Annotated in this window: 100 protein-coding genes (2 of these 100 only partly in view); 50 read left to right on the top strand and 50 right to left on the bottom strand. The window is 65.2% G+C overall.

Features of this window, described 5'->3' with window-relative positions:
• The 8 genes from ASC93_RS04015 to ASC93_RS03980 form a co-directional block, all read right to left on the bottom strand.
• Positions 1–606, bottom strand: partial view of a TSUP family transporter gene (locus ASC93_RS04015; RefSeq protein ID WP_056437443.1) — the 5' portion only. It extends 165 nt beyond the left edge of the window; the window shows 606 of its 771 coding nt (coding positions 1–606); the start codon lies at positions 604–606; the stop codon falls past the left edge of the window.
• Positions 607–674: 68 nt separating this feature from the next.
• The gene (locus ASC93_RS04010; protein ID WP_229412591.1) at positions 675–1,511 is read right to left on the bottom strand and encodes an alpha/beta fold hydrolase; all 837 of its coding nucleotides are present in this window, start codon (positions 1,509–1,511) and stop codon (positions 675–677) included.
• A 35-nt stretch (positions 1,512–1,546) separates the two neighbouring features.
• On the bottom strand, positions 1,547–2,530 hold the full coding sequence (locus ASC93_RS04005) for a branched-chain amino acid ABC transporter permease (protein WP_056437439.1): 984 nt from the start codon (positions 2,528–2,530) through the stop codon (positions 1,547–1,549).
• Between the two features lie 9 nt (positions 2,531–2,539).
• Positions 2,540–3,424 carry a branched-chain amino acid ABC transporter permease gene (locus tag ASC93_RS04000; protein ID WP_056437436.1) on the bottom strand — a complete coding sequence of 295 codons (885 nt, stop codon included), beginning with the start codon at positions 3,422–3,424 and terminating at the stop codon, positions 2,540–2,542.
• Positions 3,425–3,494: 70 nt separating this feature from the next.
• The gene (locus tag ASC93_RS03995; protein WP_056437433.1) at positions 3,495–4,709 is read right to left on the bottom strand and encodes an ABC transporter substrate-binding protein; all 1,215 of its coding nucleotides are present in this window, start codon (positions 4,707–4,709) and stop codon (positions 3,495–3,497) included.
• A gap of 20 nt (positions 4,710–4,729) precedes the next feature.
• Positions 4,730–5,437: an ABC transporter ATP-binding protein gene (locus ASC93_RS03990; RefSeq protein WP_056437431.1), complete on the bottom strand. Its 708-nt coding sequence runs from the start codon at positions 5,435–5,437 to the stop codon at positions 4,730–4,732.
• Complete coding sequence (locus tag ASC93_RS03985) at positions 5,434–6,207, bottom strand: ABC transporter ATP-binding protein (RefSeq protein ID WP_056437428.1); 774 nt, start codon at positions 6,205–6,207, stop codon at positions 5,434–5,436. The genes ASC93_RS03990 and ASC93_RS03985 overlap by 4 nt, the downstream gene beginning before the upstream one ends.
• 138 nt (positions 6,208–6,345) lie before the next feature.
• A complete protein-coding gene (locus ASC93_RS03980; RefSeq protein ID WP_056437425.1) occupies positions 6,346–7,971 on the bottom strand; it encodes a GMC family oxidoreductase in 1,626 nt (541 codons plus the stop codon).
• A gap of 587 nt (positions 7,972–8,558) precedes the next feature.
• Between ASC93_RS03980 and ASC93_RS30345 the strand changes: the two genes are divergently transcribed.
• On the top strand, positions 8,559–9,041 hold the full coding sequence (locus ASC93_RS30345; protein ID WP_157201741.1) for a hypothetical protein: 483 nt from the start codon (positions 8,559–8,561) through the stop codon (positions 9,039–9,041).
• Positions 9,042–9,214: 173 nt separating this feature from the next.
• Positions 9,215–10,012 (top strand): 5'-methylthioadenosine/adenosylhomocysteine nucleosidase, encoded by a 798-nt coding sequence (locus ASC93_RS03975; RefSeq protein ID WP_056437422.1) that lies wholly within the window; start codon positions 9,215–9,217, stop codon positions 10,010–10,012.
• On the opposite strand, the gene ald is transcribed toward ASC93_RS03975, so the two are convergent.
• Together ald and putA are read right to left on the bottom strand one after the other, a co-directional pair.
• Positions 9,982–11,097: an alanine dehydrogenase gene (ald, locus tag ASC93_RS03970; RefSeq protein WP_056437419.1), complete on the bottom strand. Its 1,116-nt coding sequence runs from the start codon at positions 11,095–11,097 to the stop codon at positions 9,982–9,984. The two genes, ASC93_RS03975 and ald, sit on opposite strands and share 31 nt — an antisense overlap.
• Positions 11,098–11,162: 65 nt before the next feature.
• On the bottom strand, positions 11,163–14,801 hold the full coding sequence (gene putA, locus ASC93_RS03965; RefSeq protein WP_056437415.1) for a trifunctional transcriptional regulator/proline dehydrogenase/L-glutamate gamma-semialdehyde dehydrogenase: 3,639 nt from the start codon (positions 14,799–14,801) through the stop codon (positions 11,163–11,165).
• A gap of 206 nt (positions 14,802–15,007) precedes the next feature.
• Here putA and ASC93_RS03960 point away from each other — a divergent pair, with 206 nt between their 5' ends.
• Complete coding sequence (locus ASC93_RS03960) at positions 15,008–15,463, top strand: Lrp/AsnC ligand binding domain-containing protein (protein ID WP_036171419.1); 456 nt, start codon at positions 15,008–15,010, stop codon at positions 15,461–15,463.
• Between the two features lie 124 nt (positions 15,464–15,587).
• On the opposite strand, the gene ASC93_RS03955 is transcribed toward ASC93_RS03960, so the two are convergent.
• Positions 15,588–16,568 (bottom strand): LysR family transcriptional regulator, encoded by a 981-nt coding sequence (locus ASC93_RS03955; RefSeq protein ID WP_056437412.1) that lies wholly within the window; start codon positions 16,566–16,568, stop codon positions 15,588–15,590.
• 168 nt (positions 16,569–16,736) lie between these two features.
• Here ASC93_RS03955 and ASC93_RS03950 point away from each other — a divergent pair, with 168 nt between their 5' ends.
• On the top strand, positions 16,737–17,000 hold the full coding sequence (locus ASC93_RS03950; protein WP_157201740.1) for a hypothetical protein: 264 nt from the start codon (positions 16,737–16,739) through the stop codon (positions 16,998–17,000).
• A gap of 598 nt (positions 17,001–17,598) precedes the next feature.
• On the opposite strand, the gene ASC93_RS03945 is transcribed toward ASC93_RS03950, so the two are convergent.
• The 6 genes from ASC93_RS03945 to ASC93_RS03920 form a co-directional block, all read right to left on the bottom strand.
• Positions 17,599–18,198 (bottom strand): chalcone isomerase family protein, encoded by a 600-nt coding sequence (locus tag ASC93_RS03945; protein WP_056437406.1) that lies wholly within the window; start codon positions 18,196–18,198, stop codon positions 17,599–17,601.
• A 48-nt stretch (positions 18,199–18,246) separates the two neighbouring features.
• Positions 18,247–19,842: a methyl-accepting chemotaxis protein gene (locus tag ASC93_RS03940; protein WP_056437403.1), complete on the bottom strand. Its 1,596-nt coding sequence runs from the start codon at positions 19,840–19,842 to the stop codon at positions 18,247–18,249.
• Between the two features lie 293 nt (positions 19,843–20,135).
• Complete coding sequence (locus ASC93_RS03935; RefSeq protein WP_056437400.1) at positions 20,136–20,399, bottom strand: YfhL family 4Fe-4S dicluster ferredoxin; 264 nt, start codon at positions 20,397–20,399, stop codon at positions 20,136–20,138.
• A 12-nt stretch (positions 20,400–20,411) separates the two neighbouring features.
• Positions 20,412–20,912, bottom strand: coding sequence for a pantetheine-phosphate adenylyltransferase (gene coaD, locus ASC93_RS03930; protein ID WP_056437397.1), 501 nt, complete (start codon positions 20,910–20,912; stop codon positions 20,412–20,414).
• Between the two features lie 121 nt (positions 20,913–21,033).
• Complete coding sequence (rsmD, locus tag ASC93_RS03925) at positions 21,034–21,675, bottom strand: 16S rRNA (guanine(966)-N(2))-methyltransferase RsmD (protein WP_056437394.1); 642 nt, start codon at positions 21,673–21,675, stop codon at positions 21,034–21,036.
• 51 nt (positions 21,676–21,726) lie between these two features.
• A complete protein-coding gene (locus ASC93_RS03920) occupies positions 21,727–22,623 on the bottom strand; it encodes a DUF6279 family lipoprotein (RefSeq protein WP_056437391.1) in 897 nt (298 codons plus the stop codon).
• 27 nt (positions 22,624–22,650) lie between these two features.
• Between ASC93_RS03920 and glmU the strand changes: the two genes are divergently transcribed.
• Positions 22,651–24,027, top strand: coding sequence for a bifunctional UDP-N-acetylglucosamine diphosphorylase/glucosamine-1-phosphate N-acetyltransferase GlmU (glmU, locus tag ASC93_RS03915; protein ID WP_056437388.1), 1,377 nt, complete (start codon positions 22,651–22,653; stop codon positions 24,025–24,027).
• Between the two features lie 240 nt (positions 24,028–24,267).
• Here glmU and ASC93_RS03910 read toward each other — a convergent pair whose 3' ends face one another.
• Positions 24,268–24,741 (bottom strand): Lrp/AsnC family transcriptional regulator, encoded by a 474-nt coding sequence (locus ASC93_RS03910; RefSeq protein WP_056437384.1) that lies wholly within the window; start codon positions 24,739–24,741, stop codon positions 24,268–24,270.
• 148 nt (positions 24,742–24,889) lie between these two features.
• Between ASC93_RS03910 and glmS the strand changes: the two genes are divergently transcribed.
• On the top strand, positions 24,890–26,719 hold the full coding sequence (glmS, locus tag ASC93_RS03905) for a glutamine--fructose-6-phosphate transaminase (isomerizing) (protein WP_056437382.1): 1,830 nt from the start codon (positions 24,890–24,892) through the stop codon (positions 26,717–26,719).
• A 242-nt stretch (positions 26,720–26,961) separates the two neighbouring features.
• Here the strand turns inward: glmS and ASC93_RS29425 are convergent, their stop codons facing one another.
• The 4 genes from ASC93_RS29425 to ASC93_RS03890 form a co-directional block, all read right to left on the bottom strand.
• Positions 26,962–28,005, bottom strand: coding sequence for an OmpA family protein (locus ASC93_RS29425; RefSeq protein ID WP_157201738.1), 1,044 nt, complete (start codon positions 28,003–28,005; stop codon positions 26,962–26,964).
• Positions 28,006–28,902: 897 nt separating this feature from the next.
• Entirely contained in the window at positions 28,903–29,115 is a 213-nt protein-coding gene (locus tag ASC93_RS03900) for a hypothetical protein (protein ID WP_056437379.1), read from the bottom strand.
• Positions 29,116–29,488: 373 nt separating this feature from the next.
• Positions 29,489–32,677 (bottom strand): TonB-dependent receptor, encoded by a 3,189-nt coding sequence (locus tag ASC93_RS03895; protein WP_082547751.1) that lies wholly within the window; start codon positions 32,675–32,677, stop codon positions 29,489–29,491.
• Between the two features lie 70 nt (positions 32,678–32,747).
• A complete protein-coding gene (locus tag ASC93_RS03890) occupies positions 32,748–34,058 on the bottom strand; it encodes a hypothetical protein (RefSeq protein ID WP_056437370.1) in 1,311 nt (436 codons plus the stop codon).
• 638 nt (positions 34,059–34,696) lie between these two features.
• Between ASC93_RS03890 and ASC93_RS03885 the strand changes: the two genes are divergently transcribed.
• From ASC93_RS03885 to ASC93_RS03800, 18 genes are all read left to right on the top strand, one after another.
• The gene (locus tag ASC93_RS03885; RefSeq protein WP_307188958.1) at positions 34,697–35,791 is read left to right on the top strand and encodes a cytochrome-c peroxidase; all 1,095 of its coding nucleotides are present in this window, start codon (positions 34,697–34,699) and stop codon (positions 35,789–35,791) included.
• A gap of 18 nt (positions 35,792–35,809) precedes the next feature.
• Positions 35,810–37,138, top strand: a complete 1,329-nt coding sequence (locus ASC93_RS03880; RefSeq protein ID WP_056437364.1) for a hypothetical protein — start codon at positions 35,810–35,812, stop codon at positions 37,136–37,138.
• 22 nt (positions 37,139–37,160) lie between these two features.
• The gene (locus ASC93_RS03875) at positions 37,161–37,697 is read left to right on the top strand and encodes an FMN-binding protein (RefSeq protein ID WP_056437361.1); all 537 of its coding nucleotides are present in this window, start codon (positions 37,161–37,163) and stop codon (positions 37,695–37,697) included.
• On the top strand, positions 37,694–38,515 hold the full coding sequence (locus tag ASC93_RS03870) for an FAD:protein FMN transferase (protein WP_056437358.1): 822 nt from the start codon (positions 37,694–37,696) through the stop codon (positions 38,513–38,515). The genes ASC93_RS03875 and ASC93_RS03870 overlap by 4 nt, the downstream gene beginning before the upstream one ends.
• A gap of 7 nt (positions 38,516–38,522) precedes the next feature.
• Entirely contained in the window at positions 38,523–38,993 is a 471-nt protein-coding gene (locus tag ASC93_RS03865) for a DUF4405 domain-containing protein (protein WP_229412590.1), read from the top strand.
• 434 nt (positions 38,994–39,427) lie between these two features.
• Complete coding sequence (locus ASC93_RS03860; RefSeq protein ID WP_162251789.1) at positions 39,428–40,681, top strand: HlyD family secretion protein; 1,254 nt, start codon at positions 39,428–39,430, stop codon at positions 40,679–40,681.
• 18 nt (positions 40,682–40,699) lie between these two features.
• Positions 40,700–42,796 carry a peptidase domain-containing ABC transporter gene (locus ASC93_RS03855; RefSeq protein WP_056437348.1) on the top strand — a complete coding sequence of 699 codons (2,097 nt, stop codon included), beginning with the start codon at positions 40,700–40,702 and terminating at the stop codon, positions 42,794–42,796.
• 8 nt (positions 42,797–42,804) lie between these two features.
• A complete protein-coding gene (locus ASC93_RS03850; protein ID WP_056437341.1) occupies positions 42,805–44,385 on the top strand; it encodes an alpha-amylase family glycosyl hydrolase in 1,581 nt (526 codons plus the stop codon).
• Positions 44,382–45,644, top strand: coding sequence for a glycosyltransferase (locus ASC93_RS03845; protein ID WP_056437337.1), 1,263 nt, complete (start codon positions 44,382–44,384; stop codon positions 45,642–45,644). The genes ASC93_RS03850 and ASC93_RS03845 overlap by 4 nt, the downstream gene beginning before the upstream one ends.
• 365 nt (positions 45,645–46,009) lie before the next feature.
• Positions 46,010–46,390, top strand: coding sequence for a hypothetical protein (locus ASC93_RS03840; RefSeq protein WP_157201736.1), 381 nt, complete (start codon positions 46,010–46,012; stop codon positions 46,388–46,390).
• A gap of 86 nt (positions 46,391–46,476) precedes the next feature.
• Positions 46,477–47,583, top strand: coding sequence for a TraB/GumN family protein (locus ASC93_RS03835; RefSeq protein ID WP_056437331.1), 1,107 nt, complete (start codon positions 46,477–46,479; stop codon positions 47,581–47,583).
• Between the two features lie 16 nt (positions 47,584–47,599).
• Complete coding sequence (locus tag ASC93_RS03830; RefSeq protein WP_056437329.1) at positions 47,600–48,622, top strand: toxin-activating lysine-acyltransferase; 1,023 nt, start codon at positions 47,600–47,602, stop codon at positions 48,620–48,622.
• Positions 48,619–50,337 carry a hypothetical protein gene (locus tag ASC93_RS03825; RefSeq protein ID WP_056437327.1) on the top strand — a complete coding sequence of 573 codons (1,719 nt, stop codon included), beginning with the start codon at positions 48,619–48,621 and terminating at the stop codon, positions 50,335–50,337. Before ASC93_RS03830 ends, ASC93_RS03825 begins: the two co-directional genes overlap by 4 nt.
• Positions 50,328–51,227, top strand: a complete 900-nt coding sequence (locus tag ASC93_RS03820; protein ID WP_056437325.1) for a toxin-activating lysine-acyltransferase — start codon at positions 50,328–50,330, stop codon at positions 51,225–51,227. The genes ASC93_RS03825 and ASC93_RS03820 overlap by 10 nt, the downstream gene beginning before the upstream one ends.
• Complete coding sequence (locus tag ASC93_RS03815; RefSeq protein ID WP_056437322.1) at positions 51,224–52,921, top strand: hypothetical protein; 1,698 nt, start codon at positions 51,224–51,226, stop codon at positions 52,919–52,921. Before ASC93_RS03820 ends, ASC93_RS03815 begins: the two co-directional genes overlap by 4 nt.
• An 83-nt stretch (positions 52,922–53,004) precedes the next feature.
• Positions 53,005–53,769, top strand: coding sequence for a peptidylprolyl isomerase (locus ASC93_RS03810; protein WP_056437318.1), 765 nt, complete (start codon positions 53,005–53,007; stop codon positions 53,767–53,769).
• A 15-nt stretch (positions 53,770–53,784) separates the two neighbouring features.
• Entirely contained in the window at positions 53,785–56,844 is a 3,060-nt protein-coding gene (locus ASC93_RS03805) for a peptidase domain-containing ABC transporter (RefSeq protein WP_056437314.1), read from the top strand.
• Between the two features lie 5 nt (positions 56,845–56,849).
• Positions 56,850–58,130, top strand: coding sequence for a sigma-54-dependent Fis family transcriptional regulator (locus tag ASC93_RS03800; protein WP_056437311.1), 1,281 nt, complete (start codon positions 56,850–56,852; stop codon positions 58,128–58,130).
• Between the two features lie 4 nt (positions 58,131–58,134).
• Here ASC93_RS03800 and ASC93_RS03795 read toward each other — a convergent pair whose 3' ends face one another.
• The 8 genes from ASC93_RS03795 to ASC93_RS03760 form a co-directional block, all read right to left on the bottom strand.
• Complete coding sequence (locus tag ASC93_RS03795) at positions 58,135–58,902, bottom strand: PP2C family serine/threonine-protein phosphatase (protein WP_056437307.1); 768 nt, start codon at positions 58,900–58,902, stop codon at positions 58,135–58,137.
• A complete protein-coding gene (locus tag ASC93_RS03790) occupies positions 58,902–59,186 on the bottom strand; it encodes a hypothetical protein (RefSeq protein WP_056437304.1) in 285 nt (94 codons plus the stop codon). Before ASC93_RS03790 ends, ASC93_RS03795 begins: the two co-directional genes overlap by 1 nt.
• An 86-nt stretch (positions 59,187–59,272) precedes the next feature.
• Positions 59,273–59,557 (bottom strand): hypothetical protein, encoded by a 285-nt coding sequence (locus ASC93_RS03785; protein ID WP_056437301.1) that lies wholly within the window; start codon positions 59,555–59,557, stop codon positions 59,273–59,275.
• Between the two features lie 25 nt (positions 59,558–59,582).
• On the bottom strand, positions 59,583–59,840 hold the full coding sequence (locus ASC93_RS03780) for a hypothetical protein (RefSeq protein WP_056437298.1): 258 nt from the start codon (positions 59,838–59,840) through the stop codon (positions 59,583–59,585).
• 41 nt (positions 59,841–59,881) lie between these two features.
• Positions 59,882–60,151: a hypothetical protein gene (locus tag ASC93_RS03775; RefSeq protein ID WP_056437295.1), complete on the bottom strand. Its 270-nt coding sequence runs from the start codon at positions 60,149–60,151 to the stop codon at positions 59,882–59,884.
• 27 nt (positions 60,152–60,178) lie between these two features.
• Positions 60,179–60,445, bottom strand: coding sequence for a hypothetical protein (locus tag ASC93_RS03770; RefSeq protein WP_056437292.1), 267 nt, complete (start codon positions 60,443–60,445; stop codon positions 60,179–60,181).
• A gap of 281 nt (positions 60,446–60,726) precedes the next feature.
• Positions 60,727–60,930 carry a hypothetical protein gene (locus ASC93_RS03765; RefSeq protein ID WP_056437289.1) on the bottom strand — a complete coding sequence of 68 codons (204 nt, stop codon included), beginning with the start codon at positions 60,928–60,930 and terminating at the stop codon, positions 60,727–60,729.
• A gap of 96 nt (positions 60,931–61,026) precedes the next feature.
• Positions 61,027–61,311 carry a hypothetical protein gene (locus tag ASC93_RS03760; RefSeq protein WP_056437284.1) on the bottom strand — a complete coding sequence of 95 codons (285 nt, stop codon included), beginning with the start codon at positions 61,309–61,311 and terminating at the stop codon, positions 61,027–61,029.
• Positions 61,312–61,526: 215 nt separating this feature from the next.
• Between ASC93_RS03760 and ASC93_RS03755 the strand changes: the two genes are divergently transcribed.
• A complete protein-coding gene (locus tag ASC93_RS03755; RefSeq protein WP_229412589.1) occupies positions 61,527–63,656 on the top strand; it encodes a serine/threonine protein kinase in 2,130 nt (709 codons plus the stop codon).
• A gap of 14 nt (positions 63,657–63,670) precedes the next feature.
• Here ASC93_RS03755 and ASC93_RS03750 read toward each other — a convergent pair whose 3' ends face one another.
• Positions 63,671–64,786: a formylglycine-generating enzyme family protein gene (locus ASC93_RS03750; protein ID WP_082547749.1), complete on the bottom strand. Its 1,116-nt coding sequence runs from the start codon at positions 64,784–64,786 to the stop codon at positions 63,671–63,673.
• Between the two features lie 175 nt (positions 64,787–64,961).
• Between ASC93_RS03750 and ASC93_RS03745 the strand changes: the two genes are divergently transcribed.
• The 6 genes from ASC93_RS03745 to ASC93_RS03720 all read left to right on the top strand — a co-directional run bounded on the left by ASC93_RS03745 (position 64,962) and on the right by ASC93_RS03720 (position 72,248).
• A complete protein-coding gene (locus ASC93_RS03745; protein WP_082547748.1) occupies positions 64,962–65,360 on the top strand; it encodes a DUF4399 domain-containing protein in 399 nt (132 codons plus the stop codon).
• Positions 65,361–65,386: 26 nt separating this feature from the next.
• Complete coding sequence (locus ASC93_RS03740; RefSeq protein WP_056437275.1) at positions 65,387–65,818, top strand: DUF4399 domain-containing protein; 432 nt, start codon at positions 65,387–65,389, stop codon at positions 65,816–65,818.
• A gap of 98 nt (positions 65,819–65,916) precedes the next feature.
• Positions 65,917–67,902, top strand: a complete 1,986-nt coding sequence (locus ASC93_RS03735) for an HD domain-containing phosphohydrolase (protein ID WP_082547762.1) — start codon at positions 65,917–65,919, stop codon at positions 67,900–67,902.
• Positions 67,899–69,299 carry an efflux transporter outer membrane subunit gene (locus tag ASC93_RS03730; RefSeq protein ID WP_056437273.1) on the top strand — a complete coding sequence of 467 codons (1,401 nt, stop codon included), beginning with the start codon at positions 67,899–67,901 and terminating at the stop codon, positions 69,297–69,299. The genes ASC93_RS03735 and ASC93_RS03730 overlap by 4 nt, the downstream gene beginning before the upstream one ends.
• A gap of 11 nt (positions 69,300–69,310) precedes the next feature.
• Positions 69,311–70,885: an FHA domain-containing protein gene (locus tag ASC93_RS03725; RefSeq protein WP_056437269.1), complete on the top strand. Its 1,575-nt coding sequence runs from the start codon at positions 69,311–69,313 to the stop codon at positions 70,883–70,885.
• Positions 70,872–72,248, top strand: coding sequence for an HlyD family efflux transporter periplasmic adaptor subunit (locus tag ASC93_RS03720; protein ID WP_056437266.1), 1,377 nt, complete (start codon positions 70,872–70,874; stop codon positions 72,246–72,248). The genes ASC93_RS03725 and ASC93_RS03720 overlap by 14 nt, the downstream gene beginning before the upstream one ends.
• A 24-nt stretch (positions 72,249–72,272) precedes the next feature.
• On the opposite strand, the gene ASC93_RS03715 is transcribed toward ASC93_RS03720, so the two are convergent.
• Positions 72,273–72,893 carry a hypothetical protein gene (locus tag ASC93_RS03715; RefSeq protein ID WP_056437264.1) on the bottom strand — a complete coding sequence of 207 codons (621 nt, stop codon included), beginning with the start codon at positions 72,891–72,893 and terminating at the stop codon, positions 72,273–72,275.
• A 1-nt stretch (position 72,894) separates the two neighbouring features.
• A complete protein-coding gene (locus ASC93_RS03710; RefSeq protein ID WP_082547747.1) occupies positions 72,895–73,482 on the bottom strand; it encodes a papain-like cysteine protease family protein in 588 nt (195 codons plus the stop codon).
• A 231-nt stretch (positions 73,483–73,713) separates the two neighbouring features.
• On the opposite strand from ASC93_RS03710, the gene ASC93_RS03705 reads away from it, so the two are divergent.
• From ASC93_RS03705 to ASC93_RS03685, 5 genes are all read left to right on the top strand, one after another.
• Positions 73,714–74,052, top strand: a complete 339-nt coding sequence (locus ASC93_RS03705) for a hypothetical protein (RefSeq protein ID WP_056437259.1) — start codon at positions 73,714–73,716, stop codon at positions 74,050–74,052.
• A gap of 77 nt (positions 74,053–74,129) precedes the next feature.
• On the top strand, positions 74,130–75,371 hold the full coding sequence (locus ASC93_RS03700; RefSeq protein ID WP_056437256.1) for a TolC family protein: 1,242 nt from the start codon (positions 74,130–74,132) through the stop codon (positions 75,369–75,371).
• Positions 75,372–75,381: 10 nt separating this feature from the next.
• Positions 75,382–76,587 (top strand): efflux RND transporter periplasmic adaptor subunit, encoded by a 1,206-nt coding sequence (locus ASC93_RS03695; RefSeq protein ID WP_056437253.1) that lies wholly within the window; start codon positions 75,382–75,384, stop codon positions 76,585–76,587.
• 10 nt (positions 76,588–76,597) lie between these two features.
• Positions 76,598–79,729 (top strand): efflux RND transporter permease subunit, encoded by a 3,132-nt coding sequence (locus ASC93_RS03690; protein ID WP_056437252.1) that lies wholly within the window; start codon positions 76,598–76,600, stop codon positions 79,727–79,729.
• Between the two features lie 87 nt (positions 79,730–79,816).
• Positions 79,817–80,536, top strand: coding sequence for an MOSC domain-containing protein (locus ASC93_RS03685; RefSeq protein ID WP_056437249.1), 720 nt, complete (start codon positions 79,817–79,819; stop codon positions 80,534–80,536).
• On the opposite strand, the gene tssG is transcribed toward ASC93_RS03685, so the two are convergent.
• Genes tssG through tssE form a run of 3 tightly spaced genes read right to left on the bottom strand, consistent with a single transcriptional unit; the run spans position 80,533 to position 83,950 of the window.
• Positions 80,533–81,630, bottom strand: coding sequence for a type VI secretion system baseplate subunit TssG (gene tssG, locus ASC93_RS03680; protein ID WP_056437246.1), 1,098 nt, complete (start codon positions 81,628–81,630; stop codon positions 80,533–80,535). The genes ASC93_RS03685 and tssG overlap by 4 nt on opposite strands.
• Complete coding sequence (gene tssF / locus ASC93_RS03675; protein ID WP_056437243.1) at positions 81,594–83,450, bottom strand: type VI secretion system baseplate subunit TssF; 1,857 nt, start codon at positions 83,448–83,450, stop codon at positions 81,594–81,596. Before tssF ends, tssG begins: the two co-directional genes overlap by 37 nt.
• Before the next feature lie 2 nt (positions 83,451–83,452).
• Positions 83,453–83,950, bottom strand: coding sequence for a type VI secretion system baseplate subunit TssE (gene tssE / locus ASC93_RS03670; protein ID WP_056437241.1), 498 nt, complete (start codon positions 83,948–83,950; stop codon positions 83,453–83,455).
• Between the two features lie 212 nt (positions 83,951–84,162).
• Between tssE and tssK the strand changes: the two genes are divergently transcribed.
• Together tssK and ASC93_RS03655 are read left to right on the top strand one after the other, a co-directional pair.
• Positions 84,163–85,497 carry a type VI secretion system baseplate subunit TssK gene (gene tssK / locus ASC93_RS03665; RefSeq protein WP_056437238.1) on the top strand — a complete coding sequence of 445 codons (1,335 nt, stop codon included), beginning with the start codon at positions 84,163–84,165 and terminating at the stop codon, positions 85,495–85,497.
• A gap of 45 nt (positions 85,498–85,542) precedes the next feature.
• Positions 85,543–86,934 carry a hypothetical protein gene (locus ASC93_RS03655; protein WP_157201735.1) on the top strand — a complete coding sequence of 464 codons (1,392 nt, stop codon included), beginning with the start codon at positions 85,543–85,545 and terminating at the stop codon, positions 86,932–86,934.
• A gap of 4 nt (positions 86,935–86,938) precedes the next feature.
• On the opposite strand, the gene ASC93_RS03650 is transcribed toward ASC93_RS03655, so the two are convergent.
• On the bottom strand, positions 86,939–87,310 hold the full coding sequence (locus tag ASC93_RS03650) for a hypothetical protein (RefSeq protein ID WP_056437228.1): 372 nt from the start codon (positions 87,308–87,310) through the stop codon (positions 86,939–86,941).
• A gap of 152 nt (positions 87,311–87,462) precedes the next feature.
• Here ASC93_RS03650 and ASC93_RS03645 point away from each other — a divergent pair, with 152 nt between their 5' ends.
• Positions 87,463–87,810: a GFA family protein gene (locus ASC93_RS03645; RefSeq protein WP_056437224.1), complete on the top strand. Its 348-nt coding sequence runs from the start codon at positions 87,463–87,465 to the stop codon at positions 87,808–87,810.
• On the opposite strand, the gene ASC93_RS03640 is transcribed toward ASC93_RS03645, so the two are convergent.
• The 3 genes from ASC93_RS03640 to ASC93_RS03630 form a co-directional block, all read right to left on the bottom strand.
• Positions 87,807–89,651, bottom strand: coding sequence for a patatin-like phospholipase family protein (locus ASC93_RS03640; RefSeq protein WP_162251788.1), 1,845 nt, complete (start codon positions 89,649–89,651; stop codon positions 87,807–87,809). The genes ASC93_RS03645 and ASC93_RS03640 overlap by 4 nt on opposite strands.
• A 116-nt stretch (positions 89,652–89,767) precedes the next feature.
• Entirely contained in the window at positions 89,768–90,871 is a 1,104-nt protein-coding gene (locus ASC93_RS03635; protein WP_056437220.1) for a TIGR03118 family protein, read from the bottom strand.
• A 178-nt stretch (positions 90,872–91,049) separates the two neighbouring features.
• Positions 91,050–91,817, bottom strand: a complete 768-nt coding sequence (locus tag ASC93_RS03630; protein ID WP_056437557.1) for a TOBE domain-containing protein — start codon at positions 91,815–91,817, stop codon at positions 91,050–91,052.
• Positions 91,818–91,977: 160 nt separating this feature from the next.
• Here ASC93_RS03630 and modA point away from each other — a divergent pair, with 160 nt between their 5' ends.
• Genes modA through modC form a run of 3 tightly spaced genes read left to right on the top strand, consistent with a single transcriptional unit; the run spans position 91,978 to position 94,477 of the window.
• Complete coding sequence (gene modA / locus ASC93_RS03625; protein ID WP_056437217.1) at positions 91,978–92,718, top strand: molybdate ABC transporter substrate-binding protein; 741 nt, start codon at positions 91,978–91,980, stop codon at positions 92,716–92,718.
• The gene (gene modB / locus ASC93_RS03620; protein ID WP_056437214.1) at positions 92,715–93,398 is read left to right on the top strand and encodes a molybdate ABC transporter permease subunit; all 684 of its coding nucleotides are present in this window, start codon (positions 92,715–92,717) and stop codon (positions 93,396–93,398) included. The genes modA and modB overlap by 4 nt, the downstream gene beginning before the upstream one ends.
• Positions 93,398–94,477 (top strand): molybdenum ABC transporter ATP-binding protein, encoded by a 1,080-nt coding sequence (gene modC / locus ASC93_RS03615; protein WP_056437211.1) that lies wholly within the window; start codon positions 93,398–93,400, stop codon positions 94,475–94,477. Before modB ends, modC begins: the two co-directional genes overlap by 1 nt.
• A gap of 83 nt (positions 94,478–94,560) precedes the next feature.
• Here the strand turns inward: modC and ASC93_RS03610 are convergent, their stop codons facing one another.
• Both ASC93_RS03610 and ASC93_RS03605 read right to left on the bottom strand, forming a co-directional pair.
• On the bottom strand, positions 94,561–95,208 hold the full coding sequence (locus ASC93_RS03610) for a beta/gamma crystallin family protein (protein ID WP_082547745.1): 648 nt from the start codon (positions 95,206–95,208) through the stop codon (positions 94,561–94,563).
• Between the two features lie 94 nt (positions 95,209–95,302).
• Entirely contained in the window at positions 95,303–95,665 is a 363-nt protein-coding gene (locus ASC93_RS03605) for a MerR family transcriptional regulator (protein ID WP_056437207.1), read from the bottom strand.
• A gap of 81 nt (positions 95,666–95,746) precedes the next feature.
• On the opposite strand from ASC93_RS03605, the gene ASC93_RS03600 reads away from it, so the two are divergent.
• Positions 95,747–96,217 (top strand): hypothetical protein, encoded by a 471-nt coding sequence (locus tag ASC93_RS03600; protein WP_056437204.1) that lies wholly within the window; start codon positions 95,747–95,749, stop codon positions 96,215–96,217.
• Here the strand turns inward: ASC93_RS03600 and ASC93_RS03595 are convergent.
• The gene (locus tag ASC93_RS03595) at positions 96,139–97,035 is read right to left on the bottom strand and encodes a LysR family transcriptional regulator ArgP (protein ID WP_056437200.1); all 897 of its coding nucleotides are present in this window, start codon (positions 97,033–97,035) and stop codon (positions 96,139–96,141) included. The genes ASC93_RS03600 and ASC93_RS03595 overlap by 79 nt on opposite strands.
• Positions 97,036–97,136: 101 nt before the next feature.
• On the opposite strand from ASC93_RS03595, the gene ASC93_RS03590 reads away from it, so the two are divergent.
• Positions 97,137–97,754 (top strand): LysE/ArgO family amino acid transporter, encoded by a 618-nt coding sequence (locus tag ASC93_RS03590; protein ID WP_056437195.1) that lies wholly within the window; start codon positions 97,137–97,139, stop codon positions 97,752–97,754.
• Here the strand turns inward: ASC93_RS03590 and ASC93_RS03585 are convergent.
• Complete coding sequence (locus ASC93_RS03585; protein ID WP_056437192.1) at positions 97,751–98,767, bottom strand: XdhC family protein; 1,017 nt, start codon at positions 98,765–98,767, stop codon at positions 97,751–97,753. The two genes, ASC93_RS03590 and ASC93_RS03585, sit on opposite strands and share 4 nt — an antisense overlap.
• 211 nt (positions 98,768–98,978) lie before the next feature.
• On the opposite strand from ASC93_RS03585, the gene ASC93_RS03580 reads away from it, so the two are divergent.
• The gene (locus ASC93_RS03580) at positions 98,979–100,040 is read left to right on the top strand and encodes a nitronate monooxygenase family protein (RefSeq protein WP_056437189.1); all 1,062 of its coding nucleotides are present in this window, start codon (positions 98,979–98,981) and stop codon (positions 100,038–100,040) included.
• Positions 100,041–100,056: 16 nt separating this feature from the next.
• Here the strand turns inward: ASC93_RS03580 and ASC93_RS03575 are convergent, their stop codons facing one another.
• Positions 100,057–100,488, bottom strand: coding sequence for a hypothetical protein (locus ASC93_RS03575; RefSeq protein ID WP_056437186.1), 432 nt, complete (start codon positions 100,486–100,488; stop codon positions 100,057–100,059).
• 70 nt (positions 100,489–100,558) lie between these two features.
• On the opposite strand from ASC93_RS03575, the gene ASC93_RS03570 reads away from it, so the two are divergent.
• The gene (locus ASC93_RS03570) at positions 100,559–101,338 is read left to right on the top strand and encodes a glutaminyl-peptide cyclotransferase (RefSeq protein ID WP_056437182.1); all 780 of its coding nucleotides are present in this window, start codon (positions 100,559–100,561) and stop codon (positions 101,336–101,338) included.
• Between the two features lie 3 nt (positions 101,339–101,341).
• Here ASC93_RS03570 and ASC93_RS03565 read toward each other — a convergent pair whose 3' ends face one another.
• From ASC93_RS03565 to ASC93_RS03555, 3 genes are all read right to left on the bottom strand, one after another.
• A complete protein-coding gene (locus tag ASC93_RS03565) occupies positions 101,342–102,358 on the bottom strand; it encodes an NAD(P)-dependent alcohol dehydrogenase (RefSeq protein ID WP_056437178.1) in 1,017 nt (338 codons plus the stop codon).
• Positions 102,359–102,472: 114 nt separating this feature from the next.
• Positions 102,473–104,251 carry a DUF885 domain-containing protein gene (locus tag ASC93_RS03560; protein WP_082547744.1) on the bottom strand — a complete coding sequence of 593 codons (1,779 nt, stop codon included), beginning with the start codon at positions 104,249–104,251 and terminating at the stop codon, positions 102,473–102,475.
• 152 nt (positions 104,252–104,403) lie between these two features.
• Complete coding sequence (locus ASC93_RS03555; RefSeq protein WP_056437175.1) at positions 104,404–105,048, bottom strand: glutathione S-transferase family protein; 645 nt, start codon at positions 105,046–105,048, stop codon at positions 104,404–104,406.
• A gap of 305 nt (positions 105,049–105,353) precedes the next feature.
• On the opposite strand from ASC93_RS03555, the gene ASC93_RS03550 reads away from it, so the two are divergent.
• The 4 genes from ASC93_RS03550 to ASC93_RS03530 are packed head-to-tail and all read left to right on the top strand — an operon-like array spanning position 105,354 to position 111,586.
• The gene (locus ASC93_RS03550; RefSeq protein WP_056437172.1) at positions 105,354–108,104 is read left to right on the top strand and encodes a type VI secretion system Vgr family protein; all 2,751 of its coding nucleotides are present in this window, start codon (positions 105,354–105,356) and stop codon (positions 108,102–108,104) included.
• Positions 108,105–108,120: 16 nt separating this feature from the next.
• Positions 108,121–109,869: a triacylglycerol lipase gene (locus ASC93_RS03545; protein WP_056437170.1), complete on the top strand. Its 1,749-nt coding sequence runs from the start codon at positions 108,121–108,123 to the stop codon at positions 109,867–109,869.
• A 13-nt stretch (positions 109,870–109,882) separates the two neighbouring features.
• Positions 109,883–111,316, top strand: coding sequence for a T6SS immunity protein Tli4 family protein (locus ASC93_RS30340; protein ID WP_157201734.1), 1,434 nt, complete (start codon positions 109,883–109,885; stop codon positions 111,314–111,316).
• A 3-nt stretch (positions 111,317–111,319) separates the two neighbouring features.
• Positions 111,320–111,586, top strand: coding sequence for a PAAR domain-containing protein (locus tag ASC93_RS03530; protein WP_056437159.1), 267 nt, complete (start codon positions 111,320–111,322; stop codon positions 111,584–111,586).
• A gap of 71 nt (positions 111,587–111,657) precedes the next feature.
• Here the strand turns inward: ASC93_RS03530 and ASC93_RS03525 are convergent, their stop codons facing one another.
• Together ASC93_RS03525 and ASC93_RS03520 are read right to left on the bottom strand one after the other, a co-directional pair.
• Positions 111,658–114,150 carry a TonB-dependent siderophore receptor gene (locus tag ASC93_RS03525; RefSeq protein WP_056437156.1) on the bottom strand — a complete coding sequence of 831 codons (2,493 nt, stop codon included), beginning with the start codon at positions 114,148–114,150 and terminating at the stop codon, positions 111,658–111,660.
• Between the two features lie 200 nt (positions 114,151–114,350).
• Positions 114,351–114,416, bottom strand: partial view of a DUF808 domain-containing protein gene (locus tag ASC93_RS03520; RefSeq protein WP_056437148.1) — the 3' end only. 870 nt of this gene lie beyond the right edge of the window; the window shows 66 of its 936 coding nt (coding positions 871–936); its start codon lies beyond the right edge, outside the window; the stop codon is at positions 114,351–114,353.

Genomic DNA, 114,416 nt, shown 5'->3' with positions numbered 1-114,416 from the left:
CCAGATCAAGTGACCACTGTATCCGAACCACATCAGCGCCGAGATATTGCACGCGACGTTGACGATCTTCGCCGCGGCCGACGCGCTCAGGAAGTCGAAGCCGAAGAAGCGCACGAACAGGAAGATCAGGAAGCTGCCGGTGCCCGGGCCGAAGAAACCGTCATAAAAACCGATCGCGGCACCGGCGCATGTCGCCAACAACTTTTCCGTCATGCCGCTGTGGACCGGCGCGTGCACGGCGCCCAGGTTCTTTTGCTTGAACGTGTACACGGCCACCGCGAGCAGGATCAGCGGCAGCAGGCTGCGCACGAAGTCGGCGGGCACGCGAGTCACGGTCCAGGCACCGATGAAGGACAGCGCGAACGCGGCGACGGCGGCCGGCGCCGCCGTGCTCCAGGCAACCGTCACGCGGCGGCTGTACCTGACGGCAGCGACGGCCGTCCCGAACATGGCCGCCAGTTTATTTGTTCCCAGCAGCGTCGCCGGGACTTCCCTGGGGAACACGGCGAACATCGCCGGAATCTGGATCAATCCTCCCCCGCCGACGACAGCATCCACGAGACCGGCAACGAAGGCCGCGACGGCCAGCAGGGCAAAATCGAACATGGTCAATCACGCGTAAAAGCGTCATTGTACGGCACGCCTCTTGTTGCGGCGCAACAAATCACCGCGCTTCAGACGGCGGCGGCGCGCCCTTCTTCAAAGAACTGGAGCAGCAGGCGGTTCACCTCATCGGCCGCCGTCAATTGGAGCCAGTGGTCGGCGCCGCGGATCCGCTCGAAGCGGAATTCGCCGTCGACGTAGTGCGCCGAATCGCGCATCTGCTTTTCGCCGAGCGCCGGGTCGCGGTCGCTCCACATGCCCATCACGGGCACCTTGACCTGGCGATGCCCGCGCGGCAGCGCCAGGCTCAGGTTGGCGCGGTAATAGTTCAGCGCGGCCGTCAGGCGGCCCGGTGGCGACAGATCCCGCTTCCAGTGGTCCGCCTGGCCGGGCTCGTCCGTAAACTGGCGCATGATGAACCAGTCGGCCGCGCGCAGCGTATGCTCGGCCAGGACCGGCACGATGAAGCCGAGGATATAGGTCATGCGCAAGCGCTGCATCATGCCCGCGTGGGCGATGGCATACGGGTGGCCCGTCGACATCGCCACGTAGCGGTGCACGCGTTCCGGCGCCAGCGCCGCGATCTGCCAGCCGATGATGCCGCCCCAGTCGTGCCCGACGAGAAAAACCTTGTCGATGTGCAGGGCGTCCAGCAGGCCGAGCACGTCGCCGCGCAATTTATCCATCGTGTAGTCGAAGACGCCGCCCGGCGCGTCGCTGCGGCCGTAGCCGCGCAGGTCGGGCGCGAGCACGCGAAAGCCGGCGGCGGCCAGCGCGGGGACCTGCTTGCGCCAGACGAGGTGCGTGTCGGGAAAGCCGTGCAGCAGCAGCACGGCCGGTCCCTGCCCCGTCGTCGTCGTGTGGATGTGGATGCCGTTCACGTCCAGCATGAGGGATTCGTCGATCACGTGCGCCTCCTTGAAAGCCAGACCGGGACACGGCCTTATGCGGCCTCGCGCCGGCGTCCTGCGCGGGCCAGTGCCGCCGCGATCTCGCCGACGATGCCCCGTCGGAACAACAGCACACAGGCAACGAAGATGAGGCCGGTGACGATGCCCACGGATTCGCCGAGCGAAGAAAACCATTCTATATGCGTCGTCTCGGCCAGGAAGTTCCCCAGGTCGCCCAGCTTGTTTTCCAGCGCGACGATGAGGAAGGCGCCCAGGATCGGCCCGGCCAGCGTGCCCATGCCGCCGACCAAGGTCATCAGGATGACGAGGCCGGACATCGTCCAGTGCACGTCCGTCAGCGTCTCGAAACCGAGCACGACCGTCTTCGTCGCGCCGGCCAGGCCCGCGAGGGCGGCCGACAGCACGAAGGCCACGAGTTTATAACGATCCACGTCGTAGCCCAGAGAGATCGCACGCGCTTCGTTTTCCTTGATCGCCTTCAGCACCTGGCCGAACGGCGAGTGCACGGTACGCACGATCAAGGCGAAGCCCGCGGTGCAAATTGCCAGCACCACGAAGTACAGGGTGACGTCGTTGCCGAGATCGAGCACGCCCAGCAGTTTGCCGCGCGGGACGCCTTGCAGGCCATCCTCGCCGTGCGTAAACGGGGCGCGGAGCGCCGCGAAATACACCATCTGCGCGAGGGCCAAGGTGATCATCGCAAAATAAATGCCCTGGCGGCGGATCGCCAGCAGCCCCATCACGAGGCCCAGCGCCGCGGACGCCAGCACGCCCAGCACGAGCGCCGCCTCGAACGGCAAGCCGAGCGTCGTCAACGCGTACCCCGTGACATAGCCGGCACCGCCGAAGAACGCGGCGTGGCCGAATGACAGCAGGCCCGTGTAGCCGATCAGCAAATTAAACGCGCAGGCGAACAGGCCGAAGCACAGCAGCTTCATCAGGAAGACGGGGTAGCCGACGAACGGCGCCGCCAGCGCCACGATCAATGCGAGGCCGTAGGCCAGCTTTCGGTTCATATCGCTTCCTTATCGTTCTTGGCCGAACAGGCCGGCGGGACGCAGCAACAGCACGATCACCATCACGACGAACACGACGACTTCCGACGCTTCCGGATAAAACACGCGCGTGAGACCCTCGATGACGCCCAGCGCCAGGCCAGTGACGATGGCCCCGAGGATGGACCCCATGCCGCCGATCACGACGACGGCAAACACGACGATGATGAGGTTCGAGCCCATCAAGGGCGTGACGTTGATGACGGGTGCCGCCAGCACGCCCGCGAAGCCGGCCAGCGCGACGCCGAAGCCATAGGTCAACGTCACCATCAGGGGCACGTTGACGCCGAACGCTTCGACCAGTTTCGGGTTCTCCGTGCCGGCGCGCAGGTAGGCGCCGAGGCGCGTCTTTTCGATCGTGAACCACGTCGCCAGGCACACGACGAACGACGCCAGCACGACCCAGGCGCGGTAGTTCGGCAGGATCATGAAGCCGAGGTCGGTGGCGCCGGACAGCGCTTCCGGCACGTCCAGCGTCTGGCCGGACACGCCGAAGAACGAGCGGAACACGCCTTCCAGCAACAGCGTGATGCCGAAGGTCAGCAGCAAGCCATAGAGATGGTCGAACCGGTACAGCCAGCGCAGCATCGTCCTTTCGATCAGGATGCCGAACGCCCCCACGACCAGCGGCGCCAGCACGAGCATCGCCCAGTAGTTCAGGCCGAACGACGTGACGCCGATGTAGGCGGCGAACGCGCCCATCATGTACAGCGCGCCGTGCGAGAAATTGATCACGTTGAGCAGGCCGAAGATCACGGCCAGGCCGAGCGACAGCATCGCATAGAACGAACCGTTGACCAGGCCCAGCAACAGCTGGCTCATCATCGCCTGCAGGGGGACGCCGAATATTTCCATGGGATCAGTCAGCAAACTGCGATTAAAAACGACGGCGGCCGGCGCCGGCCGCCACGCGCCGACGTCGTGCTCACTTCCAGGCCGCGCACTTCGTCTCGGCCTTGGTCGTGTACGCCTGGGCGCCCGGGATCGTCGCCACGACCTTGTAGTAATCCCAGGGCGCCTTCGACTCGGCCGGCGTTTTTACCTGCATCAGATACATATCGTGCACCATGCGGCCGTCCGGACGGATCTCGGCATTCTTCGCGAACATGTCGTTGATCCTGGTTTTTTTAAGCTGGGCCATGACCTTCTCGCCATCGTCCGTGCCGATCGCCTTGACGGCGTTCAGGTAGTTCATCGTGGCCGAATAATCCGCCGCCTGCAGCATCGATGGTTCCTTCTTCATCCTGGCGACGTATTTCCTGGCCCAGGCGCGCGTATCGTTGTTCAGGTCCCAGTACCAGCCGGTGGTGAGATATAAACCCTGCGTCGTCGGCAGGCCGAGGGTGTGGATATCGTTGATGAACACGAGCAGGCCCGCGATCTTCATCTTGCTCGTCAAGCCGAATTCCTTCGCCGCTTTCACCGAGTTGATAAAATCGCCGCCGGCGTTCGCCAGGCCCAGCACCTGCGCCTTCGATGCTTGCGCCTGCAGCAGGAACGAGGAAAAATCGGACGCGCCCAGCGGGTGCTTGACGCTGCCCAGCACCTTCCCGCCGTTCGCTTTGATGACGTCGGTCGTGTCCTTTTCCAGCGACTGGCCGAAGGCGTAGTCGGCGGTGAGGAAATACCAGGACTTGCCGCCCTGCTTGACCATCGTCGCGCCCGTGCCGCGCGCGAGCGCGACCGTGTCATAGGCGTAGTGCACGGTGAACGGCGAGCACTGTTCGTTGGTCAGTTGCGCACTGCCGGAACCGATCGCGATGAACACTTTTTTCTTTTCCGCCGCGACCTTGGCCATGGCCAGTGCTGCGCCGGAATTCGTGCCGCCGATCAGCATGTCGACGCCTTCCCGGTCGAACCATTCGCGCGCCTTGCTGGCGGCGATGTCCGGCTTGTTCTGGTGGTCGGCGACGATGAACTGGATCTTCTTGCCGTTGATCGCGCCCCCCATGTCGGCGATCGCCATGCGCACGGCTTCGGCGCCGCCATTGCCGTCGATGTCGGAATACACGCCCGACAAATCCGTGATCAGGCCGATCTTGACGGTGTCGCCCGAGACCTGGGCCTGGGCGGATAGGGACGAACCGGCCGCCAAGGTGGCAACCGTAAAGGCAATCGCTGTGCGTGTCGTGCGTTTCATGTGGTCTCCGTTATCGATGATCAAACGCCCAGCAGCTCGGTCAGGGCCGGCATGCTGGCCTGCAGCTCCGCGGCCGCGATCGTCGTGACGATGCGGCCGTGTTCCATGACATAAAACCGGTCCGCCAGCGGTGCCGCGAACCGGAAATTCTGTTCCACCATGACGATCGTGTAGCCCTTTGCCTTGAGCGTCGTGATCATGCGGCCCAGCGCCTGCACGATGACGGGCGCCAGCCCTTCCGAGATCTCGTCCAGCAGCAGCAGGCGCGCGCCGGTGCGCAGGATGCGGGCCACGGCCAGCATCTGCTGCTCGCCGCCGGACAGCCGCGTCCCCGGGCTGTGGCGGCGCTCGTACAGGTTCGGGAACATCTCGTAGATCTCGGCCACGGACATGCCGGCGTCCCGGCCGGCCAGCCGCGGCGGCAGCATGAGGTTTTCCTCGGTCGACAGCGAGGCGAAAATGCCGCGCTCTTCCGGGCAATAGCCGATACCGAGGTGGGCGATGCGGTGCGTCGGCAGACGGATCGCCTCGACGCCACCCACGCGGATCGACCCGGTGCGCGCGCCCGTCAGGCCCATGATGGCGCGCAAGGTGGTCGTGCGGCCCGCGCCATTGCGTCCCAGCAGGGTCACCACTTCGCCCTGCTGTACCGTAAAGCCGACGCCGTGCAGGATGTGCGATTCGCCATACCAGGCTTGCAGGCCGTCGATTTCCAGTGCCGGCGTCATCCGTGCGCTCCCGCCAGGTCGCTGTCGGCGCTGCCCATGTACGCTTCAATCACCTGCGGATTGCGCGCCACCTCGGCATAACTGCCTTCCGCCAGCACGGCGCCCCGCTGCAGCACGGAGATGCGGTCGCAGATGCCGGACACGACGTTCATATTGTGTTCGACCATCAGGATCGTGCGCCCGGCTGACACTTTTTTGATCAGTGCCGTCACGCGGTGCACGTCTTCGTGGCCCATGCCCTGCGTGGGCTCGTCCAGCAGCATGAGTTCCGGCTCCATGGCGAGCGTCGTGGCGATCTCGAGCGCACGCTTGCGGCCGTACGGCAGGTCGGCCGTGACGGTGTCGGCAAAATGTTCCAGGTCGACTTCGGCCAGCAGTTGCAGGGCGCGGTCGTTGAGCTGCATTAAAGTCCGTTCGCTGCGCCAGAAATAAAAGCTGGTGCCGAGCGCGCGCTGCAGGCCGATGCGCACGTTTTCCAGCACGGTCAGGTGCGGGAACACGGCCGAGATCTGGAACGAGCGGATGATGCCGCGGCGCGCGATCTGCGCCGGTTTCAGCCGGGTGATGTCGGCGCCGTTGAAGAGGATGCGGCCGGCGGACGGCGCCAGGAATTTCGTGAGCAGGTTAAAACACGTCGTCTTGCCGGCACCGTTCGGCCCGATCAGCGCGTGGATATGGCCGCGCTGCACCTGCAGATTCACCTGATCGACGGCCGTAAAACCCTTGAATTCCTTCGTCAGATCACGTGTTTCCAGAATGACGTCCGGCATTGCGTCTCCTCGCTGTCGTGATGCAAGCTTTACAAATCATACACACTTTTGGAACTCGTCAAGATACAGCACGCGGCAGGTGAATCGCCCTGCGCTTAGTCATGACGGCGCGCAAACCTGTTGTGCAAATATGCCCAGCTAGCGCCAGTCGCGAGAAATCAGCTGCGCCGTCTTTTCGGCGATCATCAAGGTGGGCGCGTTCGTGTTGCCGGACGTGATCGTCGGCATGATGGACGCGTCGACCACGCGCAATCCGTGTATGCCTTTTACGCGCAACGCGCTGTCGACGACGGCAAGCGGATCGTCCGTTTTGCCCATGCGGCAGGTGCCGACCGGGTGAAAGATCGTCGTGCCGATGAGGCTGGCGGCCTCCGCAAGCTCGTCTTCCGTGCGGTAGTGCGGGCCCGGCTTGAATTCTTCCGGGCGGTATGTCGCCATGGACGGCGCGGCCACGATGCGCCGCGTGAGCGCCAGCGCATCGGCCGCCACCTTGCGGTCTTCGGGCGTGCTGAGGTAGTTCGGCACGATCTTCGGCGAAGAATAGCTGTCGTTGTCCGCGAGCCGGACGTGGCCGCGCGCCGTCGGACGCAGATTGCACACGCTGGCCGTGAACGCGGGAAAACCGTGCAGCGGATCGCCGAATTTTTCCAGGGACAGCGGCTGCACGTGGTATTCCAGGTTCGGTGTCGCCTGGCCGGGATCGGAGCGGGCAAACGCGCCCATCTGCGACGGCGCCATCGACATCGGCCCGCTCTGGAACAGCAGATATTGCGCGCCGATTTTCAGCTTGCCATACCAGGACGCGGCACTCGTGTTGAGCGAACGGGCACCCGTGATGCGGTAGACCATGCGCAGCTGCAAATGATCCTGCAGGTTTTCGCCCACGCCCGGCGCATCGACGACGGGAACGATACCGTGCCGGTGCAGCAGGCCCGCCGGCCCGATGCCGGACAACTGCAGGATGTGCGGCGAACCGATCGCCCCGGCGGCCAGCAGGGTTTCGCGCCGCGCCGTGGCCGAAAAAGCGCGCCCGCCGCCCGTGAATTGCACGCCGCGGCAGGCGACGCCCTGCCCGGTTTGTTCGAGGATGAGCTTTTCCACATGGCAGCCGGTCATGATCGTCAGGTTCGGCCGCGCCGACGCCGGACGCAGAAACGCCTTGGCCGTGTTCAGCCGGATGCCGCGCCGCTGGTTGACGTCGAAATAGGCGCACCCTTCGTTATCGCCGCCATTGAAATCGTCGACTTTCGGGATGCCCGTCTCGCTGGCGGCGTCGCGGAACGCGTCGAGGATCTCCCAGGACAGCCGCTGGCGCTCGACTCGCCACTCGCCGCCGCTGCCGTGAATGGCGCTGGCGCCGCCGTGATGGTCTTCGCTTGCCTTAAAAATGGGCAGGACATTGTCCCAGCGCCAGGACGGATCGCCCGCGATATCGGCCCAGCGGTCGTAATCGCCGGCCTGGCCGCGCATATAGATCATGCCGTTGATCGACGAACTGCCGCCCAGGACTTTTCCGCGCGGGTAGATCAGCGATCGCCCTGCGAGCCCAGGGTCCGCTTCCGTCTTGAACAACCAGTCCGTACGGGGATTGCCGATGCAATACAGATAGCCGACGGGGACGTGGATCCACAAATAATCGTCCTTGCCGCCCGCCTCGATCAGCAGGACCTGCACGTCGGGCTTGCGACTGAGGCGATTGGCCAGCACACAGCCGGCCGTGCCGGCCCCCACGATGACGTAATCGAACGCGCCGGCAGATTCCATGGAACCTCATTCGTGATTCGGTTGAGCAAGCTTACCAGATGATCAAGTGTAAATGAGCTCTCCAGGCTGTGGATAAGCATATGAATATCCACAGGTACGAAATGTGGGGAAACCCGACTTTTCGCACCAGCGGATTTTTTATCCAGTTTTGCCTCCAGGCACATACAAGACCAGCCCACCGGCTTATGCGAACCGTAAACGTTTGATGTTGTGGACAAAACCCGGCTTATCCACAGAAGAGTGCCACCGTTAACTACTATCATCATTCTGTATACAAGCTTTTGGTTGTAAACCTGGGGATTCGTTTCGAACGCAGCGGCCGTGCCCGAAAAGATCGTCGAGCTCGACCATGTCGCCTCACGACTTCCTGCAAGCGTTCTTGAAAAAAAAGTCCGACTCCGGACGCGTTCGCGACCCGACAGCGGCGCGACGTCGACCTGATCGGCCGGGCTTTGTGGATAAGCTGCTGGATATCCACAGGATCGAATGTGCGGAACTGCCGTGTTCTACGCGCGCCACTTTTTTGTCCAGTTTCGATCCGGTCCAGACGCAAGGTTTGTCCGACCGGTAGCACAGCGCGTAAACCCTTGAGCATGTGGAAAAAATCCCGGTTATCCACAGTTCGCCCGGCGTTTACTATCACTACTATTCTTATCTTTCTCTCCAAGTTAACTAAAGAAGGAAAACGAGCCGGCTCAACGCGAACGCGCTTTTGTCTGCAAAAAAAAACGTCGCGACGCCACAGCATCGACGCCAATGCTGGCGACAGCATGAATGCCAACGCAGACACTGCTCGACTTCTGTCTTGTCTACAGAAAGAACGAGACGCACCCGTCGCATCCGGAACATGGATCGCCTCACTGCTCGCCTCGGAGAAGCTGCGAACGCACTTCCCACATGCAAAAACTGCAAGCAAAGCGTCCAGATCGGCTGCAAAACCAGCCCGGCTGTGGAAAACCGCCTGCATATCCACAGGACTGGATGTGCAAAAAAGCCGTTTTGCCGACTTCCGGATTTTTTGTCCAACATCGGTTCAGCATCGATACAATGCTTTTCCAGCCGATCCGTGATCGCGTAAACCGTTGACGCTGTAGACAAATTCCTCTTTATCCACAGACAGAAGCGCGTTTACTATCACTATCAATTTTTTATATACATTTATGTCTATAAAACAAGAAGATCGGGAACAGCGTGCACAAACCGCCAACCCGTTGCCGCTCTATCAACAAAAACAGGCTGAAACATGCGATTAGGGATCATCAGTGCGTTGCACGAAGAACAGCAGGGGCTCATAGAAGCCATGGAAGGGCCCTACAAGCTCATGCATGGCATGCGCGAGTACTTTGTCGGACGACTGTGGGAAATCGACGCAGTGTGCGTTTTATCGCGTATAGGCAAGGTTGCCGCAGCACTGACGACCGCAACGCTTGTGGAGAAGTTCGGTGTTACCCATATCCTCTTTACGGGGGTGGCTGGCGCCGGCGACATGGCTGTCCGCGTCGGCGACATCGTGGTGGCCGAATCCCTCATCCAGCACGATATGGATGCGAGTCCTTTGTTTCCCCGCTATGAAGTGCCTCTGACGGGCTTGACGCACTTCCTGTCCGACCGCCGCATCGCCTCGCAACTGGCGGATGCGGCACGCCGTTTCCTGGAAGACGATTTTGCTTTTGCCATCGATCCCGCTGAAAGGGCCGTATTCGCGCTCAGCGGGCCGCGGCTGCACCTTGGTCTCATCGCCAGCGCCGACCAGTTCATGAGCGACAAGGGCCGTCTGAACGCGTTGAATGAGGCATTACCCGGTCTGCTGGCGGTGGAGATGGAAGGCGCCGCGGTGGCGCAGGCCTGTTTCGAGCTGGGCATCCCGTTCGGCGTGATCCGGACGATTTCCGACAACGCCAACGAAAACGCGGCCACCGATTTCATGCGCTTCGTGAAATCGGTGGCCGCGCGTTATGCTTTTCACATCGTCAGGCAGTTCTGCCTGGGCTGGCAAAAAGCGGAGGCAGCTCAGGCCAGCAGCGTGTCGGCCGGCACGTAGTCGTAGCCAAGATCCTGCGCGACGGCGGCATACGTCACCTTGCCTTCGCAGACGTTCAGGCCATTCTTGAGGTGAGGATCGTCGCGCAGCGCCTGCCGCCACCCCTTGTTGGCCAGCGCCACGGCGTGGCCTATCGTCGCGTTGTTCAGCGCGAACGTCGACGTGCGCGCCACCGCGCCGGGCATATTGGCCACGCAGTAATGCACGACGCCATCGACGACGAAGGTCGGATCCGCGTGCGTCGTCGGATGCGACGTTTCGAAGCAGCCGCCCTGGTCGATCGCCACGTCGACGACGACGGCGCCCTTTTTCATCCGCGACACCATGTCGCGCGTCACCAGCTTCGGTGCCGCGGCGCCGGGCACGAGCACGCCGCCGATGACGAGATCGGCCGACAATACCGCTTCCTCGATCGCATGCGTGTTCGAATACAGGGTCGAAATACGGTTGCCGTAGACGAGGTCGAGCTGGCGCAGGCGGTCGACGTTCTTGTCGAGAACGCTAACGCGCGCGCCGATGCCGACGGCCATTTGTAACGCGTTCATTCCCACCACGCCGGCGCCAATGATGACGATGTGCCCCGCCGCCACGCCGGGGACGCCGCCCAGCAGGATGCCGGCGCCGCCCTTCGATTTTTCCAGGTGGCTGGCGCCGGCCTGGATCGACATCCGCCCCGCCACCTCGCTCATCGGCGCCAGCAGCGGCAAGCCGCCGCCCGGACCGGTGATGGTTTCATACGCGATACACACGGCGCCGGATTTCACGAGGGCCGCCGTCTGTTCCGGGTCCGGCGCCAGGTGCAGATACGTGTACAGGATCTGTCCCGGACGCAGCATCCCGCATTCCTGCGGCTGCGGTTCCTTGACCTTGACGATCATCTCGGCCTGCGCAAAGATCTCTTGCGCCGATGGCACGATCGTCGCGCCGGCGGCCGTGTACTGCTCGTCCGTCAGGCCGATGCCGGCACCCGCGCCGGTTTGCACGACGACACGATGGCCGCGCGCGACCAGTTCGTGCACACTCGGGGGCGTGAGGCCCACCCGGAATTCGTTGTTTTTGATTTCTTTTGGTACGCCTACTAACATGTCTGCCTCCAAGTTGTACTTCAAAAACAAAACGCCGCGGCGACCAGTGACGCCGTTGACCTGGCTTACAGGCCCAGTGTCATGAGGCTTGCGTTACCGCCAGCCGCGGTCGTGTTGACGCACAAGGCGCGCTCCGCCACCAATCTCCACAGGGCGATCGGTTCGCCCGCGCGGGTGTCGACGATGCCGACGATGGCACCGGGACGGGCCGCCAGTTTCGCCCGCACATCCCCTGTTACATCCTGCTCGACGAGCGCGAGCGCGACATCGCTGCCGTCCAGTTCTTGCGCGTCGATAAAACGCACGCGTTCCTTCACCGCGGCCGGCAACGAGACGTTTGATTCCATCAACACGAGCGCGCGGTTGCCGGTCGCAAATGCCGCCGCCAACTGGTTCAGCAGGCTGGCCGTGCCGTTCGGTGCGCACAGGACGGTGCCGCGCGGGACGAAATCGAGCTGGTTGCGCTCGCCGGTCGGACCAGGCAGGTCGATGCGCACGCCGTCCAGCGTCGTTTCCATATAGCGTTCCGCCAGGGGCGCGATGTCGCCGTGGCCATTGGTGCGCGCCCAGCCGAGCAGCGCGTCCAGCGCTGCATTGCCGCGCCGCGCATGGTTTAACGGCAGCGGCGGCGCATCCTTTTGCAGTCGTTTGAGGTACAGCGGACCGCCGGCCTTGGGACCGGTGCCGGATTTCCCTTCTCCACCGAACGGCTGCACGCCGACGACGGCGCCGACGATGTTGCGGTTCACGTAAATGTTGCCGACGTGGGCGCGCGTCGTGATGAAGTCGATGGTCTCGTCGATGCGCGAATGCACGCCCAGGGTGAGGCCGTAGCCGGTGGCGTTGATCGTGTCGACGACCTTGTCCAGGTCGGAACGGCGCCAGCGCACGACGTGAAGCACAGGGCCGAATACTTCACGTTTCAGTTCGCTCATCGAGCCGATCTCGAGCACGGTCGGCGGCACGAACGTTCCCTGCGCCTGCAGCGCTTCCGGCAGGGTCAGCGAAAAATACTGCTTCGCCGTCGCCTTCATGCGCTCGATGTGGCCGAGCAAGTTTTGCCGGGCTTCCTGGTCGATGACGGGACCGATGTCCGTCGCCAGGCGGTCCGGCACGCCGACGCGCAATTCCTGCATCGCGCCCTTGAGCATCTTGATCGTTTTATCCGCGATATCTTCCTGCAGAAACAGTACGCGCAGCGCGGAGCAGCGCTGGCCGGCGCTGTCGAACGCGGAACTGACGACATCCTGCACGACCTGTTCCGGCAGCGCGGACGAATCGACGATCAGCGCATTCTGGCCGCCCGTTTCCGCGATCAGCGGAATATCGGCGCCTTCCTTGGCGGCGCGTGCGGCCAGCGTGCGGTTGATCAATTGCGCGACTTCCGTCGACCCCGTAAAAATCACGGCTTTTACGCGCGCATCGGCGGTCAGTGCGGCGCCGACAATCTCGCCGCGGCCCGGCAACAGTTGCAACACACCTGCGGGCACACCCGCCTGGTGAAACAGTTGCACGGCGCGGTGGGCGATCAGCGGCGTCTGCTCGGCCGGTTTGGCGAGCACGACGTTGCCGGCGGCGAGCGCGGCCGCGACCTGGCCGGTAAAAATCGCCAGCGGGAAGTTCCACGGGCTGATGCACGTCACGGCGCCCAATGCGTGGGCGGCGGGCGCGCTGCGGATCTCGGCCGCGTAATAGCGCAGGAAATCGACGGCTTCGCGCACTTCGGCGATCGCGTTCGGCAGCGATTTGCCCGCCTCGCGCACGGCCAGGGCCATCAGTTCGCCGCGGTGCTGCTCGAACAGGTCGCCGACGCGGGCGATGAGGTCGGCGCGGGCCGCATTGCCGATGCCTTCCCAGCCCGGCGCGGCGGCGGCTGCCGCCTGCAGCGCGGTGTCGACGTCGGCCGTGGTGGCTTCCGTTACCTGGCCGACGATGTCCGCCGACTGCGCCGGATTGACGACGTTCAGCGCGCCGGCGGCTTGCACGGCGCCGTCGATGAGGGGCGCGGCCAGGTAGCGGCGCGGCGTGCCGAGGTCGGCGGCCAGCCCGGCCAGCACGTGGTCGTTGGTGAGATCGAGGCCGGCCGAGTTGCGGCGGCCGTCCGGGAACAGGTCCAGCGGCAGCGGAATGCGCGGATGCGGCAGGCACTGCGCCGCGCGCGCGGCCTCGAACGGATCGGCCAGCAAGGTGTCGATGGGCACGTTCTCGTCGACGATCTGGTTCACGAACGACGAGTTGGCGCCGTTTTCCAGCAGGCGCCGCACGAGGTAGGCGAGCAGCGTTTCGTGCGAACCGACCGGCGCGTAGATGCGGCACGCCTTGTCCAGGTTGTCCTTGCCGACGACCTGGTCGTACAGCGTCTCTCCCATGCCGTGCAGGCACTGGAATTCGTAGTTGGACACATTGTCCGCCTTGGCCCATGTGTAGATCACGGACAGCGAATGCGCATTGTGCGTGGCGAACTGGGGGTAGATGACGTCCGTCGCGCTCAACAGCTTGCGCGCGCACGTGAGATACGAGACGTCGGTGTACACCTTGCGCGTATAGACCGGATAGCCGGGCAGGCCGTCGACCTGGGCGCGCTTGATTTCCGCATCCCAGTACGCACCCTTGACCAGGCGCACCATGAACTTGCGGCCGCTGCGGCGGGCGAGATCCACGACGAAATCGATCACGAACGGGCAGCGTTTCTGGTACGCCTGCACGACGAGGCCGATGCCGTCGAAGCCGGCCAGCGCCGGATCGAAGGCCAGCGCTTCCAGCATGTCGAGCGAGATTTCCAGGCGGTCCGCTTCCTCGGCGTCGATATTGATGCCGATGTCGTACTGTTTCGCGAGCAGGATGAGGTTGCGCACGCGCGGCAGCAGTTCTCCCATCACGCGGGCGTATTGCGCGCGGCTGTATCTCGGATGCAGGGCGGACAGCTTGATCGAGATGCCCGGACCGTCCTTGATGCCGCGGCCATTGGACGCGTTGCCGATCGCGTGGATGGCCGCTTCGTACGAGGCATAGTAATTGTCGGCGTCGGATTCCGTCAGCGCGGCTTCGCCCAGCATGTCGTAGGAATACCGGTAGCCGCGGGTTTCGTTTTCCCGGCTGTTTTTCAGTGCTTCGTCGATGGTCTGGCCGGTGACGAACTGGTTGCCCAGCATGCGCATGGCCAGGTCGACGCCTTTGCGGATCAGCGGTTCGCCGCCCTTCGCGATCATGCGCGTCAGCGCGGCGCCGAGACCCGTCTCGCTGCTGGACGACACGAGCTTGCCCGTGATGAGCAGGCCCCAGGTCGCGGCGTTCACGAACAGCGACGGCGATTCGCCCAGGTGTTTTTTCCAGTCGCCCCTGCTGATCTTGTCGGCGATCAGGCGGTCGGCCGTTTCCGTGTCGGGAATGCGCAGCAGCGCTTCGGCGAGGCACATGAGCGCGACGCCTTCTTCGGACGACAGCGAGAATTCGTGCATCAATGCATCGACACCCGACGAGCGCGTGCGTTTTTCGCGCACGGCCGACACGAGGCGGTGCGCCAGCATGTAGGCGTCGGCGTTGGCGCAGGCGCCCTGGGCCAGCAGCCATTCCACGGCGCTGGTCTCCTCACGGCGGTAGGCGGCGGTGATCGCGGCGCGCAGCGGCGTCTGTTCGCGGCGGGCTTCGGTCTGCAGGGCGTCGAAGGGGACGTAGGTGGAAGCCGGGAAGGCGGCAATGTTCATGGACGTTCGGAAAAAAGTGGAATGGCCGACAGCTAGCAAAACGCGCCGTACCGTAGCCACGGCCGGCGCGTACTGAAGTGCGGATCAATGATTCGATTGTAGAAGGAAATCTTCTGGATTAATTCTGTTTTTACAGAAGACTAGCAATAGATAGTTTTTGGTGAGAGAATTTCACCAAATAATATTTATGGTGGAGAGAGAACAAGATGCTGGACAAGATCAGCAAGAAAATCCTGGCCGAACTGCAAAGCGACGGGCGTATCAGCAACGTCGAGCTGGCGGCACGGGTCAACCTGTCGCCCGCCGCCTGCCTCGAGCGGGTGCGCAAGCTGCACGAGTCCGGTTACATCATGGGCTATACGGCCCAGTTGAATCCCCAGCTGCTGGATGTGTCGCTGCTGGTGTTCATCGAAGTGGTGCTGGACCGCACGACGCCGGAAGTCTTCGACGCCTTCAAGCAGAGCGTCCAGTTGATTCCCGAAGTGCTCGAATGCCATATGGTGGCCGGCGGCTTCGATTACCTCGTCAAGGCGCGTGTGAAGGATATGGCAGCTTACCGCGAATTCCTCGGCAAGACGTTACTGCAGAAAGGCGTGCGCGAGACGCACACTTATGCGGTGATGGAAGAGGTCAAGAACACGACGAAATTGCCCATTAAATAAGCGTCAAACAACGTCGCCCCTGCGAAGGCAGGGGCCCAATTTTGCAAGCGTGTCGATTACGCGAACAGAACTTGGGCCCCCGCCTGCGCGGGGGCGACGGTAGTGATGGGCGCTCCAACTTTCTTCAGGCAATCTTTTCCATTTTTTCCGACGTTTCCGATCGCTGCGGCAGCATTTTTTGCGCCGACGCAGAGAGGTTTTCCAGGTTCTTGCGCAGCCAGCGGTGCGCCGGGCTGCGGCCGTCGCGTTCGTGCCACAGCATGTCCAGGTGCACGGCCGGCAGCTGGAACGGCAGCTCGCGCCAGGTGAGCTGTTCCGCCGCGCCCGTCGAGGCAATCAGGTGTTTGGGCAAGACCGTCACGAGGTCGGAATTGGCGACCACGCGGCCCGCCGTGAAGAACTGGTTCACGGTCAGCAGGATGCGCCGCTCGCGGCCGATCTGCGCCAGCGCTTCGTCGACGAGGCCGTGGGCGCGGCCCGAGAAGCTCACCAGCAAGTGGTTCGACTTGCAATAGGCGTCCAGGTCGAGCTCGCCCTGGGCCAACGGGTGGTTCTTGCGCATCACGATCACGTATTCGCCCGAATACAGGCGCTCGTGGCGGATCGGCGAGCCGGTCTCGTACGACAGCTGGGCCGCGACGCCCGGGAAGAAGCCGACGGCCAGGTCGATGTCGCCGCGCAGCAGCATCGGGCGCGGTTCGCGCGTGGTCAGGGGCACCATGCGGATGTTGACGCCCTGCGCCTCTTTTTCGATCGACCGCACCAGCGATGGCAGCCACAGCGCGGCCGTGGCGTCGGCCATCGCCATGCGGAAGGTCGCCTGGGCCTTGGAGACGTCGAACGTTTCCGGCATCACGGCCGCTTCCAGCGCGGCCAGGGCCTGGCGCACGGCCGGCCATAGCGCTTCCGCGCGCGGCGTCGGCTTGACGCCGTAGGCCGTGCGGATCAGCAACTCGTCGCCCAGGCTTTCGCGCAAGCGCTTGATGGCGTTCGAGACCGCTGGCTGGGTCATCGCAAGGTGACCTGCGGCGCGGGTGAGGTTTTGCTCGGTCATGACGGCGTCGAAGACGCGGAGCAGGTTCAGATCAAGCGTGAGGAAGCTCATGGGACTCCGTTCAGGACTGGCAATAAATGGTTCATCGGTATGGCAAGTGTACCCGATTTCCATTCACAATCAATATAAGAGCTATCAGTAAGCGTAATTAGATTTATATGTTGCGTTGCACTATAGTGACATTGAACAATAGATCAGATTGCCACTCCGAGACTTGCCATGTCCTTCTCAGCGACCCTTTTCCAGACACCGGTGATGGCCCTGCCCTTCACCCACCTGCTGCTCGTGATGGTCCAGCTGACCCTGCTGGGCGGCGTCGTGATGTTCTTCCGTCCCCTCCTGATCGGCATCGCCCGTGCGCTGGTGCTGGTGGTGCGCCCCCGTCCGACGAAGGATGAGCTGGCCGCGCGCCGCACGCAGCGCACGCTGGCTGCTACCGTCCAGGCCGCTCCGGCCGACGTCGGCGTGCTGGGATCGCACTGATTTTTACCGTTTAGTCTACACAGCTTCCTCTGCGAAAGCGGCGCCCGGTCATCCGGGCGCCGTTTTTTTTCGTCCCTGCCCCCGGACCCGTCCGGCCCCTGAAACGTAAGCCATTCTCACCTGTCGCGGGTAACTTGAGGTCGCTCGGGTTATCAAGCGTTTTTTTGCCGATTTTATTTAACAATTAGTAGACATGGAATAGAGGTATCAAAAAATCGAAGATGCGTTCATTGATGAGTTATCGGCATGTTGAACGAATATCGGGTGACGTTGATGGCATATTGTGGATGTCTTATGTGTTCCGCAAGAACGTCTCGAGAACGTCATGAGAGTCGAAAAAATGGAAGAAATGGCCGAATATATCTATTTTTTCATCTGATATGTTCGAACAATAGCCGAAGTTCATGATTGGTCATGGCATATGGATGAATTATAGTAAACGTCGATTTTATCGAAAGGATGCGGCGCCAGAGGCGCCGGCGCGGCGGCTGGCCTCCCCCTCCATCCAAAAAACCGGGCAGTACGCAGTCAAAAAATCGAGGGCGAAAAAAAACGCGGCCGCCGGTTGCCCGGGGCCGCGTTTCGGGGAAAACAGGGGTTACCTGGCTTCGCCCAGGAGCGCCGGCTTGAGCGAGCGGTCGACCGGCTTGTCGCCCAGCCAGATGCGCAGGATCGCGTTGTAGAAATTGATGTCGGGGATAGGGCCGCCCAGCTTCTGGCCGTTCAGTTCCGCTTGTGTGCCGGTGCCCGGGATCCAGTCCAGGTGCAGCACGTCACCCTTCTTGAGACCGTCGACGGAGGCGAACAGTTCTCCCATTTTGCTGATCTGGGCCACGATGCGCTGCTTCTCGGCCTTGTCGATGTTCTCGTTCAGGCCATCCATGAAGGCTTTGCCGAAATCCTCCGACGAGATGTCGCGCGCCATCTGCAGCGTCACGCGGCGCGGGCCCTCTTCCTTCAGGACCTCGGCCGTGTTGTTCTTCTTTTCGGGCAGGTACAGGCCGGCCGCGTAGACCTTGATGATGAACTTGGTGCGCATGCCGGCGCCGTTCAGCTTCAAATCCTTGCCGGCGACCTTGGTCGTGTCCTCGAACTTGTAGCCGCCGACGTCGACCGTGGCAAAGGCCGGCAGGCTGGCGGCCAGGGTCAGGACGGCGCCGGCGAGCAGGCGTTTGATGACGGATTGATGGGTAGTCATAGTGTCTCCTTTAAGTAGGCTGTCGTTGTGAAAATCGGCGGCCGTGGTTCAGGCCGCGACCAGTGCCTGGGGTGAGCGTGCCAGGCGCGGCGCCGCTTGCGCATCCGTACCGGCATTTTGCAGCTTGAACACGCTGACGGCGCGCGCCAGGTGCTGCGCCTGTTCCTGCATCGATGCGGCCGCGGCGGCGGCCTGCTCGACGAGGGCGGCGTTCTGTTGCGTCGTCTCGTCCATCGCGACGATGGTCTGGCTGACCTGGGCGATGCCGGCACTCTGCTCGAGGCTGGCAGCCGTAATTTCTCCCATGATGTCGGTGACGCGGCGCACGCTTTCGACGACTTCTTCCATCGTCACGCCAGCCTGCTCGACGAGGGTGCTGCCCTCCTTGACCTTGTTCACGGAATCGCCGATCAGCAGCTTGATTTCCTGGGCGGCGGCGGCCGAGCGTTGCGCCAGGCTGCGCACTTCGGCCGCCACGACGGCGAAGCCGCGTCCCTGCTCGCCCGCGCGCGCGGCCTCGACCGCGGCATTCAGCGCGAGGATATTCGTCTGGAAGGCGATACCGTCGATCACGCCGATGATGTCGACGATTTTCTTGGACGAGGCCGTGATCGATCCCATCGTCTCGATCACGTGCGACACGACGGAACCGCCGCGTGCCGCCACCTCCGACGCCTGGACCGCCAGCTGATTCGCCTGGCGCGCATTGTCCGCGTTCTGCTGCACGGTGCCGGTGAGCGCGCGCATCGAGCTCGACGTTTGCGCCAGCGACATCGCCTGGGATTCCGTGCGCGTCGACAGGTCCTGGTTGCCGCTGGCAATTTCTCCAGACGCGCAGGACATCGAGTCGGTACTCGTGCGCACTTCGCCGACGATGCGGATCAGGCTGGCGTTCATGTGGCGCAGCGCTGCCATCATCTGGCCCGCCTCGTCGCGGCTGTCGACCGCGATGTCGCTCGTGAGATCGCCGTCCGCGACGCGCCGCGCGATCTCCACCACCTGTCCCAGCGGGCGGGTGATGCTGCGCGTGGCCAGCCACGCGACGCCCAGCGACAGCGCGGCCGCGATGGCCGTCAGCGCCAGGATCAGCATCTGCGTGCGCTGCGTGACGGCGGCCGTGTTCTCGCCGGCCTGGTGCATCGCGGCGTTCTGCCAGGCGACGAATTTGTCCAGCTGCTCGAAGTAGCGCGTCTGCTGAGGACGCAGCGAGAACATGAATTTCATCATCGCCTCGTCCTTCTTGTCGTCGTTGACGAGTTGGATGAAGGTCGTCTGCGCCGGCAGGAATTTGTTCTGGATGGCCGCCAGCGCTTTCAGGATACCGGCGGCCTCGGCGTCGCCCGTGCTCCTTGCCAGTTCGGCGACCAGGGCGGTGGCGTTGGCGCTGCGCGCTTCCGTGTTGGCGAGTTCCTTTTTGATCTGGTCCGGATCGGTCATGATGAGGACGTTGAGCATGCTGCGCGTCGCTTCGCTCACGTCTTCCTTGATGTGGTTGGCCGCTACCGTGTTGGCGTAGCGCACCTTGACCAGGGTGTCCATTTCCTTGTTCAGGTTGGCAATCCTGACATAAGAAAGCCCTGCCAGCAGGACCAGCAGGGCGATCACGACACCGAACCCGATGGCCAGACGCTGGCCGATACTCATATTTTTAATCATTATGTCGAGTCTCTCCGTCCAAAAAAAGAATGGGCGTGCTAATTTTGCAAGATAAATATAGCACCGATGTGTTGGCAAAATTAGAGACTCAAAACTATTTCGATGCTGCGACAGCACAATCCCGGACCCGGGTGTCACGGCGCGTGAATGACGACGGGGATTTGCTGCGCACCAAAGCAGGGCGCTGGAGTGTTGTGTTTTGGAACAAGGCTGGCCGATCGACGGCCGCTCGGGACCGCTTGCGCCAAAAGAAAAGCCGGCGCGAGGCCGGCTTCGGAGATTCAGGCCGCGTTGGCCTTGTCTGCGGTCAGGCGATCGTATTTCGCCTGCAGTTGTTCGCGCGTTTCGCGCCATTCCGGATTGAACGGGATGCACGCGACCGGGCACACTTGCTGGCACTGGGGCTCAGCGAAATGACCGACGCATTCCGTGCATTTGTGCGGATCGATCTGGTAGAACTCCGCGCCCATCGAGATCGCGTCGTTCGGGCACTCGGGCTCGCACACGTCGCAATTGATGCAGTCGTCGGTAATCAGTAATGCCATGACAAACCAGTCTCAGGATTGCGGGGCGGCCGCCAGCTCGGCGATTTTCTTTTGCAGCCAGCGGTCGACCGAGGGGAACACGAATTTCGACACGTCGCCGCCCAGCATCGCGATCTCGCGCACGATGGTGCCCGAGATGAACTGGTACTGGTCGGACGGGGTCAGGAACAGCGTTTCGACGTCCGGCAGCAGATAGCGGTTCATGCCTGCCATCTGGAACTCGTATTCGAAGTCGGACACGGCGCGCAGGCCGCGCACGATCACGCGCGCGTCGTGCTGGCGGACGAAATCCTTCAACAGGCCGGAAAAGCTTTCCACCTTCACGTTCGGATAATGGCCCAGCACTTCATTGGCGATTTCCAGGCGCTCGGCAAGCGAGAAAAAGGGGCGCTTGTTCTTGCTGTCGGCGACCCCGACCACCAGGGTGTCGAACAGACCCGATGCGCGACGCACCAAATCTTCGTGACCGCGGGTCAGCGGATCGAAAGTTCCTGGATAAACGGCTACAACCATTGCGGCTCCCTGGAGAATGCACCTGAATAGACGCGCATTATGCCTGAAATTTCGGCAGCCGCCCCGGTGTGGGGCGCCATTTGCTTATTCTTTAAGCAGTTTTAGGGTGAAAATCGGTGTTTTAACGCAACTTTAGCAGGTGGTAATGCACCATGCCGGCCTTGTCGGCACGCACCAGCTGCCACGGTTGCAGCCATTCCGGCACGTCGCCGGTTGCATCGATCGTCTCCGGGAACGGCAGGCGCTCGCCCGATTCCGCATACACGAGGCCGCCTTCGTTCAGCAGTTGCGCACACAACGGCAGGGCCTGGGCGAGGAAATCCTGCTGGTACGGCGGGTCGAGGAAGATCAGGTCGAAGCGCTGGCCGCGCTGGATGAAGTCGCGCGCCACGGCCAGGGCGTCGGCGCGCAGGACGCGCACGTTGTCGGCCTTGAGCTTGTCCTTGATCAGTTCGAGCTGGCGCACGACGGCGCCGACGGTGTCGATCATCGTGACCGACCGCGCGCCGCGGCTGGCAGCCTCGAAGCCGAGGGCGCCGCTGCCGGCGAACAGATCGAGGCAGTCGGCGCGGTCCCAGTCGCCCGTCGTCTGGTGGTTGATCCAGTTGAAGACGGTTTCGCGGACGCGGTCGGGCGTGGGCCGCAGGCCGAAGGCGTCGAGGACGGGAAGCGGGGTGCGTTTCCAGGCGCCGCCGATGATGCGGACCTGTTGCGGCGGGCCGGGACGGCGCGCGTAGGTGGGGGCGGACTTCTTTTTTTGCATGGGCGGGAATATAGCACGGCGTCCGGCGGGGACGCCGTGCTTGGCTACCCATCACTTTCCAGTCGCCAGCGCGTTGAAATCGTTGATCCACCCCTGCATGCGTTTCTGCGCATGGGCTTTCTGTTCCGGCGTCGTGATGCGGATCGCCGTCAGGATGAATTTCGACGTGCTGTCGACATAGGCATCGAAGAATGCCTTGCGGTCCGGCGCGTCCATGCGGTCGAAGAGGTCGCGCAGCAGGTCGTGGACCGCCGACATCGTCTGTTCCTTGTTCAGCTTATCCTGGTGGATGCGCTGCAGCAGCGCGATGATTTTTTTCTGCCGCGTCACGCGCTCCTGCAGCCAGATCTCGTTGTCGAGCGGGCGCGCGTCGGACGCTTTACGGAGTGCCGCCTCCTGGTCGCGGCTGAAGCTGCCGAACCACAGTTCGAGCTGTTCGATCGCCTTCTTATAACGGGCCTTATGCTGGTCCTCGACGCTGCCGCTCATGAATTTCTTGCGGAAGTCCTCGTTATTCTTGGTGAATTTCTTTTCCATTTGGGCGATCTGGTCCGGCTTGATCGACATCGCCAGGTCGGCCAGCTGCGGCAGCGCTTTAAAGGCCAGCAATTCCGTTCTCGCCTTGATGTCGCGGTAGTCGCCGAGCAGTTCGTCCTGCGTCACGTTGCCGTCGCCGAGCTGGCGCTGCATTTTGCTCAGCAGGCCGGCGTAATCGCGCAGCTGCGTCGTGCGGTGCCACTGGAACAGGTTGTCGATGTCTTTCTTGACCCAGTCGGACTGGTCGCTGTCGAGATCGAGATAAGCGTTCAACCACCAGTACAGCAGCGTGTCGCCATGGTTGTAGGTGAAGCGGATCGCGCTGCATGCGCTCAGCACCGCCACGAAGGCGATCAGGAACAACATACGTACCCGCAAGAATGCGGCAGGGGGCGTGTTAAACTTTTTCATCTTTTTTAACTTGTTTGAGAACGGCTTATGAACGTAGTCATCCTCGCCGCCGGCATGGGAAAGCGCATGCAATCCGCACTGCCGAAAGTCTTGCATCCATTGGCCGGCAAGCCGCTGTTGCAGCATGTTATCAATACGGCGCGCAGCCTGCACCCGAGTAAATTATGCGTGATTTACGGGCACGGCGGCGCAGCGGTGCCGAGTGCGGTTCAAGCCTGGTCGGCGGAAGGCGGCGTCGCCATTGACACTGCCCTGCAGGAACCGCAGCTGGGGACCGGTCATGCCGTCATGCAAGCCCTACCGCAAATCGACGAGAATGCGCCGACGCTCGTCCTGTATGGCGACGTGCCGCTGACGACCTCGGCCTCGCTGCGCCGCCTGGTCGAGGCCGCCGGCGACGACAAGCTGGCGATCCTCACCGTCGAACAGGACAATCCGTTCGGCCTGGGCCGTATTGTCCGCGAGAACGGCAACATCGTGCGCATCGTCGAAGAAAAGGATGCTAATGAAGCCGAGCGCGCCATCAAGGAAATCAACAGCGGCATCATGGTCATCCCGACCCGCTTTTTGACCGGCTGGCTCGGCGCGCTGAAAAACAATAATGCCCAGGGCGAATATTACCTGACCGACATCGTCGCCCAGTCCGTGGCGGCCGGGGTGCCGGTCGTGTCCGCGCAACCGTCGGCCGAATGGGAAGTGGCGGGCGTGAACAGCAAGGTGCAGCTGGCCGAGCTCGAGCGTCGTCACCAGCTGAACATCGCCATCGCCCTGCTCGAGAAGGGCGTGACCTTGATGGACCCGGCGCGCATCGACGTGCGCGGCGAGCTCGTGTGCGGACGCGACGTCACCATCGACGTCGGCTGCGTGTTCGAAGGCCGCGTGGAACTCGGCGACGGCGTCACCATCGGCGCCAACTGCGTGCTGGTGAACGCGACCGTCGCGGCAGGCGCGCAAATCAAGCCGTTCTGCCACCTGGAAGGTGCTGCCGTCGGCGCGAAATCCGTCATCGGCCCGTACGCGCGCCTGCGCCCGGGGACCGAATTGGGCGAGGACGTCCACGTCGGCAATTTCGTCGAGATCAAGAACAGCAAGGTCGCCGCCCACAGCAAGGCGAACCACCTGGCCTATGTGGGCGATGCCGACGTCGGTTCGCGCGTCAACATCGGTGCCGGCACGATCACGTGCAATTACGATGGTGCCAATAAATTCCGCACGATTATCGAGGACGAGGCCTTCATCGGCAGCGACAGCCAGCTCGTGGCCCCCGTCACGGTCGGCAAGGGCGCAACGATCGGCGCCGGCACCACGCTGACCAGGAATGCGCCGGCCGGCAAGCTGACGATTTCGCGTCCGAAACAGCTGACGATCGAGAACTGGACGCGCCCGGTCAAGGTCAAGAAGTAAGCTGTCCACCGCATACGCACAGGTAATCCAGAATAAATTCACAGCCTGGTCCACTGCCTGTGCACAGGGATGTCAACCGGCCGTCCACAATATAGTCCACAGAGTCATCCACAGGCCCGCCGCGTTCTCCCGGCGGGCCTGATCGTTTCAGAAACGCGGTGAAATGCGCATGTGGCGGGAGATGGGGGCACACGCGCGGCAATGCAGCGGGTGTAAGTGCACAGAGTTATCCACAGGTCGTCAGATCGCGATGCGTGTTTCGAACTTGCTGCGGAACGTAGAAAAATATGCTTTTACGTTGCGCACATTGCTGTGCGTGGTGAACAGGCGGTGCGCCAGGGCGTGATAGGCGGGCATGTCGGCCACCTGCACGACGAGCACGAAATCCGGCCCGGGCGACACGCGGTAGCACTGCAGCACGGCCGCTTCGTCCGCCACCACGCGCTCGAATTCCTCCATGCGGTCCGCGGCCTGCACATCCAGCGTGATCTCGACGATGGCGGACAGGCGCGCGCCCACCTTGTCCGGCGCGACGATCGCGACTTGCCGCTCGATAACACCGTTTTCCCTGAGCTGTTTGACACGGCGCAGGCAAGTCGGCGGCGAGACGTGTACCAATTCCGCCAATTCCGCATTGGTCTGAGAAGCGTCAATCTGCAGGATATTCAAGATGCGACGATCCAGATCGTCAAGTATTGGGCCGTCGGGCGACATATACGTAAAATTTTTACTGAAAAGTGAAAGGATATTTCATGTTGAAAGAGTCGTGAAATAATCTATCAAAATGTGCTGTACTTAGAAAGCTTATTTCGTCGTCTCTGCTCTACAGTGCGTGCATCAACCAATTTCGGAGGTTTTATCCATGTGTGGCATCGTCGGAGCAGTCGCCCAGCGCAACATCACCCCTGTGCTCATCGAAGGCCTGAAGCGCCTTGAATACCGCGGCTACGATTCCTGCGGCGTGGCGCTGCACGTGGATGGCCGCCTGGCGCGTTCGCGCAGCACGTCGCGCGTGGCCGATCTGGAATCCCAGATCCAGGAAACCCATCTGCAAGGTTTTACGGGCATCGCGCACACCCGCTGGGCGACGCACGGCGCGCCGGCCACCAGGAACGCCCACCCGCACTTCTCGCCGAACAGCGACGACGCGCGCATCGCCCTCGTCCACAACGGCATCATCGAAAACCACGATGAACTGCGCGCCGAACTGACCGGCCTGGGCTATGTATTCCAGAGCCAGACCGACACCGAGGTCATCGCTCACCTGGTCGACCACATGTACAACGGCGACCTGTTCGACACCGTGCAGCAGGCGGTCAAACGCCTGCACGGCGCGTATGCGATCGCCGTGTTCTGCCGCGAAGAACCGCACCGCGTCGTGGCCGCGCGCCAGGGCTCGCCGCTGATCGTCGGCCTGGGCAAAGGAGAAAACTTTGTCGCCTCCGACGCGATGGCGCTGGCCGGCACCACCGACCAGATCATCTACCTGGAAGAAGGCGATGTGGTCGACCTGCAACTGGCCCGCTACTGGATCGTCGACGTCGAGGGCCGTCCGGCCGAGCGCGAGGTCAAGACCGTGCACGCGCACACGGGCGCCGCCGAGCTCGGCCCGTACCGCCACTACATGCAGAAAGAAATCTTCGAACAGCCGCGCGTCGTCGGCGACACGCTGGAAGGCGTGACGGGCATCATGCCGGAACTGTTCGGCGACCAGGCTTTCCGCGTGTTCAAGGAAATCGACCGCGTGCTGATCCTGGCTTGCGGCACCAGCTACTATGCGGGCCTGACGGCGAAATACTGGATCGAGTCGGTGGCCAAGCTGCCGGTGAACGTCGAGATCGCCAGCGAATACCGCTACCGCGACAGCGTCCCGCACCCGAGCACCCTCGTCGTGACGATCTCGCAGTCGGGCGAGACGGCCGACACGCTGGCCGCGTTGAAACACGCGCGCAGCCTCGGCATGACGAATACGCTGACGATCTGCAACGTCTCCACCAGCGCCATGGTGCGCGAATGCAAGCTGGCCTACATCACCCGCGCCGGCGTCGAAGTGGGCGTCGCGTCGACCAAGGCCTTCACCACCCAGCTGGCCGCGCTGTTCCTGCTGACGCTGACGCTGGCCCAGGTCAACGGCCGCCTGAGCGACGAGCAGGAAGCGAACTACCTGAAGCAGATGCGCCACCTGCCGGTCGCGCTGTCGTCCGTGCTGGCGCTGGAGCCGCAGGTGATCGCCTGGGCCGACGAATTCGCGCGCAAGGAAAACGCCCTGTTCCTGGGCCGCGGCCTCCACTACCCGATCGCCCTGGAAGGCGCGCTGAAGCTGAAGGAAATCTCGTACATCCACGCCGAAGCCTACCCGGCCGGCGAGCTGAAGCACGGCCCGCTGGCACTGGTGACGGAAGAAATGCCGGTGGTGACGATCGCCCCGAATGACGCCCTGCTGGAAAAACTGAAGTCGAACATGCAGGAAGTGCGCGCCCGCGGCGGCCAGCTGTACGTTTTCGCCGACGTCGACACCCAGATCACGTCGGGTGAAGGCCTGCACGTGATCCGTCTGCCGGAACACTACGGCCTGCTGTCGCCGATCCTGCACGTGGCGGCGCTGCAGCTGCTGGCGTATCACACGGCGCTGGCGCGTGGGACCGACGTCGACAAGCCGCGTAATCTGGCGAAGTCGGTGACGGTCGAATAAGCCTGATGGGCTGAGACTTCCTTATTGACAAGGTCAAATTATGTTTGTCAAATATGGGCCAAGTTCGTCAAATTTCGACGGATCAATGTTGACGTTGGAATGTAGGCCAACAATAAGTTGGGCACAAACAATAAAGTTTGACTTAATTTTGAGTAGTCCTTTTACCTTGTAATAGTCCACGTGCGCCACGATGTGGCGCACGATAAAACAACTGCCAGCCCCGGTCAGTGCTGTGGAGACCTTTAAGCGCCCGTGAGGAAAATATCCACCCGATCGGCGTATGCGGTGTCGTCGACTCCGCCGCTCATAACATGCCCCTCGTAGGAACGTGAGAACTTTTGCTCTAGAAGAAAGCTCATCACTGCCTGAGCGCGACGCAGACTAAGATCAATGTTTTTGAGGTAAGGCCCAGATTTTTGCGCGTACCCAACGACAAGAATGACAGGGTGCTGATTTGGAGGAATCCTGTTAAGTGCTTGCTCAAACTCATTGTAAAGCTGATGTCTTTCAGCTGCTTCGATACTCACGCCTTTGCTCGCAAATCCGAGCACCTTAATTTCGGCTCGAGCACTCGGTTCGCTCAACTTTTTATTTAAGGCGCTAACCTCGGCAAACAACTGTTGTAGATTGGCAGGTGTAATTGCTGCTGTGCTAGGCGCTGGCGGTACCGGGGGCATTGCAGGGGCAGTGTTCGGTGTGCCAGGGGCCGCCGCTTTGGGGATGGGCACATCTGGAGCATATTGCTTAACTTTGTTCGCCATATCGGCTGTCGCCGCTTGACTAGCTTTCGTCAAGTCATCTGCGGCTTGTTGCCCTTCCTTAACGGATGTTGCGTTGAGGATCCTATAGGTAAACCCATGTAAGTTTTCCATGGCATGCATGCCTTCCATCAGCAGTGCCGGCAACGCATCTGGCGGAATTCGCGCGATAACATTCGGATCGGTTGTCAAACAGTACATTAGTCGGATTTGCTCAGCCTCCTGCGCAGCTGGGGCTAGTTTTTGGGCGTCGTCATGTGTGTACTCAACGTGTCCGATCCTAAAATGCGCCGCGTTTGGTGAAGACCCAAAAGGAACGTCTATAGCGTCCGTTTTGAAGTCGCCGGCTGGGTTAATATAACTGACGCGGCATACTTGGCTTCTATCGATCTTCGAAGAGTCACGGTTTGCGTCGGTGGAAGTCTGTGAGCCAGATTGTGGGACCTTTGGCGCCGTCTCAAAACAAGCAGTCAACATAGCACCAACAAGAAGAAGTGGAATGTACGGCAGTATCGGAAGTTTCATCATACCCTCCAAGAGTGATCAAAGAAACGTACCTGTGCTCTGCCTATCATTGTTCTGTAAATATTTCCTGTCACCCACCCAGTTAAATGGCTTGCCGTAAGCAAAATTTTGTGATGTAAATTTTCCTCGGTATCGGCATATTTAAAATACATAAAATCAACGGTTACTTAGTTTCCTTAATGAACTGTTGCTATTCGAATGTTGAGGCAAGTCATTAGTGACCTTATGCGAGGACCAACATGAATGGACACGACATCAAGCTCCGGTCTGCAACCTATCTGCGGCGTGCACATGGAAATCCTGCGTGACTTCGTCATCGAGTGGATCGAGTGCTGCACGCACTGCCAACAAAGATATCGCGACGAACGCGGATGACGAGCCAACTGACTTTGGCGAGATCGAAGTGCTAGATGAGTACACAGCCGAGGTGATCGGCGCCACGGCACCGTCCCGGCCAAGCCTGACTGCACCTAAACTCGACGCTCGCTTGGCCAAGCTGGGCGCTGGCGTGCCCGAGGCGAGCCAAGAAGACATCAGCAACCTGTTCAGCATCAAATCAGCGACGGCGAGTCCGTACGGCGCTGATTCGGCGCTTCGGATAAGCGTCGGCCTGACTCACACTAACTGGCCTCCACGAAAGCCGGGGCGGTTCAGTATGTGCTTGCAGCTGTCCTGTCTCCTGTAGCGAACTTTCTTATTGCGAGAAGTTGTCTTCGGTTGTGACAGCCGGATTCTGTGGCAAACTTTCTTCAAAACTAGGCCGTTACACTTGGTGTAAGCCTTTGATTTATTAGGAAAGCGGTGGCCGACTTTTTATCGGTGCACACCTTATCAAACCCCGCCAGCTTGCCGGCCGTACCACTGGCCTGCAAGCTGCGCGCCCACATCGGGGTGCCAGGTTCACAGCACCATGGGCCCGCCGATGTTCCCTTTGAATATTTCCATATTCAGCGAGAAATCGTCCACGACGCCGCCGGACCTGCCGTCAACCAGCACGCTGATCGCCCGGCCGCCGCATACCCGCTTCATTTCTTCGGGCGACAGTGAGCGCACCCCTTCGGCGGCTTTTGCCGCGTCGTTGAAGGGCAGGTCTTCGATAGTCAAGGTCTTCATGATAGTTCTCCTCAAGTGGTCGGAAATGGGATGGAGCGCATTTCACGCGCCCACTTGTGGATATGCATGGAGCATGCCAGTCGCGGCGTAACCGGTAGTCCGGCGTTTACACTGCTGTATGTTGGTTCCAGTCCAACAGATCGTCGAGAGTGTTGGATTCGTCGTCCTGGCGATGTTGTCCGCTCAGTTCTTGCCGGACAGTTTGAGTGCCGCTGCGTTGAAATTGGCTTCCGCCTCGGCCTGCAATGCGGCGGCCGTGATGAGTACCGATTTCATTGCAAACCCTCTCCAAAAAAAACGACCCCGGATACCGGGGCCGCCCTTGCTGCGACATCACGCACGGCGCCGACTCACGCCGGCGCGTCGCCTCAGGTCAGAACACGTATGCCGCCTGTACCCGGAAGCTGCGGCCCGGATCGAACCAGGAACGACCCATATTGCCGGGGAGCTGCTCGTTCGTCTGCTTCGTCACGGTACGCGTCAGATTGCTGGCATTGAAGCTGCCCGAGAAGTGGTCGCTGAAGCGGTAGGTGATACCCGCATCCCATTGGCCCACAGGCTCTTGCCAGACCGGCAGGCCCCAGCCCACGTCCGTCGGCTCGTTGCCGTTGGCATCCGCGCGCGCCGGATCGGCGCTGGTGCCATTGCTGCCGCTGGCGCCGTAGACACCCGTCGCCAGCAGCGTGCGGTCACGCCAGCTATAAGCCAGGCGCGCCGACACCGGACCGTGGTCGTACATGAACGCCAGGTTGAATGCGCGCTTCGACATGTACGGCAGCGGCATATCCTTGAATGGCATGCCGTTGGTGTCGCAACCAAACAGCATGGCGCTACCCGTCAGGGCGCCGGACGGGCAATAATCCGACTTGAACGGGTGATACAGTTGCTGCTTGCCGTCGATGTAGGTGAAGTTCGACGACACGCCGAAACCCTTCGCCCAGTCGGGCAGTTTGTCGCTCAGGCCAGGCAGGTGATCGAGGTAGGTCATACCGGCCAGCTCGACGCCGCGCACCCTGGCCTTGGCCGCATTGGCCGGCCCGGTGATCGTGAAGTCCATATCCTCGCCGGCGAGATCCTTATAGGTCCTCGTATAGGTTTCGGACAGGATGATGTCCTTGACCTGTTTGTAGAACACCGCGGCGGTCAGCGACTGCCCCGGATTCGGATACCATTCCAGCGACACGTCGAAGTTGTTCGACTTGAGCGGCTGCAAATTCACGTTACCGTCATTCTTGCCGGTGTAGGTGATCGTGCTGATCTTCTTGCTGTCGTTGGGGTCGTTGATCACGTTCTGCGACAGGGTGATGTATTCCTGCATCTGATCGAAGCCGGGACGGGAAATGCCGCGGGACAGCGCCAACCGCGCCTGCAGCTTGTCCGTCAGGTTCGCCTTCAGGTTCAGGCTGGGGATCACGTCGACGTGACTGGCCTTGAGATCGAGCGGCTCGTCGACCTCGCCAAACCGGGGAACGTTCGGATTGGTGGTCTGGCTATATTGTGGCTTGAACACCGTGTAGCCGTGGGCCGTCGTGCTGGTCCGGACCACGCGGGCGCCCACATTGCCCTCCACCGGATATTTCCAGTCGTCGAAGGCGAAGCGCAGGGTGCCGTGCACGGCCTGGGTGCCTTCGTTGTGCTTGCTGACGTATTGCGGATCGTTGCTGTAGCCATCCGGTTTCCAGTCACTGCCGGCCGTCGAACAATCAGTACTGCCGCCCTTGATCGCATTGTCGTCCATGCAGTTATATTTCAGCGCGGTCAACAAGTTCCGGTACGCGGCCGGTTTATCCATGACCATCGCCATGGCAGGTACGATGACCGTTGGCGGCGCAGACATCCTGCCATTGAAGAAGTCGGGGAACGTGTAGGGGACGACGGTGCCCAGGGCCGCATACTTCGGGTCGCTCATATAGCCGAAGTTACTGCGCTGCCAGCTCAAATCGGAGACGTTCGGCAACTGCCCCGCCACCTTGGTGGGCAGCACGGCCCAGTCTTCGGCGTAGGATTTCCAACCCGTCCCGGCATTCTTGTCCTTACGCGAAGAACGTTCCGTCACGCGTAAGCCAAAGCGGAAATCGCGCAGCACCGGATGATCGAAGCTGTATTTGCCGTCCACCTTCCACGCATACAGATCCGCCTTGGCCTTGTTGACTTCAGGCTGCGAAATACCCCAGTAGTAGTTGCCCGCATCGGCCAGGAAAGCGCGCGTCTTGTCATCGAAAAAGTACGAGGGCCGCGAGCCGGATTCATTGATGCCGATGCTCGGCGCGAAGGTGCCGAGGTTGATCATGCCGTAGTCGCCGGAATTGGTGGCGTGAACCCATTGCAGATCGTTCTGGAACGTCCAGCTTTCATTGACCCGCCACTTGAAGTTCCAGGCCAGTTCGCGCGTGCGTCCATGCACATCGCGGTAATTCTGCGTGACGTTCGTGCCGATGCCGCCGTCCGCGAACTGGTTCGCGCCCCTGCCGCCGAGCGGATGGCTCAGTACGCCCGATTGGAAGACGCCGTTGCTGTCGAACTTGGCGTCCGTGTACACGACCTTGTAGGGATCTTCGGGATCGCCGTAGTTGGAGCTGGCGGAAATGCCGATCTCGCTGTTATACGTCGTTTCGTGGAAAGCGGAATCGAAGTATGTCAGCGATGACTCCATGCTGCTGTTTTTCCACTGCAACGCCCCATAGATGCCCGTACGCTGGTTTTGTCCGGTGGTGGTGCCCCAGTCAGCGCCGACCGGCACCCACGCCGTCTGGCCTGGAATGAGACCGCTCCTCGGATAATAGACGGATTGGTTGAGCGTATCGAAGCGGTTCCTGGTTTTGTTAAGCGACAAATCCACCAGCGCGCCAAATTCGCCCATGGAGGTCTTCCACCGGTTCGAATACAAGCCGGAGAAGCCTGGCGATTTGGTCTTGCCCAGCTCGGCATAATTGCCCGAGGCGGTCAGCGCGCCATATTGGCCCTTGGCGTCGAACGGCAGCCGCGTGCGCAGGTCGACCTGGCCGCTGATGCCGCCTTCGATCAGTTCGGCCGAGGGGTTCTTGTACACGTCCACGCCCGCCATCAGTTCCGGCGGCACGTCGCCCCAGCTCAATTCACGTCCAGGCCAGCCGGCCGAGAAGGATTCACGCCCGTTCAGCGTGGACGATCCCCAGGACAGGCCGCGCACCTGGATGCCCGAGCCTTCGACGTTGAATTCCAGGCCGTTCGCGGCCAGATTGGCGCCCTGGCGCGAGCGGTTGCGGTCCATCGTGACCCCCACCACCCGCTGCAGCACTTCGGTGATCGACTTGTCCGGCAGCTTGCCGGCCTCGTCGGCCACGACCGAATCAACGATCTGGTCGGCATTCCGCTTGATCGCCGCCGCGGTCTCCAGCTGCTTGCGCTGGCCGGTCACCACGACGGTGTTGGTTGCGCCGTCCTTGGCACTCTGTTCCGACGCCGGCGCCTCCGTCTGCGCGTGCGCGGCGGAGCCGCACAGCAGCGCGACCTGCGCCGCGGCCAGCGCCAGCGCGGTCATCTTGATCGGTTTCCTCACGATCTTCGTCTCAACTCTTGTCATTATCTGTGTCCTCTTGTGTATGCCTTGGTTGCCACCGTGCCGTGCGGCGGCGGTAAAAATCAGCCTGCTGTCACTGGAAGTAGATCGGGCCCGTCAGCTTGAACTGGGTCACGTATTTGCCCGATGCATTGGCCACCTGCGCGTTCGGCTGTACTGCGGTGAACCTGAGCTTGACGACCGGGTAATGCTGCAGCTCATCCCAGAGGTCCAGCCCGGTCAGGTCACACGTCTGGCTGATCGTGAACTGATCCTTGAGGCCAATGCTGTAGTCCGCGGCGGCGGCGGCGGCTGGCTGCACCGTGGCCTGCAGGGTCACGGCGCATGCGTTGCCCTTGGCGTCGACCTTGTTGAGGTTGAAGTGACCGAGGGTCAGTTCGACGTTGAACTTGTTATTGGCCGCACCGAACCATTCGGGGTTTTGCGCGAGATTGAAATGCAGGCCCGACTGGATGTCGATCTGTGCGCCTTTGGGCTTGGAAGGGTCGCTGAGAGCGGAAGCCTTGACGCCGAACTGGTACGTGCCGTCGGGCGAATAGAGATCGCTGGCGTCCAGAATGCCGGCGCCGAACATCCAGAACGACGCCGAGTTATAGTTCCAGTCCGATGGTTGCGGAGCCGAATCGAAAGACGTGGTAAAGGTGAGGCTGCTACCGTCACCGGGAACGGCGATGTCGCATTGCTGGCACCACCACTGATTACCCAAGTGCCCGAGGAGGCCTTCCTTGGTGCTCGTGTTGTCCTTGTAGCCGCTCGCGAAATTCAGCATGGCCGGCTTTTCGGTGCCGACCGGAATGTTCCTGTCCACCGCCGTCGCCGCATAGACATCGTTGCCGGCCTGCTGGGCGGTGACCGTGCACATGCCGTCGGCGAGCGTGGTCATCGTCGTTCCGCTGACCGAGCACACATTCGGCGTCTTGCTCGTGAAGGTGACCGGAAGACCCGAGTTGAAGCTTGCGGCCAGTTGCACCGGCGCAGCACCGACGGGCTGCCAACCCGGGTTGGGGAACTTGGCCACAACCTGAGGATTCTTGGGAACGACGATAATCTGGCGCTGCGAGACCGGGGCATAGCCGTTCGAACCGGCCTGGGTGGCGGTCACCGAACACTCACCCGCTTTCAGCAGCGACAGTTGATCCCCGCTGACGCTGCAAATAGTCGGCGTGTTCGACGTATAGGTCACGGTCGCGCCCGAACTCGCCGTCGCTGTCAGCGTGGCCGTCGCCGTATTGGGCGGCACGCCGATCATTGCCTGGCCCGCGAACGGGAGTGGGAAGGTCATGGTCTGGTCCAAGCCGCCGTTGCCCGAGCCGCCGCTACCGCCGCCGCAGCCGCTCAGCAGCGCGATGCAGCCAAGCGCAATCGCTGATACCTCGAACTTCATCGCTGGTCTCCTCATGGTGGTATTCCTTTCTGCTTTCTGTTGTGTTAACTCGTTGTTCATGGATCTCGCGACACCGTGCCGAAGCGCGGCGTCAGAGTCGCCGCGCCGCACGGGATGCGCACGCCAGGGTGGATGCGTCTGAAAGGGGATGTACGCGACTGGTAACGGGACGGCTGGTTCCCCGGCGTGCAATCCTGGCGCCGAGGCAGCATGGGGACTCCGATCGGAATCCTTGCGAACTTCAGCGTTATTGTTTTTTATATATAGCAGACATTTGCGTAGTTTATGATGCCATTGGCCGGTGGCATGCCGCAATTACAATAACTTTTAATGTAGGACATGAAATTTACTAGCCGACAGGAGGCCCCTCGGCGCAGAAGGGGCCCGCGGTGGAGATCGTTGCTAATCGGATACATCAGTCCGAGAATTGCCCGTCGATTTTCAGTACGTACGTTGTCAAGTACATTTCTACAAATTAGAATAATTCTCATTTAGATTCTTATTATCGTTTGCGTATGCGTCGCCCTTCGTCTCGCCGTGCTCCCCTGTTCCTGGCAATCCTTCTTGCGGCTGGCGTCACGGCTTGCGGCGGCGGCGCCGACGGCACGCCCCCGTCTCCCACGTCGACGGCCGGGACCATGTCGTCGTCGTTCAGCCCGAGTGCGGTCCTGGGCGAGCGGATCTATAACGACGTCTCACTGTCGGCTTCCGGCCGCCAGTCGTGCGCAACCTGCCACAATCCCGACAACGCGCACGGTCCGACCAACGATTTCGCCGTGCAGCTCGGCGGCCCGAACGGCGACGTCCCGGGCTTCCGCGCGTCGCCGTCGCTGCGCTACATGCAGCAGACGCCGGCATTCCACTTCGAGGCGGACGGCACGCCCGTCGGCGGTTTCGATCGCGACGGCCGCGCGCGCACGCTGGAGGAGCAGGCCGAGCGGCCGTTCCTGGCGGCGCACGAGATGGCCAACGCCAGCAAGGCGGATGTCGTCGCACGGCTGCAGCGCGCGTCGTATGCGGCGCAATTCCGGGCCACGTTCGGCGACAATATTTTTGATAACGTCGACCAGGCGTTCAATCGCGCCCAGTTCGCCTTGCAGCAATTCGAGAACGAGGACCCGCGCTTCCACCCGTTCGACTCGAAATACGACCTGTTCCTGGCCGGCAAAGCGACGTTGTCCGATGCGGAGTTGCGCGGCCTGGCGCTGTTCAACAATCCATCCAAAGGCAATTGCGCGGCGTGTCATACGAGCGCGCGCGGTGCCGACGGCAGCGCGCCCCTGTTCACCGATTTCAGCTATGACAACCTGGGCGTGCCGCGCAATGCGCGCATCCCGGCCACCCGCGATCCCGCCTATTTCGACCTGGGCCTGTGCGGCCCCGACCGCACCGATCTCGTCGCGCGCAGGGACCTGTGCGGCGCCTTCAAGGTGCCGACCTTGCGCAACGTGGCGACGCGCAAGGTGTTCTTCCATAACGGTGCGTTCACCAATTTGACCGACGTCGTCCGCTTCTACGTCACGCGCGATACGAATCCGGAGCGCTGGTATCCCGTCAATGCCGATGGGACCGTGGACAAATTCGACGACCTGCCGCCGGCGCTGCGCGCGAACGTCAACACGACCGAGGTGCCGTACAACCGCCGGCCGGGCATGGCCCCGGCACTGAACGAGGCCGAGATCGCGGATCTGGTCCAGTTCCTCGGCACCCTCACCGACGGCTATCCACACTAACTTCATCCAAGGACCTCCATGAAACAACGTGTCATCAGCGCGGCACTGGCCGCCGCATTCCTTGCCGCCCCGGTCGCGGCCATGGCCCAGCAGACCGACCTGGCGAAACGTGTCGAGCAGCTCGCGGCCGAACTGGAACAGGTGAAGGCCGAACTCGCGGCGCAGCGTGCGCAGGCGGCCGCCGCGGCCCCGCGCGCCGAGGCGCCCGCGGCGTCGACCGCGCCCGCCGCACTCGCCGCAACCTCCCAGCCGGCAGTCGCGGCGCCGGTGTCGATGGCGAGTGTCGCCCCGGCCTCCGACACGGTCTTCTCCGGCTACGGCGAAGTGAACTACAACCACCCGGTGCGCAATGCGAGCGGCGCCCAGACCGACCTGCGTCGCGCCGTGATCGGCATCCAGCACCGCTTCGACGACAAGACGAAGGTGGTCGCGGAGTTCGAGTGGGAACACGCGATCGCGTCGGCCACGGACAGCGGCGAATCGGCCATCGAGCAGTTATATGTCGAGCGCGAGTTCGGCGCCGGCCTGCGCGGCAAGGCCGGCCTGTACCTGATGCCCGTCGGCCTCCTGAACCAGAATCACGAGCCGACCGCCTACTACGGCGTCGAACGCAATTTCGTCGAGACGGCGATCATCCCGACGACCTGGCGCGAAGCGGGCGTCGGCCTGTCGGGCGAGTTCGGCGACGGTTTTACCTGGGACACCGGCCTCACCACCGGTTTTGACTTGACCAAGTGGGACCCGGCATCCGACGAGGGCCGCGAATCGCCGCTGGGCGCCATCCACCAGGAAGGGCAGTTGGCCAAGTCGCGCGACCTGTCGCTGCACGGCGCGCTCAACTGGCGCGGCTACCCGGGGCTGCTCGTCGGCGGCTCGGTGTTCACGGGCAAGGCCGGTCACGCGACGCCCGGCTTCGCCGGCGACGACGCGCGCGTGACCATGACCGAGCTGCACACCCGCTACACGCCGGGCGCGTGGGACCTGTCGGCGCTGTGGGCCTACGGCCACATCTCGAATACGGAAGCGCTCAACGCCACCTTCGTCGGCAATCCGGTGCCGGTCCCCAGCAGCTTCGCCGGCTGGTACTTGCAAGCCGCCTATCACCTCTGGCAGAACGCCGACTATGCGCTCAGCCCGTTCGCCCGTTTCGAAAGTTTTAATACGGCCCGCACGTATGCGTCGCAGCCCGCGGGCCTCGGCGTGCCGACCACGCCGTACGAACGCGTCGCGACCGTCGGCGCCAACCTGATGGTCGCGCAGGGCGTCGTGCTCAAGGCCGATTATCAGAAATTCCGCCAAGATAAGTCGCTCGACCGGGTGAACCTGGGCGTCGGCTTCTCCTATTGATCGGCCTTCCGGAGGTATCGTCATGCGCTATGTTCCTTTGATCGTTCTCGGCGCCGGCGCCGTCGCCGCGCCGGCCTTCGCGACGCAATACCTCAGCCCGGAGCAGGCGCAAAAGCTGATGTTCCCGGAAGCCGACGCGTTCCGTTCCCGGCCGCTGTCGCTGGACCTGGCACAGATGCGCCAGGTCGAGCAGATCGCGGGGCTGCCGGCGCGTTCGGTGCAATGGCGTGTCGTCGGCGCCTACAAGGGCGAAACACTGCTCGGCTATATGGTGCTCGACGACGTGATCGGCAAATTCGAGCTGATCTCCTACGCGGTCGGCGTCAACCCGGACGCCAGCGTGCGCCAGGTCGAAATCCTGGCGTACCGCGAAAGCCACGGCAGCGAGATCCGGCTGCCCGCATGGCGCCGGCAATTCGTCGGCAAGAGCGCCAGGAGCGGGGATTTGCGCATCGGCGGCGGCATCAACAACATCAGCGGCGCCACCCTGTCCTGCACGCACGTCACCGACGGCGTGCGCCGCATCGCCGCCGTGGCCCAGGTCGCGCTGGCCAGATGATCCGCCGCGCGCAGCCCTGGCTCGGCACCCTCGTCGACATCAGCGTCGAGGGAACGGCGAGCCAGGACGCGGTCACGGCGGCCTTCGCCGAGATCGCGCGCCTGCACCGGCTGATGAGCTTTCATGACGGCGCCAGCGACATCGCGCGCATCAACCGTGCGCTGCCGGGCGACGTGGTGCGCGTGGATGCCGCCACCTGGAACGTCCTGCGGCTGGCCGGCGAAATCGCCGACCTGTCCGGCGGCGCCTTCGACATCGCCTGCGCGCCCTGGCTGGTCGATCGCCAGATGTTGCCGTCTCCCGCGCCGGAGCAGGCACGGCCGTCCGCGCGCACGTCGGCCGCCGTGTTCGCGCTCGACGGCGAAGGCGACGTGCGCAAGCGCGGCGCGGGCTGGATCGACGTCGGCGGCATCGCCAAGGGGTATGTCGTCGATGCCGCGGTCGCCGTCCTGGAGGCGGCGGGGGTGCCGGGCGGCTGCGTGAATGCCGGCGGCGACCTGCGCGCCTTCGGTACGATGCAGGTGCCGGTCGCGGTGCGCGCGCCCGGCGCCCCCGGCCAGGCGGCGCGGCATATAATGCTGTGCGGCGCGGCCCTGGCGACGTCCGGCAGTTATTTTTCGGCGCGCGAGCATCGCGGCGGCGTGGTCAGCGCCCTGCTCGACGCGCGCGACGGCCACCCGCTGGTATCGACCGCCAGCGCATCCGTGCGCGCCGGCCGCTGCGCCGTGGCGGACGCGCTGACCAAGGTGGTGCTGGCGACCGGCGATTGCGCCCACCCGGCCCTGGCCGCGCTCGGCGCCACCGCATTCCTGATCTGAGTTATTTATGACCCGTATGCCCGGCACGACCACCGGCCGCCTGTTATCCTTCAAGCTCGAACGCTGGCATCGCCGCAGCGTCTACGCGACCGGCATCCTGCTGCTCTTGTCGGGCGCGGCCTGGCTGGTGCTGCATTACTTTTTGCGCCCCGTGACCGAGTTCGGCGAATCGGTCAATCCGCTCGAACCGTGGGCCATGAAATTGCACGGCGCGGCGGCGATGGCGGCGTTGTTCTTCGTCGGCAGCCTGCTGCACCATCACGTGCGCCGGGCGCTGCGGGCCGGGCGGAATGCACTCACCGGCTGGGCGATGATCGCGACGCTGTCCTTCCTGACCCTGACCGGCTACGGCCTGTATTACGTGGCCGGAGAAGGCGACCGTCCGGTGTGGTCGCTGCTGCACTGGAGCGTCGGCTTCGCGGTGGCCGTGCTGTTCGTCGCGCACGTGCTGGTCGGGCGGCGCAGCGTGCACGACTGATTCCCTCAACGGCGGAACAGCCCGCCGATCCCTTCACATTTGCTGGAACGAGCTTAGCCGGCTGTTCTTGTCTAAAAAACAGAATCTTGGAAAACTACATTCCAGGCGTCTCATCTATTCTTCGCTTGCCCATTGTTTCTACGTTGTCGCACTCGAAACGGGTTAAATGTAATGTTAATACATAACATACATTTTTCTTTCTGAAACTAACTATTTGTCACTTAACAACAAAAGTACAAAAAAATATATTTTTGACACATCTGGATACAAGATCGTAAAGTTGTCTAGATCACCCGGGCACGCCGTGGGCTGCGCTTGGGATTCACGCATTTCGGCAAGTAATCGCACTCGAATCTCGGCCTATGTCGCAAAACGAAATACAGCAATCGTCCCTGTTTCGCCCCGAGGTCACAGCCTCGTTGAGTCATCAATGGATGGGTTCCATTCGTCTCGCCCAGCAAATCTCGTCGTGGCTCGTTTCCGGCGTGGCGATCGCGATTTCCGCCGCCTTCCTGGCCTTTGTTTGCCTCGGCAGCGTCACCAAGAAAGCGCACGTGACGGGTATATTGATACCAGCGAAAGGTACTGTCGGCATCAGCGCGGCGAGCGCCGGCGTCCTGGTGAGGAATGTCGTGAGCGAAGGCCAGCACGTGCGGGCCGGCGCGACATTGTTCGAGTTGTCGACCGAGCGCCAGGGCAGCAATGGCGAGTTGTCGTTCCTGATTGCCCGGCAACTGGCCAGCCGGGCGCATGGCCTCGAGGCAGAGCAGCGCCTGCGTACGGCACAGTATCGGGAAAAAAAAGCGGCGCTGACCCAGCGCTTGCAAGCGCTCGATGCCGAAGGCACCCAGCTGGCGCAGGAAATGGAACTGGCCGCACGCCGGCTGCATCTGGCGCAGCAAAGCCTGGGCAAATTCGAAACCTTGCAGGCCAGCGGTTATGTCTCGTCCGCGCAAACCCAGCAAAAGCAGGAAGAATTGATCGACCTGAGCGCCCGCCTGAGCAATCTGGGCCGGACCCAGGTGCAGTTGCGCGCCAGCCGCCAGGACGTGGAAGCGGAACTGGCCGCGCAGCCAACCAGCCTGGAAAGCGACCTGACGCAGCTCCAGCAGGCCAAGGCGCTGCTCCAGCAGGAAGTGGCGGAAAACAGCAATCGCAAATCGTTCCTGATCACGGCACCGCAGGATGGCGTCGTCACGACCATCACCTATCAACCGGGCCAGGCGGTCGGTACGGGCCAGGTCCTGGCGACGCTGATTCCGGAACAGGGCACGCCGCCCGGCGCGGCACCCGAGTTGGAGGTGCAGTTGTATGCGCCCAGCCGGACCGCAGGTTTCGTCGCACCCGGCCAGACCGTGCTGCTGCGCTATCAGGCCTTTCCTTATCAAAAATTCGGCTTGCAGAAAGGCGTCGTCACGGACGTCAGCAAGACCCCGTTCGCGCCGAACGAGCTGCCGCAAAACCTGGCCAGCACCATCCTGTCGAATGCCCAGCAAAACCTCCTGGGTTTCAACAGCAACGAGGCGCTGTACCGCATCAGGGTGCGTCCGGAAAAACAGTACATCGACGTGTACGGGCATCCGCAAGTCCTCAAACCCGGCATGACCCTGGAAGCCGACGTTCTCCAGGACAGCCGCAAGATCTGGGAATGGATCGCCGAGCCCCTGCTCGCCATGCGTTCCTACTGAATCCGTACCAACGTTTTTATGCGCGTCATACTTCAAACCGAATCCAGCGAATGCGGCCTGGCCAGCCTGGCCATGATCGCCAACCACCACGGCCATCGCATCGATCTCGTCGATCTGCGCCGGCAGTTTTCCGTCAGTCTCAAGGGGGCCACGCTGGAGCATCTGATGCGCCACGCCGCCGCCCTGCAACTGGCGGCGCGGCCGCTGCGACTGGAGCTGGAGGAACTGGATCAATTGCAGATGCCGTGCATCCTGCATTGGAACCTGAACCATTTCGTCGTCCTCACGCGGGTCAGCCGCACACTGGGCGGAAAACGCATGGTGACCGTGCTGGATCCGGCCGTCGGCGAACGCCGGATGGCGCTGGACGACGTCTCCCGGCATTTCACCGGCGTGGCGCTGGAGTTGACGCCCAGTGCCGATTTCGTCGTCAAGGATGAGCGCAAGAAGATCGCCATCCGCGACCTGACGGGCCATGTCGCCGGCTTGCGGCGCGCACTCGTCCAGGTGATCGCGCTGGCGCTGGCGCTGGAAATCTTCGCGATCGCGTCGCCGCTGTTCAACCAGTTCGTGGTCGACGAGGTCATCGTCAGCGGCGACCGCGACCTGCTCAAGATCCTGCTGCTCGGTTTCGCTCTTCTCACGGTGACGCAGACCGCCATCGGCCTGGCGCGCAGCTGGTTCCTGATGCGCTGGAGCGTGGACATCGGCCAGCAGTGGGCAACGCGCCTGTTCACGCATCTGACGCGCCTGCCCGCCGCCTATTTCGAGAAACGCCACCTGGGCGACGTGGTGTCGCGCTTCGGCAGCATCGGCGCGATCCAGGGCACGTTGACGAGCCTGTTCGTGGAAAGCCTGCTGGACGGCCTGATGGCTTTGTTCGCACTCGGCATGATGCTGATGTACAGCCTGACCATGTCGGCGCTGGTGCTGGCGGCCGTCGCCTTGTATGCGCTGCTGCGCTGGGCGTTCTATCACCCGCTGCGCGAAGCGTCGCAGGAGCGCCTGGTCCTGTCGGCGAAGGAGAACAGCCACTTCCTCGAAACGCTGCGCGCCATCACGCCGCTCAAGCTGTTCGGCCGCGAACCCGAGCGCCGCGCGCGCTGGCAAAACCTCAAGCAGGACGTGATCAACCGCGACGTCGAGACCCAGAAGCTGGGCATCGTGTTCAAGGTCGCCAACACGGCCATCTTCAGCGGCCAGGGACTGGCGCTGTTTTACTACGGCGCGGACGCCGTCATGCGCAACACCCTGACGGTGGGCATGCTGATGGCGTTCACCAGCTATGCCGGAACGTTTTCCGGACGCCTGTTCAACCTGATCGACCTGTTCGTCAACCTCAAGATGCTGAGCCTGCATGCAGAGCGCCTTGCCGACATCGTGCAGGAACCGGTGGAGGAGGAAGCGGCGCCGGAATCGGACCTCGGCCGCCTGCGCGGCGATATCACGCTGAGGAACATCAAGTTCCGCTACGCCGAAGGCGAGCCGTGGGTGCTGAACGGGATCGACCTGCATATCCCGGCCGGCCAGAGCGTCGCCTTGACCGGGCCCAGCGGCTGCGGCAAGAGCACGCTGTGCAAGATCATCCTGGGCTTGCTGAAACCGGACGAAGGCGAGGTCCTCGTCGACGGCATCCCGATCACCCAACTCGGCTTGCGCGCCTACCGCCAGCTCGTGGGCACGGTGATGCAGGAAGACGTCCTGCTGGCGGGCTCGCTGCAGGACAATATCGCGTTCTTCGACGCCAGGGCGGACCAGGCCAGGGTGGAAGAGTGCGCCCGCCTGGCCGCCATCCACCACGAAATCGCGGCCATGCCGATGGGTTACCAGACCCTGGTCGGCGACCTGGGCAGCAGTCTGTCCGGCGGCCAGAAGCAGCGTGTGCTGCTGGCCCGCGCAATGTATAAACAGCCGAAGATCCTGGCGCTGGACGAGGCGACCAGCCACCTCGACGTCGCCAACGAACACAAGGTGAATCAGGCGCTTGGCCACATGCGCCTGACACGCATCATGGTGGCGCACCGGCGCGAAACGATCGAGGCCGCCGAACGGGTCGTCGCCCTGCAAGGCGGCAGGATCGCCGACGTGCGCATCGATACCGCCATGGCCGCGTGAGGCACGACATGACGCATCCGACCTTCCACGACAACCCGATCGTCTATCACATCCTGACGGACCGCTTTTGCGATCCCGCCAGGGAACACGGCCTGACGCGCGTCGATGGCGACGCCATCGGCACCTTCCACGGCGGGAAACTGGCCGGCATCACCCGCAAAATCGAAGAAGACTGGTTTTGCGCGCTCGGCGTGAATGCCATCCTGATTTCGGCCCCGTACGAACAGATCCGCGGCTGGGTGCCGGGCGAAGGCGGATTCCGGCATTACGCCTATCACGGCTATTACGCGCTCGATTACACCCTGGTCGATGCACGCCTCGGCACGGCGCAGGACCTGAAAAACCTGGTCGACGCCGCGCATCGCCGCGGCATCCGCGTGTTACTCGACATCGTGCTGAACCACCCGGGCTATCCGGATCTGGACACCATGCACGCGCTGGACATCCCGGTGCTCAAGCCCGGCTGGCGGGACGCGACGCCCGCGACCTATTTCGATTATCTCGACAAGACCAGCGCCGGCTTCGCCGCCTGGTGGGGCCCCGACTGGGTGCGCGGCGATTACCCGGGTTATCCCGCCGGCGGCGGCGACGACCTGACGATGCTCCTCAGCGGCCTGCCGGACTTCCGGACCGAGAGCGAGGCATGCGTCCGCCTGCCCGCGTTCCTGGCCAACAAGCCCGGATCGAAAGCGCGCGACCTGCCCGGCACGACGGTGCGCGGCTACCTGGTCGAGTGGCTCACTGCCTGGGTGCGCGACTTCGGCATCGACGGCTTCCGTTGCGACTCCGCCAGGCACGTGGAACTGGACGCCTGGTACGCGCTCAAGGAAGCGGCAACGACGGCGCTCGCCGACTGGAAGCGCGCGCACCCGGCCGAAGCGATCGACACGGCGCCGTTCTGGATGACCGGCGAGGTGTTCGGCCACGGCATCGAGCGCAGCGATTATTTCGATTTCGGATTCGATAACCTGATCAATTTCCAGTTCCCGGCGCACCTGGCACGGGCGCCGGACCTGGACACGCTGTACCGCGCCTACGCCAAGCGCCTGGCCGGCCGGCCCGACCACGACGTCCTGTCCTATGTATCGTCGCACGACACCCGGCTGTGCGACCGCGGCAGCCTGATTGCGGCCGGAACGGCGCTGTTGCTGGCGCCGGGCGGCGTGCTGATTTTATATGGCGACGAAACCGCCCGCCCGCCTGGGCCTTGCACACCGGCAGACCCGGCGCAGGCCACCCGTTCGGACATGAACTGGGACCGCATCGACGTCGACGTGCTTGCCCACTGGCGCAAGCTGGGCCGTTTCCGTGCGCGCCACGTCGCGCTGGCCCGCGGCACGCATGCGTGCCTGCAGAAAGCGCCCCATGTCTTCGCGCGCATCGATGCCTGCAGCGGCGACCGGGTCGTCGTCGCGCCGGAGGTCCGCAGCCCGGTGTCGATTCCGGTATCCGGCGTGTTCGCGGAGGGCGAACGGTTGTGCGATGCGTACTCCGGCCGTCACCTCACGGTGCGGCATGGACGGGTCGACGTCGAGTCGTCGGGCTGCGTGCTGCTGGAAAGCGCCGCCGCCGGGGAGGCGCGCCCATGAATGTCCTGATGCTGGGATGGGAATTTCCGCCGCATATCACGGGTGGCCTCGGCACGGCGTGCCAGGGGCTCGTGCGCGGTTTGACGGAAGCCGGCGGCATCGACATCGCCTTCGTCATGCCGCAGTTGCGCGGCGGCGAGCGCCAACGCGGCGTGTCGTTCCTGTGCGCCCGAAGCCTGGCGGGCGATGCACCCGGCCGCGCCGCGGGATCGGATCCGGAACGGCGCCGACTGGACGATTTTTTCGCCGGTTTCGTTCCGCCCGACGTTGCGGCCGCATTCCATGAGGACGACGAAGACGCGCTCTGGATGGCTGCACCGGGTGTCGACGGACGCTTGTCGGGTGCCTACCAGGGAATGTCCATCGCGGATGCGCTGGCCTATGCGGACAGTGCGCCGCACCTGCTTGCCGCCGCGCAGCCCTTCGATGTCGTCCACGCGCACGACTGGCTGACGTTTCTGTTGGCGGCCCGGGTCAAACAGGCGAGCAACAGGCCACTGGTCGTACACGTGCATTCGGTCGAGCCGGACCGTGCGGGAAATTCCAGGAACGGGAATATCGGCGCGATCGAACGGTTCGGCATGTATATGGCCGACAGGATCATCGCCGTCAGCGAATATACGCGCCAGGTCCTGGTACGCGAATACCGGATTGCCCCCGGAAAAATTGAAGTGGTCCACAATGGTGTAGAAAAAATCGAGAATGCCGCGCTGCCGGCGCAACGCGATATATTCCGGGTTTCCTTTATCGGCAGGATCACGCACCAGAAAGGTCCGGCATATTTTCTGCATGCCGCAAAAAAAATACTGGACCGGCAGGACGACGTGCGTTTCGTCATGGCCGGAACCGGCGATTTACTGCCGGTGGCGAAAGCGCTGGCCAATAAACTCGGCATTTCCCGTCAAATCGATTTTCCCGGATTTCTGGATCCGCCGGGCGTGAAAGCGCTCCTCGCGGCGTCCAGTGTGTATGTGATGCCATCGGTATCGGAGCCCTTTGGCATCGGCGCGCTGGAAGCCGCGCAATCGGGCGTACCCGTCGTCTTGTCGCGCAATAGCGGCGTGGCGGAAGTCATGCGGGACGCCATTTGCGTCGATCCGGCGGATACGGATGCGATCGCGGACGCGGTGCTCCGGACGCGGAACAACCCTGCGCTGGCGGAAATGACGGCGCGCGCGGCAAAAGATGCGGTCGCGGAACTGGAGTGGAAAGTGGCGGCGAGAAAAATTAAAACGATCTACCGTAATTTTTTGAATTAAAAAAATCGCGTATTCGAATAAATGATGCCTTGATCGGCAGGGTTATTTACGCGCTTTGAAAACGTAAAATAACAGGATGATTTTTTCGAAAAAAAATCCGGATTTGCTATTGATTGTTCAGATTGTTTTAAATAACATGCTCGCAGATTAAAGAATATAAATGATTATCTTTGATTGCGCAGTGCGGGTTTTTGGAAGATTTCTGGAATGGCGCCGGACGGCGAATTCCGCAGGATTCGTCGGTACGGCCGGAACAACCGGCCGTACCGGCGAAAACCGCAGGTCGTGATGTCAGCACGGCATGCGGGGCAACGTCGCATTCGGAAACGAATGCATTCATAAACCATGTATAGGAATAACAGATAATGCGTATTATTTCAAGCGCGGAAGTGGCGGCAGTTTCGGGTGGCGACGGTTGGGTCGATGCGGCCATCGGCGCGATCGAAGACCTGCTCGGCATCGGCGGCGGCAGCTCCGGCTCGTCGTCGGGCTCGTCGTGCCAGCCGTACAGCAACAACAACGGCAGCACCTCCGTGACGCAGACCTGCGGCGCGGGCGGCGTGTCGACCGTCGTCACCACCTCCCCAGGCGTGGTCATCACCCAAACGGTCACTCCGGCCACGGGCGTTTCCGCATCGGGCAGCTATGGCCCGGGCAGCGTCAGCGGCAGCTACAACGGCGCGCCGACGGTGACCACCGTCACCTGCATCAACGGCAGCTGCAGCGCACCTGTCGTGTCGCGCTAAGCCGTCATCGCCGGACCGGTGTGCGCGCTTGAGTCCCCTCGGCGCGCATGCCGGCCCGGCATCGTCTTTTTCAATACGCCATCCACATGACATTTTCCATTCGCCGCCTCATCGCGGGCGCCGCGGCCTGCATGCTGGCGGGCGCCGGTGCACATGCCGCCGATACCTTCCTGCCGCGTGCCTGGCTGGTCAGCAACGGCAAGACCCAGGCCGTGCTCGTGGCCGAATCGCATTTCGGTACGGCCGTCGAGCAGGACGGTTACTACGACGCCGTCGTCCAGCCCAGCTATCAGGCGGCCGACGTCGCCGTGATGGAAACCTATATGGGGCCGGAGGAAATGCGCAACGAGACCTTCGAGCGCGGCGCGCCGTGCATGAGCGGTCCCGGTGACCGCCGCACCGGGCGCCTGGCGCCCGCTTTCGACGCCCTGATCGCCGCCACCCGCGCGAACGGCCTGGAAGTGCCGAACTGGCTCGATAGCTGGCAATTGATTCCGGAATTCCTGTTCACCTCGACTTACCTGACGCGCTTCACGATCGATGCCCTCGGTCCGGACTATGACAAGGCGCTCGAAACGCACCTCGGAGCCGGCACATCGTTCCGCCTGCGCGCCCTGGGCGGCAGCGCCAAGAAGACGGTCGGCCTGAACGTGCTGAAGGACCAGCGCAACGATTTTTGCAGCGCCAGCGCGGCCGACCGCCAGGACTTCCTGGCCGATAACGTGCTGCAGGCGGCACGCCTGCTGCGCATGAAGCAGGCCGATCCCACCTATGCGAAAGTCGGCGAGCTGGCCGCGCCGATGGGGCGCGTGTTTGCCGCCGGCGTACGCTGTATCGACCGTGCCGAAGCATGCCCGATCGACATGCTGCCCGCCGATACACGCCTCCTGCGGGACAAAGGCATGATGTTTGACTACAGCCCCGGCATCATCGACGTGAGCCTGAGGCGGCGCACCCGCGCGTGGGTGCCCGTCATCGTGCGCGCCATGACGGAACATCGCCGGACCTTCATCATCGCCGGTGCCCTGCACCTGCCCGACCTCAGCATCGCCGGCAAGCGCGAACCCGGCCTGATCAGCCAGTTGCGCCAGCGCGGCTATACCGTCACCACGATCCGCGGCCCGGCCGACATCGCCGGCTTCCTGAGGCCATCCTGGACCGACCGCCTGCGCGCCCTCGTCGGCCGCCCCTGAAAACCGGCTTGCACCGATGAACGTGTTTCCCTTGACCGACCTGGCCGACCGGCTGGGCATCGCCGCCGACGCGACCACGCGCCAGGCGCTGGCGCTCGGCCTGGCCGTAAACTTCCTCGGACCGCGCTGGGGCGGCGCCCGGCTCGGCCGCTGCCTGCAGCCGACCTTCGCCGCGCTGGACAGCGGCCGCTACGTGTTCTATGTCGACGCGATGGGCCGCGGCATCGGTTTCGTCAACTGGACGTTGGCCAGCGCCCAGGGCACCGCCGCCCTGCTCGCGCACGGACCGGACGCCGTCGCCACCCTCTCCCACGAGGCCGAAGGCGCGCTATGGATCCTCGATTTCTTTGCGTACGGCCGCGGCCTGCGCGCGATCCTGGCCGACTTGCGCGACCGCGTCCTGCGCGACCACGACGAGGTCACCTATTTCCGCTACCGGGGCATGCGCCGGATCGCCAAGCGCATCGCGCGCGCCGACCGCACCGCGTTCTTCCGCGCCCCCGCCGCGCGTCCCGATGCTGCCCTTGCCCTGGCCGCGAACGCGTCCCTGCTGGACAAGCACCGCGACCACCTGCACAACGCGATCGCGCTCGGATCGTCCCTGCTCGCGCTGCGGCGCTGCGATCCCGGCCTGCGCTCGCCCCTGTGGCACGGCGCCGTGCTGCGCGACCTGGCCGTGCTGGAACAGGTGCGCGTCTATCGCGCCGCGGACGGCACGCCCGCCGGGCTGCTGACCTGGGCCTGGCTGTCGCCGCACACCGTCGCGGGCCTGCCCGCCACGCCGCTGCACGCGGCGCACGTCTCGGAGTGGAACGAAGGCCGGATCCTGTGCCTGTGCGACGTGCTGCTGTCGGCGCCGGTCCGTGCGCAGGTCATGGACGACATGTGCGCGGACCTGTTCCCGCACCAGCGCCACATTTTTCTGTACACCCCGCCGCGCGACGGGCGCGCCGCGTCCGTGCAGCGGGTCGGACGCGACGCGGGCGCCGCGGCGATCACGCGCTGGGCCGCGCGTAACGCGTTCGAGGAGGCACGATGACCGATCTTTCATGGCTCGACGCGCACGACGGCGCGCAGCTGTTCGGCGCGCACGGCCGGCACGTGCCGGTGACGTTGCAGCGCCTGCGCCACGCGCGCGTGCTGTGGCTGAACCGGCGCGCCGCGGCGGCCGATCCCGTCCACGCGGCGCCGGGCGGCACGTCGGAAGCCTATGAGGCACACCTGCTGGCCACGTGCGCGTACGCGATGGCGGAGCCGGACAACGCGGCGTGGGCCGATGGCTTCGATCCCGCCGACCGCATCGTCGCCCACGCCGACCGCTACGGCGGCGCCGGCATCGGCCTGAACGGCGGCAGCGGCCGGGCCGCGGTCATCGGCGCTTATCTCGTCAAGGGCGTGGGCCGGACCCCGCTGGTCAGCGTGCGCACGGACGCGGCGCACGCGTCCGGCGGCGCCTACCTCGAGGAAGCCGTGCGCGAGACGATGGTCGCGGAAGTCGTCCGCGCCGAGTTCCCGCACGCCGCCGTGCCCGTGCTGGCGATCATCGATACGGGCCTGGTCCAGCATTGGGCCCACGACGGCAAGATCGAGCGCCGCGTGCTGGTGGTGCGGCCCTGCTTCGTGCGGCCGGCCCACTACGTCCGCGCCACCGCCTATATGTCCGGCAATCCGGCCGAAGGCGCAGCGGACAGCGAACGCGTGCTCCACATGTTCCGCGCCAGCGAGCGCCTGCTGGGCAAGGCGGACTTTCACGCGCGCTACCGCATGCTGTGGGTCCGCTGGGCCGAGCAGCTCGCCTACGGTTTCATTCACCGTATCGTCCACGGTAGCAACACCATGTCGAACATCTGCTTCGACGGCAAAATGCTGGACTTCGGCGCCACGTCGTCCGTGCCGTCCTGGGCGGATGCGGCGACGGTGCTGGCGCGCCAGTCCTTCGACGACCTGCGCCGCCTCGCGCCACAGCAACTGCGCACGCATGCCTATTTCTTCGGACGTTACCTCGATGCCGGCCTGGCGGACCCCGCGGCGCTGGACGCGCTGCACGGCGACATCGACCACGCATTCCGCACCGGGACGGTGACGGAAATGCTGCGCCTGGCCGGCATCGACCGCGCTACAGCCGGCGCCCAGGCGCGCGCCGGGGCGCACTGGTGGCCGCTGGCGCACCGGCTGATCGGCATCTGCCAGCGCGAGCGGCTCGACCTGATCGACGCCGTCCCCGCGGGCGCCGCACCTTGGGACATCGACAAGGTCTGGCAGAGCGACGTGCCGCCCCATCTGCATCCGCTGCGCGACGCCCTCGAGCGCATCGTCCCGCCCGGCGCGCGCGACCTGGCCGCGCGCCGCAGCGTCCTGCTGGCCACCGGCCGCCCCGGTCTGTATCGCGAAACGGCGCGGCGCGCGATCTTCCGCGCACTGGATCCGTCGGCCGCGGGACGGGAACCGGAACGGGAGCGGATCGAACGCTTCATCGCTTCCGGCGTGGCCGCCAACCGGCGCGATGCGCATTGCGAGCTGCCGGATGCGGCCTGCGCCGGCTTCGCCGTCGGCGATGCGGCGTCGTACGCGTTGTTCCGTCATGAGGACGGGACCTTGTGCGCGGTCGACGAAGACGCCGCCGGCGCAAGCCATGCGATCGCCGGCCTGACGCCGTCGTCGCTGCGGTTCGTCGATGCGGAGCGCGCGCCGTTCGAAGGTGCCGTCGCCTTGTCCGGCGCATATGATGTGGAGGAGGATCACGCATGCGTCTGATGCGGCTCGACGAATGGGCGCGCGCGCTGCGGCCCGGCCTGGATGACGCGGCGCTGCGGTTCGCGCGCCAGGGATTCGCCTGGATCTGCCTGGGCGACAAAGTGGCATCGTTCGACGATCTGGCGGCACGCTACCTGGCGCTGGTATCGGCCGGGCAGTGCGATGTGCTGTTCGACGGGTTCGGCCGGGTCGCCGCGTGCGTCTCGTTCGCCTGGCTCGACCTGCACGCCGAACAGGCGGCGCTGCGCCATGGTTTTATCCGCATGCCCGCGGCGGCGCTGTGCGGCGGAGAGCGGCCGTGGATCGTCGACTTCGTCGCTTTCAACGGCCACGTGACCGGCGCGCTCGACGCGCTGCGCAGCGCGATCCTGCCGCAGGCCGACAGCGTTACCTATTTCCGCTACAAGCACGGGCGGCGCATCGCCAAGATGGTGGGGAGCGCCGAGCTGGCGGGCCGGTTGCGGCATGTGGGCCCGCCGCCGGACGCCGCCGCCGTCGTGGCGGCCTATCCGAATTTTGCCCACGGTGCGCGCGGCATGCTGCACATGGCCATCACGCTTGGCAAATGCATGACGCTGGCCCACGCCGCCGGCGGGTTCGCGGGACTGGGTCCGAACGAGGTCCAGCACCGGTTGTGGACCCCGATCTCACTCGGCCAATACCATTTTCATGACGATGCCGGCGGCACCCCGGCCGGCCTGGCGACGTGGGCGCTGCTGGACGACGACGGGCTGGCACGGCAACCGGCCTTGCATGCGCTGCCGCCCGAGACCTGGAACGCCGGCACCGTGCGGTGCGTGACGGACATCCTCGCTGCGCCGCACCGCCGGGCCGATATCGAAGCCGAATATGCCGGTGCGCGCCGCTATCGACGGGAGGAAGCTGCATGAACACGACGACCGATCCGCAGTGCCACGCATTCGACGGCGCTACCGCCGCGTGGCTGTTCGGCGCGGCGACGGGCCAGGTGCCCGTGACGCTGGCGCGTTGCGCGGACGCCGGCATCGTCTGGCTCAATCCGCGCGCCATGGTCGACGATCCGTCCCGGCCGGCCGGCGTGGACGACGCGCGGGCGTATGGCGCGCACTTGCTGGAACGTGCGGCCTGCGCCGATGCGCCATCCGGCGCGGCGGTGACCGGCTGGGCCGATCGCTACGGCGGCACCGGCATTGGCTGGAACGGCGGCAGCGGCCGCGCGGCGGTCGTGGGCGGCTATCACGTGAAGGGAACGGGCCGCACTGCGCTGATCGGCGCCGGCACCGACCAGGCGCATGCCTCGGGCGGCGCCTACCTGGAGGAGTGTCTGCGCGAAGCGATCCTGTCCGAACTGGTCGCCGCCGAATTTCCGCACGGCGCCGTCCCGACCCTGGGCATCATCGACACCGGCCTCGTGCAGCAGTGGGAGACACCGGACGGCCCGTTCATCGAGCGCCGCACATTGCTGGTCCGTCCGGTGTTCCTGCGGCCCGCACATTTCGAACGCGCCTACCTGTTCGACGACGGCACCCCGCTGACCGGGGCGCGCGACCAGGAACGCGTTGCCCGTTTCTTCACGCAGGCGAGCCGCGCCATCGGACGGGCGGGGCTCGACCGGCTGTACCGGGACGTGTGGTGGCGCTGGGCCGAGCAGATGGCGTACGCCTGGGTGCACCGCCTGCCGCATTGCGGCGACAGCACCTCCAACATTTGCCTCGACGGCAAGCTGGTCGATTTCGGTGCGATGGCCGCCATGCCGGGATGGGCCAGCATCGGCACGATCTGGGGAGATTTGCCCTATGGCGAAGAGTTGACCGTGCTGGCGCGCGGCGCGGCGGCGTTGGCGCGGCACTGGGGGCGCTACGTCGATCCGCGTTACGCGGCGCCGGACGAAGTCGGCCGGCTGCTCGACCAGGCGTATCGGCACTACCGGTTCGTCGTCGACCGCGAACTGCTGCGCCTGTGCGGCCTGGACCGCGCCCGCGCGCTCGCGGTGCGCGCCGCCGAGACATCGTCCCACGAACGCGACGGCCTGGAGGCCGTCGTCGCGCGCCTGCTCGCGCACTACCGGCGCGAACACACGACCATTTTCGGCGGAACGCCCCGCCTGCGCATCGCCTGGGACCTGGAGCGCGTCTGGGAAACGACGCCCCCATCCCATCTGGCCGGCCTGCGCCGGGTGCTCGACCGCCATGTGCCCGACGCCGGCACGGCCGTACGCGCCCGCTGCGTCTTCCGTACGCGCGGCCGTCCCGCCCTGTACCGCGAGGCCCTCAAGGCACGGCTGCACGGCGCGATCGCGGACGGCCTCGCCACGCCGGCGGCGCGGAAGACGGCCGATGCGTTCATCTGCCGGGCCATCGTCGACAACCGGCGCGACGGCCTCGACGATCCGGCGGACGCAGTCCCGATCGGTCATGCACGCAACGGTCACGCGGGCTATGCCTTGTTCGAGGACGCGCGGACGGCCCGGCGTTTCGCCATCCGCGAATGGGGTGGCGCCAGGGTGCGCGTTCCGCTGGCGGAGGTGGCGCCGTCCACGCTGACGTTCGCCGACGGCACTCCGCCGTTCGAGGGCGCGGTGGCCGTCCGGGAGATAATGCGCTGAACCGCGCGATGCGGCGCGAACCTTCACCCCGCCGCACGCTCTAACACCTGCCCCGGACTGCACCCGGCGGCAGGAGCGTGACCATGGCAGGCATCGTGCGCATCGACGACGAAGTGATCACGACGGACGACTTCATCCGTACGCTGAAGCTGGGCGGGCAGTTCGAGGGACTCGTCGAGCAGATGGTGCGCGACCGGCTCACGGCGCGCGCCGCGCGCCAGGCGGGCCTCGTGCTCGCGCCCGAGCAGATCCAGGCGCGCGCCGACGAATTCCGCCGCGCGCTCGGCCTGCACCGCGCCGCCGACACCAATCACTACCTCGACGCGCTCGGCGTCTCCCTGGACGAATTCGAGACCTACATCACCGACAGCCTGTACCAGGACAAGATGCTGGAGCAAGTCTGCACCGAGGCCGCCGTCGCGCAATATTTCAAACTCAATTCGCCGCGCTTCGACAGCGTCGAGGTCAGCCACGTCGTGCTCGATTCCGAGGGCGCCGCGCGCGAGATGATGTCCGTGCTGCAGGAAGAGCCGGGCGCGTTCGCCGAGATGGCGCGCGAGCATTCGATCGACGAGGGCACGCGCCAGCAGGGCGGCCTCATCGGCAAGGTATTGCGCGGTTCGCTCAAGGGCGACATCGAGGCGCGCGTGTTCAATGCGCGTGCGGGCGAACTGCTCGGGCCGTTTCCGTCGCCCGACGGCGCGTGCTACGAAATCTTTTGCGTCAACGCGAAGCACCCCGCCACGCTCGATGCCGACACGGCCGCCGAGGTGCGCCGCCTGCTGCGCGAAGAGTGGCTGATGGCGCGCGCACAGGAGCACGTGATCGAAGCGTGTCCGGTGCGCTGAGCGTGGCCGCGCATCATGGCCACGCCGTCCGCCGTGCAGTCGCCCGCCGACTTCCTGTCGTCGGTCGAGATACTGTCCCCGCTCGGGCGCGACGAACTGGAACGGTTGGCGGAAGCGATCCAGGTGCGCCATTACGCATTCGGCGACACGGTCTGCAAGGCCGGCGAGCCGGCCGAGGGACTGTATGTGGTGAAATCCGGTTCCGTGCGCGTGTTCTCAGACGAGCACGGCAAGGAGCTCAGCATCGGCGTACGTAAAACCGGAGAAACGTTCGGCGACATCGCCATGCTGCGCGACGCGCACCACGAATTGTCGGCGCGCGCCTCGCTCAAGACGGAGCTGTGGCTGATCCCGCGCGCGGCCATCGAGCCGGTGCTGGCGCGCAATCCGGAAGCGCTCGGCTTCGTCACGAGCTATGTCGCGATCGGCTCCGCCGGCGGCCTCGTGGCGCGCCTGTTCGACCTGCGCGGCAAGGTCGGCAAGGAAGAACTGGAAGACGTCGTGCGCAGCGTCGGCGTCAAGCGCGTCGCGGCCGGCAAGGACATCCTCACGCAGGGCGGGCGCGACGACCACCGCCTGTACGTGCTGCGCCAGGGGCAAATAAAACTGGTCTACCACGACGGGGCCGAGGCATTCACGCTCGCCACGCTGCAGCCGGGGGACACGTTCGGCGAAAAAGCATGCCTGATGCGGCAGGAACAGATGGCATCGGCCGTGGCCGCCACGCCAGTCACCCTGCTCGTCATCCCCGAAAAGACGGCGCACATGATCCTCGAGCGCAACGCCGGCCTGCGCGAGGTGCTGGAAGACCGCATCCGCGCCAATGAGCGCGAGCTGGAGCGCCAGAAGAAGCTGGCCGAACGCCGCAAGCGCCCGCTCAAGCTGGACCTGGAGTCGCAGCCCGAGTTCGGCGAGCGCGTGATCCGCCGCTTCGCCCTGGTCGAACAGGCCGAGGAGATGGATTGCGGCGCGGCCTGCCTGGCCATGCTGTGCCGCCACCACGGATTGTCGGTCACGCTCGGCAAGCTGCGCGAACTGGCCAACGTCACCACGCAGGGCGCGACCCTGGACAGCCTCGCGCGCGCCGGCGAAACGCTCGGTTTCTCGGCGCGCGGCGTGCAATGCACGTTCGATGCATTGCAGGGTTTCGAATTGCCCTTCATCGTGCACTGGGAGGGCTATCATTACGTGATCGTGTACGGCATCTCGGCGCGCCAGGTCTGGGTCGCGGACCCGGCGGTGGGCTTCCGCAAGCTGTCCGTCGAGGAATTCGAACGCGGCTGGAGCGGCACCTGCCTCGTCTTCACGCCCGGCCAGGACATGGTGGCGTCCGCTGTCGAACGCTCGCCATGGCTGCGCTTCGTCGGGTATCTGCGGCCGTACCGGAAGATCCTGCTGCACCTGTTCCTGGCGACATTCGTGATCCAGATGCTCGGCATCGTGCCGCCCTTGATCATCCAGAACATCCTCGACGGCGTCATCGTGCACCAGAACGTCAGCCTGCTGCACGTATTGATTGCCGGGCTCGTCATCGCGAACGTGTTTTCGCAATTGATGGCGACCGTACGCGCCTACCTCGCCAACTACATGGTGCGCAACCTCGACTTTTCGATGATGGCGGGCTTTTTCAAGCACACGATGTCGCTGCCGTTCTCGTTCTTTGCCAAGCGCAAGACAGGCGATATCGTCGCGCGCTTCCAGGAAAACCAGACGATCCGCGCCTTCCTCACCGAGTCCACCGTCACGACGATGCTGAACCTGCTGATGGTGTTTATTTATTTCACTATCCTGTTCATCTACAACGTCAAGCTGACCTTGTTGCTGATCGCCTTCATCGTCCCGATCATGGCGCTGACCCTGCTGGCGACGCCGCACATCAAGCAGTACGCGCGCGACGTGTTCAACGCCTCCACCGACGCGCACGCCTTCCTGATGGAGGCGCTGGGCGGCGTGGAAACGATCAAGGGCATGGGCAGCGAGCGTCCCGTGCGCCTGAAATGGGAAAAGAAATACGTCAAGGCGCTCGACACGCAATACCGCGCCCAGCAGTTCAACATCCTCGTCGGTCTCGCGAGCCAGTTGCTCAACGCGGGCACGACGATCGCGATCCTGTGGGCCGGCGCCAGCCTCGTGCTCGACCACGAATTGACGATCGGCCAGCTGATCGCCTTCAATGCGCTGATGGGCAGCGTGCTGGCACCGTTGATGGGGCTGGTCGCGCTGTGGAGCCGCCTGGCGGACGCGGGCGTCGCGATGGAACGCCTCGGCGACGTGCTCGACATCGAACCGGAACAAAAGCCGAGCGAGGCGGCCAGCCGCGTCGTGCTCCCCGACCTGCGCGGCGACGTCAAATTCGAGAACGTGTATTTCCGCTACGGCGGCAACGACACGGCCTACGTGCTGGAAAACATCAGCATCGACATCAGGCGCGGCGAACTGGTCGCGATCGTCGGCCGCAGCGGTTCGGGCAAGACGACGCTTGCGAAGCTGCTGGTCGGCTTTTATGCGCCCACGGACGGCAAGATCCTCGTCGACGGCTACGACATGAGCGCGATCGACAAGGATTATTACCGGGCCCAGGTCGGCTACGTCATGCAGAGCAATCTGCTGTTTTCCGGCACCATCTCCGAAAACATCGCCAGCGGCGACGAGAGCCCCGACCGCCGCCGCATCGAGCAGGTCGCCAGGATGGCGGATGCGCACGCATTCATCAGCAAGATGCCGCTCGGGTACGAGCAGGTGGTGGGCGAGCGCGGCGTCGGGCTGTCCGGCGGCCAGGTGCAGCGCCTGTGCATCGCCCGCGCGCTGTACCAGGACCCGCGGCTGCTCGTGTTCGACGAAGCGACCTCGGCACTCGACACCCAGTCCGAAAGCAATATCATCGCCAACATGCACGATATCCTCGCGGGGCGCACGGCCGTGATCATCGCGCATCGGCTCAGCACGATCATGCGGGCCGATAAAATCGTCGTGCTGTACGAGGGCGGCATCGTCGAGCAGGGCCGGCACGACGAGTTGCTGGCGGGACGCGGCATGTATTACGAGCTCGTGCAGAAGCAGCTGGCCGCGGCGTGAATGTCATGAAACTGTTTAACCAGGATCTGCCGCGCGGCTCGTCGATGTCGTATGCGGGCTTGCTGGAACGGCTCGAGATCCTGCGCTCGACCCTGCGCTGGGCGAACAGCCTGGACCGGCCCGACATCGAAAAACTGCTGCGCCAGGCCAACGCCGTGCGCGACGAGGTGATGCAGCTGTCGCACAAGGAGCGTTTCATCCAGGCGCTCGGCAGCGAGCCCGCGCCGCAGCCCGAGCAGACGCAGGGCGACCGGCGCCAGGCGCTGCTCGCACGCAGCTTCGTGTTCGAAGGGACGTTCGGCGACAACGCGCGCCTGCTGGACGCGCTCGAGATCGCGGAAAAGGCGGCGCCCACCGATTTGCCGGTCTTGATCGATGGCGAAAGCGGCACCGGCAAGGAATTGATGGCCAAGGTGATCCACGCGAACGGCACCCGCGCCGACAAGGCGTATATCTCCGTCAACTGCGGCGCGATTCCCGAAAGCCTGATCGAGTCGGAACTGTTCGGCCACAAGCGCGGCGCGTTCACCGGCGCGGCAACGGACCGGAAGGGCAAGTTCGAAAGCGCGCACAAGGGCACGATCTTCCTGGACGAGATCGGAGAATTGCCGCTGCAGGGACAAGTGAAACTGTTGCGCGTGCTGCAGTCGCACGAGATCCAGCGCGTCGGGTCGGACGAGACGATCGCCGTCGACGCCCGCATCGTCGCGGCCACGAACAAGAACCTGCGCAAGCTGATCGAACTGGGTCAGTTCCGCGAAGACCTGTTTTATCGGCTCAGCGTGATCCACGTGACCCTGCCGCCGCTGCGCGAGAGAAAGGATGAAATCCCGCTGTTGCTGGCGTATTACGGCGACGAGGCGGCCGAGGTCTTGAAGCGCAGGCCGGTCGCGATGACCTCCGGATTGCGCGCCTTCCTGCTCGACTATACCTACCCCGGCAACATCCGCGAATTGCGCAACCTGGTGTACCGCCTGGCCTGCCTGGCCGGCGACACGGCGGACATCGCGCACCTGCCGGAAGACATTCGCCCCACCGCGGCGCCGTTGCGGGCACAGGACGCATCCGACGGGCAACCCGCCGCATCGTCAACGCCGCCGGCCTCCCTGGCCGAGGTCAAGCGCGCCGCCAGCGACGAAGCCGAGCGCGCCTGCCTGGAGCGCGGCCTCAAGGACGTCGGCGGCACGGTGGCCGAGCTGGCGCGGCGCTGGGACATGAACCGCTCGCATTTGCAGATCCTGCTCAAGAAGCATGGCCTGCACTCGAAGGATTTCAGGCGCCACTGACGGTTCACAGGGATGGATTGAGGATGGTCTGGTCGGGCTCGACGTCATCCGCCCGCACGACGATGACGGAGATATTGTCGCGCCCGCCTCCGGCCAGCGCGAGCCGGATGAGCGCATCGGCAGCCCGGTCGCAGTCGCCGCCCGCCAGCGCGCCGAATATATCGTCGGCGCCGACTGCATTGCTCAGGCCGTCGCTGCAGAGCAGGAACACGTCGCCGTCGCTGACCTGCACCTGCACTTCGTCCAGCTCCAGCGTCGCGGCCGCGCCGAGTGCGCGCGTGATCATGGTGGCGCCCGGATACGCCGATGCGTCCGCGGGGGACAGGTGGTTCCTGATCTGCAGTTCCTCGAACTGGTTGTGGTCGCGCGTGAGCTGGTGCAGGCTGCCGCCGCGGCACAGGTAGATGCGGCTGTCGCCGGCCCAGACGCAGACGCCGGTGCGGCCTGACGCCAGCAGCAGCACGAGCGTCGTGCCGATCACGGGCACGTTGCGCGCGGCGGCTTCGGCCACCAGCGCGCCGTTCACGCCGAGCAGGCATGCGCGGGCCGCGGCGACGGCCTGTTGCAGGGGCTGGTCCGCGGGGAGCGCGTCCAGCGCATCCACCGTCATCCCGCTCGCGATTTCGCCGTAGGCGTGCCCGCCCATGCCGTCGGCGACGGCCCACAGGCGCCGCGCCGGCCGGTCCAGTACGGCATCCTCGTTATTGCTGCGCACCAGTCCGGTTTCGCTGCGCGCCGCCGAGGTCCAGCGAAGTTGAAGCGCCTCGCCCATCAAACGTGTCCGTTGTTGGTGCTCCGTTCGTCGACGCCGACGGTCACGACCGAATTCGGCGCCGTATTGCTCACGCTGACCGTCTGGAACTGGTTGATCATCTGGTCCGCGTAATTATTGATCTGGTAAAAATTGATGACAGGCGCGCCGCGTGCTTGCTCGGGCAGGTAAGGCTGGATCCAGCCGAAGCACCACGCCGCGCCGTCGCCGCCGCGCACGCGCGCCATCGCGCACGCATCGAGCGTGCGCTCGCAGCGGAGGTCGTCGATCCTGATGTGCGCCATGTGCATCTCCTCGGTAAACAGACATCTCGACTGTCGATTTGGTTCCCTTGGTGGAGGCCGGGATGCGGCCTCCACCGTCGGGTTGGTTACCACGCGTGCCCGGCCACCGCGATATTGTTCTGGCCGAACTGGCTCGTGTTGTTGTTCGCGGTCACGCCTTCGACGAAGGCCGATCCGTTCGCGGTCGCGTTGACGACGTTCTGGAACTGGGCCAGGTTCTGCGTCGCGTCCAGTGACGAACTGAACTTTGGCGATGCGGACGACGGCGACCAGGACGTCTGGGTCATGCCGTGCCCGCCGCGTACGGCAGCCATGGCGTGGTGGTCGAGTTCGGACGTCACGGTCAGGTCTTTGATGATCAGGGTTTTCATGATGATGCTCCTTTCAACGATGTTTTTACAGCGGGACGACGGCGTTGTTGGTGGCCCATTGCAACGGGTTCAGGGTCACGTCGGGGGCGGTGAAGCCGGGCCCGATCGAGCCGTTGTTGTTCAGGACGTTGACCCTGATGTCCTGCACCTGGGCGATGCGCTGGTCGAGGTTCAGGTTCACGTTCACGTTCGGCCCGAAGGCCTGGCCGCCCCGGATCGCGGACATGGCATGGGTGTCCAGTACGCGTGTACGGGCGAGGTCTTGGATGATGATCGACGACATGGTGTTCTCCTTCGTTCAGTGTTTTCGGATCGGATGTCGAATCAGCTGACCAGCAGATTGTTCTGGCCGAACTGGGACGTGTTGTTGTTGGCGGTGACGCCGCTCACGAACGCCGAACCGTCGGCCGTCTCGTTGAGTACGTTCTGGACCTGGGCCAGGTTCTGCGTCGCATTGACGGACGTCGTGTAGGACGGCATCGGGAACAGCGAGTACGACGGGCTGCCCATCTTGTAGCCGCCGCGTACGTGTGCCATTTGCTTGTGATCCAGTTCGCAGCTCACGGCCAGATCGTTGATCGTCAGGGTTTTCATGGTGTTCTCCTCGGTGTGCTTGAAGGCTTACAGGACGGCGATGTTGTTTTGCCCGAATTGATCGGTGTTGTTGGTGGCGCTGACGCCGGAGATGAAGGCCGAACCGTTCGCGGTCAGGTTCTTCACGTCCTGGAATTGCATCAGGTTCTGATCCGCCTTGATCGACGAGTCGTACGACGGGCTGTACGACGGCAGCCAGGGCATGCTCGTGCCGTGTCCGCCGCGGACATGGGCCATGTCGGCGTGGTTCAGTTCGCGGGTCTCGGCCAGGTCGGTGATGATCAGGGTGTTCATGTTGCTTCTCCTTGAGTAGGTCATTGGGTTGAAAGAGCGTTTGAAGTGCGCTCACCAGGGTATGAGCAGAATGCGTGCCAACCCAGAAAACCCCGTAAAACCGGGCTTTATTGCCGGCTTGTCACGCGTTTCCCGCTGTCGGCGGGAGAAAGTGGCGGGCGCGGACCAACACCGGTTCGACACTGTTGGATCGGCGCGAACGGCGGACCCGGCGGTGCAAAAAAAACCGCCCGGCTTGCGGGCCGGGCGGCATGCGAATCCGTCTAAATGGTTTATATGGTTTATCGGGGTGGCTTGTCCGGCGCGTCGGCCGGTACGGCGCCGGTGCGGAAGTCGACGATCCGTTGCGGCCGCGCCGGCCCCGTGCCGGCCGGGCGCAGCGCGCCGGCGTCGGAACGGGCACGCGAGCCGCCCGAGATCGCCTGCATCGCCTTGCGGTCCAGGTCCGTGTTTTCGGACAGATCCTTGATGGTGATGGTCGCCATATTGTCCTCCTGAGAAATGGGTAAAAAATGGGTAAAAGCCCGGCCATCGCGAGATGGCCGGGCCGGCGTCGTCGAGTGCGCTGCTTGGCGTGCTGCTTAGTGCGCGACCAGGACGTTGTTCTGGCCGAACTGGCTCGTGTTGTTGTTCGCGGTGACGCCGTCGATGAAGGCCGAGCCGTTGGCGGTCGCGTTCGTCACGTTCTGCAGTTGCTGCAGGTTCTGGCTGACGTCGATGGTCGAGGTGTAGCTCGGGCTGTAGTACGGCATCGGATACAGCGGATGCGATTGCTGCATCGTGCCGTGACCGCCACGCACGCGCGCCATCGCGTCGCGGTCCAGTTCGCAGGTCAGGGCCAGGTCTTTGATCGTCAGGGTTTTCATGGTGTTTCTCCTTAATGGATTGGGTTGGTTGGCGAGCCGTTTTCGTCGTGCTCACCCTAGTCTTTGCGAGAACCGTGCCAGCACCCGCGCGCCCTGTTTGTGGCATCGGAACGGGTTTTGATGGCGTATCCGGTGGGTTCGGACCAACACCTGCCGCAACGCCGTTTGGCCGGGAACAACACACTGCCGGTTCGGTGAATTTGCGTACCACGCAAGTGTCTGAGGAAGAGGCGCCGCGCGCGCTCGACCACGACGACGACATGGACAACCTGGCCGACACCCTTCACCAGTTCCAGAGCGGCAGCCTCGGACAAGCCGAGATGCTGGCGCGCGTCGATCGCCTGCTGGCCGATACGCCCGAGAGCGTATCGAGCCTGCTCAAGACGCTCAACGAGGTCCACCGCCACGCGCCGCTGCCGGCCGAGGTCTACGGCGAAGTCGAGCGCCGCATCGCGCAGGCGATCGAGGCGCGCCAGCGGCAGCGCGTGGGCGACGAGGAAACCTATGTCCAGACCAAGCCCGTGCAGCCGCCGACGCAGCCCGCCGGCATCGCGGGCGGCCAGCCCGGCGCGCCGGCCGAGCGCATGAAGGGCGTCGGCGATACGCTCAACGGCCGCTTCGTGCTCGAGGAGTGTGTCGGCTTCGGCGGCATGGGCACCGTCTACAAGGCGCTCGACCTGCGCAAGCTGGAGGCATCCGACCGCCATCCCTATATCGCCATCAAGGTGCTGAACGTGCAGTTCCAGGGCCACCCCAAGTCGCTGATCGCCCTGCAGCGGGAAGCGCGCAAGGCGCAGGCGCTGGCCCATCCGAACATCGTGGCCGTGTACGACTTCGACCGTGACGGGGCGATGGTCTACATCACGATGGAATACCTGTCGGGTAAATCGCTCAGCCAGTTGCTGCGCGCGCCCGATTTCCGCGCCCTGCCGTTCGACGACGCCCTCGACATCGTGTGCGGCATGGGCAAGGCGCTCGCCTACGCGCACGAGCGCGGCTTCGTCCACTGCGACTTCAAGCCGGCCAACGTGATCCTGACGGACGCCGGCGGCGTCAAGGTCATCGACTTCGGCATCGCGCGCGTGTTCCAGAAAGCGGAAGAGGATGCGGACGTGACCGTGTTCGATCCCGGCAGTCTGGGCGCGCTGACGCCGGCCTATGCGAGCCCGGAGATGCTGGAAAACCGCGAGCCCGATCCGCGCGACGACATCTACGCGCTCGGCTGCATCACGTACGAATTGCTGACGGGCCGCCATCCGTTCAATCGCCTGTCCGCGATCCAGGCGCGCGATGCGGGGCTGCGTCCGCAGCGTCCGCCCGGCCTCGGGCACCGGCAGTGGCGCGCGCTGCGCAATGCGCTCGCGTTGCGGCGCGAGGCGCGCACGCCCACCGTCAACGGTTTCCTGAATGAGATCGGGGCGCGCGACATGCGGCGCCGGCGTCCGGTGCTGATCGGCACGGGTGCCGCACTGGCGGCCGGCGCCGCGGCGCTGGTCGTGTTCGTCGCGCTGCGCCTGCTGCTGCCGCGCCACGGCAACGAGCAGGCGCCGCTGGCGCCCGCCGTCGTCGCGGGTACGCCCGCCGGCGCCGGCCGGACGCGGCCCCCACCGCCCGCCCGCGTGCCCGCACCCGCCCGCGCGCCTGTCCCCGCGCCTGCGCCCGCACCGACCCTGGCGGCCGTGTCCGCCGTCCTGGCGGGCGTGCCGTGCTCGGCCCTCGTGCCCGCCATCGACGGTCGCGCCGTGCGCGTGCAGGGCTATCTCGCGCGCAGCGTGGGGGCGGCGCGTCTCAAAAAAATGCTGGCGGCGCTGGCGGGCGTGAGCGGCGTCGACCTGGCGCTGCACGAGATCGGCGACGACGAATGCCCGCTGATGCGCGTCCTCGGCCGCTATTGGGCCGCTCACCGCATGGCCGGCGGCGCCGCGGCGATCCGCCTGAATCCGGGCAGCGGCAAAGGGGGCGACCTGGCCGCGGGCGACACGCTGATGGTCGACGTGACCACGCCGGACTACCAGTCCTATGTGACGGTCGATTATTTCGTCCTCGACGGCCACGTCGTCCACCTGCTGCCCAACGCGGCCGCGCGCGAAAACCTGGCGCCGCCGCGCTACACGGCGACGATCGGCAGCCTCGGCAACTGGGTGATCGGCCCGCCGTTCGGCACGGAGATGCTCGTGCTGGTGGCGACGGCGGTGCCCCTGTTCGACGGCGTCCGTCCGGATGCGGAATCGGGGCCGGCCTACCTGCGCGCGCTGGACGACCGGCTGGCCCGGATCGTCAAGGCGCACGGGGCCGGCGCGGTCGCCGTGGATTTCTTGCCGATCAAGACGCACGCCGGGCGCTAGCGGGCGGGTGCGGCTCAATCGAGCGAGCGCGCGACCCGGAACCCGTTCTGCGACTGGCGCACGCTGGCGTCGTATTTGAAGCGCGTGGTGGACAGCATATAGCTGCCGTTCTCGCGCCAGGACCCGCCGCGGATGACGCGCGCCTGGCACACCCCGCCGACCCAGGCGCTGCCGTCCTCCGGCGCGCCCTTGTACGTACTGTGCCAGCAGTCCTGGACCCATTCCCACACGCTGCCGTTCATGTCGTTCAGGCCGAACGGGTTGGCGGCGAAGCTGCCGGCCGGCGGCGGCCGCTCGGCGTTCCACGGGTCTCCACAACCGTCGCAGCTGGAATTGCCCCCTTTCATTTCGTTGCCCCACCAGTAGCGGGTCGCGGTGCCGCCGCGCGCCGCATATTCCCACTCGGCCTCGGTCGGGAGCCGGTACGGCTTGCCGCTCACCGTGCTCAGCCATTTGAGGTAGAGCTGCGCCTCGTCCCAGCTGACGTCGCGCATCGGCACGTTGTCCGGCACGTTGCCCAGCGACGGCATGGCCGGGCACACGCTGCCCTTGACGCACTGGCGCCACTGGCCCACCGTCACCTCGTACTTGCCGATCGCGAACGGCGCGTGCAGCGCCACCTTGTGCGCCGGGCGCTCGGACGGATCGCTGTTGTTGCTGCCCATCGTAAACGGCCGCGGCGACAGCGCGACCATCACCGGGCAGGCGTCGCAATCCTTCATCGTGGCCACGGAGCCGGCCGGGCCGGGTACGGGCGTGGCCGCGGGTGGCGCGCGCGTCTTGTCCGGCGGTTTTGCCGGCGCTTTGTCCGGGCGGGGTTTCGGGGTGGCCCTGGCCTGCTCCTGCGTGCCGGCCGGCTTGCCTTCCGCAGGTGGCGCCGGCGCCTGGGCCTGCGGCGGCGCCGCCTTCAGCTGCTGCAGGCGCACCCGCGCCAGGCCGGCGAAGCGGCCCTTGGGATAGGCCTGCAGGTAAGCCTCGTAGTCGCTGGCCTGCTTGCTGTCCTTGATGGAGTTCCAGAACGCCAGCTCGAACTGTTCGGCGCTGTTCTTCGGCAGCACGCCGGCCGGCGCGACGGTCGTCCCGATCGACGCCGTCGTCACCAGCAGGATGCACAGGATCAAGAGCCTCATCCACACGGGCCATCTCCGCAAATGTCAGGACACCTCTTAGACCACAGGCCGCCGCGATCGTGCCCGGCACACGTTTGTGCCGCCGCAGATTCCGTACTCCCCGCTTGACGGATGCTCCCGGAACAGCGGCCCGCACGTCGGGCGGGAGAAGACGATGCGCAAAACAATTGTGTTGATGCTGACCGCGGTGGTCCTGCAAGCCGTGCCGGTGCTCGCGCGCACGCCGTCGCCCGAGAACGCGCAGGTGTATTTCATCTGGCCCAGCGACGGCATGGTCGTCCACCACGCCTTCTGGGTCCGCATGGGCCTGCGCAACATGGGCGTTGCGCCCAAGGGCACCGATATCGCCGGGACGGGCCACCACCACTTGCTGATCGACACCGACCTGCCCAGGAACATGGACGAGCCCGTGCCGAACGACCGCAATCACCTGCATTTCGGCGCCGGCGAAACGGAGGCGCGCATCGAGCTGCCGCCCGGTCCCCATACGCTGCAACTGCTGTTGGCCGACAAGGACCACGTGCCGCACGACCCGCCCGTCTATTCGAAGAAGATCACGGTCACGGTCAAGTGAGCCGGCACCGCGAACAGGAGTCTCCGATGCGCACCCTACTTGCCGCCGCCGCCCTCGCCGCCGCCTGCTGCGCCGGCGCCCCGGGCCGTGCCGCCGAACCCACGCCCGCCCCGCCCCACGCCTACGTGTATATCGGCTGGCCCAACGATGGCCAGGTGGTATCGGCGGGCAAGCCGATCCGCGTCTGGTTCGGCCTGCGCAACATGGGGGTCGCGCCGAAAGGCGTCAAGTTCCCGAACACCGGGCACCACCACCTGCTGATCGACGCGGACGCGCCCGGACCGGGCGTCGAGATCCCGAACGACCGCAACCACCTGCACTTCGGCGCCGGCGAGACGGAGACGACGATCGAACTCCCGCCCGGCAAGCACACCTTGCAGCTCGTCATGGGCGACGACCGGCACATCACGTTCGATCCTTCGGTCCAGTCCAAAAAAATCACCATTACCGTGAAATGAGCGGTCAAATGCGCACGGCCGCGAACTGTAGTGCGGCGTCATTGTCATACGAGTTCTACGAACTGCACGATGTGGTCGTTGGCGAGGATGGCATGGCGATGGAACCGGCACCTAACGTACCCGCGGCACCCGAGCTGGCCCCGGCGGGCGGCGGGGCGAGCGCCTATCTCGAGCTGCTCGGCAGCCGCGAGGTCAGGGCGCAGCTGTTCCCGCTGCACGACGAGGTCGTGATCGGCCGCGACCGCCAGGATGCGCTCGCGTCCGACCAGTTCGTGTGCATTCCGCTGCACACGATCAGCCGCCGCCACGCGCGCATACGGCGCCGCGGCGAGGCGTGGCTGGTCGAGGACCTGCACTCGTCGAACGGCACCTTCGTGAACGGCGAGCGCCTGCAGCCCGGTTCGTGGCGCGCGCTGGACGACGGCGCCGAATTGGCGCTCGCGTCCACCCAGCTCGTGTTCCGCTCGCTCGTCGCCCCGAGCGCCGCCAGCATGCCGACGGTGATCCGCAAGTCCGTCGACGCCACGCAGTACGTGCCCATGCCGTCCGCGCCGGTGCCCGCGTCGGACCCGCGCGACGCGCCCCGCGGCGAGCTGGAAAAATCGGTCCTCAAGCTGCACGCGATGGCCCAGGTCAGCATCGCGCTGGGCGCCGTCACCGACCGCGCGACGCTCACCGAAAAGATCATGAATTTTATTTTTGACCTGTTCCCGCTGGCCGAGCGCGCCTTCATCCTGCTGCGCCAGAACGAACGCGATCCGCCCGTGCCGGTGGCGGCGCGGCGCAGGAACGGCATGGTCGAGGACCCGAGGCAGGCGCGGCTGTCGCATACGATCGTCGACGAAGTGCTGGGCAACAAGCGCGCCATCCTGTCCGTCGACACGCTGGCCGACCGCCATTTCGCGGCGCAGGATTCGATCGTCGCCCAGGCCATCCGCAGCGTCATGTGCGCGCCGCTGATCGTCGGCGATGAAGTGCTGGGGCTGATCCAGGTCGACAGCTCGTCCGACCCGCGCGCCTTCCAGGACGCCGACCTCGAACTGCTCACGGGCGTGTGCGCGGAAACGGCCGTCGCGCTCAAGAATTTCCAGTTGTACTCCGACATCGAACGCCTGCTCGACGGCTTCGTGCGCGCCTCCGTGCAGGCGATCGAGGAACGCGATCCGGTCACGGCCGGCCACTCGTTCCGCGTGGCGGGCTACGCCGAACGCCTCGCGACGGCGCTCGACCGCGCCGACGACCCCCAGCTGCGCCGCATCGCTTTTACGCGCGAGCAGTTGCGCGAGATCCGCTACGCCGCGCTGCTGCACGACTTCGGCAAGGTCGGCGTGCGCGAGCACGTGCTGCGCAAGGAAAAAAAGCTGCACCACGCCGACATGCGCCTGCTGGAACAGCGCTTTTTGTACGCGCGTGCCTGCCTGGAGCGCCAGGCCTACTTATCGCTGGCGCAGCGCCACATCGACGAAGGCTGGACTGCGGCGACGTTCCGCGCCGAAAAGGCGCAGGCGGACGCGCGCCTGGCCGAGGAAGCGGTCCGGCTCGACGGCTTCCTGGCCACGATCCGCTGCGCCAACGAGCCCGCGATCTCGCGCAGCAGCACGCTGCCCGACCTGCGCGACATCGTCCATTACGGCTGCCACGACCCGGACGGCCAGCCGCTGGTCCTGCTCGAGGACCACGAGGCCGCGGCGCTGAGCATCCCCAAAGGCTGCCTGACGGCGGACGAACGGCGCCAGATCGAGGAGCACGTGGTGGATTCGTATTCCTTCCTCGTCCTGATCCCGTGGACGCGCGACCTGGCCGGCGTGCCCGCGATCGCCCACGGCCACCACGAAAAGCTGGACGGATCGGGCTACCCGTCGGGCCTGCGCGGGCCGCAGATCAGCATCCAGACGCGCATCCTGACGATCTGCGACATCTACGACGCGCTCACGGCCGGCGACCGGCCGTACAAGAAGGCCATGCCAGTGGAACAGGCGCTGGACCTGATGCACGAGGAGTGCGATGCCGGGCATATCGATGCGCGGCTGTTCCAGGTGTTCGTCGACGCCCACGCGTGGATGGTGCAAGCGGCGGGGACATGATGCTCGCGCGCCTTCTTTGCATCGTGGCCGCCCTGCTGCTCGCCGCCTGCGCCGACGTCAGCATGCGCCCGTACGCGCAGCCGTCGGTGCCGGCCAAGACGGCATGGTCGAACTCCGCGACGCTGCCGTTGTCCAAGACCGAGCTGATCGTCCCGGACTGGTGGCACGAATTCCACGACCCCTACCTCGACCAGCTCGTGGGCCGTGCGCTCGCCGGCAACTTCGACCTGGCCGTGCTCGCCGCGCGCATCGGCGTGGCCAATGCGCAGATCGGAGAAGCGCGCGCCGGCGCGTTGCCGACCCTCGACGCGGGCGCGGGCGCGAGCTTCGAAAAGGTCACGGGGCAGCCGTTCACCAAGCAGTTCAACCTCGCCACCCAAACCAACTGGGACATCGACATCTGGGGCAAGGTCGAGAAGGGCGTGCAGGCGCAAAAGGCCGAGTTCTCCGCCACGGAGGCCGACTGGCGGGCCGGTTACCTGAAACTCGTGTCGGACGTGTCGACGACCTATTTCCAGATCCTGCAATTCGACGAGCAGATCGAGCAGCAGCAGCAGACGCTGGCCAGGAACCGCGACATTCTGGCCACGTATCAGGCAATGGAGCAGAACGGCCTCATCCCGCACACGCGCGTGCTGCAGCAGTCGGCCGAGGTCAACCGCCTCTCCACGGAGCTGATCGAATTGCAGCGCTTGCGCGCGCTGGCGGGTAATGCGCTGGCCACATTGATCGGCGTGCCGGCCGGCGATTTCCGGGTGCCGGCCGGCCGCCTGCAGGAACGGGTGCGGGTGCCGGAGGTGCCGGGCGGCCTGCCGTCGCAGCTGCTCAAGCGCCGGCCCGACGTCGTCGCGGCCGAGTACCGCGTGCTGGAAGCGTACGACCTGACGGGCCAGGCCAAGCTGGCGCAACTGCCGTCGATCAGCCTGACGGGGCGCGGCGGCACGTCCAGCTTCGCGCTGTCCTCGCTGTTGAAATCGTTTACGTTCGGGCTGCTGCCCAGCATTAATTTCCCCATCTTCGATCCAGGTGTGAAGGCGCACGTCAAAACGAGCGAGGCGCAAACGAAGGTGGCCGAGCAGGCTTATCGGCAGACCGTCATGGCCGCGTTCGAGGATGTCGAAAACGCGCTGGTCAACCTCGAGGCGCACAAGAAGCAGCGCGCCGAGCTGCAGCAGCAGGTCGACCAGTTGCGCCTGGTGGCCACCACCACGGACGAGCAGCGCAAGGAAGGCGTGGCGTCGCAGCTGGAAGTGTTCGAGACCGAGCGCTCCCTGCTCGGCGCGCAGCTGGCGCTGCTGGCCAACCAGCAGCAGATCCTGTCCGATACCGTGACCTTGTACAAGGCGCTGGGCGGCGGCTGGCCGCCCGTGGAGGTGGCCGATGCGGCGCGCCACTGAAAGACGGCCCGATGGCACCTGACGACGCCCTGGTGAGCAAGATGCACGCGCCACCTGCCCAGCGCGTCGGGATCGTGCTCGAACCGCTGAGCCATCCGGAGCTCGGCCCGGTCGCCATCGACGACGGCCTGTTCGCCATCGGCCGCACCGAGCAGCCGTTCGCCGGCTACCCGCCCGACATCGTGGCCGATCTGTCGCGCCGGCACGCGCGCATCTTCGTCGAGGGCGGCGACGCCTATCTGGCGGACCTGGGCAGCAAGAACGGCACCACCGTCAACGGCGTACCGGTGCGGCAAACCATCGTGCGGCTGCATGACGGCGACGAGGTCGGCCTGGCGCGCGTGCTGGCCTTTCGCGTGCGCCTGCAGGCGGCCGCGCGCGCCGAAGCGCCCGTTGCGCGGCTCGCCAGCCTCACGCTCGAACCGGAGCGGCCGGAACTCGGGCTGGAACCCATCGTCGTCACCCGTTTTCCCTTCCTGATCAGCAAGGTCGACGACGCATTCTCCCGCTACAAGGAAAAGGAACCGCACCAGGTCGGCTATCTGTCGCGCCGCCATGCCCATTTGTTCCTCAAGGCTGGTGTGCCGTACGTGGAAGACCTGGGCAGCACCAACGGCACCTTCATCGGCGCGGTCCGGCTCGACGAGCATGCACACGCCCTCGAGGACGGCGACGTGCTCGCGTTCGGCGGCCACCACTTCGTCTATCGCGTGCGCCTGCAATGGGAGCGCGCCGGGCCCGAGCCGACCGTCACCCGGGTCATGTTCCCGACGTCGCCTCCGGCCACGGCGGATGAGACGGACCATACGACGTTCGTCGCCTCCGCCAATTCCTTCCTCGACATCTTTTGCGCCGACCAGGCCGCGGTCCAGGAGGACGAGGTGAATCCGGCCGGGATGGCGCCCGCCGCCGGCGCGGAACCACCCGGGGGCGCGCGCGGCAAGGCCGCATTGATGGCGGCCGGCCTCCTGGAAGCGCTGGGCGCGGCCGGCGACGCCGACCAGGCACGCCTGCGCCGCTGGCTGGCCGGGCTCGGCGCGCTGGCGGTGGCGGTCGTGCTGTTGTTTCGCATGGCGGGCGCGCCGGAGCGTGCGTTGCAGGGATTGGTCGACGGCGGCGATTTCGCCACCGCCGCCCGGCTGGCCGACGATCGCCTCGCGCGCGATCCGGACAATGCCGACGTCAAGTCGCTCGGCACGGAAGCGTTATTGAAAGCCGAACTGCCGCAGTGGATGGCGGACCTGAAGGCGCAACGGTTCGACCGCGCGGCGCAGGCCGTGGCGCGCATGCGGCACCTGAGCCGCAACAATGCCGACGCGAGTCCCCTGGTGGCGGAAATCGCCTGGGTCGGCGACGTCGAGCAGTTTGCGCGCGCGCGCGGCGGCGCGGACGCGCCGGTCCGCAATCCGGCCGACGGCGCGCGCGTGCGCCGCATCCTGCGCCAATGGCAGGACGATCAGCAGGCGCACCAGCGCGCGTTCGCGACCATCTCGGCGTACGTGCCGGCGTTTCGCGACACCTATGCGCAGGCGGCCAGCGACCTGCGCAAGCTGGCGCTGGCGGGAGGCGGCGATGGCAACGAATGATCATCCGCTGCGGCCCCTGATCGGCGCGCTGGAAGACCACAGCGACGAAGGCATCGGCATCCTGACGGCCGCGCCGGCGCGCTATATGCACCTGGCGATCTACGTGATGGTGGCGCTGGTGCTCGTCGGCCTGGCGTGGTCGTTCTTCGGCCGCGCCGACGTGCTGGTGATGGCGCCGGGCACCCTGGTGCCGGCATCCGAAGTGCGGCGCCTGTACGCGCCGATCGACGGCGAACTGGCCAACATCTACATCGCCGAGGGGCAGCCGGTGCTCAAGGGCGACGTGGTGGCGCGGCTGTATGCGCGCGGCGCCATCGAGGCCGCGCGCAATGCGCTCGAGGCGCGCCTGAAACTGGAAGACGCGGAACGCGAATGGAAGGAATTCCCGCAAAAGAAAGCCCTGCTGGACCAGCGGGTGGCCGCGCTCAAGGAAGCGATGGACACGGAGGAACGCCAGCACGGGCGCCGCCTGGCCGAAGGCACGAGCCGGCTCGCCGAAGGGCAGCGCGCGCAGTCGCAGGAAGCGCGGACTAACCTGGAAGACGCGCGCCGCGCACGGGATGCGGCGCGCAACGAGGCCGCCAAGTACGAGCGCCTGTTCGCGCTGCCCGGGGGCGGCGGCGTCTCGCAGCTGCAGGTGGAAGGCAAGAAGAACGCGCTGCAGGCGGCCGAGAACGCGGTACGCGTGGCCGAATCGCGCGTGAGCGAACTCGCCGCGCGCCAGGGCCAGGAAACGACGGAGGCCCGGTCGCAGCTCGAAACGAGCGGCCAGCAGCTGGCCAGCCTGCGCCTGCAATACGAAGCCGCCACGCGCGAGGCCACCAACGTCGAGGAAAAGTTGCGATTGCAGGTGCAGACGGCGCGGCTCGTGGCGGACGCGGCGTCGCGCATCCAGTTCGAGAACATCGACAAGGACAACTTCCTGCGCATCCTCGCGCCCGTGGACGGGGTGATCACGGAGGTGACGTCGACCCAGCCCGGCGACAAGATCCAGGCCAACACGCCGCTGGGCGGTATCGTGCCGAAGAACACGCGGCCCATCCTCAAGATCGAGATCGCCGAGCAGGACCGCGCCTTCCTGCGCGAGGGCCTGCCCGTGCAGGTCAAGTTCAACGCCTTTCCCTACCAGCGCTACGGCATCATCGAGGGCACGCTGCAGACCATCGCACCGGCGACCCGGGCCTCGCCGCAGACGAGATTGCCCGTGTACGAAGGCCGCATCGCCCTCGACCGCGACCACTACACGGTGGGCGACACGTCCTACCCGCTGCGCTACGGCATGACGGCCAGCGCCGAAATCGTCGTGCGCAAGCGCCGCCTGATCGATCTCGCTTTCGACCCGTTCCGCCAGATCAGCGGGTGACGGCGTTGCGTGCTGTTACCGCTGTTACTGCGGCAACCCGTTGTACCCGTCGGACGCGGCCTTGAGCTGGAGGAAGACGACGTCCGCCGGCAACGTTTCCCCGGCCCTGAGCTTGGTACGCGGGTCGTCCATGACGGGCGTCAGCAGGAGCTTGCCTTCCACGCGGTCGGCGACGAAATACGCTTTCATCGCGGGCACGTGCACGACGAAATCGGCGGCGCCATGACGATAGCGGCTGACGAGCCGCGCCACGGCCGCGTTGCCCAGCTCGGACGCGCGCCAGCCCTCGCGCGATCCGATGACGAAGATGGACGTGGCCACGCGGTCGCCAACCTTGACCGGGTACAGGTCGCGCCGGATATCGACGAGCAACGTTTCCGGATTGGTCTGCTCGGTAAAGGCGCGCAGGGCGTCGAGCCGGACCTGGTAGACCTGCAGCGGTTCGCCGAGTGTTGCCTTGCGCACCTCGTCGAGCGAGTCGAAGCCCAGCGACGCATAGTTGCCGGCGTTGACGACCTGCCTGAGCGTGGCCAGGCCGTGCTGCGCGGCGGTCGTCCCGCTGTTGCTGGGACGGGGTTGGCTCGTCTGGCATCCGCCCAGGGCGCAGGCCATCGCAACGATCAACGCGAAAGGAAATTTGCGCATGTCAGTCACCTTTGTACGTGATGTTGTAATAGTCGTTCCAGTGGGTGTGGTCGCCGGCACGGCTGACGTAATTGGCATACGTCATGAGGGTTTCGGTGCCGCCGACCAGCGTATTGAGGTCCGTATAAGGTTCGGGATCGTTGACGTCCACCCACTGGACGCCATCGACGGTGAAATAGCCTTTTACGACCATCATGTGGCCGCCGCCGCCGAGCCAATGCCAGCTGAATGCGATCGGTCTTTTACTGCAATAAATCTGCGATTTGATCTGGCTGAACGTGAGGGCGGTATCGGAGGTTTGATCGGCCGAAAAACTGTATTTCTCGTATTCCGGCCAGCCGCCGTTATTGCAGCTCCCGGAATTATTGACGCAGCACGTCGTCAGACCGAAACGGTTATTCGCTTCCACGCATTGGGCGACGTCATGGCCCAGGAAGCGCATGGTCATTTCGCCACTGGCTGCCCAACACCAATTCGACGCCTGCTGCGGCAATTTCGGGACGTCGATCGTCGCCACCAGCGGTGGATTACAACAGGCGGACAAAGTTCCCAATATAAAAAGTCCGCAAAGCATATGTGCGCTTTTCATTACAGCGACCCTCCAGCGAGTTCAATCATTTATGTCGGGAATTATTCAGCGCAGCGGCGGCCTGAATAAAACCCTCCCGTTAAAGGTATATGCAGAACGATGGCGAACCCAACCTTATTCCCGTGATCTATTGAGGCTGCTCATTTAGCTCAATCCAATTCCAATTCGTAATAAAGGGCAATATTTATCCTTCGAAAACTGGTCCGGGCGCACATGCGGTATCATCGCGTCATGCGTCGCCTGATCCTCATCGTGCTGCTGCTGGTCTATCCATTCCAGGTCGCCCTGGCCGTGGCGGACAAGTGCTGCGCGATGACCCCCGCCGGCGTCAGCCATCACAGCGTGGTGACCGGCGCCGACACCGTGTTCCTGGCCGACGACGACGGCGCCTCGCTGACCGACCCGCATTGCGCGGCCTGCACATTCGGACATACGGCCTGCCTGCCCGCACAGTTCGTCGTCATACCGGCCGACCGCCGCCACGCGTCGGACATCGCGTTTTTCCCGCCTTTTCTCACCGCTCCGCCCGCAAGCCGTCCCGAACGGCCGAAATGGTCCGCCGCCGCCTGACCGCGCGCGGCTTTGATCCGGAGGCTTGATGCCTCACAACCACCGCGCGCCTGAATCGACCATCTTCAGGAGCACGCATGAACACATCCAAATATTTGGCGGTGCTCGTCGTCGCATCCGCACTGGCATGGCGCTGCGGCGCCGAGCCCGTGCGGGTTGCGGCGCCGGACACCGCATCCATCGCCTTGTCCACAGCGATCCGTCTCGCTCTGGACCAGCCCGCCGCACGCGCGGCCTTTTATGAAGCCGAGGCCAGCGCAGCACTGGTCGGCCAGGCCGACCGCTTCCCGAATCCCGAACTGTCGTATCTGCGCGAAGGCCGGCAGGCGGGCACGCGCACGACCACCGTGCAGATCGACCAGCCGATCGAGCTCGGCAATAAACGCCGGGCCCGCGTCGCCCTCGCGCAAGAAGCAGCCGGCCAGGCGCGCATCGAGTCGCTCGCGCGGCGCCAGGCCATACGTGCCGATGTCATCGCCGCCTATCACGATGTCCTGGGCGCCGGACACCGGCTGGCGCTCGCGCAGGCATTGACCGACGTTGCGCGCAAGACCGTCGACGTGGCGGGCAAGCGCGTGGCGGCCGGAAAAATCTCGCCGATCGACGAGACGCGGGCCCGCCTTGCCGCCGTCGACGCCACGACCGCGTTCACCCAGGCGACGGCGGCGCAGGCGATCGCCCGGACCAGGCTGGGCGCGCTGATCGGCCGGCCATCGTCGACCATCGTGCTCGCGGACGACGACGACCGCCTGCCGGACGTCGAACCCCTCGCCGCGTTGCTGGCCCGGGCCGGCGATGCGGTCGCCGTCCGGCGCGCGCGCGGCCAGGTCTCGGCCCGGCAGGCCCAGGCGGACGTCGAGCGGGCGGCGCGCATGCCCGACGTCACCTTGTCCGTCGGCACGAAACGGGATGACCAGATCGGCCGGCGCCAGGCCGTCGTCGGCCTGTCCATGCCGCTGCCCCTGTTCAACCGCAACGAGGATGCCTTGCGCGCGGCCTTGCGCCGTACCGACCAGGCCGGCGAGGAACTGGCTGCCGCCCAGATCGAGACGGCTGCGGCATTGACGGCCGCCCACACCCGCTACGAGGCGGCCCGGAACGAAGTCCTGCTGCTGCGCCGCGACGTCGTGCCGAATGCGCAGGCCGCGTACGAGCAGACGCTGAAGGGTTTTGAATACGGAAAATTTACCTTCCTGGATGTGCTCGACGCGCAGCGCACCTGGTTCCAGGCGCAGTCGCGCCAGTGGGACAGCCTCGACGATGCCTGGCGCGCCTACGCCGACATCGAACGCCTCGCCGGCCCCATCGAACAACATTGAAGAGAACACCATGACGCAGAAACAGAAACTGGCGATCGCGCTGCTGTGCGCGCTCGCCCTCCTCCTTGCCGCCCTGATGCTTTTCACGCGCAACGGCACGGCCCCCGCCAGACTACAGGACGCGCACGGCCACGACGATCGCGGCGCGGACGCAGGCACCGCGCCCGCCGAAGCCGACGCCGATGCCGGCGAACGCGGCATCGCGATGACGGATGCGCACATCAAGGCCAACGGCATCGCCCTCGACACGGCCGGCCCGGCCACGTTGCGGCAGCGGCTGCACCTGCCCGCGCAAGTCAAGATCGATGCCGAACGGACCGTCGCGCTGGCGTCTCCCGCGCCGGGCATCGTGCACGCCGTGCTCGTGTCGGCCGGCAGCGTCGTCCGCCAGGGCCAGGCGCTCGTGACGATCCGCAGTCCATCCGTGGCGCAATGGCGCGCCGACGCCGCGAGCGCGCGCCAGCGCCTCGCGCTCGCGCGCACGACGTATCGGCGCGAAAAAATGCTGTGGGATGAGCGCATCTCCGCCCGCCAGGACGTCGAGGCCGCCGCGACGGCCGTGAAGGAAGCCGAGATCGCCGTGCAGGCCGCGGCGCAGCATCTACTCGCCCTCGGCATCGGGGGTGATGCCGTATCGGGCAGCGTGACGGTGCGCGCGCCGATCGCCGGCGTCGTCGTCGAGAAACCGGCCGTGGCGGGCCAGGCCGTCGACGCGATGACATCCCTGCTGACGATCGCCGATCTCGCGCACGTGTGGATCGAGGCCGCGGTGCCGGCCGACAGCCTGGGCCAGGTGGGCACGGGCATGGCGGCGAAGGTCAGCGTGGGCACGCAGCCGGACGAGATCGACGGCGTTGTCTCCTTCGTCGGCCCCGTCCTGGGCGAGACGACGCGCATGGCGACGGCGCGCATCGTGTTGGCCAACCGCGACGCGCGGCTGCGGCCGGGCATGCTGGCGAGCGTCGACCTGATGGGGCCGCAGGCACAGGTTCCGGTGACGGTGGCCAGCGACGCCATCCAGACGATCCACGAGCACAGCGTCGTGTTCGTCCGCACGGCGGCCGGATTCCAGGCGCGCGACGTCGTGCCCGGACGGTCCGACGGCAAGCGGACCGAGATCGTGCGGGGGCTGGCGCCCGGCAGCACCTATGCGTCCGGCGGCAGCTTCCTGCTCAAGGCCGACCTCGGCAAGAACGAAGCCGGACACGACGACTGACGAGGCGACCATGTTCCAGAAACTCATCGCATTTGCCATCGCGCGCCGTTGGCTGGTCGTGTTCGCCGTCATCGCCCTCGCCGGCCTCGGCGTGGTCAACTACCAGCGCCTGCCGATCGACGCGGTGCCCGACATCACCAACGTGCAAGTCCAGATCAACACGGCGGTGCAGGGATATTCGCCGCTGGAAGTCGAGCAGCGCATCACCTTCCCCATCGAGACGGCGATGAACGGCCTGCCGCGGCTCGAGCAGACGCGTTCGCTGTCGCGGTATGGCCTGTCCCAGGTCACCGTCGTCTTCAAGGAAGGCACCGACGTCTATTTTGCGCGCCAGCTCGTGAACGAACGGCTGCAGCAGGCGCAAAGCCGGCTGCCCGACAAGGCCGAGCCGGCGCTGGGCCCGATCGCGACGGGACTCGGCGAAATTTTTTACTGGACGGTCGAAGCGCGCGCCGGCGCGCGCAAGCCGGACGGCACGCCCTATTCTCCGGCCGACCTGCGCGAGATCCAGGACTGGATCGTGGCACCGCAGCTGCGTGGCGTGGCGGGTGTCACGGAAGTGAACACGATCGGCGGCTATTTGAAGGAATACCAGGTTGCGCCGGACATGGCGAAGCTGACGGCCCATGGCCTGTCGCTGGCAACGCTCGTGAACGCCATCGACCGCAACAACGCCAACGCGGGCGCCGGCTACATCGAACGGGGCGGCGAGCAATTTGTCGTGCGCACGCCGGGGCAGGTGAAATCGCTGGAAGAGATCCGCAACATCGTGCTCGACGTCGTCGACGGTGCGCCCGTGCGCGTGCGCGACGTGGCCGACGTCGAACCGGGCCGCGCGTTGCGCACCGGCGCCGCCACGGAGAACGGGAGAGAGGTCGTGCTGGGCGCCGTCTTCATGCTCATCGGCCAGAACAGCCGCGCCGTGGCGGACGGCGCGCGCCGCAAGCTGGACGAGGTCAACCGCTCGCTGCCGTCCGGCGTGCAGGCTTTACCGGTGTACGACCGTGCCGTGCTGGTGAACAAGGCCATCGCGACCGTGCGTAACAACCTCGTCGAAGGCGCGCTGCTCGTCATTGCGATCCTGTTCGTCTTCCTGGGCAATCTGCGCGCGGCGCTCGTCACGGCCCTCGTGATTCCGCTCGTGATGCTGCTCGTGTTCACGGGCATGGTGGGCGCCGGCGTCAGCGCCAACCTGATGAGCCTGGGGGCGCTCGACTTCGGCATCATCATCGACGGCGCCGTCGTCATCGTCGAGAACTGCATCCGCCGGCTCGGCCTCGCCCAGGCCGCGGCGGGCCGGCCGTTGACGGGAGACGAGCGTCGGGCCGAAGTGGCGCACGCGGCGGCGGAGGCGAGACGGCCACTGCTGTTCGGCCAGCTGATCATCATGACGGTGTATTTGCCGATCCTCGCGCTGTCCGGCATCGAAGGCAAGATGTTCCACCCGATGGCGATCACCGTCGTGATGGCGCTGGCGGGCGCGATGGTGTTGTCCGTGACGTTCGTGCCGGCCGCCGTTGCGCTGTTCGTCAGCAACGTGGCCGGGCACGACAACCGCCTGATGCACACCGCGCACGACCTGTACCGGCCGCTGCTGGACTGGGTGCTGCGCAACCGCCCGGTGGCGCTGACGTTCGCGCTGCTCGCCGTGTTGTTGACGGGCCTGCTGGCGACGCGCCTGGGCACCGAGTTCGCGCCGAACCTGAACGAAGGCGACCTGGCCGTGATGACCGTGCGGATACCCGGCACGAGCCTGCAGCAGTCGGTGGCGATGCAGCAGACGCTGGAAAGCGCCCTGCTGCGGGAATTCCCCGAGATCGAGCGGGCATTCGCGCGCATCGGCACGGCCGAGGTGGCGACGGACCCGATGCCGCCGAACGTCGCCGACAGCTATTTCATCCTGCGGCCGGAACGGGACTGGCCGACGCCGCGCCGCTCGCACGCCCAGCTCGTGGCCGCGATCTCGGCGGCGGCGCAGCGCATCCCCGGCAACAACTATGAGTTCTCGCAACCGATCCAGCTGCGTTTCAACGAACTCATATCGGGCGTGCGCAGCGACGTGGCCATCAAAGTGTTCGGGGACGATACGGCCACGATGCTCGCGACGGCCCAGCGCATCGCCCAGCTGCTGGGGCGGCTGCCGGGCGCGTTCGACGTGAAGATCGAGCAGACGGAGGGACTGCCCGCGCTGACGCTGGCCGTCGACCGCATCAAGGCAGCGCGCTACGGCCTGAACGTGGCCGACGTGCAGGAAGCGTTCGGCACGCTCGTCGGCGGCCGCGACGTCGGGACGGTGTTCGAGGGCGACCGCCGCTTCGCCATCACCGTGCGCCTGCCGGAAGGCGCGCGCAACGACGTCGAGACGCTGCGCCGGCTGCCGATCTCCCTGCCCGCGCGGGATGGACGGACCGCGAGCATCCCGTTGTCCGAGATCGCCACGCTTGCCTTCGTGCCGGAAGCGAACCAGATCAGCCGCGAAAACGGCAAGCGCCGCATCGTCGTCACGGCCAACGTGCGCGGGCGCGACCTGGGATCGTTCGTCGCGGATTTGCAGGGCAATCTCGGCAAGCTGAAATTGCCGGCGGGCGTCTGGCTGAGCCTGGGCGGACAGTTCGAGAACCTGCAGGCGGCGAGCCAGCGCCTGGCGCTCGTCATCCCGGCCGCGCTGGCGCTCGTGTTCGCGTTGCTTTACCTGATGTTCGGCAGCGTGAAGGATGGCCTGCTCGTGTTCAGCGGCATCCCGTTCGCCGTCAGCGGCGGCGTGCTGGCGCTGTGGCTGCGCGGACTGCCGCTGTCGATCTCGGCGGCGGTGGGTTTCATCGCGCTGTCCGGCGTTGCCGTGCTGAACGGGCTCGTCATGCTCGCCTTCGTGCGTTCGCTGCGCGACCAGGGCCGGACGGCCGACGAGGCCATCCGCGAAGGGGCGCAGGTGCGCTTGCGGGCCGTGCTGATGACGGCACTCGTCGCTTCGCTCGGCTTTTTGCCGATGGCGCTGGCGACGAGCACGGGCGCCGAGGTGCAGCGGCCGCTGGCGACGGTCGTCATCGGCGGCATCCTGTCGTCGACGGCGCTCACCTTGCTGATCCTGCCGGCCCTGTACACGTGGGCGCACGGAAGTTCCCGCGATCGGCGGCATCGTTGACCGTCCTGATGCGCGCGCCGGTACGCCGTCCGCGCCGGCCGCGCATGTGGCAGACTGGGGTCTCGACTATCGACACGGACACCGTACATGAACACCGGACGGATCGAAGCGCTGGCCCTGCGCGCCAGTCTGGCCGCGCCTCCCGCGCGCGTGGACGGCGTGCGCGCCACCGCCGGCATGGGGCTGGACGGCGACGTGCATGCCGACCCGCTGTCGCCGCGCCAGTTGCTGCTCGCGGGCACGGACGCGTACGACGCGTTCGCGCTGCCGCCGCACGCGCTGCGCGAGAACCTGCTGGTGGACCTCGACACGTCGCGGCTCGCCTCCGGCACCGTGCTGCGGATCGGCGACGAGGTCCTGCTGCGCCTGATGTTCCAGTGCGAGGCCTGCGGGCACCTGGACGCCCACCGGCCCGGTCTGTCCACGCGCATCGGCACGCGGCGCGGCATGCTGGCGCGCGTGCTGCGCGGCGGACTCATCCGCCCGGGCGACCGGGTCCGCGCCGCGGGTCCGCCGTTGCCGGCGTGGTCCGACGACTGGCGCGAGCGCATCGTGCACGTGCTCGACACCATGCCGCCCGCGAGCGTGATCACCTATAAACGGCTGGCACAGCTGGCGGGCGTCGCGTCGAGTTATTGCCGCGCCTTCCCGGGCATCATCGCCCGGATGGGACCGTTCTATGCGGGCAGGGCGGTGCCGTCGCAATCGGATATTGCGCTGCCGCGCTGGGACGGCCACGGCCTGTTCGAGCACGCGATCGCCGATCTGCCGGTCGAACGGTTGTTTTCCGCCGAAGTCGTGCCTTAGAGCGGCTGCACGTCGTAGCGGACGTCGCCGCGGTCGTCCGCCTGTGGTCCGGTGACGAGGTAGGCATCCCAACCGAGGCGCCCGCTTGGCGCGGGGCCGAGGATCGTGCTGCCTACCTCCGCGCCGCGCAGGATCAGTCCGATTTCGTATTCGAGCGTGACGCCGGCCAGCAGGCCCAGCAGGCTCTTGAGGGCGCGCGCCGCCAGGCCGCCCGGCAGGAACGCGGTGAAACCGGCGCGATCCAGCGGGCCGACGACGATGCGCATCCGGAGGTCGCGCTGCCACACGCGTACGCCGGCCATCGCGCTCGTTCCCAGCACGGCGGTGCTGCGGCCGAGGACTGTTTGCTGGGCCGGCGGCACGTCGTACCAGGCGCCGACGAATTGCTCGACCCGGACGGGCTGGCCGAAATACTCGGACAGCACGCGGCCCATCTGCACGGCCGAGCGGGGACGCTGGCGGATCGAGGCGGCGAAGTAGCCGATCGACTCGTCCAGCAGGGCGCCGTCCTTGTCGTGCGCGAGGCGGCCGCGCAAGGCCTCGTGGCCGAGCCCGGCCAACGCCAGCAGCAGGGGAAGGAAGGCGTCGTGGCCGTCGAGCTGGTATTTGAAGTGCAGCCGGTACTTGCGCCAGGCCCCGTAGAACAGGGCCAGCGAGCGGTTCGAGAACGTGTCGAGCAGGGCGCGCGGGCCTTCGTCGGCGTGGCGGTGCTGGTGCTCGGCGATGCGTTCCGTGTAGTGGGCCGGCAGCACGCCGTGGCCGCTCAGCAGGCCCATGAAGGACGGGGTGACGCGGATGTAGTCGAGACTGGCCTCTTGCAGCGCCTTGCCGAGCGCCTGCGCGCCGCGCCCGATGTCGCGCGGCTCGGGCTGGATGGCTTCCAGCTGGCTGGCCGGGAAGCTTAGCGAGGTCGAGTTCTGAAAGCGCACATAATGGGCGATAACGTCGTGGGCGGCGACGTCATGCCGCGGGCGGCCGTGGCGCTTGAGCCAGAGCTCGAGCATGCGCACGGCCTGGAAGTATTCGAAGCGATAGGGCTCCCTGAACAGGCGCTCGATTACAGCAGGCTCAAATCGCCGCTTCTCGGTAGGCATTTCAATAATTCCTCTCCGGTTTTATTGGACACCACCACCAGTTGCGTAAAGCTGTTGGCGTGCACGTACAGGGCGAGAAACCGTTCGACGATATGGGTGAACGCGTAGATGCCGCTGCCGACGAACGCCTCTTCGTCGATGGCCAGGCGCACCTCCACGCCGCGCACGAGGCAGGTGAACGGATTGCCCGCCATCCAGGCGCTGGCGGTTCTCTGTTCGATGCCGGCGACGCCGCCGATCTGGCGCTGCGACGACGGCGAACGGGGCAGGTCGTACAGGGCGAGCATCTCGCGGAAGGCGTCGATGCCGCCGTGCGCGAGCGACAAATGGTTCAGCGTGAGGTGCGAGATCAGCCGCCAGTGCGCGCCGCGGCCGCTCTCGAAGCGGTACGTGGTCGTGGGTTTACGCAGGAAGCTGATGGTACGCGTGTTCGCGCCGCCTTCCAGGAACAGATCGCCGTCCGGATGGCCACAGGAGAGCGAGGCCGGCAGGTCGCGGTTGCTGCAGGTGAGTTCGATGTTCAGCGTCTGGGTTTCGACGGCGGCGGGGTCGAAATCGATGTCGACGATGGCGATCTGGGTCTCGAAGCCGGGGCTCTTGTCGGCCAGGGTCTCGTCGCGCCGCAGTACCCAATAATGCCCGTTCTGCTCGGGCGTCTGGGCGTGCTTGAGCGAATAGAACGGGTGGAAGTCGACCACGGTCTCGCCCTGCGGCGTCTGGCGCACGAGGTTGACGGATTCGATGGATTGCACTTCGTAGGCAAAGGCACGGCGGGCGTCGGCCAGCACGGGGTAGTTGGCGCTGGCATGCGTCAGGCGGATCGGTTCGCCCCGCTGGCGGAACAGGTTGATGACCGGCGTGCAGCCGAGCAGCAGGTTGTTGGTCGACAGCATGCCGAGCATGCGCGCCATGTTCGAATCGGCGCGCAGGCCGGCCAGCGCCAGGTGCAGCGTGACCGTCTTCGCATTGGCCGACAGGGGGCTCGGCAGCGCGGCCATGAGCGCGGCCAGGTCGATGTCGAAGAAATTGAATTTATCTGGGAAGCAAAAGTACTCGGTCAGCAGGCGGTAGGCGGCATGCGAGCGGGCCGGGAAATCGATCAGGGCATCGGCGTCGTCGAAGCCGGCGGGTTCGATCGGGACCGTGGCCACGGGAAACCAGCGGCCGCTGCCGTCGGCTTCGGCATACGCGCCCGCGGCGCGCATGAACAAAGTGTCGCGCAGCGCCGCGCAGAACGACGGTTCGCCGTCGATGAACACGCGCAGCCGCGGCAGGGCCAGCTGGCCGAGGCGTAACTGGTCGGCCGTGATGGACAACGTCAGGCTCAGGCTGGAGCCCGCGCCGTCCGGCAGGCGCACGGCGTCCGGATGGTGGATGATGGCGGAGAATGCGGCACCGGAAAGCGCGAGCGGCGCCGTGGTGACGGGATAGACGGTGCGGAAGGTGCAGGCCGCGCCGCGCACGGGACGGGTGTTGAGCACGGTGCCGCGCGCGAGGACGCTGACGCCCGTCTGCTGGCTGGGGGCGCCGCTGCAGTCCAGGCGCGCGATCGAACACGACGGAAACGGCCGCAGGTAGTGCGGATACAGCACGTCGAACAGCGCTTCCGTGAACTCGGGATAGTCGTCGTCGAGCCGCTTGGCGACGCGCGCGTTCAGCAGCGCGAACGATTCGATCATGCGTTCCGTATGCGGGTCTTCGCACACTTCCCCGCTGATGAGCAGGCGGCCGGCGATCTTCGGATAGCGCTCGGCGAATTCGCGCAGGTGGCGGCGCAGGTAGCCGAGCTCCCTCTCGTAATACGGTAGCAATTGTTCCAAGCTCAGGCTCCTGCGGATGCGGCCGTCGAGGCCCTGCCCGCTTTGCTGATGCTGTACTGCAGGGTCGACGGCTGCAGCAGCGCGTCGAAATTGACGGTTTCCTCCGACGTGCTGACGACGAGCAGCGCCGTGATCGAAAACCGCAAGCGGTTCACCGAGTTCTCGTCGCGCACTTCGAGCACCGCCTTGACTTTGCGCAGGCGCGGTTCATGGCGGGCGATGGTTTTTTCGAGGCAGTCGCAGATGTAGGCGCGGTCGCTCGGGCTCGACAGCGAGCGGTCGGCGAAATCCGTCAGGCCATAGTTTACGAGCGAGTTGCTGCACTCGGGAAAGCCCGTCAGCGCATCTTCCGCGATGACGGAGCGCGTGTTCAGCAGCGCTTCCAGATCGCGCGCGACGGCGTCCTTGAAATCCTCGGCCGTCATGCGCGACATCGTGGCGTTGCCGCGCACCGGCGTACCCAGCAGACGGTCGAAAAAACCAGGCGTGAATCCCTCCATCGGACCTCCTCCATGCCGCCAGCGCAAGCCGGCATCTTCACACAGTCGGGGTCGAAAAAATAGTTCAGTTGGGAATGACACACGGTTACTTTGAGCGGTAGCAAAACTGCGGGTCGTTGCAGAAAAAAAACCGCCACAAGAGACTATGGTTGTCGACTTGGGACAAGTCATATGACTGGAGGACATGCATGACGAGCACGACGACCAGCAACATGGCCAGCAAGGTATTGTGGGGCGAAGGCCTGCTCCTGCGTCCGCAGCATTTCCAGCGCCAGGACGAGTACCATGAGCAGCGGCTGCACAAGAGCATCCGGGCCGTCAATCCGTATGCCTGGGGCGTGGAAGCGCTGCAGATCGAGCGCGAGGCGCTCGGCAGCAACGTATTGCGCGTCCTCACACTCGCGCTGCGTTTCCAGGACGGCGAATGGGTCGATGCCCCCGGCGCCGACGACCTGCCCGACACCGTCGACCTCAGCCAGCTGTCGCAGCAAACCATCACCTATTACGCCGCCCTGCCCGGCCTGAAACCCTTCAGCGGCAACTTCGCCCAGCCGGGGCAGCCGGCGAAGACGGCGCGCTTCGTGCACATCAGCCAGGAAACGCCCGACCTCTACACCCAGGCGGCAACGGCGTCCGTGTCCTACCTCAGGAAAACCGTGCGCCTCGTGCCGGACTTCGAGCCGCGCGACGCCTACCTCAGTTTTCCGCTGCTGCGGCTGCGCCGCGCGCCGTCCGGCGGGTTCGAGCTGGACACGAGCTTCGTGCCGCCCAGCCTGTCGGTGGGCGCGGCGCCCTCCGTGTTCCAGCAGGTGCGGCGCCTGCTCGACGCGCTGCAGGCCAAGGTGAGCGCGCTGTACGGCCATCACCGCGAGCCGAGCCGCAACGTGATCGAATTCCGTTCCGGCGACATGTCGTCGTTCTGGCTGCTGCACACGGCCAGCGCCGCATGCGCCTCGCTGTCCCACTACCTGCACCACCCCGGCCTGCACCCGGAACGCCTGCACGAGCACCTGCTGGGCGTAGCCGGCGCGCTGATGACGTTTTCCCGGAGCTGGACGCTGGCCGACCTGCCCGCGTATCAACACGCCGATCCCGGCCCGGGCTTCGACAAGATGTTCCTGATCATCCGCGAACTGCTCGACACGGTGATCTCGTCGAAGTACTTTGCCCTCGTCCTGACCGAGGTGCGCCCGTCCTACCACCACGGCATGCTCGACTCCGGCAAGATCGACGACAAGACCACCTTCTACATCGCCGTATCGGCCGACATCCCGACCGTGGAACTGGTCGACGCCGTGCCGCTGCGTTTCAAGGTCGGCGCGCCGGACGACGTCGAAAAATGCGTGCTGTCCGCCCTGCCCGGCGTGCGCCTGCAATACGCGCCGCAACTGCCGGCCGCCGTGCCGGTGCGTCCCGACACGTGTTATTTCATGCTCGATGCCAAGGGGCAGATGTACGAGCGCATGCTGCAAGCGCAATCGATGGCGATCTACGTGCCGTCGGGGATGAAGGGATTGAAGCTCGAATTGCTGGCCGTCGCCGCCTGAGCCTGCCCGGCATCACGATCGACAACTTTTGATTTCTACACGACCATGTCCACACCACTTGCAGCGGAATCGCTCGGCACTTCCCACACATTGCCCGCCTGGATCAGGCCGGCCCTGATTGCCGCCGGCGTCTTCGTCGCCTGCTGGGGCGGCGCGATCGTCTGGTGGCGCGTGAGCGCGCGCGTGCCCGGTCCGCAGGAATGGATATCGTTGTTGTTCGGCTTGCCGTTGACGGCGCTGCTGGCGGCCTTTGTCGGCGGCAAGTGGATTGCGCGGCGCGCCGCGGCCCCGGCCGATACGACGCCGGCCACGCCGGCACACGCGTCCGGTGCGGCCGCCCAGCCGGTGCGGGCGCGGCACTTGGCGATCCTCGCCACGGCATTGCGCGCGCCGCACGGCGCGTCGGCCGAGGAGCTGGCCGCCGCCATCGCGGACAACAAGGCGCGCCCCGACCCCGACCGGGAACTCGTCGACGACGACGGTTTTCCCGTGATGTGCGCGCGCTGCCCGGACGCCCATGACGACGCGCTGCAGGAAGACGTCCTCGCCTGGCTGGCGGCGCACGGCATGGAAGATCCGCACTTCGGCGCCGAGCAATGGCGTGCGCTGACCCTGGCCAGCGCCGTCGCAGCCGAGCTGGCGGGGCGCGCCGCGATCGAGTGGATCGTGCGCGACGATGCCATCCCGAGGCTCCAGGTCTTGCCGCTGCTGCCCGCGGATTGGTCCACCGGCCAGCGCGACGCGGCCGCGGCGTGGTTGCGGCACGCGGCGGCGCAAGCGGGCTGGCAGGGAGAGATCGGCCAGGCGGCGGCCGGCGCCGATCCGGCCGCCGGCATCGCGCGGCTGGCCGATATCGCCGCGGCCGCCGAGCAACCCTGCGTCACCCTGGTGGTGGCGTGCGCATCGCATGTGGGCAATGCGACGGTCGCGCGCTGGACGCTCGACCGGACCTTGTTCACGGCCACGCAGCCGCAGGGGATGATGCCGGGCGAAGGCGCCGCCGGCTTGCTGCTGGCCGCATCGTCCGACGGCGGGGCCGTCGCGCTGCTGGCGCCGCCCGAGCACGCGCAGGACGATCCGGCGGCCGACCTGCGCAGGCGTCATGATGCGCGCGTGCTCGAGGCGCTCGTCGAACGTACGCTCGCGCACGCGGACGTCGCCGCGGCCGATGTCGCCATGATCGTCGCCGACACCGGGCACCGTGCGCGCCACGTGCTCGAGCTGATGGAATACGCGTCCGCCCAGCTGCGCCAGCTCGACGGCAGCGCGGACGTCGTGCGCGTGGGCGCGGCGGGCGGCTACAGCGGCATCGTCGCGTTCGTGACGGCGCTCGCGCTGGCGTCCCATTACGCGCTCGCGCGCCAGGCGCCGGTGCTGTGCATCGCCAACGAGGTGCCCGGCTGCCGCCTGGCCGCGCTCGTGCGGCCGGCGGTGTGATGCGTCATTGCCGGTCGCGGGCCGGTGCGCGCCATGTCTGCGTGCGGCCCAGCACGTGGCTGTCGATGGTTCCCTTCCTGGCCAGCTGGCCGCCGATGCCGAAGTTCAGCAGGCAGACATCGTCGTCTTCCGTCTCGCGGCCCTGGAAGCGGCGTGCCCACGGATCGCGCGGCGCCGCTTCCTGCGCGGACCGGCGCGGCGCGGCGGACGCCGGCGCGGCAGGTCGCGCCGCGACGGGTTCGTCGAGGATGGCGGCGCGCTGGCCGCTGGCGCTGCAGGCGACGAGCGCGCAGACGCCGGCGCGTTGCGCCCATGCGGGCAGCGGCGAAAAAGCCATTGCGGCGGCCAGCGGAAGCAGGATGCGGAGCGAAGTCATGGCGTGCGTCCGGTCGATGGCGGAGACGTCACTGTAGCGGCTTGGGTCAGCCGGCTGATGTCCGATTGTGTCCGATACGCGTCCCGACACATGCGCTTGCAAAAATCCTGCGCTACCATGGGCGGCCTGACATCACATCGCGGAGACGGCGCATGATTTATCAAGGCAGTTGCCATTGTGGCCGGGTTGCATACGAGGTGGAGGGCGACATCCAGGGTGCCCTCGCCTGCAATTGTTCGATGTGCCAGCGCAAGGGCTCCCTGCTCTGGTTCGTGCCGCGCGCGCAGTTCCGCCTGCGCACGCCCGAGGATGCCGCCGCCACCTACACGTTCAACAAGCACGTCATCAAGCATCGGTTCTGTCCGACCTGCGGCATTCACCCATATGCCGAAGGGATAGACTCCAAAGGGAATGCGATGGCGGCCATCAACCTGCGCTGCATCGACGGCCTCGATCTGGCCGCGATCCCCGTGCGGGAATTCAACGGCCGCGACAGCTAGTTCAGGCGCGGCGCGATCACGAGTTCCGGCTGCGGCCGCGGCGCGTGGGCCGACAGTTCCGCCGGCGCCAGCTGCTGCGGCAGCGTCACGATTCTCTCCCACAGCGCGAAACCGGCCGTGCGGCTTGCCTTGCTGAGCTGGTAAGCCGGCAAGGCATCGACGCCGTGCGCCAGCCACAGTGCCTCGTACGACGGCGTCAGGCGCGCGTCGTGCCATGCGTCGGACAGGGGCGCGAACGTTTCCTGCAGGACGGCGGCCGTGCTGCGCATGCGCACCCAGCGGTGGTTCAGCCAGCCGTTTTCCTTTTCGGCGGGATTCAGGAATCGCTCGATGACCTGGCGCGCCGCTTCGTCGCCGCTGCGGCTCATCACGTCGATGGCGGCGCGCGTCATGTTCAGGTTCAGGCCCCCTTCCCGCTTCGTGTGGCGGATCTGCACGACGCGGTCGCGGTAGCCCGGCGTGCGTTTCAGCGCTTCGTCGCGCCAGGTGCGGATGGTGCGCAGGATCGCGCCCGCAAAGCGCGGCAGCGAGGGACTGCCGTCGGTCTCGTCGACCGGCACCCAGGCCGCCGTGATGCCGGCGTTGTTGTTCGACGGCAGAGACACACGCGCGGCGAACGGATCGCTCTCTTCCAGGTCGTCCTGCAAGGTGACGCCGAAGGTCGGGCGGGTCGGCAGGATGTTGTCGAAAAAGTGAATCGGGAAATTGCTGGTGAGGCCGCCGTCCGAAAACCACACGCGCAGCAGCTCGACGCCGTCCGCATGCACCGGCAGCGCGCGCAGGCGGAACAAGGGCACCGCCTGCAGCAGCACGGGAAAACTGAGGCTCATGCGCGCGGCCACGATGAGCGGCAGGTCGTCCGGATCGGGCATGAAGTAATAATCCTCGCCGGCGGCATTCATGCGATTCAACAGCGCCACCGTGCGTGCGCCGTGGCGCGTGTGGTGCGAGCGTGCCTTCATCCAGTCGACGATGGCGGGCGGGAACAATGCGGACAATTCGGACGCGCGGAACACGAGGTCGGCGCTCGAATGCGGCAGGCGGTGTGCGCGCAGCTCGGAGAGTCCCGTCGTCATCAGCGCCAGTTCGATCGGCGGCTCGGACGTGCGCAGCTGGCCGAACGTCAGCGGCGCATCGAGCGGCAGGCCGGCGATGTCCTGCACGAGCGCGTGCAGCCATTCCGTCAGCGCGGGCGGATTCTCCGGACCCGTGCGCAGTCCGGAACAGATGCCGCAGCGGTTGGCGCGCAGCCCGCGCCAGGCCGACAGCGTGGCCTGCAGCAGCGCCCCGCCCAGCGCGCCCACGAACATGCACAGGCCGAACCATAGGGCGCTGGCGATGCCGGCCAGGGGCACGCGCGGCCAGTGTCCGCCCAGCAGGCCGCTGCTGATCAAGAAGCCCAGCAGCCACAGGCTGGCGCCCACGACGGCGCCCAGCGGGAAGTTCCACAGCATGGCGAGCGACAGGTAACCGGCGGCCCTGGTCTTGCTCGTCTCGTTGAGGGCCGCCGCGATCACGCGGAAGTGCGGCCGCAGGGCGGCGCAGGGCTGGAACAGCGAGAACAGCCGGGTGTGGCCGCCGACGCTTTCCTGCAGGCGTCCCGGCAAGCGGGCCAGCAGGTGAAAGCCGTCGTCCTCGCCTTGCTTATCCTTGCGCACGCGGTTGCGCTTGAACTGGGCCGCCGCCGTCGCGATCGCCGCCACCGCGCCGACACTGGTGCCGCCGATCGAGCGCAAGGTAAAACGCTCGGCCAGCCGCGCCACGAACGCGGGGTAGACCACGCCGGAGGTCACCCCGCCTTCCATCACGATATCGCATTCCTTCGGTAAAAAATCGCTCATCACCATCCGCAAGTCGTCGCCACAGCCGGGATTATGCGGGTCTTTGGCCTCGGGATGTGCTCGATTTACTGAGGATGGCGCGCACGGCGACGGTGCAGGACACCGTGCCGCGCTCCCTACTGCGTTTCCGGCGTATCGTCGTGCTCGTCGCCCGGCGCGACGTCGATCCGCCCGTACAGCCCGTGGTTTTCGTCGTCCGGCCCGGCGGCGAAGAACAGGGTATCGACCGGTTGGCCATTGACGCCGTTGCCGAAGGCGATGCCCCACAAGCCGTCGACGCGGATCACCTTCCCGTGCGCCGCCTTCAGGCGACCCAGCCATTTGCCGGTCGCGGGGTCGTAGGCATTGATCAGTCCGTCGCCGAAGTTGCCGATCAGCAGGCGGTTGCTGAAGCGGCCGAAGCTGGCGGGGGCCAGCGCGATGCCCCACGGCGCATTGAGCGCGCCGCCGGAGACGAGGCGGCGCAGCAAATGTCCGTCCGGATCGAACACGTCAACGAAGCCGAAGCCCCGGCCCGGCACGTCATCCATGCGCTCCGCATCCTGCCTGGCAAAGGTGATGTAGAGGTCGCCGTTGACGGCCTGGATGCCGAACGGCGCATAGCCGGCCGGCAGTTGCGAGTCGTGGAACTTGCCGGTCAAATAGGCTGGCTTGAAATTGCTGTCGTACACATCGACCTTGCCGTTGTGGAAGTCGGTGGCGTACAGCAGCGTGCCGTGGCCATTGCCGCTGATGGCGATGCCCTTGTAGACGGCATTGTGCGCGCTGTTGTCGATCACGCGGATGGCGTGCGTCGTATCGACGCTGGGCGCCCAGCCGGCGATGCCGCCGTCCTCGCTCGCGAACAGGAAGCGGCTGGGACCGGATGCGGTGCCCTTGCTCACGACAAAGCCGGGGCCGCCGTAGAACACGGTGCCCGTCGGGCTGCCGGCGGCCCCTGCGGCGCCCGGAACGGTGACGACGAGGCTCTGCGGATTGCCGTTGCCGTTGTATAGCGTTGCGAGGCCCGTGTGGTTATCGGCGACCCAGGCCACGCCGTACGGATTGAACGCCAGCCCCCAGGCGTTGACGAGGTTGGGATCGCGCTGCTCCGCCGCCACGGCGGCGCTGTCCGACACCAGGTTGCGCTGGCGATAAAAGTCGCTCGCCGATGCCTGGGACACCGCCGTCAAGGCGAGGAAGCCCGCGACACAGGCCATGAATTTGCATAACTTTTCCATTTTCCATTCTCCGGTAAACGTTCGAAAGGAGCGCGCTGTCTGCCGATCTTGCGCGGGGGAGAATGGGGTAGATTTGAGCCATCCTAAATGTATCGTGGATGGATGGCCCATGAGCCTGCACATGTAATCTTTCGATTGTGCGTCAGCAATATAGATTTCGAGAAATATGCTAGCGCGGCTACGCCGGCACGCCGACGATCACGCTGGACGCCTTGAACATCGCCGTGGCCGTGCCCCCTTCGGCCAGTCCGAGCGCCCGCGCGCTCTCGTTGGTGATGATGGCGGCGATGCTGCCGCCGCCCGCCAGGTCGATGACGACCTCCGCGTTGACGGCGCCCGGGATCAGGCGCGCGACCGTGCCTTCGAGCCGGTTGCGGGCCGAGAAACGGGCGCCTTCGGCTTCCGTCACGAGGATGATCGACGCCGCATTGACCAGGGCGAACGCCTCGGCGCCGACGGCGAGGCCGAGGCTTGCCGTGCTTTCGTGGGTGACGATGGCAATGATCCTGTGGCCGCCGGCGATGTCGATTTCGATCTCGTCGTTGACGGCGCCGGCCTGGACCCGCGACACCTTGCCGAAGAACTGGTTGCGGGCGCTCGTTTTCATGTTCAGTCTGCCGATCAGGTTGAAGTCCGCGGCCAGGTTGCCGGCCTGCCGGTTGAGTTGTTCGACGAATTGCTGGTGGATCTGTTCGATCGCGCGAAAGTTCCTGACCAGTTGTGCGCCGCGCGCCGTCAGCCGCGTGCCGCCGCCGCCCTTGCCGCCGGCCACGCGTTCCACCAGGGTCTCGCCGGCCAGGTTGTTCATCGCGTCGATCGCGTCCCAGGCACCCTTGTAGCTGACGCCGAGGGCTTTCGCGGCCTGGCTGATCGATCCCGTTGCGGCGATCGCGGCCAGCAGTTCGACCCGCCCCGGACCGCCGAATTTCTCGTCGCCCACCGTCATCCAGACGGACCCCTGCAGCGCGAAGCTGGTGCTGTCGCTTCCCACGATTTCTCCTGTCTGGCTCGAGAACTATAAGCAATGCGTTACAGGCGTTATCGCCCACAACGTATTTTGATTCGTTATATACTCTACTACATAACGCGAACGACAGGAGTCGAACATGAAGCATCTTGCCGGCCTGCTGGCCCTGATGGCATGGGGCACCGCCCGGGCGGATGACGTGCAGGTGGCCGTGGCCGCCAATTTCACGGCGCCCATGCAGAAGATCGCGACGGCATTCGAAAAAGACACCGGCCACAAGGCCGTGCTGGCCTTCGGCGCCACCGGCAAGTTCTACGCCCAGATCGTCAACGGCGCGCCGTTCGAGGTGCTGCTGGCGGCCGACGACGCCACCCCGGCGAAACTGGAAGCGGAGCACCGCACCGTGCCCGGCACCCGGTTTACCTATGCAACGGGCAAGCTGGTACTGTGGTCCGCGCAGGATGGCTATGTCGATCAGCAGGGCCAGGTCCTGCAGACCGGACACTATGCCCACCTGGCGATCGCAAACCCCAGGACCGCCCCGTACGGCGCCGCCGCCGTCGAGACCTTGACCAGGCTGAACCTGTACGACCGCGTGCAGGGCAAGCTCGTGCAAGGCGAAAACATCGTCCAGGCTCACCAGTTCGTCAGCACGGGCAATGCGCCGCTGGGCTTCGTCGCGCTGTCGCAGGTCTATCGCGACGGCAGATTCACGTCGGGCTCGGGCTGGATCGTGCCGGCGAACCTGCATGCGCCGATCCGCCAGGATGCCGTCATCCTCGCCAGGGGCGCCGCCAATCCGGCCGCCAGGGCGCTGGAAGACTACCTGAAATCGAACAAGGCCAGGGACATCATCCGTTCATACGGCTACGCACTGTGACGCTCGACGCCGGCGACCTCTCCGCCATCCGGCTGACGCTGGCATTGGCGACGGTCGTGACCCTGCTGCTGCTGGCGTTCGGCACGCCGATCGCCTGGTGGCTCGCGCGCACGCGTTCGCGCCTGCGCCACGCGGTCGGGGCCGTCGTCGCCCTGCCCCTCGTGCTGCCGCCCACCGTGATCGGCTTTTATCTGCTGCTGGTGCTGGGACCGAACGGCCCCGTCGGCAAGCTCACGGAGGCGCTCGGCATCGGCCTGTTGCCGTTCTCGTTCGGCGGCCTCGTACTGGCTTCCGTGTGCTATTCGCTGCCCTTCGTCGTGCAGCCGCTGCAGAATGCGTTCGAGGCGATCGGCCCGCGGCCGCTGGAAGTGGCGGCCACGCTGCGCGCCAGTCCGTGGGACACATTCTGGTCGGTGGCGGTGCCGCTGGCCCGGCCCGGCTTCCTGTCCGGCGCCGTGCTCGGCTTTGCGCACACGGTGGGCGAATTCGGCGTCGTGCTCATGATCGGCGGGAATATCCCGGACCGGACGCGCGTCGTCTCCGTGCGCATCTACGACCACGTCGAGGCGCTCGAATACGCGCAGGCGCACTGGCTGGCTGGCGGCATGCTGGCCTTCAGTTTCAGCGTGCTGCTGGCGCTGTACACCTTGTATCCGCAAGCGATGAAAGGACGGCGTTGATGGGCAACGGACTCCATCTGCGCCTGCGCATGGAGCGCGGCGCCTTCCGGCTGGACGTCGATCTGACCCTGCCCCAGCGCGGCATCAGCGCCCTGTTCGGCCATTCCGGCTCGGGCAAGACGACGATCCTGCGCGCCATCGCCGGCCTGGAGCGCGCGCCCGGCGGTTACGTCGCGCTCGGCGGCGACGTCTGGCAGGACGATGCGCGCGGCGTGTTCGTCCCCGTGCACCGGCGCGCCCTCGGCTATGTGTTCCAGGAAGCGAGCCTGTTTCCGCACCTGTCCGTGCGCGCCAACCTGGAGTTCGGCCGCAAGCGGGTGCCGGCGCAGGAACGCCGGTTCGCGCTGGCGCCGGTGGCGGACCTGCTGGGGATCGGCGGCCTGCTCGAACGGCGGCCGGACGGCCTGTCGGGCGGCGAGCGCCAGCGCGTGGCGATCGCGCGCGCCCTGCTCGCGTCGCCGCGCCTGCTGCTGATGGACGAACCGCTGGCCGCGCTCGACCTGCGCCGCAAGCTGGAAATCCTGCCCTATCTGGAACGCCTGCACGAGGAGCTGGCGGTCCCGATCGTCTACGTCAGCCACGCCCCGGACGAAGTCGCGCGGCTGGCCGATCATCTGGTGCTGCTGGAGGACGGCCGGGCCGTGGCCAGCGGGCCGTTGACGGAGACGCTGGCGCGCGTGGACCTGCCGCCCAGCTTTGCCGACGATGCCGGCGTCGTGCTGGACACGATGCTGGCCGGCCACGAGGAAGACGATTTATCGCGCCTGGAATTCGCCGGCGGCGCGCTGTGCGTGGGCCGGCGCCGCGAAGCCCTCGGCACGCACCTGCGCTGCCGCATCCACGCGCGCGACGTCAGCCTGGCGCTCGCGTGCCCGCAAGGCTCCAGCATCGTCAACCGCCTGCCGGCCGTGGTGACGGCGGTCGCCGCCACCGACACGCCGGGCCACGTGCTCGTGCAGCTGCGGATGGGGCAGTCTCCGCTGCTGGCCCGGATCACCGAACGCTCGCGCCGCGAACTGGGCATCGCGCCCGGCCTGCAATTGTGGGCCCAGATCAAGGGCGTGGCGCTGCTTAACTAAACCTGCATCAAACCGGGGTCAGAGCCCGATTTCAGGCAATTGCCTAAATTCGGGCTCTGACCCCGGTTGGATTGATGTCGGTGTCAGCGCACCCGGCGCATCGACGAGATGCGATTGTTCATGCGGTCGAGCATGTCGTAGCGGCCCGGGCCCAGGACGATGCACTCGCCGCGGAAGTCGGCGTGTTCGCAGAATTCCCAGCGGCCTTCGCGAATGATGATCGACGTGGCGCGATCGTTGAAGCCGACGTCGTTCAGCGCGCGCACATCCTGCGACAGTTCGACTTGCTGGCCTTCGAAGCGCGGGCCGGCGAACATCACGACGTCGGGACCACCGCGGTCGCCACTACGTGGGCCGTCGCGATCGTGGTCACGGTCGTGATCGTGATCGCGGTCGCGCCAGCGGCCACGGCCGCCGCGGTCGTCGCGGTCGACCTGGCGGGCCGACGAGACGGCATCGTTGAAACCCGGCAGCTCGCGGTATTCGCCCGGCCCGAACTCGGCGCAGCGGCCGCCGAAGTTGGCGTGCTCGCACAGCAGCCACCTGCCGGAGGTGACGACGGCGCTCGACGCGCGGTCGTTGAAACCGAAGTCGGCCAGGTTGGGGGCGTCGCGGTCGATGGTGACGCGGTTGCCGTGGAAATTACTGTCCGAGAACAGGGTCAGGTCGCCGGCGACAGCGGCGTGCGTGAAGGTGGCCAGCGCGGCGGCGGCGGCAAGCAGGCGTTTCATGATATCTCCGTGGGTGGTCGTGCGCCTTCCAGCGGCGCCTGTGCTGTTAACGCGGCGTCGGCGCGGGTGGCTGACAGTTTCCTGTAACAAATCTTTACGCGGCCAGCACCGGGCAGCCGAACCCCGGCTGCGCCAGTTCGCGCGCCAGGCTGGCGCGCAGGGCGGACAGGCCCGCGATGCGCGCGTCGATGTCGTCCAGCTTGCGCAGCAACGCGTCGCGCAACTGCGGTGCGGCGGCGGCGGGATCGTCCAGCAGGGGCAGGCCGGTCTCGATCTCGGCCAGGGTAAAACCGAGCGCCTGGGCGGCGCGCAGGTAGCACAGCCATTGCACGGCCTCGGGCGGATAGTCGCGGTAGCCGTTGGCCAGCCGGCGCGACAGCAGCAATCCGCGCTTCTCGTAAAAGCGCAGGGTGTCCCGGCTGAGGCTTGTTGCGGCGGCGAGTTCTCCGATCTGCATGGCGGTCGTTCGACGAAAGGCTTGACCTTGGAGTGTACTCCAGGGTTCATGATGCCGAAACCTTTACGCCAGGAGATTTCCATGCATACCATGAGCCGATCCGCCTTTCTCACCGCCGTGCGGGCCAGCGCCGCCTATGACCTGCTGCTGACGGCGCCGTTCGCCACGCCGTGGACGTTCGCCTTCCTGCACGCCCGGCTGTCGGCCGTGAACCGGAGTCTCGGCGGCCATGCATTGCCCGATTTCGGCCCGTTCCACGTGCTGTTCGCCTGCCTGATGGGCAGCATCGTGCTCGTGTGGTCCGTGCTGCGCCTGCGCGCGGCGAGCGTCCTGCTCGGCCGCTACGACGGCGTGGGCCGCTTCCTGTTCTCGTTCTGGATGGCGTGGACGCTGGCGGCCACCGGCGCGCCGTTGTTATGGCTGTTCCTCGTGCCGGAATTCTGCTGGGGCGTCATCCAGTGGCTGCCGGTCGCTCAGGCCGGCGCCGGTAACAGCACCGCGCGCGCACCCTTCACCAGCGCCGCGCCCATGCGCTCCAGCCGCGGCGGCTGAATGCGCCAGGCGTGCCAGTACAGCGACACGTCCACGTGCAGGTGCGGCGTCAGGTCGACGAGGACGCCGCCGGCCAGCATGTCCGCACACTGTTCCAGCGGCAGCAGGCCGTAGCCGAGACCCAGGCGGATCGCCTGCACGTACGGATCGCTGGACGGCACATAGTGAAACGGGTACGCGCCTTCCGGCAGGCCGAAGTGCTGCAGCAGGAAGGCCGTCTGCAGCCGGTCGTTGCGGTCGAACACCATCACCGGCGCGCGCCGCGCGGCCTCTCTCGTGATCCCGCCGGGGAACCAGCGCGCGGCGAAGCGCGGCGCCGCCACCATTCGGTAGCGCATCACGCCCAGCGGACTCACGGTGCAGCCGCGCATCGGTTCCGTCTCGCCCGACACGCAGGCGAGGGCGAGCCCCTGTTCCAGCAGCGCGAACGTGTGTCTCTGATCGCCCGTGACGAATTCCACCAGCAGCCCTTCGTCGATCAGCACCGGCGCCAGCACCGGCAGCAGCCACGTCGCCAGCGTGTCGTTGTTGACGGCCAGCGCGACGCGCACCGGGCCCGGATCGCTCTGCTGCTCGGCGAAGAACTCGTCTTCCAGCAGCGCGCGGCGGCGCAGGAATTGCAGCAGGCGCATGCCGGGCGCCGTCGGCCGGCAGGGCCGGGCGCGCACGAGCAGCGGCGTGCCCAGGTCGTGCTCCAGCGCGGCGATGCGCTGCGAGATGGCGGACGGCGTCACGTTCAGCAGGGCGGCTGCCTGCTCCAGGCTGCCGCTGTCGACGGCGGCGACGAACGCCTCGCTGCGGCGCGGATCGATTTTCATCTTGGATTAGCCTGACTTAATGAACCTTAGATTTCATTAATATAATTGATGAAGACGCGTCCGGGACGCATGCTGCTCCGCAATATCGATGAGGAGCCAACATGTTTTCACAACCGGTCTTTTTACAAGGCCTCGGCATGGGCGCCAGCCTGATCATGCCGATCGGCGCCCAGAACGCCCACGTGATCCGCACCGGGGTCGCGGGCCGCCACGTCGTCCTGACGGTCGCCACGTGCATCCTGATCGACGTCGCCCTGATCGCACTGGGCATGTCCGGTTTCGGCGCATTGATCGAACGTTCGCCGGCGCTGCTGCTGGCGGCCCGCTGGGGCGGCGCGGCGTTCCTGCTGTGGTACGGCGTGCGCTGTCTGTCGAGCTGCTGGCGCGGGGCGGCGGCGCCGGGCGCGGCCAACGGCGGGCAGGCCGCGGCAACCGCTTCGCGCGCGCTGGGCATCGTGCTCGCGATGTCGCTGCTGAATCCGCACGTCTACCTGGATACCGTCGTGCTGCTGGGCGCCGTCGGCAGCAGCCTCGCCGCCGGCCACCGCGCATCGTTCGCGGCCGGCGCGATGACGGCGTCGCTGCTGTGGTTTTCGGTGCTGGGCCTGGGCGCGCGCCGCTGCGCGTTCGTGCTGGCGCGTCCGGCCGTCTGGCGCGCCGTCGAAGCTTTTACGGGCGCGACGATGCTCGTGCTGGCCGTCCTGCTGCTGAATAGCTAGGCAGCCAGCGGATCGGCCGGCAGGTCGCGGGCCAGCGCCTTGCCGTGTTCGACGGTCATCTGCACCGGCAGCGGCACGCCGTTTTTCACGGCCGTCAGCTCGGCGAGGATGGAGACGGCGATCTCGTACGGTGTCTTGCTGCCGATGTACAGGCCGATGGGGCCGTGCAGCTTCGCGATCTGGTCCTCGGTGAGGTCGAATTCGCGCAGGCGCTCGCGCCGCCGCGCATTGTTGGCGCGCGAACCGATGGCGCCGACGTAGAACGCGTCCGTTTTCAGCGCTTCCATCAGGGCGAGATCGTCCAGTTTCGGGTCGTGGGTGAGGGCGATGACGGCACTGCGGCTGTCCAGCTTCATGTCCAGCACGACGTCGTCCGGCATCGTGTGCACGACGTCGACACCCGGCAGGTTCCAGCTGGCGCGGTATTCTTCGCGCGGATCGCACACGGTCACCTGGTATTCCAGGCCGACGGCGATCTGCGCCAGGAATTGCGACAGCTGGCCGGCGCCGATGATCAGCATGCGCAGGCGCGGACCGTGGATCGTCACGAGCGTGTCGCCGTCCATCCGCAGTTGCTGGTCCGCTTCGCCCTGCGCCAGTGCGACCGCGCCGGTTTTCAGGTCGAGCGTGCGCCGGGTCAGCACGCGGCGCTGGGCGAGAGCCAGGAGTTCGTCCATGCGGCTGTGCGGCCCGAGCGGCTCGACGACGAGCTGGATCGTGCCGCCGCAGGGCAGGCCGAAGCGGTGCGCCTCGTCGGCCGAGATGCCGTAGGTGATGGCTTCCGGCGCGGTGCGCACGATGCCCTGTTCGCGCACGGCGGCGATCAGGTCGTCCTCGATGCACCCGCCCGAGACCGAGCCGACGACCACGCCGTCGGCGCGGATCGCCATCGTCGCGCCTTCCGGCCGCGGGCTCGATCCCCACGTCCGCACGACGGTCACGTACTCGCAGCGCCAGCCGGCGCGCAGCCACTGGTCGCAGGCGTGCAGCACTTCGAGGTCGATACTGTCCATTGCCATCCTTTTTGTTGCCAAACGAAAATTCAAAAGCTCGCGCGCCGCGGGCACCGGGAATCCTAACGCAAAAACGCCGGCGAGGCTCGTCCATGCGCCGGACGAAAACGGTTTATATCGTTTGGCGCCCGCGCCCTCGTGCCCCCGCACCGCACGCCTGCGCGCCGGCGGCGTTATACTCGTCGGATCACGAACCAGTTTGGAGCCCACCATGAAACCAGACTTGCTGTCCCTGCTGCGCATCGACGTGCCCATCATCCAGGCCCCGATGGCCGGCGTCTCGACGGCGGCGCTGGCCGCGGCCGTGTCCGGGGCGGGCGCGCTCGGCTCGATCTCGGTCGGTGCCGGCAACGCCGAGCAGGGCCGCGCCGCCATCGCCGACGTGCGCCGCCTGACCGACCGGCCGTTCAACGTCAACGTGTTCTGCCACCGTCCCGCGCAGGCCGACGCCGCGCGCGAAGCGGCCTGGCTCGATTATCTGTCTCCGCACTTCGCCGCCAACGGCGCCCGGCCGCCGGCCGGCCTGCGCGAAATCTATACGAGCTTCGTCGACGACGATCCCATGCTCGACGTGCTGCTGGAAGCGCGGCCGGCCGTCGTCAGTTTTCACTTCGGCCTGCCGGACGCGCGCCGCATCCAGGCGCTGAAGGATGCCGGCATCGTGCTGCTGGCCAGCGCGACGTCGGTGGACGAAGCGCGCCAGGTGGAGGCGGCCGGCATCGACGTCGTCGTCGCCCAGGGCTACGAGGCCGGCGGCCACCGCGGCCTGTTCGATCCGCAGCGCGGCGACCCGGCCATCGGCACGTTCGCCCTGACGGCGCTGGTGGCGAACGCCGTGCGCATCCCGGTGATCGCGGCGGGCGGCATCATGAACGGGAACGGCATCGCCGCCGCGCTGCGCCTGGGCGCCAGCGGCGCCCAGATGGGCACCGCGTTCATCCTGTGCCCGGAGTCGTCGGCGACAACGCATCACCGCGCGCTGATGCAGGCGGGGGAGGGCGTGATCACGACGGTGACGGACGTCGTGTCCGGCCGTCCCGCGCGCGGCCTGGTGAACCGTTTATTCAGCGAGATCGGCGCGCCCGGCCATCCGCCGCTGCCGGATTATCCGATCGCCTACGATGCCGTGAAGGCGCTGAACGCCGCGGCCACGAAGGCCGGCAACCAGGATTTCACGGTCAACTGGGCCGGCCAGGGATTTCCGCTGGCGCGCGCGTTGCCGGCGGCCGAGCTGGTGCGCCTGCTCGCCGCGGAGCTGGCGGCGGCGCGCTGACCGCGCCGAACGCGTTTTACGCGTCGGCGTAGGCCGCTTCGATGGCTTCCTTGCGCGGCGCCGGCGCGATGTGCACGATGAGCACCGCGTCGAGGGACAGGAACGGGTGCGCGGCGCGGTGCTTGGTGAACCAGAACACCTCGTCGAACTCTTCGTCCGCGGGATCGTGCGCGGCGGTCAGCACCTGCCGGTCGTCGGGCGCATCGTCGTAGTCGACGGCTTCCAGCGCCGCATCGTCGACGGCCTCGGTCCAGGCTCCGGCATCCTTGCCCCAGGCCTGCACGTAGCGCGCACCGGACGCGACGAGCCAGCGGGCGGCGTCCCACAGCCACATTTCCGCGACCTCTTCCTCGGCCAGCACGACGGCGAGGAAGGGCGGGCGCGCGCCCAGGTCGGGCAGGTCGGCGTCGGACGCCAGGTGCAGATAGGTGATGGTCTTTCTTTGCATGGCGCCAGCTTACCACCGGTCGCCGGACTGCGTTACCATCCTGCGTTACCATCCCCGATCGCGGAGTCCCATGAAAATCGTCGCTTCCCTCGCGCTTGCCGCCGCATCCATCGCATCCGCCGGCGCGGCTCACGCTGCCCTGCCCGTGTACGGCTTCTTCGTCAAGAACACCTATCCGCACGATCCGCAAGCGTTCACGCAAGGCCTGTTCTTCAAGGACGGCCACCTGTACGAGTCCACCGGCCAGAAGGGCCGCTCGTCGCTGCGCAAGGTCGACCTCAAAAGCGGCAAGGTCCTGCAAAAGAAAGACCTGGCGGACGAGTATTTCGGCGAGGGCTCGACGGCCGTCGGCGACACCATCGTGGGCCTGACCTGGCAGTCGAACGTCGGCTTCCTGTTCGACGCGAAGACGTTCGCATTGAAGGGCCGCTTCAACTACAAGGGCGAGGGCTGGGGCCTGGCCAGCGACGCGCACCATGTCTACATGAGCGACGGCACGGCCGAGATCCGCGTCCTCGATCCGAAAACGCTGGACGAGCAGCGCCGCATCCGCGTGACGGCCGAGGGCAAGCCGATCACCCGGCTCAACGAACTCGAGGTCGTCGACGGCCAGATCTTTGCCAACGTGTGGGGCACGGACGTCATTGCGCGCATCGACCCGGACAGCGGCAACGTCGTCGGCTGGATCGACTGTACCGGCCTGCTGCCGCCCGACCAGCGCGGGACGACGAATCCGGACGCCGTGTTGAACGGCATCGCCTACGAGCCGAAGCAGCATCGCCTGTACGTGACGGGCAAGCTGTGGCCGAAGCTGTTCGAGATCGATCTGGTGCCGATCCAGCGGCCTTGACGCTCACGCCACTGCGATCACGACCTTCCCGAAATGCGATCCCGACGCCATGTGGCGGTAGGCCTCGCGCGCCCGGTCGAACGTGAACACGCGGTCGACGACGGGCTGCAGCCCGGTCGCGTCGGCAAAGCGCACGACCTTTTCCAGCATCGCGCGGCTGCCCACGAAGATGCCCACGAGCCGCTTGGCCCCGGCCAGCAGGGTCGCCGGGTTGACGTCTCCGCCGGCGCCGCTGACGCCGCCGATGATGGCGATGCTGCCGCCCATCGCGGCGGACGCGATCGAGCGGTTGACGGTGCCCTGGCCGCCCACTTCCAGCACCACCTGCGCCCCCGCGCCGCCGGTCGCGCGCAGCACCTCTTCCTGCCATTCCGGCGTCGCGCGGTAGTTGATGAGATGGCGCGCGCCGAGCGCCTGCGCGCGCTGCAGCTTGGCGTCGCTGGACGAGGTGACGATCGTGTTCAGCCCCGCCGCATGGGCCAGCTGCAGGCCGAGGATGCTGACGCCGCCCGTCCCCAGCAGCAGCACGGTGTCGCCGGGACGGACGTCGTTGCCGGATTCGAAGATGGCGTTCCACGCCGTCACGCCGGCGCAGGGCAGCGTGGCCGCGTCGACGAAAGGCATTCCGGCCGGTATCTTGACCAGGGCATCCTCGTCCAGCACGACTTCCTCGGCCAGCATGCCGTCGATGTCGCCGCCGAGCGCGTGGCGGATTTTATCGGGGCCGGTCGGACCGTCGTGCCAGTGCGGGAAGAACGAGGCCGCGACGCGGTCGCCGGGCTGCACGCGCGTGACGCCGTGGCCGGTCGCGACGACTTCGCCGGCGCCGTCCGAGCAGGGGATGATGGGATCGTCGACGGTGACGAGGTAGTCGCCCCTGGCGACCATCAGGTCGCGGTAGTTCAGCGCGACGGCGTGCACGCGGATGCGCACTTCGCCATTGCCCAGTTCACGGTGGGGAAAATCCACGCACCGCAGCCCGTCGATGCCATCGCCGGGTAAGATCTGGTAAGCCCGCATCGCTGTCCTCCATCGGTTGACCGGCCGTCCGCGCGGGACGGGACGATATTGTCGCCGCAACGCGCGGTCCGGCGGCGCACGGTCCGCGTGGGGTCTTCCGGTCCGGACGCCGCGTTATTTCGCGGCGACCCTGCCCAGCTGCGCCGGAATGAAATCGTCCAGCACGGCCTGTTTCATCAGCGCCGGTGGCAGGATGCCCTGGGCGATGATGAAATCGTTGAAGGCCTTCAGGCTGAAACGGTCGCCCAGCGCGATCTCGGCCTGCGTCTTCAGCGCGCGCAGTTTTACGTAGCCGTAGTAATACGCGGTCGCCTGGCCCGGCATGCGGTACGCGTAGCGGTCGACTTCCGATTGCGCGAACGGTTCGGACAGCACGACTTCGCGCATCAGGAAGCTTTTCGCCTGCGCGGGCGTCATGCGTCCCAGGTTGATCTGCGGGTCGAGCAGGGCGCGCGCCATGCGCAGCAGGCGCGCCTGCAGCGACACGAGCTGGCCTTCCGGCGGCATGTACGGCAGGATCATCGCTTCCGAATACAGGCCCCAGCCTTCGACGTTGGTGCTGTTGAAGGCGAAGCGGGCGCGCGCCACCGACATGCCTTGCTCCACCATCGACGCGAATTGCAGCTCGTGGCCCGGGCGGGCCTCGTGCGCGGTCAGGGTCCAGGCCATGGCGGAGAAGTCGAAGTCGTCCATCTTGGCCTTCGACTTCGCGTTCGGGTTCGACAGCGGAATCACGAACTCGCCGTATTCTCCCGTGTTGCCGATCATGCGTGGCGGGTTCATGAACGGCGCCGGAGTCTGCGCCGCTTCGGCCGGCGTGGCCGTGCGGATGCTCGCTTCGCGCGTGGGCAGCGTGACGAGGTCGTGGGCCCGCACCATGCCTTCGATGTCCTTCAGACGCTCGCGGTAGTAGGGCAGCAGCTGGTCGGGCGCGATCGACGATTTTTTCAGTTCGCGGATCACGTCGCGGTAGTCGGACGACGGCAGGTGGTTGCGCGCGGCGATGGTGCCCGCCACGACCTGCATCTCGTCGCGCACTTCCTGGAAGTCGAAGGCGGCGCGCTCGATCATCTGTTCCGGCGCGATGTCGACGCCGACGTTGGCGAGGCGGTTCACGTAGATCGCTTCCGGCAGGCGCACTTCCTTGCGCGTGCGCGGCAGGATGCGGTTGCGCACCCAGTCGTCGTAGTCCTTGACCTGCGCCTTCAACGCCGCGAAGTCGCTTTCCCAGCCCGTGATGTTCGCTTTCCTGAACATCGCTTCGATGCCGTCCATATAGGTCTGGTTGTTGTTCAGGCCTTCCTCGACTTCGTTCACGTACGGGCCGATCAGCGCCTTGTTCGCCAGGCGTTCCTCGCCGCGGGCGCGCACGATCGTCGCGATCGGGGCATATCCCGCTTCCTTGCCGGCATAGCGCTTCAGGCGGACCAATGCCAGCTTCTGGCGCTCGGGCTTGTTGCGCGGGTCGAGCAGGGCGCGCAGGCCGCCGTACACCAGCTCGCCCACGTTGGTGTAATCGAGCAGGTACTGGTGCTCCAGCTTCATGGTGGCGATGATCTTTTCGCGCGAGTCGATCAGGATGTCGAGGTCCTGGCGCACCTTGACGTCGTTCTCTTGCGCGCGCTCGCGGCGGAGTACGGCCAGGCGTTTTTCGGTGTCGTCCAGCGCGCGCTCGTAGACGCGCGGCTTGAAGTCGGCGACCTGGGTGTCGACGCTTTCGTCGCCCAGCGCGGTGGATTCCTCGGGCTGGTATTTACCGGTGTCCTTCAATACCGGCTGCGTAAGGGCGTCGCTGCGCGCGACCCAGGCGGGTGCGGCGGGTGCGGCGTGCGCTGCGGCGCCGAAAGCGAACAGCAGGGCGAGACCGAGTGGTGTGCGGCCGATGCGAGGCATGGTGAACCTTTCCTGGTTGGCGAAGCAAGGATTCTAAATCGGCTTGGCCACCATGAACCAGAAAATGAAGACGAATGCGATGAAGGCCGGCACGCCCGGTCCGGCCCAGGTGAAGAAGTCGCGCCGTAAGGGCGCACGGGGGGCGCGTGGCGTCAGGGATGGGGCGCGTTGACGGCCAGCTGCGCCTCGAACGCGCGCTGGTAGGCGGGCCGCGCCTCACCGCGCGCGACGTAGGTTGCCAGGACCGGGAACTCGTCCAGGATGCCGGACGGCCGCAGCCGGAGGAGCACCGACACCATCATGAGGTCGCCCGCGCTGAAGGCGCCGTCGAGCCAGTCGGCATCGCCCAGGCGCGCCGACAGCTGTTTCATGCGGTCGCGGACACGCTCCTCGACGAGCGGAAGGCGTTCCTTGGTCCAGGGCTTGTCGCCCTCGAAGATGCGGGCCGTGACGAGTTCCAGGATGGGCGGTTCCACCGTGTTGACGGCGGCGAACATCCACGTGACCGCGCGCGCCCGGGCGTGGTCGTCGGCCGGCAGCAGGTTGCCGTGGTGCTGGGCAATATGAAAGACGATCGCGCCCGTCTCGAACAGCACGAGACCGTCTTCTTCATAGGTCGGAATCTGGCCGAACGGGTGCAGGGCCAGGTGCGCGGGTTCCTTCATCGCGCGGAACGACACGAGGCGGACGTCGTACGGCAGCCCTGCTTCCTCCAGCGCCCAGCGCACGCGCGTGTCGCGCGCGAGGCCGCGGCCGCCGTCCGGTGAACGTTCGAATGCGGTGATCGTGATGGTCATGTTTGCCTAGCCAGAAGAGTGGCGACGTATCGCGTCGGGCCAAAGAATATCTTTACCTCGATACTAGCATTGGACGCTTCGTTGCGCAGCTCGCCACGTCGGCTTCCCGCTCGAACACGCTGCGGAAGCTTGGCGGTAATGTCCGGAATCCGAGGTTACCTCAATCGCCACTGATGCTAGCCGGAATTTGATTAACGTCATATTTCGCCACGCTCCCGTCCGTACCATCGATCAATGCACGCCTGATTTGCTGGTGATTGCGACTTCCGAATTGTCGAAGCGGGTTTTCCGGATAGGAGGTTAGATTGGATCTCAGGGTTTCGACAGAGACTTTCAATGGCTGGTCCGGCACAGGACGCCCCATCCGTTTGCGGCTGTCGCATGCGAAGCACGTGTTAGACAACGTTTTGATGATCAAGCGCGTTACTGGAACCGAAACGATGTGTGGTGGCGTGGATTATCGGCTTCTCTGCGTTTCGACGCACGCCGATCTCCAGTTGAAGGAATTCATCGCCTTGCCTGCTGAAATCCAGTTCGTGACGGACCGCGGCGATTTACATGCCGTCTGCGGCATTGTGGCGCAAGCCGCCGCCGGCCAGAGCGATGGCGGGCTCGCCACGTACGAGCTGGTCATGCGCGATGCGTTGGCATTGATGGCGCACCGGATCAATACCCGGGTTTTCCGCAACATGAATGAACTGGAAATCACCGAAGTCATTCTGAATGAGTGGCGCCAGACCAATCCCGTGCTTGCCAAGGCATTCGACGTGGATTGGTCGCACGTTTCCGGGAGTTACCCGAAACGGGAATTCACGATGCAGCACAACGAATCCGATGCCGACTTTCTGCGCCGGCTATGGAAACGACGCGGCATCGCGTGGTTCATGCGCGCCGGGCAATCCAGCCAGCCGCGAGAGACCGGTGTCTCATCCCACTTCCTGGTGTTGTGCGACGACGCATATACGCTGCCGCAAAACGTCGCTGGTACTGTGCGTTATCACCGGGACGATGGGACGGAAGAGCGGGACACTATTACCGCCTGGAGTCCGGTACGAAGGCTCAAGCCGGGCAAGGCGACCCGTCACAGCTGGGATTGCATGCAGGGCCGTCCAATGACCAGCTATGCGTCGTCTTGCGTCGCTCAGGGCGGAACAGGTAATCGATTCGCAGCCGGTCTCGACGACTATCTTGTCGACGTGCCGCATGCGGGCGACAGCGACGGCGACTATCTGAAACTCGGCGACTTGCGCATGAAGCGCCATGAATACGAATCCAAGTGCTTTTACGGAGAAGGCAGTGTGCGCACTTTGTGTGTCGGTCAATGGATTGCCCTGAGCGGCCATTACGAGATTGACACGCATCCCGCGAAAGATCGGGAATTCGTTATTACAGGCCTCGAGGTCGACGCGGAGAACAATCTTCCGAAGACGATCGACGACCGGGTTCGGCGCTTGTTTGCGCTTAACCGTTGGGGCGACGGTCAGTCCAATAACGGTCTGCAGCAGGCCAGCGAGGAGCGCGCTACGCGTTATACCAACCGCTTTTCCTGCGTGCGGCGTGATATCCCGATTGTTCCAGCTTTCGATCCACGTACCGATCTGTCACGACCACAGTTGCAGAGCGCGATCGTGGTCGGGCCGCCCGGCGAAGAAATACATTGCGACGAATACGGGCGGGTCAAGGTGCGCTTCCCGGGCACCCGTGAAGAAGACCATGTCCATGCACATGGTGCCGGCGCAAGCAATAGTGACCGGGACTCCGCCTGGGTACGTGTCGCCAGCACGTGGGCCAGCAATGGCTGGGGGACGATTACGCTGCCTCGTGTGGGCGATGAAGTCCTCGTCGATTTCCTTGGCGGCGACCCGGACAAGCCAGTCATCGTAGCGCAGGTCTACGGCGGCGCGGCACCGCCGCCTTCATTCAGTCGCATTGGAGCGCTGCCTGGGAATAAGTACTTGGCCGGTATCAAAAGCAAGGAAGCGCAAGGAACTCGGTATAACCAGCTACGGTTGGATGACACGCCGGGGCAGATCAATGCCCAGTTGTCATCCCAACACGGCCATGCCGAATTGAATCTGGGCTGGCTCACCCATCCCCGCAGCGCGGGAAAAGGCGAGGCGCGGGGAGAGGGAGCAGAGCTGCGCAGTGACCATGCCGTCGCGATACGAGGCGCCCAAGGTGTGCTCATCAGTGCCGCTGCGCGGCAACGAGCAAGCGGCAAACAATTGGATCGTAGCGAGTTGACCGGTCTGGTCGAAGCGTTGCAAGGTGTGCTGCACCATGTGTCCGAATTGTCGGCAGCGCACCATGCCGACGGGACCGATGACAAGCAGCTCAAGCAACTGATTGGTTACCTGAACCAATGGGAAGGCGGCAGCAATACCGGAAACGGCAGCGCAGGCGACGGTGGCCAACCCGTGGTGGCGCTGTCCGCACCCGCAGGCTTGGCAATGACGAGCCAGGACAACGTTGCGATAGGCGCACAAACGCATATCGATGTGCTGAGTCTCGGTAATACTCAGCTTTCGGTCGGCAGGAAATTACTGGCACGTGTGTCGGAGAGTATCAGCCTGTTCGCCCATCGGCTCGGCATCAAACTCATTGCGGCCAGCGGCAAGGTCGAATTGCAGACCCATGGCGACGACATCGAACTTACTTCCTCAAAGCGCATCGTGCTGACGGCGTCCGAGGAAATCGTGCTGCAGGCGCCCAAGGTACGTGTCGTATCGCAAGGCGCTCAAGTGGATATTGGTGGCGGCACCATTACACAGCAAAGCAGTGGCGAACACACGATCAAATCGTCGACATTCGCGCATATCCGCCCGGGCGGCGGCAACCCCGCAGGCGTCGTGTCGCCGGCCAACGAAGAGGCGCACGACCAGCAAACCGTTCTGCGCTGGGTAGGCACCGACGAACCGATGAAGAACCAGCGTTATCGGATCACGACGGAAGACGGGCGCACGATCGAAGGAAGGACCGATGCGACCGGCCTGACCGAGCGTTTCAGCAGTGCCATTCCCTTCGGACGCTATACCGTTGAAGCACTCGACGACTGACAGGTGGATCAATACGATGACGAACGCAGAACACCCGCTACCCGCGCAGCAACACAAGAACGCCGCACGCAAGGCCGACGGCTTTGCGACGCCAAAGCAGGACAAGAAACCTCAGTGCGCCAAGTTTCTTCCCAAAAAAGTATTACCGATCATTTTTCTACCGGGGATCATGGGATCGAATCTGCGCATGAGTGAGCAGAGGCAAAATGAACTGCACAGAAAAGACAATATCGCGTGGCGACCGGATGTCCTAGGCCCATCGAATATCACTGGTGCGGCCACCGAAAGCCCTGCAGAGCGCCAACTGCGGCTGGATCCCCTGCAAACAACGGTCGATATCTACGATCCCTCCGGACCTTCCGATGTCAGCGGCGATGGTCGGCATGGCAATATCAAACTCGATAAGACCTTCGATTCGCCGTTGCTGACCGACGATTCGCCTACCGCGAAGAACAGGCGCACCGCCGTGCAAAAGGCGCGGGCGCGCGGCTGGGGAGAAGTTTTCTTTAAGAGCTATGGGGAATTGCTTCAGCATCTTGAATCGCGCCTCAACAATACTTTTTCTGACGGCAAGCTACGTCATGAGTGGCGCGATGTCATCGGCGTTGATCCCAACACCTGGCTTGCCGATCCCACCTTGCCACAGCAGGCGTTGAGCGAGGATGAACTCAGGAAAGTCGTCACCGGTTGTTGGTTTGCCGTGTATGCATTTGGTTATAACTGGCTGCAGTCCAATGGCGACAGCGCCAGGCTGATCGCCGTCCGCATCAACCGGGTCATCGACGAGTTCAAGCAGTCCGGCTATGAATGCAACCAGGTGATCGTCGTGACACACTCCATGGGCGGGATCGTGGGGCGGGCGCTAGTGCATCCCGATTACGGCAACTTGCGGGACAAAGTGCTGGGCATCGTACACGGCGTGATGCCCGCGATCGGCGCCCCGGCCGCCTACAAGCGCATGCGTGCAGGTTTCGAGGATCCGGGCATCATGTCGGCCCCTGAGGAAAGTCTTGCGGCCAAGGTGGCTGGCAATCATGGCGACGAGGTCACGGCAGTATTGGCAAATGCGCGAGGCGGCTTGGAACTGTTGCCGAGCGAGTCCTATGGGAATGGCTGGTTGCGCGTGACGCACAATGGCCGCGATCTGGAGACATGGCCCAAGCAAGGCAACCCGTACAGTGAAATATACAAGATAAAGGGTAAGTGGTATTCGCTATTTAGGGAAGACTGGATCAATCCGTCCGGTCTGGAAGCAGGCCACGGAGGAGGTACATTTAAGCGGACATGCAATTATCTCGATAAGACCCGGATTTTCCATCAGAAGATCGTAAACACATTTCATCCCAATAGTTACGCGCACTATGGCGCAGACTCGGCGCGGCGGAGCTTTGGCGAAGTCATATGGGAAATCGACAAGAACTGCGCCAATCTCGCGGGCTGGCAGGGCTGGCCTATTCTGAGCGACACCAAGCAAGGCAGAGTTGAACTCGTACGTTACGATCCTGATGACAACAATATCGGCGCGCTGCCCTTCAATGAAGAAACGCCGACATCGATATTCGCGACCATTCTTCCCCCTTCGGCGCCAGGCGACCAAACCGTGTCCGCCAAGTCGGCCGATCATCAATTGAGAAGTGGCGTCTTCAAGGGGATTTTTCGTCAGACCGGTTACGAACATCAATCCAGTTATAAAGACCCGCGTGCCATCGCGTCGACGTTGTACAGCATCGTGCGCATTGCCCAGAGCGCAGCGTGGACATGTTAAGGAGAATCCTTATATGAATACGTTCCAACGCATCCGTCCGCTTTTTCTTTGTGCCGCCATGTTGGCGCTGATCGCCTGTGACCCGAATCCAAGAGAATGGAGGACGCCGAATATGACGAAACTTACGCCGCGCCTGCAAGCGATGTTCGAAAAAACCAAAACTGTTTGCTTCGGGCGATTCCTGGTCGACGTGCCGGTGTCGGCGACGGTAGCATGGGGCGATGTCAGTGTTCCTCTTGGCGTTGCCGTTTATCCTGATGGAGTGGATGAGGTTAAAGAACTCGAGAAAAAATTCATAGATAAACTAAAAAGTGAAAAGAATATTAATAAAAATTATGTACCGTTGCTCTTGGCTATTGACGAAATAAGCCAGCCGGAAGGAAAAATAGTTACCGGGTATGAGGATTTTGAGTCCCTCGATGACCTCAAGATCAACGGGTATTTCAGAATGAACAAGGACGGCGTCGTCATCGATTCTCGTCCTATGCGAGACGAAAAAGACGAAACTATCGCGGACATAAAAAGCATCGCCCGCCGCCTGCGTCGACTGCCCGAAAACGAAATCCCTACCGAGCCCGGCAACTGCATCGAATATGCCTTCCTGCCGGATGATCCGGCCGCCGACAAGGCGCACCTGGGCGAACTGATCCGCGTCGGCTTCCGGCTGAAGGAATTCCCGGACACGCACTTGTCGATTTTCGTCCGGCCATCGAATCCGCATAATGACGAAAGTAACTCGCTGAAATGGCAACTCGAGCGGCTCGAGAAGAGACTGAAAGCCGAAGACCCGAATCACCCTCGATTGAAGACCAGATACCTGCGCAGGGGAGATCGTCAGATCCATGACTGGGTGGGCGGCTTCGAGGCCTTGTCGCACACGCCGGACCAGCCGGAAGCCCATCCGATCCATGACTTCGGCATGGATTTCAAGGGTGTGCCGTCGGACCCCTACAAACCGTATCTGGACATACGAATGCAGACCGGCGTTGACGACAATGTCGCCGGAGCAACCAAGGCCAGCCTGACCGATGACGAAGCCGTCGCGGTCTGGGACCGGATCACCAGCACGATCCGTGTACGCCCGACGGACACCGCGCCGGCAAACGTCGCCGATGCCGGACCGCGCCGTCCCCTGGGCGAGCTTGCCGCAACCGGGCGCACCTGCCCGCAAACTGGCTGGTGGGCATCCGACGACGCACCGGACAAGAACGGCGGCGGGAGCCAGCACGTCAAGGCTGGCGACATCATGCCCCATGCAATTACGTTGGGCAAACCGTCCTTATGGCAAAAGCTCAAGGGTGAAATCCCTTCCTACCGTACGGCGACCGTATGGAAACTGGTCGGCTACGACGATGCGCCCTCGCATGCCGACGTGGCGGCACGAACGCCCGCAACCGACGCCAAGGGCGAACGCAGCGAAGACGCCCCGCCGCCCCACAAAGGCTGAATCATGCGCAATGTCATTCGTCTCGGCGACGGCACGAGCCATGGCGGCAAGGTCGAAAGCGTCAGCGCGACGCATTTCACGGTCGACGGCATTGCGGTCGCCCGTGTCGGCGATCCATGCAGTTGTCCGATCAACGGCCATGAACACTGCACGATTGCCGAGGGCGATCCGCATCATCTCATCGATGGAATCGCGGTCGCCTACGAAGGGCACAAGACCACTTGCGGTGCCGAGTTGATCGCCACGACTGGAAGCTTTGCCGGGCAATAGTTCGGTTCTCAAAAAAAGAAGCCCCTGCTCAGGGGCTTCTTCACGATACGCCGTCGTTCAGTCAAGCGTAATCAAAAGCTGTACGTCGCGCGCGCATACACGTAGCGGCCGTTGTTGCCGAACGGGGTGTAGTTCGAGAACGGCGTGTTGCTGGTCGTGTTCAGCGCCGGCGGCAGCGTTTCCGAGTACTGGTCGAACAGGTTGTCCGCGCCCAGCGCCAGGCTCATTTGACGGGTCAGCGCGTAGCGGGCTTCCAGGTCGACGATCGTCCTGGCCTTCAGCGTGTAGTCGAAGGCGGCCGTCGTGCCCGGCGCCAGCACGTCGCCGTAGCGGGTGGCGCGCGCGGTCACGCCCCACTGGTTCAGCTTCCAGTTGGCGCTCGCCGTGATCTTGTTCTTCGGCTGGCCCTTTTCCAGGGTCAGCACGTTCACGCGGTCGAACAGCACGGGCGCCGGATTCAGCGCGGCCAGCTGGGCGGTGGTCGGGACCTTGGTCACGTGCGTATGGTTGACGTTGCCGGCCAGGGTGAAGTCGAAGTGGCCCGCGGCGCCCGCGTTGTACGGCAGGCTGGCCACGACGTCCACGCCCTCGGTGTTGGTGTTGACGCCGTTGATGAAGAAGCGGCCGCCGCCAACGCCCGAGAAGCCCTGCGACACGATGTAGTTGCGCACCGCGGTCGACGTCAGGTTTTCCGACAGCACGATGCGGTCGCGCACGTTGATGCGGTAGGCGTCCACCGTCAGGCTGACGGGGGCGAGACGCATCACGGCGCCGAGCGAGAAGTTGGTCGACTTCTCGGCTTTCAGCGGCTTGGCGCCCAGCGCGACGGCGACCGGGTCGTTCGGCGTGAACGTCGTGATCTCGTACGGGATGCCGTTGATGAAGTTGGTCGACGTCGACGTGAAGCGTTGCTGCTGCAGCGACGGCGCGCGGAAGCCGTTCTGCACCGAGCCGCGCAGCGCGAAGTTCTTGGTGAAGTCGAAGCGGCCGGCCAGCTTGCCCGACACGTTGTTGCCGAAGTCGTTGTAGTGCTCTTCGCGGATCGCGGCGGACGCGAGCAGCTTGTCGGTGACGTTCGCCTCGACGTCGACGAACACGCCGACCGCGGTGCGCGACGTGTGCGACGCGTTGGCCGGACGGAAGCCCGGGAACACCTGCGCGCCCGAGGCGGCCGGGACGCCGCTCGGCAGGATCACGCCGCCGTTGCGCCAGGAATCCGGCTCGCCCGCGTGCATCTCGTAGCCTTCGCGGCGCGCCTCGGTGCCGACCGCCACGTTCAGCGGCGAGGCGAGGCCGGCCACGTCGTACTTGCGCACGCCGGTGAGGTTGTAGACGAGCTGGTTGTACGAGAAACCGCCCGCGTCGAACACCGTCTTGCTGGTCGGGCCGATCGACGCGTTCAGCGTGTTCTGGATGTCGTAGTTCATGCCGTTCTGGCCGTACACGAGCGACGTGTCCATGTCCCACTCGCCCAGGCTCCAGCTCATGCCGGCGGCGGCGCTGAAGTCTTCGACGGTCGGCGCGATGATCGGCAGGAAGCCGTTCGGGTAGATCGATTGCACGTTGCGCGAGTCCTGCGGCATGCGGAAGTAGCCGGCCGAGCGCGCGTCGCGCAGCTGGTAGCTGCTCCAGCCGTAGAATTTCACGTCGGGCGTCAGGTTGTCGCCGAAGTTGACGAACACGGTCTTCTGCTGCATCTCCGGATCGCCGTACCAGGCGTCGAAGCGGTTGATGGTCAGCTCGCGCGGATCGTAGGCGCCGTTCACTTTCGAATACAGCTGGCGCATGTCGTAGCCGCTGCGCTCCACGTGCTCCTGGTTCTTGTATTCGGCGGCGAGGGTGATGAAGCCCGAGTCGCCCAGCGGCAGGCCTTTCCAGGCGCTGACGGTGGTCGTCTGGCCGTCCGTGCGCTTGCGCGAGTTCGGGCCGGTCCAGGTGGCGCCGGCCGGGGCCACGTCGTTCAACAGGTCGTATTCGGTGACGTGGGCGCCGTAGGTGAGCGTGCCTTCGCCGCCGCTGCGGTCGGTGCGCAGGCGGACGTTGACGACGCCCGAGATCGCGTCCGAGCCGTATTGCGCGGCCGCGCCGTCGCGCAGCACCTCGATGTTCTTCACGATCGCCGACGGGACCGTGTTCAGGTCGACGGCGGCCGAGCCGCGGCCGATCGAGCCGTTCAGGTTCACCAGCGCCGACGTGTGGCGGCGCTTGGAGTTCACGAGCACGAGGCTCTGGTCCGGCGCCATGCCGCGCAGGGTGGCCGGGCGGATCGTGTCGGTGCCGTCCGTCAGCGCGGGACGCGGGAAGTTCAGCGACGGCAGCGCCACCGACAGGGCCTGGTTCAGTTCCGTCGAACCCGTCGTTTTGAGGGTGTCGGCGGAGATGATGTCGACGGGGGACGCGGTATCGAGCGCCGTGCGGTTGGCCACGCGGGTACCGGTCACGACGACCGTGGCGGTGGCGCCGTCGGCCGTGGTGTCCTGGGCTTGGGCGAGGACAGGGCCGGCGAACAGCGCGGCGATGGAAAGGGCGAGTACGGTTTTTTCCGGCACAAATCGTTGTTGCATTCTCTTGTTCCTTATTCTTGGTCCACGGCCCGCGGGGCGGCGGGTTGAGAAATACCGCAATCCTGTCGAGCTTGATTGACGACAAGCCCGTATTGATAGTGGGGCGTGCTTGTTATCGTTGTCAATTCAATCAGGCCGCATAGATGTACGGACGCAACAGGTGTGCATGCGCGGTGCATGCGTGCACCGCCGCGGATCGCTCAGTGCCTCTTGCCGCGCAGTTTTTGCACCAGCGTCACGCCCACCAGCACGGCCGCGCCGACCAG

This window comes from Massilia sp. Root335, assembly GCF_001425685.1.
Lineage (GTDB): Bacteria > Pseudomonadota > Gammaproteobacteria > Burkholderiales > Burkholderiaceae_D > Telluria > Telluria luteola.
The sequence above is the reverse complement of the archived record's forward strand: the minus strand, read 5'-3'. Positions and strand labels throughout refer to the sequence as shown.

Coding starts and splice junctions, on each gene's coding strand:
- ASC93_RS04005 (WP_056437439.1), bottom strand. CDS start 2,530: ATGAACCGAAAGCTGGCCTACGGCCTCGCATTGATCGTGGCGCTGGCG.
- ASC93_RS04000 (WP_056437436.1), bottom strand. CDS start 3,424: ATGGAAATATTCGGCGTCCCCCTGCAGGCGATGATGAGCCAGCTGTTG.
- ASC93_RS03995 (WP_056437433.1), bottom strand. CDS start 4,709: ATGAAACGCACGACACGCACAGCGATTGCCTTTACGGTTGCCACCTTG.
- ASC93_RS03990 (WP_056437431.1), bottom strand. CDS start 5,437: ATGACGCCGGCACTGGAAATCGACGGCCTGCAAGCCTGGTATGGCGAA.
- ASC93_RS03985 (WP_056437428.1), bottom strand. CDS start 6,207: ATGCCGGACGTCATTCTGGAAACACGTGATCTGACGAAGGAATTCAAG.
- ASC93_RS03980 (WP_056437425.1), bottom strand. CDS start 7,971: ATGGAATCTGCCGGCGCGTTCGATTACGTCATCGTGGGGGCCGGCACG.
- ASC93_RS03975 (WP_056437422.1), top strand. CDS start 9,215: ATGCGATTAGGGATCATCAGTGCGTTGCACGAAGAACAGCAGGGGCTC.
- ald (WP_056437419.1), bottom strand. CDS start 11,097: ATGTTAGTAGGCGTACCAAAAGAAATCAAAAACAACGAATTCCGGGTG.
- putA (WP_056437415.1), bottom strand. CDS start 14,801: ATGAACATTGCCGCCTTCCCGGCTTCCACCTACGTCCCCTTCGACGCC.
- ASC93_RS03960 (WP_036171419.1), top strand. CDS start 15,008: ATGCTGGACAAGATCAGCAAGAAAATCCTGGCCGAACTGCAAAGCGAC.
- ASC93_RS03955 (WP_056437412.1), bottom strand. CDS start 16,568: ATGAGCTTCCTCACGCTTGATCTGAACCTGCTCCGCGTCTTCGACGCC.
- ASC93_RS03950 (WP_157201740.1), top strand. CDS start 16,737: ATGTCCTTCTCAGCGACCCTTTTCCAGACACCGGTGATGGCCCTGCCC.
- ASC93_RS03945 (WP_056437406.1), bottom strand. CDS start 18,198: ATGACTACCCATCAATCCGTCATCAAACGCCTGCTCGCCGGCGCCGTC.
- ASC93_RS03940 (WP_056437403.1), bottom strand. CDS start 19,842: ATGAGTATCGGCCAGCGTCTGGCCATCGGGTTCGGTGTCGTGATCGCC.
- ASC93_RS03935 (WP_056437400.1), bottom strand. CDS start 20,399: ATGGCATTACTGATTACCGACGACTGCATCAATTGCGACGTGTGCGAG.
- coaD (WP_056437397.1), bottom strand. CDS start 20,912: ATGGTTGTAGCCGTTTATCCAGGAACTTTCGATCCGCTGACCCGCGGT.
- rsmD (WP_056437394.1), bottom strand. CDS start 21,675: ATGCAAAAAAAGAAGTCCGCCCCCACCTACGCGCGCCGTCCCGGCCCG.
- ASC93_RS03920 (WP_056437391.1), bottom strand. CDS start 22,623: ATGAAAAAGTTTAACACGCCCCCTGCCGCATTCTTGCGGGTACGTATG.
- glmU (WP_056437388.1), top strand. CDS start 22,651: ATGAACGTAGTCATCCTCGCCGCCGGCATGGGAAAGCGCATGCAATCC.
- ASC93_RS03910 (WP_056437384.1), bottom strand. CDS start 24,741: ATGTCGCCCGACGGCCCAATACTTGACGATCTGGATCGTCGCATCTTG.
- glmS (WP_056437382.1), top strand. CDS start 24,890: ATGTGTGGCATCGTCGGAGCAGTCGCCCAGCGCAACATCACCCCTGTG.
- ASC93_RS29425 (WP_157201738.1), bottom strand. CDS start 28,005: ATGATGAAACTTCCGATACTGCCGTACATTCCACTTCTTCTTGTTGGT.
- ASC93_RS03900 (WP_056437379.1), bottom strand. CDS start 29,115: ATGAAGACCTTGACTATCGAAGACCTGCCCTTCAACGACGCGGCAAAA.
- ASC93_RS03895 (WP_082547751.1), bottom strand. CDS start 32,677: ATGACAAGAGTTGAGACGAAGATCGTGAGGAAACCGATCAAGATGACC.
- ASC93_RS03890 (WP_056437370.1), bottom strand. CDS start 34,058: ATGAAGTTCGAGGTATCAGCGATTGCGCTTGGCTGCATCGCGCTGCTG.
- ASC93_RS03885 (WP_307188958.1), top strand. CDS start 34,697: ATGTCGTCGTCGTTCAGCCCGAGTGCGGTCCTGGGCGAGCGGATCTAT.
- ASC93_RS03880 (WP_056437364.1), top strand. CDS start 35,810: ATGAAACAACGTGTCATCAGCGCGGCACTGGCCGCCGCATTCCTTGCC.
- ASC93_RS03875 (WP_056437361.1), top strand. CDS start 37,161: ATGCGCTATGTTCCTTTGATCGTTCTCGGCGCCGGCGCCGTCGCCGCG.
- ASC93_RS03870 (WP_056437358.1), top strand. CDS start 37,694: ATGATCCGCCGCGCGCAGCCCTGGCTCGGCACCCTCGTCGACATCAGC.
- ASC93_RS03865 (WP_229412590.1), top strand. CDS start 38,523: ATGACCCGTATGCCCGGCACGACCACCGGCCGCCTGTTATCCTTCAAG.
- ASC93_RS03860 (WP_162251789.1), top strand. CDS start 39,428: ATGGGTTCCATTCGTCTCGCCCAGCAAATCTCGTCGTGGCTCGTTTCC.
- ASC93_RS03855 (WP_056437348.1), top strand. CDS start 40,700: ATGCGCGTCATACTTCAAACCGAATCCAGCGAATGCGGCCTGGCCAGC.
- ASC93_RS03850 (WP_056437341.1), top strand. CDS start 42,805: ATGACGCATCCGACCTTCCACGACAACCCGATCGTCTATCACATCCTG.
- ASC93_RS03845 (WP_056437337.1), top strand. CDS start 44,382: ATGAATGTCCTGATGCTGGGATGGGAATTTCCGCCGCATATCACGGGT.
- ASC93_RS03840 (WP_157201736.1), top strand. CDS start 46,010: ATGCGTATTATTTCAAGCGCGGAAGTGGCGGCAGTTTCGGGTGGCGAC.
- ASC93_RS03835 (WP_056437331.1), top strand. CDS start 46,477: ATGACATTTTCCATTCGCCGCCTCATCGCGGGCGCCGCGGCCTGCATG.
- ASC93_RS03830 (WP_056437329.1), top strand. CDS start 47,600: ATGAACGTGTTTCCCTTGACCGACCTGGCCGACCGGCTGGGCATCGCC.
- ASC93_RS03825 (WP_056437327.1), top strand. CDS start 48,619: ATGACCGATCTTTCATGGCTCGACGCGCACGACGGCGCGCAGCTGTTC.
- ASC93_RS03820 (WP_056437325.1), top strand. CDS start 50,328: ATGCGTCTGATGCGGCTCGACGAATGGGCGCGCGCGCTGCGGCCCGGC.
- ASC93_RS03815 (WP_056437322.1), top strand. CDS start 51,224: ATGAACACGACGACCGATCCGCAGTGCCACGCATTCGACGGCGCTACC.
- ASC93_RS03810 (WP_056437318.1), top strand. CDS start 53,005: ATGGCAGGCATCGTGCGCATCGACGACGAAGTGATCACGACGGACGAC.
- ASC93_RS03805 (WP_056437314.1), top strand. CDS start 53,785: ATGGCCACGCCGTCCGCCGTGCAGTCGCCCGCCGACTTCCTGTCGTCG.
- ASC93_RS03800 (WP_056437311.1), top strand. CDS start 56,850: ATGAAACTGTTTAACCAGGATCTGCCGCGCGGCTCGTCGATGTCGTAT.
- ASC93_RS03795 (WP_056437307.1), bottom strand. CDS start 58,902: ATGGGCGAGGCGCTTCAACTTCGCTGGACCTCGGCGGCGCGCAGCGAA.
- ASC93_RS03790 (WP_056437304.1), bottom strand. CDS start 59,186: ATGGCGCACATCAGGATCGACGACCTCCGCTGCGAGCGCACGCTCGAT.
- ASC93_RS03785 (WP_056437301.1), bottom strand. CDS start 59,557: ATGAAAACCCTGATCATCAAAGACCTGACCGTGACGTCCGAACTCGAC.
- ASC93_RS03780 (WP_056437298.1), bottom strand. CDS start 59,840: ATGTCGTCGATCATCATCCAAGACCTCGCCCGTACACGCGTACTGGAC.
- ASC93_RS03775 (WP_056437295.1), bottom strand. CDS start 60,151: ATGAAAACCCTGACGATCAACGATCTGGCCGTGAGCTGCGAACTGGAT.
- ASC93_RS03770 (WP_056437292.1), bottom strand. CDS start 60,445: ATGAACACCCTGATCATCACCGACCTGGCCGAGACCCGCGAACTGAAC.
- ASC93_RS03765 (WP_056437289.1), bottom strand. CDS start 60,930: ATGGCGACCATCACCATCAAGGATCTGTCCGAAAACACGGACCTGGAC.
- ASC93_RS03760 (WP_056437284.1), bottom strand. CDS start 61,311: ATGAAAACCCTGACGATCAAAGACCTGGCCCTGACCTGCGAACTGGAC.
- ASC93_RS03750 (WP_082547749.1), bottom strand. CDS start 64,786: ATGAGGCTCTTGATCCTGTGCATCCTGCTGGTGACGACGGCGTCGATC.
- ASC93_RS03745 (WP_082547748.1), top strand. CDS start 64,962: ATGCTGACCGCGGTGGTCCTGCAAGCCGTGCCGGTGCTCGCGCGCACG.
- ASC93_RS03740 (WP_056437275.1), top strand. CDS start 65,387: ATGCGCACCCTACTTGCCGCCGCCGCCCTCGCCGCCGCCTGCTGCGCC.
- ASC93_RS03735 (WP_082547762.1), top strand. CDS start 65,917: ATGGAACCGGCACCTAACGTACCCGCGGCACCCGAGCTGGCCCCGGCG.
- ASC93_RS03730 (WP_056437273.1), top strand. CDS start 67,899: ATGATGCTCGCGCGCCTTCTTTGCATCGTGGCCGCCCTGCTGCTCGCC.
- ASC93_RS03725 (WP_056437269.1), top strand. CDS start 69,311: ATGGCACCTGACGACGCCCTGGTGAGCAAGATGCACGCGCCACCTGCC.
- ASC93_RS03720 (WP_056437266.1), top strand. CDS start 70,872: ATGGCAACGAATGATCATCCGCTGCGGCCCCTGATCGGCGCGCTGGAA.
- ASC93_RS03715 (WP_056437264.1), bottom strand. CDS start 72,893: ATGCGCAAATTTCCTTTCGCGTTGATCGTTGCGATGGCCTGCGCCCTG.
- ASC93_RS03710 (WP_082547747.1), bottom strand. CDS start 73,482: ATGAAAAGCGCACATATGCTTTGCGGACTTTTTATATTGGGAACTTTG.
- ASC93_RS03705 (WP_056437259.1), top strand. CDS start 73,714: ATGCGTCGCCTGATCCTCATCGTGCTGCTGCTGGTCTATCCATTCCAG.
- ASC93_RS03700 (WP_056437256.1), top strand. CDS start 74,130: ATGAACACATCCAAATATTTGGCGGTGCTCGTCGTCGCATCCGCACTG.
- ASC93_RS03695 (WP_056437253.1), top strand. CDS start 75,382: ATGACGCAGAAACAGAAACTGGCGATCGCGCTGCTGTGCGCGCTCGCC.
- ASC93_RS03690 (WP_056437252.1), top strand. CDS start 76,598: ATGTTCCAGAAACTCATCGCATTTGCCATCGCGCGCCGTTGGCTGGTC.
- ASC93_RS03685 (WP_056437249.1), top strand. CDS start 79,817: ATGAACACCGGACGGATCGAAGCGCTGGCCCTGCGCGCCAGTCTGGCC.
- tssG (WP_056437246.1), bottom strand. CDS start 81,630: ATGCCTACCGAGAAGCGGCGATTTGAGCCTGCTGTAATCGAGCGCCTG.
- tssE (WP_056437241.1), bottom strand. CDS start 83,950: ATGGAGGGATTCACGCCTGGTTTTTTCGACCGTCTGCTGGGTACGCCG.
- tssK (WP_056437238.1), top strand. CDS start 84,163: ATGGCCAGCAAGGTATTGTGGGGCGAAGGCCTGCTCCTGCGTCCGCAG.
- ASC93_RS03655 (WP_157201735.1), top strand. CDS start 85,543: ATGTCCACACCACTTGCAGCGGAATCGCTCGGCACTTCCCACACATTG.
- ASC93_RS03650 (WP_056437228.1), bottom strand. CDS start 87,310: ATGACTTCGCTCCGCATCCTGCTTCCGCTGGCCGCCGCAATGGCTTTT.
- ASC93_RS03645 (WP_056437224.1), top strand. CDS start 87,463: ATGATTTATCAAGGCAGTTGCCATTGTGGCCGGGTTGCATACGAGGTG.
- ASC93_RS03640 (WP_162251788.1), bottom strand. CDS start 89,651: ATGAGCGATTTTTTACCGAAGGAATGCGATATCGTGATGGAAGGCGGG.
- ASC93_RS03635 (WP_056437220.1), bottom strand. CDS start 90,871: ATGGAAAAGTTATGCAAATTCATGGCCTGTGTCGCGGGCTTCCTCGCC.
- ASC93_RS03630 (WP_056437557.1), bottom strand. CDS start 91,817: ATGACGGTGGGCGACGAGAAATTCGGCGGTCCGGGGCGGGTCGAACTG.
- modA (WP_056437217.1), top strand. CDS start 91,978: ATGAAGCATCTTGCCGGCCTGCTGGCCCTGATGGCATGGGGCACCGCC.
- modC (WP_056437211.1), top strand. CDS start 93,398: ATGGGCAACGGACTCCATCTGCGCCTGCGCATGGAGCGCGGCGCCTTC.
- ASC93_RS03610 (WP_082547745.1), bottom strand. CDS start 95,208: ATGAAACGCCTGCTTGCCGCCGCCGCCGCGCTGGCCACCTTCACGCAC.
- ASC93_RS03605 (WP_056437207.1), bottom strand. CDS start 95,665: ATGCAGATCGGAGAACTCGCCGCCGCAACAAGCCTCAGCCGGGACACC.
- ASC93_RS03600 (WP_056437204.1), top strand. CDS start 95,747: ATGCATACCATGAGCCGATCCGCCTTTCTCACCGCCGTGCGGGCCAGC.
- ASC93_RS03595 (WP_056437200.1), bottom strand. CDS start 97,035: ATGAAAATCGATCCGCGCCGCAGCGAGGCGTTCGTCGCCGCCGTCGAC.
- ASC93_RS03590 (WP_056437195.1), top strand. CDS start 97,137: ATGTTTTCACAACCGGTCTTTTTACAAGGCCTCGGCATGGGCGCCAGC.
- ASC93_RS03585 (WP_056437192.1), bottom strand. CDS start 98,767: ATGGACAGTATCGACCTCGAAGTGCTGCACGCCTGCGACCAGTGGCTG.
- ASC93_RS03580 (WP_056437189.1), top strand. CDS start 98,979: ATGAAACCAGACTTGCTGTCCCTGCTGCGCATCGACGTGCCCATCATC.
- ASC93_RS03575 (WP_056437186.1), bottom strand. CDS start 100,488: ATGCAAAGAAAGACCATCACCTATCTGCACCTGGCGTCCGACGCCGAC.
- ASC93_RS03570 (WP_056437182.1), top strand. CDS start 100,559: ATGAAAATCGTCGCTTCCCTCGCGCTTGCCGCCGCATCCATCGCATCC.
- ASC93_RS03565 (WP_056437178.1), bottom strand. CDS start 102,358: ATGCGGGCTTACCAGATCTTACCCGGCGATGGCATCGACGGGCTGCGG.
- ASC93_RS03560 (WP_082547744.1), bottom strand. CDS start 104,251: ATGCCTCGCATCGGCCGCACACCACTCGGTCTCGCCCTGCTGTTCGCT.
- ASC93_RS03555 (WP_056437175.1), bottom strand. CDS start 105,048: ATGACCATCACGATCACCGCATTCGAACGTTCACCGGACGGCGGCCGC.
- ASC93_RS03545 (WP_056437170.1), top strand. CDS start 108,121: ATGACGAACGCAGAACACCCGCTACCCGCGCAGCAACACAAGAACGCC.
- ASC93_RS30340 (WP_157201734.1), top strand. CDS start 109,883: ATGAATACGTTCCAACGCATCCGTCCGCTTTTTCTTTGTGCCGCCATG.
- ASC93_RS03530 (WP_056437159.1), top strand. CDS start 111,320: ATGCGCAATGTCATTCGTCTCGGCGACGGCACGAGCCATGGCGGCAAG.
- ASC93_RS03525 (WP_056437156.1), bottom strand. CDS start 114,150: ATGCAACAACGATTTGTGCCGGAAAAAACCGTACTCGCCCTTTCCATC.